Consider the following 115343-nt stretch of genomic DNA (forward strand, 5'->3'; position numbering starts at 1 on the left):
CTCTTGTTCAATAATCGCCTGCTTAATGTGTTCAGCAATTCCGGTGCGATAGCGGTTTGCATCGAGATTGCCCTTTTTAAAGTCCAGACGCAGGCCGCGTATCTCGGTCGTTTGCGGGAACGAACCAATTGTGGTGGTCGGCCACGCGGGTAAATTAAAGCGCTCACGCTGCGCGGCCGCACGGGTCGGGTACGCACTGGTTCGCTGGCTATCCTGTGCGGTAATTGCCGCCAGCCGTTTTTCAACCGCCGGGTTATGCACGCGGGTCGAGTGACGACGAGCCTGAATCGGCGCGCTCCACTCAACAATACCCGTCGTGTCACCGCTGTTCAGCGCATCACGCAGCAGTGCCAGTTCGCCACATTTTTGCAGGGCGAAGGCAAACCAGCTCTTCACTTCCGCATCCAGTCGGGTTTCCACACTCAGATCGATGGGGCTATGCAACAGCGAGCAAGAAGAGGCAACCCACAGCGCTCGCTTGCCGACGATATCTTTAATTTGCGCGTATTTTTCGCTGAGATCGGCGCGCCAGACGTTACGACCATTGATCAGGCCAGCGGAGAGCAGCCAGTCTGCAGGCAGGCGTTGATGCAGTTCGCCCACATCATCGTTGCCGTGGACAAGGTCGACGTGCAGCCCCTGAACCGGCAGCGCGGCGATGGTGTCCAGGTTCGGCGTGACGCCTTCAAAGTAGGTCGTCAACAGTAGCTTCAGCTGCCCGGCAAGCGCATCGTATGCCGGTTTGAAGGCATTCAGCCACGCCTGCGGCAGCTCCAGCACCAGCGCTGGTTCATCGATTTGCACCCACTCAATACCGCGTTTTGCCAGCTCGGCCAGCACCTGCTGGTAAACCGGCAGAATATCGTTCAGCAGGCTCAGGCGGTTGAATGGCTCGCCCTTTACTTTGCCCAGCCACAGGTAGGTTATCGGCCCCAGCAGCACAGGCTTCACCTTGTGGCCGAGCGCCAGCGCTTCGTCCACTTCATCCAGCAGTTGAGTCCAGGTCAGCTTGAACTGCTGGCCTTTGGTGAATTCCGGCACCATGTAGTGGTAGTTGGTGTTAAACCATTTGGTCATTTCGGCCGCCGCAGCAGGCTCGCCGGTTGGCGCGCGGCCGCGCCCAATGCGGAAGAGCGTATCAATATCAACGGAGCCGTCTTTGTTCTGGTGGCGAGCCGGGACATTGCCCAGCAGCAGGCTGGTCGTCAGTACGTGATCGTACCAGGCAAAATCGCCGACCGGCAGCAGGTCAACGCCCGCCTGTTTTTGCTGCTCCCAGTGACGGGCCCGCAGTTCGCGGCCCACGGTCAGCAGATCTTCACGGGAGGCGTTCCCCGCCCAGTAGCTCTCTTGCGCTTTTTTCAGCTCGCGATGCAGGCCAACGCGAGGAAAACCGAGGGTGTGGTTTTGAATAGTCATCATATGCCTCTCATGGAATTTTCAGTATTTAGCCATCCAGATGTTTACACATCCATAATCGACAGGTACTGTATAATCCTCAAGCGCAAATTGTTCATGCCGAAGTGAAGGACTTTCATGATTGAAATTAAACATCTGAAAACGCTCCAGGCGTTGCGAAACAGCGGATCGCTCGCGGCTGCCGCGGCAACGCTGCATCAGACGCAATCCGCCCTTTCTCACCAGTTCAGCGATCTGGAGCAGCGCCTCGGCTTTCGACTGTTTGTCCGCAAGAGTCAGCCGCTGCGCTTCACGCCGCAGGGCGAGATTCTGTTGCAGCTGGCTAATCAGGTGCTGCCGCAAATCGCGCAGGCGCTGCAGGCCTGCCACGAGCCGCAGCAGGCAACGCTGCGTATTGCTATCGAATGCCACAGCTGTATTCAGTGGCTGACGCCTGCGCTTGAGAATTTCCGCAAACAGTGGCCGCAGGTGGAGATGGACTTTAAGTCCGGCGTCACCTTCGACCCGCAGCCAGCGTTACAGCAAAGCGAGCTCGATATTGTCCTGACATCCGATATTCTGCCACGCAGCGGCCTGCACTATTCACCGATGTTTGATTATGAAGTGCGCCTGATTCTCTCACCGGATCACCCTCTGGCGACCAAAGCACGCGTGACGCCGGAAGACCTGGCGGCGGAAACGCTGCTGATTTACCCGGTGCAGCGTCAGCGCCTGGATATCTGGCGTCACTTCCTGCAGCCAGCGGGGATCAGCCCGCAGTTGAAAAGCGTCGATAACACGCTGCTGTTGATTCAGATGGTGGCCGCGCGGATGGGCATTGCCGCCCTGCCGCACTGGGTGGTGGAAAGCTTCGAGCGCCAGGGTCTGGTGGTCACCAAAACCCTGGGCGAAGGGCTGTGGAGCCGGCTATACGCCGCCGTGCGCGACGGCGAGCAGCGTCAGCCGGTCGTGGACGCGTTTATTCGCTCAGCGCGGAACCACGCTTGCGATCATCTGCCGTTTGTGAAGAATGCCGAACGATCCAGTGCCGATGCACCCACAGCGAGGCCAGGATCACAGCCGCGCCTGTAAGGAAGGTCGGCCAGTGGGGCTGCTGGTGCCAGATAGCCAGATTCACCAGCAGGCCCGCAGGTACGTGCATATTGTTCATGATGCCGAGGGTGCCTGCATCTACCTGCGTAGCACCGTAGTTCCACATGAAGTAGCCAATTCCCGACGCCACCACGCCAAGAAACACCAGGATGCCCCACTGCGGTAGCGTCTGCGGCATTTTCTGCGCATTGCCAAGCAGCGTCCAGGCCACCACCGCCACCAGAAACGCGCCAAGATAGAACCAGGCAAATGCGTTATGCTGCGGCATCGGGCGGGTTTCCATCAGCCGTTTGTAGCCCACCATACCGATAGCGAAAACGATATTAGAGAGCTGCACCAGCACCAGGCCGGTCCAGAAATGGTGGGTGACATGGTCGTAGCGGATAATCCCCGCGCCAATCACCGCCAGCAGCGCGCTAAAAGCGTAGCTCCAGCGCAGGCGACGACCGCTCATCAGGTCATAAATCAGCGTGATATAGAGCGGCGTTAGCACGGTAAACAGCAGAAGCTCCGATACGGTCAGATACAGGTATGCGCGGAAACTCAGCATATACATAATGCCAAGCTGCATCACGCCCACCAGCATATACAGCCCCACGGTTTTCAGACTGTGCCCGCGCGTACGCAGGAACGGCAGAAACACCAGCGCCGCCAGCCCCACGCGCACCAGCACCGCAAAGTAGCTATCAACATGCCCGGCAAGATATTCGCCGTAAAAGCTAAACGAGAAAGCCCACAGAATCGTGGTAATAATCAGGAGCGCCACAATGAATGTCCGATTGGAAAATGAACATTCATTGTAGCGGAGATGGAAGTTGACAACTGACTACAAAACAGACACTCGTCAATAATTAATCGAGATACAGCTTACGCAGATAGTGCGGCACCGCGTCATCGGCATTCGAACCAATGACCTCAAGGTCTGGATGCAGATCTTTCAGACGCTGGTGCGCCCCTTCCATAATGCAGCCTTTACCGGCCATCGACAGCATTTCCGCATCGTTCATACCATCGCCAAACGCGATGCAGTCTTTCAGCGTATAGCCCATCGCTTTTGCAACGGCTTCCAGCGCATGGCCTTTTGAGACACCACCGGCCATTACTTCCAGACAGGTCAGGGTGGAGAAGCTGACGTTGACGCGGTCGCCCCAGCGGGCGTTGATCGCCTGTTCCAGCGGCAGCAGCGTCTCGTGATCGTTGCAGGTAAAGAAGACCTTACTCACGCCTTCCGGTTCCAGCATACCCGGCTCATAGAGGGTGTAGTTGAACACCGCTTCTTTGAAAAAACGCATCTCTTCCGGACGATGGCGATTCATAAACCACTCGTCTTCACGATAGACGTTGGTCACGATATCCGGGTTGCCGTGGACGATACCAAACAGATCGGCGGCAATATCACGATCGAGGTTGTGGGCGAAAACCTGTTTGCCGTCGGCGTCGTGCACGCGCGCGCCGTTGGAGGTGATCATGTAAGATTTGATCCCCAGGTTATCGCGGATTTGCCCGACGTCGATATAGTGACGCCCGGTGGCGAACACAAAGTTCAGACCGCGCTCGGTCAGCAGCTGCAACGTCTCTTTGGCGTACGGCGTTAAGTGGTGGTCAGGGGAGAGTAAGGTGCCATCTAGATCGGACGCGACTACCTGGTACATAAACGAATTTAACCTCTAAAAAGTGCGGCGCTGACGCCGAATTAAGGGTGCCGATGGAAAAAATCGACGATGGCATTGAGCGCGACTGAGCGCATAGTGTCCTTTTCAAAAAGGATCTCATGGTAGGCACCTTCGATCACCAGCGGTTTACCCCCCTCGCAGGGATGGCCCGCTTCGGCGCGAAGTGCGCAATAACGGTCGTGCATACGGTTATCCACAACGCGTTCTTCTTCTGCCTGAATCAGCAGCACCGGGAACGTGTCGTTCACCGCGTTGGCAAGGATTTGCTCCCCGGCCAGAATGCCTTCTCTGACCCAGTGGTACGTCGGCCCGCCTACGCGTAGCCGGGGTTCATCGGCGTAAAAACGCACGTTGCGCCGATAGCGTTCGCGGCTATGGGTCAGCACGTTGAGACCGAACGGCAGCGCATGCCAGCGACCCGTACCCATGGCATACCCTTCCCGAAGACGCTGATGGCCCTCAGCCCAATCGAGAAGCGGCCGTACCACCCATTCCGGCAGACGCATGATAATACCGAACATCGGCGCGCAAAGCGCGACGGCATCACAGCCCTGCGGATAGCGTTGCAAAAACTGCGTTGCAATCGCGCCCCCCATGGAGTGAGCCAGAATAAACCGCTGGCGCCAGCGCCCGGGCAGCACCTCTTGCTGCCAGAAGGCGGCCAGATCGTCGACGTAGTCGCTAAAGTTCGCCACGTGCCCACGATGAGGATCCGAAAGCATACGCCCGGAACGCCCCTGACCGCGATGGTCAATAATCAGTACATCAAAACCGCTGTGGAAGAGATCGTACGCCAGTTCCGCATACTTCACATAGCTTTCAATTCGCCCAGGGCAAACCACGATAACCCGGTCATGCTGGTCCGAACTGAAGCGAACAAATCGTACCGGAACGCAATCGACGCCGCTAAACTCTGCCTCTTCCCGCCCGCGCCAGAAATCCATTAACGGCCCGGTGGTAAACGCAGCGAACGCGTTTTCTCTGGTATTCCAATCCTTTTGCTGTTGAAACATCGGGCTTCCACCCCTGTTAACCGCTGAAAATTGTTTTTTTGTGACGTATAACACAACGTCTGCACATTAGCGTATTGTGGCATAAAAACAGACAATCAGGGAGTTTCTCATGACCTTCGAATGGTGGTTCGCCTACCTGCTAACATCCATAATTCTCAGCCTGTCACCGGGCTCAGGTGCGATCAATACCATGACAACCTCCATCAACCACGGCTACCGCGGCGCAGCGGCGTCAATTGCCGGGCTGCAGACCGGTCTGGCGATTCATATCGTGCTGGTTGGCGTAGGACTGGGGACGCTGTTTTCCCGCTCGGTGCTGGCGTTTGAAGTGCTGAAGTGGGCGGGCGCGGCATACCTGATTTGGCTCGGTATCCAACAGTGGCGGGCAGCGGGTGCTATCGACTTGAAAACGCTGGCGAAAACACAGTCGCGAGGCAAGCTGTTCCAGCGGGCGATATTCGTAAACCTGACTAACCCGAAAAGCATCGTATTTCTTGCCGCGCTGTTCCCGCAGTTTATCGTGCCGCATCAGCCGCAGGTCATGCAGTATCTGGTACTCGGCGTGACCACCATCGTGGTCGATATCATCGTGATGATTGGCTACGCTACGCTGGCGCAGCGTATTTCGGCGTGGATTAAAGGGCCGAAGCAGATGAAAGCGTTGAATAAGGTGTTTGGTTCACTGTTTATGCTGGTAGGGGCGCTGCTGGCGTCGGCACGGCACGCGTGAACGCGGCTCGCAGTTTTTTTGTCACCAACGTTGCTGGCCGCCAAATTGGTACGAGGCCGCACGCATAGCCGGAAACGGTTTTAAATTTCCGTTATTGACGCGGACACGTCGGTGCCAGAATACCGCCAGACCTTCTCATTCAAGGATGACGGACGATGGCGGAAGCTGCTTCACCGCATGACGCGGTCTTCAAAACCTTCCTGTCCCGCGTGGAAACCGCGCGGGATTTTATCGAGATTCACCTACCGCCGGCGCTAATAAAACGGTGCAAACTGGAGACGCTGCGCTTAGAGTCAGGGAGTTTTATTGAGGACGACCTGCGCCCTTACTACAACGATATTATCTATTCCCTACAAACAATGACCGGGTGCGGCTATATCCATGTTCTTATTGAGCACCAGAGCTCGCCGGACAAACATATGGCTTTCCGCTTGCTACGCTACGCCGTAGCGGCGATGCAGCAGCATCTCAATGCGGGTCATAAGAAACTGCCGCTAGTAATCCCTATTCTGTTCTATCACGGCAAGCGCAGCCCCTACCCCTGGACGCTGAACTGGCTGGATGAATTTCACGATCCGAATGCGGCGCTCCAGCTTTACAGCCATGCTTTTCCGCTCGTCGATATCACCACCATTCCTGACGAAGAAATTATGCAACATCGCAGTATGGCCGCGCTTACGCTGGTACAAAAGCATATCCGTCTCCGTGATATGGCACAGCTGGAGGATAAGCTCGCCAAACTGTTCATATCAGGACTGTTGAGCGGACAACAAATAACCATCCTGATAAACTACATGGTACAGGCGGGACAAGCTCGAAACGTTCAGAAATTATTGTATGGGCTGGCACAGCGCGTGCCGGAGCATGGAGATAAATTTATGACCATGGCAGAAGAGTTGAAGCTGATTGGGCGAAAGGAAGGTATTCAGGAAGGTAAATTTGCCGCCATGCAGGATGTTGCGAAAGCAATGCTGGCTAAAGGTCTCGACAATAGCATGATTATGGAAATCACCGGCCTTTCAGCCGATGAACTACAGCAGCTCACTCGCTGAAATAACGCAGCCCACCCGGAAACACGTCGTCGGGTGGGACAGCGCGGTTAGCGCGAAATAATCAGGTGAATGCCAAAGCCCGCAAACAGGGTGCCCGCCACGCCGTCAATCCACTTCGCCGCACGCTGATAGCCGCGACGCATTGCGGGCAGTGCGAACAGGCTGGCGACAATCGTGAACCAGGCCAGCGTTTCAATGATAATCAACGCGAAAATCCCCCAACGCGCGCCTGCGCCAACGCTGTCGCCAACGAATAGCGAGAACACCGAGCCAAAGTAGATAATCGCTTTTGGGTTAGCCAGATTGGTCAGCAGCCCCTTCATAAAGCTTCGCCCACCCTGCGCCAGTTCAACCAGCGGTTCAGCTTCCGCCGATACTTTTTCTTTCTTTAACGCCCCGCGCAGCATCTGATAGCCCATCCAGCATAGATACAGGCCGCCACCGACCATAATAATGGTATGCAGCCACGCCATTTTTTCGATAATCAGATGCAGACCGAGCAGCGCCACGCCAGCCCAAACCATCACGCCGCAGGTAATTCCCAGTACGCCCATCATCGCTTCTTTTCGCGAGCGGCTGACGGCTGTTTGGGAAACAAAAAAGAAATCTGGCCCCGGGCTCATCAAGGCAATGATGTGCACCAGCGCGACGGTGAGAAACAGCGTTATCATGATAGACCTACCAAACGGGGCGATACATTCGCGGAAAATAGTACAGTGGGTAACTATCCTGACACTTTTTCCGCCGCCTGACTACTCTTCATCATCGCCGTCGACGTGAGCGCGAATCAGCGCCAGGAACTCCCGACCAAAGCGCTCCAGTTTGCGTGTCCCCACGCCGTTAACGCTCAGCATATCACTCGGTGATATCGGCATCTGTTCGGCCATTTCAATCAGCGTCGCGTCGTTAAAGACCACGTACGGCGGGATGTTTTCTTCATCAGCGATGGCTTTACGTAGCTTACGCAGCTTGGCAAACAGCTGCTTGTCGTAGTTACCGACCGCCGCTTTCTGCATGACGCGCGGCTTCAGCGCCACAATACGCGGCACCGCAAGCTGGAGCGGCGCTTCACCGCGCAGCACCGGGCGTGCCGCATCGGTAAGCTGAAGGGCTGAATGCTGGGCGATATTTTGGGTGACGAAGCCGAGGTGAATCAGCTGACGAATGACGCTGACCCAGTGTTCATGGCTTTTATCACGCCCCATACCGTAGACTTTAAGCTTATCGTGGCCGAACTCGCGGATACGCTGGCTGTTGGCGCCGCGAATCACTTCAACCACATAGCCCATACCAAAGCGCTGGTTAACCCGGCCAATCGTTGACAGAGCAATCTGTGCGTCCTGTACGCCGTCGTACTGTTTCGGCGGGTCGAGACAGATATCGCAGTTGCCGCACGGCTCCTGGCGCCCTTCACCGAAGTAGTTGAGCAACACCAGGCGTCGGCAGGTCTGCGCCTCAGCAAAGGCTCCCATGGCATTAAGCTTATGGCGCTCAATGTCTTGCAGCATGCCCTCGGGTTTTTCTTCCAGGCAACGGCGCAGCCACGCCATATCCGCCGGATCGTAAAACAGCATCGCTTCCGCAGGCAGACCGTCTCGTCCGGCACGGCCGGTCTCCTGGTAGTAGGATTCGATATTGCGTGGAATATCAAAATGCACCACAAACCGCACGTTGGGCTTGTTGATACCCATGCCGAACGCAACGGTCGCCACGACAATTTGCAGATCGTCGCGCTGGAATTTTTCCTGCACGTCGGCACGTACGTCGTTTTCCAGCCCGGCATGATAGGCACCCGCGCTGATACCGCGGCTTTGCAGACGCGCGGCGGTGTCTTCTACCTTCGAGCGGCTGTTGCAGTAGATAATGCCGGACTTACCGCGCTGCTCCTGCACGTAGCGCATCAGTTGATCGAGCGGTTTAAACTTCTCCATCAACATATAGCGAATATTCGGCCGATCAAAGCTGCTGATTTGAATCAGCGGGTCGTTAAGCCCGAGCAGCCGAACGATGTCGCTGCGGGTCGTGTCATCAGCGGTGGCGGTCAACGCCATAAACGGTAGCGCGGGGAAGCGCTGTCGCAGCTGGCCCAGCGCAGCGTATTCCGGGCGGAAATCATGCCCCCATTGGGAGATACAGTGGGCTTCATCCACCGCCAGCATCGACGGATTCCAGTGCGCCAGGTGATCGAGGAAGTTATCCAGCATCAGGCGCTCCGGGGCAATGTAGAGCAGACGAATCTGCCCGTTACGGCAGCCGGCCATCACCTCTTGCTGCTGCTCGCGGGTTTGCGTGGAGTTAATGCACGCCGCCGCTACCCCGTTGGCCAGCAGCTGATCGACCTGATCTTTCATCAGCGAAATCAACGGCGAAACCACCACCGTGAGGCCATCCATTACCAGCGCAGGAATCTGATAACACAGGGATTTACCGCCACCGGTAGGCATCACGACCAGACAGTCGCGCCCGCTCAGTACGGTATCGATGATGGTTTCCTGGCCCGGGCGGAATTGCTGATAGCCAAAGGTCTCCTGCAAAACCTGTTTAGCCAGCGATTCCTGATTTAAAACTTCCGCCTGTGCCACGTTGACCCCATTCACCTGAAAATAAAAACAGGCGCTATTTTCAGCGCCTGCGTGCCAAACTGCAATGTTTTAGACGAATTCCTTCGGCCGTGCTCGCAACAAACCGGCGGATATGCAGTTAAAACAGATCGTTAAGCATCACACCCACGCCCACGCGGGTCTGATTAAAGTTATAGTCGATCAGTGATTCACCGTAGCCGCTATAGACCTGTGTGTACAGGCGCACGTGTTTGCTGATGGGGTAGCTCACGCCCAGCTCCGCGCCGCCGTAGCCGGTGTTCCAGTTATATTGTCCCTGTGCGCTCAGCACCGCATCGCCCAGCTGATAGCCAATTTTCAGCCGGTAGTAGCCCATGTATTTGGTGATATCTGGGTTATTGTCGGTATCGCCAACCACGTACCAGGGCTTCACTTCCACCAGCCAGTTGCCGTTTTGCGCCATCAGACGCGTGTATAGTCGGTTCCAGCTACGCGAGGTAGGATCAGAGCGGCCGTTAGAGTCATGGTTGAAGCCAAACTCGACGTCACGCAGGGTCCAGCCGGCAAAGCGGTAGTCGGTGGCAAAGCCGAGGAAAAGCTGCGGCTCATAGTTGGTTTCGCGAAACGGTGCAGACTCGCCGCTGTTGGAAAGCTGCCACCAGGAGCGCTGGGTATAGGAACCCGCCAGCACCGAGTTATCGCCCAGAATGCCGCGCCACAGCGGGAAGGCCATACTCAGTTGAAACTTCACCTCATCCTTACGTGCGTTTTCAGCCCAGTCGTACGAGCGAATGGCTTCTTTGTTGAGATCGCTGGTCCAGGTGTACAGCAGATAGTTACTTTCATAGGGGTAGAGCGTGAATGGATTTTCATGCTCCTGCAGAAGATTAGCAATAATGCTGCCGCGCACCGCCGGAACATCATGAACTTCTTTAATTGTCGCTTCCTGCGCCAACGCCGAAACAGGCAGCAGCAGCGCCAATAACCCACTCCTTGAGAGTCGCATCAGTCACTTTCCCCTGAGATATATAAAAATAATGAATAATAAAATGACACGCATTCTACCTTTTTACACGGTTCTTGCTCATCAAACCTTTCTGAAAGTAGAAATCAACACCCGAAGGGCATAAAATCAACATTTTATTAACAAACAAAATAAGGTCATTATGTCTGCCGAACTCACCGCCGCCGACGCGCTCAAGCTGGTTGGGGAAATCTTTGTCTACCATATGCCGTTCAATCGCGCTTTGAATCTGGAGCTGGAGGTCTATGAAAAAGCCTTCGCACAGCTGAGCTTTAATAATCAGCCGATGATGGTAGGGAACTGGGCGCAAAGCATTTTGCACGGCGGGGTCATCGCCTCGGCGCTGGACGTCGCCGCCGGTCTGGTGTGCGTAGGCAGTACGTTAACGCGCCACGATACCATCAACGAAGACGAGCTGCGCCAGCGGCTGTCGAAGATGGGCACCATTGACCTGCGGGTCGACTACCTGCGCCCGGGCCGCGGCACGCGCTTTACCGCCAGCAGCACGCTGCTGCGCGCCGGAAACAAAGTGGCGGTTGCCCGCGTCGAGTTGCACAACGAAGAGAAAACGCATATCGCCAGCGCTACGGCGACTTATATGGTGGGATAACCGCCAGAATCGCGTAAAATTGCGCGACTTTTTCGTAATGGATGTTTCACATGGATCCCAAACAGACGCGGCAGGGCGTACTGCTCGCCCTTGCCGCCTATTTTATCTGGGGCATTGCGCCCGCCTATTTTAAGCTGATTTACTATGTCCCTGCCGATGAAATCCTGACGCACCGCGTCATCTGGTCGTTTTTCTTTATGGTGGCCTTGATTAGCATCAGCCGTCAGTGGTCACAGGTGAGAACGCTGCTGAAAACGCCCAAAAAGGTCTTTCTGCTGGCGCTCTCTGCGGTGCTGATCGGCGGTAACTGGCTGCTGTTTATCTGGTCAGTTAACAATCATCACATGCTGGAAGCCAGCCTCGGCTACTTCATTAACCCGCTGGTGAATATCCTGCTGGGGATGATTTTCCTCGGCGAGCGCTTCCGCCGTATGCAGTGGCTGGCGGTCATTTTGGCCATCTGCGGCGTACTGGTGCAGCTGTGGACCTTCGGCTCGCTGCCTATTATCGCCCTGGGCCTGGCGTTCAGCTTCGCCTTTTACGGCCTGGTGCGTAAGAAAATCGCCGTCGATGCGCAGACGGGTATGCTGTTTGAAACGCTCTGGCTGCTGCCGGTGGCGGCGATTTATCTGTTTGGTATCGCCGACAGCGCAACCAGCCATATGGGCAATAACCCGTGGTCTCTGAACCTGCTGCTGATTGCCGCAGGCGTGGTGACAACCATTCCACTGCTGTGCTTTACCGGCGCCGCAACCCGCCTGCGCCTGTCGACGCTGGGGTTCTTCCAGTACATTGGCCCTACGCTGATGTTCCTGCTGGCGGTCACGTTCTACGGTGAAGTACCGGGGGCGGACAAGATGGTCACCTTCGCGTTTATCTGGGTCGCGCTGGCGATTTTCGTGATGGATGCAATTTATACGCAAAGACGAGGGCGTCGGGGCTAAGACGTTGCCGGATGGCGATGCGCTTATCCGGCCTACGTATCATCTTGTGTAGGCCGGATAAGGCGAAGCCGCCATCCGGCACGACATTTACAGCCAGTTCTTACGTTTGAAGTACAGGTACGGCGCAAGCCCCGCCAGAATCATAAAGATAATCGCCCCCGGATAGCCAAAGCTCCAGCGCAGCTCTGGCATAAACTCAAAGTTCATCCCATAGCTTGAAGCCACCAGCGTCGGCGGCAGGAACACCACGGACACCACCGAGAAGATCTTGATAATGCGGTTCTGTTCGATGTTGATGAAGCCCATCGCCGCCTGCATCAGGAAGTTAACCTTCTGGAACAGCGATTCGTTGTGTGGCAACAGCGACTCGATATCGCGCAAAATTTCGCGCGCCTGTTCGAGCTGACTGGCCGGTAAACGCGCCTTACGCACGAGAAAGTTCAGCGCGCGCTGGGTATCCATCAGACACAGGCGAACCTTCCAGCCGATATCTTCCAGCTCCGCCAGCGTCGAGAGCGCTTCGTCATACTCATCGCCCTGATGCCCTTCCATAATGACGCGGCTCAGCTTTTCCAGATCGCTGTAGATGTTTTCAATTTCATCCGCCAGCTGTTCGATTTTGGTTTCGAACAGGTCAAGCAGCAGCTCGTAGGCGTTGCCATCAACCATCGACTGGTTACGCGCACGCATACGATACAGGCGGAATGCCGGCAGCTCGCGCTCGCGCAGCGTAAACAGACGCCCTTCGCGGATGGTGAATGCGACGGTGGAGTTACCTGCGTGATCGTCCGCATCTTCATAGAAGAAGAAGGAGTGAATATGCAGGCCGTCTTCGTCTTCAAAAAAACGTGCGGATGCTTCGATGTCTTCCAGTTCGGGGCGCGTAGCCAGGTTCTGGCCCAAATCCTTTTGCACACGGTTTCGTTCATCGTCGTCCGGCTCGACCAAATCTACCCAAACCGAGCTGGCGAGGTGATCGATCTCATCCGCCTCAAGACGCGTTAAACGATTGTTTTCCAGTTGAAATGCGCTCAGCATGACCGGGACTCCCAATGCAAAAAATTATCGGACAGCCGGTGGGCACACAGAAACTACAGGGGTTTCAGACCATTAAACAGCCTGACTCAATGCGACGGGATAAAATACGGGTCGCTGACAACCGCTAAGGCTATCAGCATAAGAGGATAGCCTTAGGAGTTGTTCCTGGATGACAGGAAGGTGAGCCAGCATCTACTGGGTGTGTCCAAGGCTTTGTCCTCTTAGCGTAATCGTGCGCGCATGTTACGCCAGCAAAAAAACGACGTCAACACGCAACGAAACGCTAACCGGGATTAATTACCTTCTCTTCCGTAAGGCTAGCAGATCGTTACAAAATGATTATATTTTTCTGAAAGTTATACCGTTTCCAGCCGGGCGTAGGCCGCGACCAGCCATTTAATTCCCTGCCCCTGGAACGCAACTTGCAGGCGGCTGTGTTCGCCGCTGCCTTCCAGGTTAACGATGGTACCCTCGCCAAATTTCGCATGGCGTACGCGCTGGCCGAGCTTGTAGCCGGTGTCGTTTTCCGCCATCGGCGTACCCATCCGCTGATGGCTCACCGGGCGGCTCACGGTGGCGCGCAGGCGTACCTCTTCAACGCACGCTTCCGGCAGTTCACCAATAAAACGCGACGGACGATGATACACCTCTTTGCCATACAGACGGCGGGTTTCAGCGTAGGTCAGCGTCAGCTTCTGCATCGCACGCGTCACGCCGACGTAGGCCAGACGACGTTCCTCTTCCAGGCGGCCGCCTTCATCCAGCGACATCTGGCTGGGGAACATCCCCTCTTCCATACCGACGATAAACACCTGCGGGAATTCCAGACCTTTCGCCGAGTGCAGGGTCATCAGCTGCACGGCGTCCTGCCAGGTATCGGCCTGCCCTTCCCCGGCTTCCAGCGCCGCGTGGGAAAGGAATGCCTGCAGCGGCATTAAATCTTCGTCTTCTTCGTTGTAGCTGAACTGGCGCGTAGCCGTCACCAGTTCGTCTAAGTTTTCGATGCGGGTCTGGCCCTTCTCGCCTTTTTCCTGCTCGTACATTGTGCGCAGGCCGGAGTCTTTCACCACGCGATCGGTCTGCACATGCAGCGGCATATCGGCAGTTTCCTGCGCCAGCGCGTCAATCAGCTCCATAAAACGCTGTAATGCGCTCGCCGCACGGCCCGCCAGCGCTTTCTCCTGCAGCAGCTCGCGGCACGCCTGCCACAACGTCAGCTGGCGGTCGCGGGAAGTCTGACGCACCACGTCCAGCGTGCGATCGCCGATACCGCGCGTCGGCGTATTGACCACGCGCTCAAACGCTGCGTCGTCGTTACGGTTGGCAATCAGGCGCAAATAAGAAAGCGCATCTTTGATTTCCTGGCGTTCGAAGAAGCGCATGCCGCCGTAAATACGGTACGGCATACTGGCCTGTAACAACGCCTCTTCCAGCACGCGCGATTGGGCGTTGCTGCGGTAAAGAATGGCGCATTCGGTCAGCGCGCCGCCGTTGTCCTGCCAGGTTTTAATCCGGTTGACCACAAAGCGGGCTTCATCGAGTTCGTTGAACGCGCAGTAGAGGGAGATCGGTTCACCGTCGGCGCCGTCGGTCCACAGCTTTTTGCCCAGACGCCCGTTGTTGTTCTCAATCAGGGCGTTCGCCGCGCTGAGGATATTGCTGGTCGAACGGTAGTTCTGCTCCAGGCGGATGGTTTCCGCGCCGGGGAAATCGTTGAGGAAGCGCTGGATGTTCTCCACCTGCGCGCCGCGCCAGCCGTAGATCGACTGGTCATCGTCGCCAACGATCATCACTTTGCCGGTATCGCCCGCCAGCAGGCGGATCCACGCGTACTGAATGTTGTTGGTATCCTGGAATTCGTCCACCAGGATATTGGTAAAACGTTCTCGATAGTGCTGAAGAATATGTGGCTTGTTAAGCCACAGCTCATGGGCGCGCAGCAGCAGCTCGGCAAAATCCACCAGCCCGGCGCGATCGCAGGCTTCCTGATAGGCCTGGTACACCTTCTGCCAGGTTTGCTCGACCGGGTTACCGTAGCTTTGCAGATGGTGCGGACGTAGCCCTTCGTCTTTCTGGCTGTTGATAAACCACATCGCCTGACGCGGCGGCCACTGCTTCTCATCCAGATTCATGGCTTTAATCAGGCGCTTAAGCAGGCGCAGCTGATCTTCACTGTCGAGGATCTGAAAGTCCTGCGGCAGGTTGGCGTCCAGATGATGGGCGCGCAGCAGACGGTGCGCCAGCCCGTGGAAAGTGCCCACCCACATGCCGCCCTGCGAGGTACCCATCAGCTCGCCAATACGGTGGCGCATTTCCGCCGCCGCTTTGTTGGTAAAGGTGACGGCCATGATCGAGTACGGTGAGCAGTTTTCAACGCTCTGCAGCCAGGCGATACGATGCACCAGCACGCGCGTCTTGCCGCTGCCAGCGCCGGCGAGCACCAGCATGTTGGTCCGCTCCGCCGCGACGGCTTCGCGCTGTTTATCGTTGAGGCTGTCGAGCAGGTAAGAAACGTCCATTGGCACCGCCGGAAAGAATCGGGGTCCCGTCAGACCCCTGGAATTTTATACAGAGTTGCTGATGATTATATCAGCGAGGTCAGAGATGCCAACCGGGAAATCTCGACATGCGGCAATAAACGGCTATCGGCGGTCTGCATCAGGTCGGCGTTTTCTGGCTTAATCCAGCAGGCCTGCATCCCGCAGCGCACGGCGCCCGCCACGTCGGTGGTGAGATCATCGCCCACGTGCAAAATAGCGCCAAGCGGCACGTTCAGGCGCTCGGCGGCCAGATGGTACATATCGGCAAACGGCTTCGACCGCCCGTCCGGGCCAGCGCGCAGTACAAATTCAAAATAGTCGCTCAGGCCAAACAGCTCGGGCTGAGCGTTACCGTTGGTGATCGCCACCAGCGGCCATTTTTCGCCCAGCTTTTTCAGCGTGTCGTGAGTCTCCTGAGGTACGTCAACCCGGCTACGCCACTGCGCAAAGTTAGCCATCGCCGCATCGGCACCGGCTTTGGCTTCCGCCGCCGTTAGCCCCAGTTGGCGCATGCCGGACTCCAGCGCACGCCAGCGCCATTCGGTGACGTCGTGATAAATTTCCGGTTCGGTTTGCAACAGCGCATCGCGCCACCGCTGGAGCATTATGGCATCAAAGTGCGCCAGCGCCGGATGGTAGCCGCGCACAAAATTCAGCGACTCCTGCATCGTACGGTCAATCACCGGACGGTTATCATACAGGGTATCGTCAAGGTCAAACGTCAACGCGGCAATCGTGCCCAGCGGTCGATAAAAACGCATTATTTCTCCCGTTTGGCGCGCGGATGCGCCGCATCGTACACCGATGCAAGGTGTTGAAAATCAAGATGGGTATAGATTTGGGTGGTCGACAGGTTGGCGTGGCCCAGCAGTTCCTGTACGCCGCGCAGATCGCCGCTCGATTCAAGCATATGGGTAGCGAACGAGTGGCGCAGCTTGTGCGGGTGCACGTGGCTATTCAGCCCCTGCTTCACGCCCCATTCGGCAAAGCGTTTTTGCACGTTACGCGCCGAAATTCGCTTGCCGAGCTTAGAGAGGAATAGCGCGTCCTCGTCGCTGCCAAACAGGCCCCGTAGATCGAGCCAGTGTTCTATCCACGCGACGGCGTTGCGGCCAATCGGCAGACGGCGCTCTTTGCTGCCTTTGCCCATGACCCACACTTCGCCGGTGTCGAGGTCCAGATGTTTGATATCCAGATTCACCAGCTCGGACAGACGCAGGCCTGCGCCGTACATGACCTCCAGCATTGCGCGGTCGCGCACCGCCAGCGGATCATTAAGATCGATGTCCAATAGACGATTAACGTCGTCGACGTCGATATTCTTCGGCAGGTGGCGCGGCGCTTTTGGCGCGGCGATGCCTTTTGCCGGGTTGGCGGGCAGTACGCCCTGGCTGACCATCCAGTCAAAGAAGCTGCGTAAGGCAGACAGGCGTAGCGCCAGGCTTGCCGCGCCCAGCCCTTTACGGCGACTGCGGGTCGCAAAACTGCGCACCATCGCAGCATCACATTGTTGCCAATTCTGCAGGCCCATCTCTGCGGCCAGTTCAATAATGGCATCAAGCTGACGCTGGTAGTTAAGTAGGGTAATCGGGCTGAGCTGCCGTTCTACGCCCAGATAGCGGAGGAAACGGGCGGCAGAGAGCCCCAGTTCGGAGTCCGTCATACGCGTTCTATCCAGCGTTCCAGCAGCCCGGGCAGCATCAGGGCGATCTCCTGTAATAGCTGTGTGCCTTGCCCCGGCTGATAGTGGTGCGGGTCGCGGCTGCTGAAGAGGATAACGCCCAGATCGCCGTCGCTGCCCATCATTGACATGGCCACCGATCCTACCGCCTTGGCATCCGGTAATACCAGCAACAGCTCCGGACCATTGAGGGTTCCCAGATAATGGTTGCCCTGGCCTAAACGCTGGATACGCAGTGGCTCAAATGCCTGACGGGAAAGGACGAGCTCGGTATATTTCGACGGTGCGCCAAGCCGCCAGCGATCGGAAAACAGCCGGATAGATGCGCCTGCCAGCCCGAGCTCACGCGCCCATCGGTGAAAGCGCAGCAGCAAATCATCCAGGCTTTCCGCGCAGGCCAGCCGGTTTTGCAAATGCAGCAGACGATAAAACAGGCCTTCGTTGGCCGTTGCCTGCTCCATCAGTTGGCCCATGTTCTCTTCAAGCATCGCGATATAGTTACGCGAACGCGCCATATGCCACTCGACCAGCGAGACCATGCCCCGCACCGGGTGCGGGACACGCATTTGCTCAACGGCTGCAGCATTACGAATAAAGAATTCAGGATGTTGCAGCAGATAGTCCACCACCGCGCTGTCGTTTAGCGCGGCGATAGCGTCCTGCTGTTCTTCCCCAACCTGTTTCATAGGTGAATAAATCCGTCATAGACATGTGCCGCCGGGCCAGTCATAAACAACGGTTGGCCCGGTCCTTTCCAGGCGATATCAAGACGCCCGCCCGGCAATTCCACGCGCACTTCTTCCGCCAGCAGACCTTGCTGAATGCCGACGGCCACAGCCGCACACGCGCCGCTTCCGCAGGCCTGGGTTTCACCCGCCCCGCGTTCGTAAACGCGCAGACGAATATGATCCCGCTGCACAACCTGCATGAAACCAATGTTAGCGCGTTCTGGAAAACGTTCATGGCTTTCCATCACCGGCCCCAGCGTTTCAACCGCCGCCGTCTCAACATCGTCGACCTGAATCACGCAGTGTGGGTTCCCCATGGAGACCACGCCGCACAATACTGTCTGTTCGGCCGCCCGCATAATATAGGTCTTTTCCGCTTTGTTCGCGCGGAACGGCACCTGTGCAGGCTCGAAGTTGGGCTCACCCATATTCACGCGCACCAGATCGTCTTCCGTTACGCTTAATACCATGCGCCCGTTAGCGGTACTGACGCGGATATCACGTTTATTGGTCAGGCCTTTCAGGCGCACAAAGCGCGCAAAGCAGCGCGCGCCGTTGCCGCACTGGGAAACTTCGCTACCGTCAGCGTTGAAGATGCGGTAGTGGAAATCCAGGTCCGGATCGTAAGGCGGCTCGACGATCAACAGCTGATCGAAACCCACGCCAAGATGCCGGTCCGCCAGACGGCGGATCAGCTCAGGCGAGAAAAAAACGTTCTGCGTTACCGCGTCGACGACCATGAAATCGTTGCCGAGGCCATGCATTTTAGAGAACTGCATCATCTACTCCAGTTGCGCGGTACAGCACGATGATATTAGTTATTAACCTGCGTTGGGCCGCCGCTATTGGCGCGATCGTTACGGTCCGGCGTCGCGCTTTGCACTGGAGGCGTGGCGGATTTGGCCGGCGGTGCCGCCGTCTTATCGGCCGGAGGAAAATAGAGCGGGCCTTTCAGGCCGCAGCCAGCAAGGCTAAACAGTGCGAGTAACAATGCCAGCGGTCGAAAAATCTTATTCATTCTGAGGATGCCTGTAGTTCAATGCTTTCTATTTTCTATCATCGCAGGAGAAGGCGCAAAAGCAAGCGTTAAGCACCTGACTGCAACGTGATTTGTTTCACGCTATACTGCCGCCATCACTAAATAACGGGAAACAACAATGAACGACAGTGAATTCCATCGCCTTGCAGACACCCTGTGGCTGACCATCGAAGAGCGTCTGGACGACTGGGACGGCGACAGCGATATCGACTGCGAAATCAACGGCGGCGTGCTAACCATCAGCTTTGAAAACGGCAGCAAGATCATTATTAACCGTCAGGAGCCGCTGCACCAGGTGTGGTTAGCAACCAAGCAGGGCGGCTACCATTTTGACCTGAAGGGTGACGAATGGGTGTGCGATCGCAGCGGCGAAACGTTCTGGGACCTGCTGGAACAGGCGGCGACACAGCAGGCGGGCGAAGAGGTGAGCTTCCGCTAAGGTGGATTGCCGGATGGCGGTGTAAACACCTTATCCGGCCAACAAAAAGCACAAACCGAGTAGGCCGGATAAGGCGAAGACGCCATCCGGCATGACTCTCACGAGAAATACTGCTGTAACAGCGGGGCGTTATCGCTATCGTGGTTCGACGGCGGTGGCACAACCGCCTGACTGCGGAACGGAATCACCTGCGCGCGGCCGTCGACCTTCACAATCTGATAGAACTGCGGCAGGTTAAAGTTGATAAAGCTTGAGCCGTAGGTAAAGCGATCGTGCGACGACGAGTAGAAGCGGCTGACATCGCGCACCAACTCCTCTTTGCTGCCCTCGCAGTGGTGATACACCTCGGCACGGTTGCTTTCGTCGAGAATATAGATATTAAAGCCCTGGTCCTCACCCGACTCTTCAAAGAAGAACTGGATAATCCCTTCGCTGGCAAAACCGTCGACCACCGGCGGTAATTCCACATGGTTAGTCTCAACCTGTACCGACAGGCCGTGAAGCTTGTTGTGCGAAATGGCGCCGTAGAACTCGATGGCGTTTTCCAGCTTCTGCACCGACACGTTCAGACGTTCAAAGAACAGGCCCCAGGTCTGGCCGGAGACGCGCAGCGCTTTAAAACGCCCGGTTTCCTGACGGGTGCTGGAGAGGCGCAGTTCAATGCATTCAGACACCAGCTGCTGTACGCGAGTACGAATAAGACCGCGCAGATGCTGGCTGTAGCAGAACACTTCCACGCTATCCGGCGGCGCGGCGTCCTGGTGCATTTTGCCCAGAATGGTTTTCAGCGCTTCAATCATCGCCTGCTCGCCGTTGAAGTGCAGGGTACGCACTTCGTTCCACGAGTTGCGGTACAGCAGATCGACGCTGCCAACCAGGCATTTCTGGTCTTCGCCAAAGCTAAAGGTGTCGAGCTTACGGAAGTCGAAATGCACCACCTGATTGCGGAAGGCCGCCGTCGGGTCGTACTCGAGGTTGACGATAATCGCCAGATGGCGAATTTCGCACGGGCTGTACAACGCTTTCGGCGTTGGCGCCGGCAGACGCAGCGGGAAGTGGTGCGACACGTCAGCAACCATTTCCTGCAGTTTCGCCAGATCAACAATACCGTTGCCCTTAATAAACAGGCGCGTACGCGAGGTCAACAGTCCGTTAAACCAGGCCCAGGCCACCAGCTTGTTGAGATAGCGGTTATATTCGAGCGGCTGATGGCTGACGATCGATTCCATGTTCGGCGCGCGGTTATAAAGATACCAGCCCGTACGGTTGGCGCGCCCCGGCGGCACATAGATAAAGGTCAGATTCGGCTCGGAAAGATCCGGGGAGATCTGTGGGTTCACCAGCGTCACTTTACCCGGCAGCGCTTCAAACGCGGCGTACAGTTTACGCGTCAGCACGCCGATATCCTGCGGGCTGGCGGAAACGCTGAGGTTGTTACGGCGCGCAAAGCGGATCAGATTACGGTAGCTCTGCATCATGGCATCGAGCAGCTCGTTGTGCGCTTCACGCACCTGATCGATTTTCCAGTTGGCGCGGTTGTCGAGCATCGCCAGGCGTTCTTCGCTCCAGCCCCACTCTTTCACCAATTGCCCAACCACCTCACGACGCCAGCCGACGCAGGCGCGCTCGCGGCTAAGCTTTTCGCACACTTTGAGGTAGAAGCAGCGGCGGACGAGATCGAGACGGGTTTCGTCGTCGATCGCCTTCAGGTATTCGGTCACGCGCTCCAGCATCATGCAGTAGGCATCAAGACCGAAGGAGACGATCTCGCCGTCGTGCAGACGCTGCTTGATGTCTTTCGCCAGCAGGCGCGTATTGGGGTATTCCCAGGAGTAGGCTTCCAGCAGCAGGGTTTTCAGCACCGCTTTATACGGCGAGTCGATACTCTTATACAGCTGCCACAGGCTGGCACCAAAGTACTCTTCGGCAGAGAGCGAGCTCAACCCACCGAGGTCAAGCCATTCGTTCGGCGTCAACACGCCCTGGGCGTAGAGGGTCATCACGTAGTCGTCGTAATGATCTTCTTCTTCGCACGGCACCATATTCCACAGAATACGCTTGCCCGCCAGGCGTACCGCCGTACGGTAGAATTCGTCGAGCAGTAAAATATGCTGCGTTGAACCGCAGTCTTCCCCACCCAGGCTGCCGCTCTCGTTATGGCGGAAGCGGTTTTCGTCGATCAGGAAGAAGCTGACTTCAACGCCCAGCGATGCCGCCCAGCTTTCCAGCAGGCTGCATTTGCGCTGTAACAATTGGCGTTCGTCATTATCGAGCCACGATTGGTGGCAGACCCAGATGTCGAGGTCGGAGGAACAGCTCTGGCCGACGGACGAGGTGCTGCCCATCGAGTACACGCCGGTAATCGGCAGTTCGCCTTTCGCGGTGGTCTGCGGCGGCATACCGCGATGCAGTTCGAGCTCGTCAAGATAATGGCGTTGGGTTTCATCAGGCGTGTAGAGGCAGATGCCCTTGGGAACGTTACCGTCAAGGTAACCCGGCATCAGCGGATGATGATAATGTAGTAATGTCGGCAGCAGACTGTATACCTGCTGGAAAGCAGGGCCCATGGCAGCAAGCGCGCGATCCACACGCAGTTGATTGATGGCATCCAGTCTCTGTTTCAGTGTCTCAATATAGAGGTACAAGACATATCGCCTGATGTTCAAAGCCCCGGTGCATCTTAGATGGGTACCGATACGGAGGCTTTAATATTTCAACAAGAAGAACCGTTACCGTTTTTGTCCGCCGTTGTGATTATCGAATTCTGGACAAAAAATGGTTTAAAACGTGATCAATTTAACACCTTGCCGGTTGACCGTAAAGAATGTTGCACTACAACCAGTGTAGCATTGAATGCTGCTGTAAACCCCGGCATACGATCAAGACAGTGCCAGTAATAAACGGTAAACACAACCCCGTTTATGCACCTCTTCATTTATGCGGAAGGCACGTTTCCTGCATCGCGAATTGTTCAGGGTATGAATCCCTGAAAACTAACATCATTAAGGCAACAATGTTAGGATGAACAACGGACGATAGATGACGGTAACAAGCATGTTAGACAAAGTTTTGAGAATTGCCACACGCCAAAGCCCGCTCGCGCTCTGGCAAGCGCACTATGTAAAAGAACGCCTGGAGGCCTGCCATCCTGGGCTAACGGTGACGCTCGTGCCAATGGTGACCCGCGGCGATATTATCCTTGATACCCCGCTGGCGAAGGTGGGCGGTAAAGGACTTTTTGTCAAAGAGCTTGAGCTCGCCCTGCTTGAAAACCGCGCCGATATTGCCGTGCATTCGATGAAAGACGTTCCGGTCGAGTTCCCTGAAGGGCTTGGTCTGGTCACCATCTGTGAGCGTGACGACCCCCGCGATGCCTTTGTCTCTAACCATTACGCCTGCATGGACGATCTCCCGGCAGGCAGCATTGTCGGCACCTCCAGCCTGCGCCGCCAGTGCCAGCTCGCACGGCGTCGCCCGGACCTGGTTATTCGCTCGCTGCGCGGTAACGTGGGCACGCGCCTGAGTAAACTCGATAACGGCGACTACGATGCCATTATCCTCGCTGTCGCCGGCCTGAAACGCCTTGCTCTCGAGTCACGTATTCGCCAGCCAATGTCGCCGGAAGAATCATTACCGGCGGTTGGTCAGGGCGCCGTCGGTATCGAATGCCGCCTCGACGACGCCGAAACCCGCGCGCTGCTCGCGCCCCTGAACCACACAGAAACGGCCGTGCGCGTCTGCGCCGAGCGCGCCATGAACACCCGACTGGAAGGCGGCTGTCAGGTACCTATCGGCAGCTATGCCGAACTGCTTGACGGCGAGCTGTGGCTACGTGCGCTGGTCGGTGCGCCCGACGGCAGCCAGATGGTATGCGGTGAACGTCGCGGTAAACCCGAAGACGCCGAGCGGATGGGCATTGAGCTGGCCGACGAACTGCTCAATAACGGCGCGCGCGCCATCCTTGCCGCCGTCTACGACGGAGACACCGCCGAATGACCATTCTGGTGACCCGTCCTTCCCCGCAAAGTGAAGAGCTCGTGAGCCGTTTGCGCGCGCTGGGGCGAGTTGCCTGGAGCTTCCCGCTGATTGAGTTTACTCCCGGTCGCGAGCTGAACCAGCTCGGCCAGGCGCTCGGCGCGCTCGGCAACGGAGATCTCGCGTTCGTGCTCTCACAGCATGCGGTGAGTTTCGCCCATGCGCATCTGCAGCAGCAGCGTCTTAGCTGGCCCACCGCGCCACGCTATTTTGCGATTGGTCGCACCACCGCGCTGGCCCTGCATCAGGCTAGCGGCATTGACGTACGATACCCTTTAGATCGGGAAATCAGCGAAGTGTTGCTACAATTACCTGAATTACAAAATATTGCCGGGAAGAAAGCGCTGATTCTTCGCGGCAATGGCGGCCGGGAGCTGTTAGCCGAAACGCTGACCGCCCGCGGCGCCGACGTCACCTTATGTGAATGTTATCAGCGCAGCGCCATTCACTATGACGGCGCGGAAGAAGCCATGCGCTGGCAGTCGCGGGAAGTCTCGACCCTCGTGGTGACCAGCGGCGAAATGCTGCAACAACTTTGGTCGCTGATTCCCCTCTGGTACCGGGAGAGCTGGTTGCTCAAGTGCCGGTTACTGGTGGTGAGTGAGCGCATTGCAAAACTGGCCCGGGAAATGGGCTGGCAGGATATTCAGGTTGCCGATAGCGCAGACAACGATGCGCTGCTGCGCGCATTACAATAACTCTCAAAATTGGAAGCCATAATGACGGAACAAAAAGAAAACTCCGCCGTGGTTGAAGAGTCCGAAGACGTCGTGACCACCACGCCGCAGCCCGAGACTCGTAAGCCAGAAAATGCTGAGAAGAAAAATACCGGCGGGAAAACCAGTCTGGTGCTGAGCGCCGTTGCCATTGCCATCGCGCTGGCTGCCGGCGTCGGCCTGTACGGCTGGGGCAAACAGCAGGCCGTCAATCAATCCACCGCCAGCGATACGCTCGCCAATCAGCTTATCGCCCTGCAAAAAACGCAGGACGCGCAAAAAGAGGCGCTGGAAACCACCCTTAAACAGCAGGCCACGCAGCTGGAAGAGGCAAAAGCCCAGCAGAGCGCGATGGCCAAACAGCTGGATGAAGTGCAGCAAAAAGTGGCCGCCATCTCCGGCACCGATTCAAAAACCTGGCTACTGGCCCAGGCCGATTTCCTCGTGAAGCTGGCCGGGCGTAAGCTGTGGAGCGACCAGGACGTGACCACCGCCGCTGCGCTGCTGAAAAGCGCTGATGCCAGCCTGGCGGACATGAACGATCCCAGCCTGATTACCGCGCGCCGCGCCATCACTGAAGACATCGCCAGCCTTTCGGCCGTTTCACAGGTCGACTTCGATGGCATTATTCTGAAAGTGAACCAGCTGGCAAACCAGGTCGATAATCTGCGCCTTGCGGACAACAATACCGACGACTCCCCGATGGACAGCGATGACAGCGAGCTGTCGGCGTCGCTGAGCGAATGGCGCGTCAATCTGCAAAAAAGCTGGCAGAACTTTATGGACAGCTTTATTACCATTCGCCGCCGCGATGAAACCGCCGTCCCGCTGCTGGCGCCAAACCAGGATATCTATCTGCGCGAAAATATCCGCGCGCAGCTGCTGGCCGCCGCGCAGGCGGTACCGCGCCATCAGCAAGAAACCTACAAGCAGGCGCTGGATAACGTCTCCACCTGGGTACGCGCGTACTACGATACCGAAGACGCGGCGACGAAAACCTTCCTGAGCGAGATAGACCAGCTCAGCCAGCAGAGCATCGCGATGGACGTACCGGAAACGCTGCAAAGCCAGCCGATTCTGGAAAAACTGATGCAGACCCGCGTGCGTAATCTGATGGCGCAGCCCGCCGTCGAGCAGCCGTCGGCAGAGCCACCTGCCGCCGCCCAGGCCGCGCCCGTGCCGCCCACCCCTGCCGCACCGCAAGGAGAGTAATCGATGCTTAAAGTTCTTTTGCTCTTTGCGCTGCTGATCGCCGGCGTGGTGATAGGCCCGATGATCGCAGGCCACCAGGGCTACGTGCTGATTCAGACCGATAACTACAATATTGAGACCAGCGTTACCGGTCTGGTTATCATCATGATTCTGATGATGGTCGTGCTGTTCGCCATAGAGTGGATTTTACGCCGCATCTTCCGCACCAGCGCCCACACCCGCGGCTGGTTCGTTGGCCGTAAACGCCGTCGGGCGCGTAAACAAACGGAACAAGCCCTGCTGAAGCTGGCGGAAGGCGACTATCAGCAGGTTGAAAAGCTGATGTCGAAAAATGCCGATCACGCTGAGCAACCGGTGGTGAACTACCTGCTGGCGGCCGAAGCTGCGCAGCAGCGCGGTGATGAAGCCCGTGCGAACCAACATCTGCAGCGCGCCGCTGAAAACGCCGGTAATGACCTGATTCCCGTGGAAATTACCCGCGTACGCTTGCAGCTGGCGCGCCATGAAACCCACGCCGCACGCCACGGCATTGATAAGCTGCTGGAGGTCGCGCCGCGCCATCCGGAAGTACTGCGTCTGGCCGAGCAGGCCTATATTGAAACCGGCGCGTGGAGTTCGCTATTGGATATCATCCCATCGATGGCGAAAGCCAACGTCGGAGATGACGCCCACCGTGCGGCGCTGGAGCAGCAGGCGTGGATTGGCCTGATGGATCAAGCCCGCGCCGATGGCGGCAGCGAAGGGTTACGCGAGTGGTGGAAAAATCAGAGCCGTAAAACCCGTCATCAGGTTGCCCTGCAGGTGGCCATGGCGGATCATCTGATTGAGTGTGACGATCATGACACCGCCCAGCAGATCATCATCGATGGGCTGAAACGTCAATATGACGATCGTCTGGTGATGCTGATCCCGCGTCTGCGCACCAATAATCCGGAGCAGATGGAAAAACTGCTGCGCCAGCAGATCAAAACCGTGGGCGACCGCCCACTGCTGTGGAGTACGCTGGGGCAATCGCTGATGAAGCACGGCGAATGGCAAGAAGCGAGCCTGGCCTTCCGCGCCGCGCTCAAACAGCGCCCTGACGCCTTCGACTATGCATGGCTTGCCGATACGCTCGACCGCTTGAAGCAGCCGGAAGAAGCCGCCGCCATGCGCCGCGACGGTCTGATGCTGACGCTGCAAAACAATCCGCCGGCGTAACGCTTACCTATCTCAAAAGGGGCCATCTGGCCCCTTTTTTTTCGACCGATTTGCCTTTTGCCATAAAAAAACGCCTGCTCTTTTGGGAGCAGGCGTTAAACAGGTTTAATTCGACAACTAATGGGTGCTTCACTCAACGTTATGTCCATGGTGTCTGATGAGGCATACGCGACATCTGTCAGTGGACGATAAGCACCGTCAATGGCTCTGCGTCATTCCTGAGTTTATGAGGCACAAGGCGAACATAAGAGATGGAATGAGCATCTACGCGGCGCATTATGTCACAGGATCTTCGGCGATGACACCTTCCGTTACAGAAAAATGAACGTTTTTTTTCGCCGTCGCGGCATATAAATAGCGCACATAAATACGTCGCCTTCATTATTTTTATCTAATGAATACATATCTCGCCAATAATAAAAAGCATAGATAAAGAACGCGGGGAAATACGAAGCATGTCTTAGCATGATATTTGAATAGGGGAGCCATCGTTTTCCCGGCAACGACTCTCCAGGGGCGTCATCACGGCGCTATTGGCTTTCACACGGCCAGGGAAAACTCGTCTGAAAGATAATATGAAACCTATGCCGCTGGCACAAAATAAAGACACACAGCAAAGAATGGGTGATAAGACAAAAAAGTGAGACGCCTGACGTTATTGTATTTACCAGGAATGATGTCGACAGAACGTTTATTGCGGCAGGAAGTGCATGAGATAGCAGAAAACAAAAAACCCCGCCGAAGCGGGGTTCAAAATTGGTCGGCGAGAGAGGATTCGAACCTCCGACCCACTGGTCCCAAACCAGTTGCGCTACCAAGCTGCGCTACTCGCCGAAATACTGCTTTTTGAATTTTTAGTTCAATTCGTTAAAGTCGTGGTGCGAGGGGGGGGACTCGAACCCCCACATCCAAAGGACACTAACACCTGAAGCTAGCGCGTCTACCAATTCCGCCACCTTCGCAAATTCACAACTCTATCAAATAATGGGGTGGCTAATGGGATTCGAACCCACGACAACTGGAATCACAATCCAGGGCTCTACCAACTGAGCTATAGCCACCACTGCAAATCTTTTACGCGGTTATAAAAACCACCGCAGCTCCAGCACCGGGTAAATGGTGCGCCCGACAGGATTCGAACCTGAGACCTCTGCCTCCGGAGGGCAGCGCTCTATCCAGCTGAGCTACGGGCGCTTAGCGCCGTTTCGGGGTCGGATAATACGGACTTCCTACCCCGCTGTCTAGTGCCTTTTTAAAGAAAATTATCGTTTGCTCATGGTTTGTGCGTTTTGTTGCTTATTTCTGCAATTTTTGCACGTCAACGCCCTTGCCCATACCAAAAACCTTATAAACCACGGTAACGATGGCCAAAAACAGCGCGCCCACAAACAGCGACATACGGGTATCGTCATTGAAGCCCATGCCGATCAGCACACAAATCAGGAACGCCATGGTCAAATAGTTGGCCCACGGGAACATAATCGAGCGGAACGGGTGGCTGGCAATCGCCGCCTTGTGCGCACGACGGAAGCGCAGCTGGCTAATCAGAATCACAAACCACGGCACCATCCCCGGCAGCACGCTGGCGCTATACACGTACACGAAGACGCGCTGCGGATTCGGAATGACGTAGTTCAGACAGGAGCCAATCAGCAGAACCACAATGGATACGCTCACCCCGGCCGCCGGTACGCCGCTTTTGCTGACTTTCGCCATCGCCGCCGGCAGCTGACGGTTTTTCGCCAGCGCATAGAGCATACGCCCGCAGCTGTACATCCCGCTGTTACAGCCGGACAGCGCGGCCGTCAGCACCACAAAGTTGATGATACCGGCCGCAGCGGTGATACCAATTTTGGCAAAGGTCAGCACGAATGGGCTGCCGTTAGTGCCAATTTCATTCCATGGGAAGATGGTAACGATAACGAAAATCGCACCCACGTAAAAAATCAGGATACGCCACAGCACTTTGCCTACCGCACTGCGCAGCGTCACCTGCGGGTTCTTCGCTTCACCGGCGGTCATACCGATAAGCTCCACGCCCTGGTACGACGCCACCACGATGCACAGCGCCGTCAGGAAGCCCTTCCAGCCGCCCGCAAAGAAACCTCCGTGTTCGGTCAGGTTGCTGAAACCAATTGAGTGGCCGCCGTTGCCGAAGCCAAAGAAAATGACGCCGAGGCCAATCACGATCATGACGATGATGGTGGTCACCTTGATCATCGCGAACCAGAACTCGATTTCACCGTACAGGCGCACCGCGGCCAGGTTCGCCAGCGCCACCAGCCCCACGGCAATGAGCGCCGGGATCCACTGCGCCATTTCCGGGAACCAGAACTGGACGTACACCCCAATGGCGGTAATTTCCGAGATCCCCACCGCCATCCACATAAACCAGTATGACCAGGCGGTAAGATAACCAAAGAACGGGCTCATATAACGGTGCGCATAAACGGCGAACGAGCCGGTTACCGGCTCAATGAACAGCATTTCGCCCATCGACCGCATAATGAAGAAGACAAAAACCCCCGCCAGAATATAGGCCAGCAGCACCGACGGTCCGGCCCACTTCAGGGTGCTTGCCGAGCCCATAAACAGGCCCACGCCGATGGTGCCGCCAAGGGCAATCAATTCGATATGACGGGCTTCCAGACCGCGCTGGAGCTCCGGTTTCTTCTCTGCCATAAATCCTCTTGTGTTTGCATGTGTCCGGTCGATGCCGGTTTTATTTTTATAAAAAAAGATGTCTTTCGGATGCGGACGTATCAGTAAAAATACGGATACATCGTCAGGGCATGGGAATGGTTTAACAAATTCGATTAAATGGCAAATATAAATGAGGGATAAAGTATCGGGCTTGTGAATGTATTACGCAGAAAATACGCAATACATTCACGGTAACGCGCAGAAAATTCAGAGATTATTGGTGTAATGCCAGCGTAAGTAGCGCAGCAGCCGCAGCTGACGCTTGATGCGGCTTGGCTGAGACAGCAGGCGGTACAGCCACTCCAGCCCCAGGTTCTGCCACACCTTCGGCGCACGCTTCACGTGGCCGGTAAAAACGTCATAGGTGCCGCCAACGCCCATATAAAGCGCGTCCGGATGCACCTGACGGCAGTCGCGCATCAGAAGCTCCTGCTTAGGAGACCCCATTGCCACGGTCACGATCTTCGCCCCGCTGTCGCGAATACGCGCAAACAGCGCCTGGCGCTGGTCGGCGGTAAAGTAGCCGTCCTGCGTCCCGACCAAATTCACGTTCCACTGCTGTCGTAGTTTTTGCGCCGTTTCGGCCAGCACGTCCGGCTTGCCGCCGACTAAAAATACCGGCGTGCCTTCCGCTCCCGCGCGTGCCATCAGTGCTTCCCACAGGTCGGCGCCCGCCACGCGCGACACGTTGGCCAGCGCATATTTCTTGCGGATTGAACGCACCACGGAAATACCGTCGGCATACTTAAACTCGGCGGCGTTAATCAGCGCCCGTACTTCAGGGTTATCTTCCAGCGTCAGGATCTTCTCGGCATTAATCGCCACCAGCGTTCCTTGCTTCAGGGTACCGCCCGCATACAGATAGTCCAGCGCGTGCTGCATATTGCGCCAGCCGATCAGGTTTATCCCACGCACGGCGTAGGTCGGTGCGGTCTGTGATTCAGCCATCTTATGCTTCTCCAACGTGCGAAGGGCGTCTTAACCGCTGATGAATCAGCCCCGCGCGCTCAAACAACCAGTACAACAGTTTTGCCACCAGCAAACAGAAGCCAAAAATCACCATAAAGAAAACGACGCGAGAACCGAAGGCATCCAGGCCTTCACGCGCCAGCACAATCATGTTGAAGATCGCGCCGAAGCAAAAGCTGTGCAAAATAGCCGACTTATAGCGGTTGTTTTCCCGATTGCCGAGCATATAAAGCCAGTCGAACCACTTGATTATCAGCCCTACCGCCACGGCGCCCAGTGGGACAAACCACATGCCGCCCATCACCACCAGCGAACCAATCAGCGTGGGGGAAATCGCCAGCCCGGAGTGGTTGTTAAGAACCTCCCACGTAAAGTAGTTCGCCGTGTTCAGCACAATGCTCGGACGCGACGGCCACAGCCAGCTGGGAATGAACACATAGAAGTCGCGCACCATCGGTGCCAGCCCCTGAAAATCGATTTTATCGTAGTTTTGCAGCAGCAGTGCCAGGTTTTCCCACGGCGAGAAGGTATCGCGCGTCAGGTAGAGGAAGGTATAAAACGCTTCATCGCCGCTCACGTTCATACCGTAGCGCTTCAGCGCCAGCCAGAACATGCCGACAATACCCATTACCCCGGCCGCCGCCAGCATCCACAGTGAAATCCAGCCGCGAATGATGCCGATAAACAGGAAGATGGCAAAAGCGATAATAATATTTGCCCGCGTACCGCCGACAATGGCGTAGGTCAGCAGCCCGAAGGCGACGGTAGCAATCAGGAAGCCAATCCACCGCTTCCAGCTGGGCTTGAGGAAATAGACCACCAGCATCGCCGGAATAAAGAAGTAAAAGAAACGTTTAAGCGCGACGCCGGACACCTCGCTGGAAAAAATCTGGCTGTACGAATGCAGCTTAAACAGCAGGAAACCGTTATGCAGGAAGAAAGTGCCGACGGTGAACAGCGCGATCCCCATCAGCAGCACCCAGGTAATATGCGTCTCAACGCGGTTCATCGTGAACAGCGGGCGACGCGGCACCTGTGAATGGGCAGAGCGCAGCCGGGTTTTGTAGGTGACGTAATACACCGCGTAGAAACACACGGAGATCAGCAGCGTTTGCAACAGCACATCGGGTGGTGAAACGCCCACGCCGAAACGGAACACCAGCGTACAGGTCAGCGGGAAGCCGAAGAAAAAGGTCAGCAGGAACAACAACGAAAAAAAGACGTTGAAGTTAAAGCGCACGCGGCGGAACTCAAACCAGGTCAACGTGCCGATAAACAGCGTCGACAGCAGCCAGACGACAAACAGCCCGGTAAACTGCATTTCGCTCATACCGCTTCCCCCGCCGCCAGTTGCAGCGCCCGATGCCACGGCGCCAGATAATTCGGTTTGAAAAAGGCAATCGCATTTTTATCCACCAGCGACAGCTGACGCTGGGCTTCGCGCACCACCGGTACGGTCAGCGCGTCGTCGGTAAACAGCACCGGGATATTTTGCTCGGCCATATCCAGCCAGAACGGATTCTGCCGGTTCAGCACGCAGGGGATCCCCGCCTGAATCAGCAGACACAGCGTGCCGATGCCCTGCTGGCGCGCAAAAATAAAATAGCCCAGATCGCAGCGGCGTAACAGCGCAAGGTAGGCATCAAACTCCAGCTTTTCGCGCAGAATCTGTACATTTTCCTGACTAAACAATGCCTGAGCGGCGCTGTCTACTTCAGCAATATAGACGTCGTTATTCGCCGGGTAGCCCATCGGCACAATGACGTTAACCGTATCGCCAAACTGCTGATGCACGGCCTTCAGTGCGGCAATGTGTTCATTGCTGCGATCGCCAGAGTTGCCCACCAGAATGGTCAGCTTACCTTCTCGCGGAGTAGGATCGGCCAGCGCATTGAGCGTCGGGTCCATACGCGTCGGGAAATAGAGCCGTTCACCGGGCACCTGCGGATGCATATTGCCGAAATAGCTCAGATCGCCGCAGGTGGCAAACACGCGCCCTACGCGCCCTTGCGCCATGCGCCGCAGCGGATAAAACAGGCGGAACTTCAGGCCGCGGGAGACTTCATAAAGATCGGCCCCCCAGATATGCCAGCTCACCTGCGACAGCTTCAGGCCCCCGCTCAACAGCGCCAGCCAGATGCCGGTATTAAACTGCCCGTGGAAGAAAAACCGCTGCTGGCGATTGGCTTTCGCCTTCGTCACCACGGCTTTCGCCAGCGCCGATTTATCGGCGTAGCGTTCAATCATCAGCGAAGGAAATGCGGCCGCCAGGCCGTCGTCCTTGCTCACCACCATAAACTGACGGGCGTGCGCGGGCTCTGCGGCCAGCTCATCGGCAAAAAACCGCAGCACCGTCTGGTTGTGATGAGGGATATCCGATCCCAGGACATGTATCAGTTCGGTCATTGCCGTTTACGCCAAATTAAAAATACGCTGCAACACAGCGTGAAATAAACAATATAGGTCGCCATATAAGCCTGTGCCGCCCCCAGCGCGCCGTGTACCGGAATCAACCACTGGGAAAACGCCGTCAGCAGCGCAAATTGGCTCAGTTCGGCCAGAATGTAGAAACGCAGCGATGCCTTCGCGATGACTAAATAACCAAAAACGTAAGCGCCTACTTTCAATACATCGCCCACCAGCTGCCACGCGAACAGGTCACGCATGGCAACAAACTTCGACGAGAACAGCAGCCAGATGGCAAAATCACGCAGCAGCCAGACGGTCAGGCTCGCGGCAGCCACGGCGGGCAGGACAAATTTCAGCGATCGACCGATTTCCCGCGAGATTTCTGCTTTGGCCGTCAGGCGCGACAGCGTCGGCAGCAGATAAACGCTGAATGAGGCGGTAATAAACTGCAAATAGGCATCTGAGATACTGCTGACGCCCTGCCAGATACCGACTTCATCCCAGCTGTAGTGCGCTGCCATCAGGTTTCGCATCATCACGTAGGCCACCGGCATGGTGACCGACGTCATCAGCGCCATCAGGGTAAACTTACCCAACTGACTGGCCAGCGCGGTGTCCCACTGTGGCTTAAGATAGCCCCACGGGATGGCACGGCGTCGGGTCAGCATGATCGCCGCCGGAATGACAATCAGCGCCGGCACCAGCGCCAGCCCCAACAGCGCGCCCTGATAGCCGCCAAGCCGATAGCAGGCATAGTACGCCACCACGCCAATCAGGCTGCCGGCAATCAGCGACAGCGCATTACCGGCCGCATCGCGAAAGCCTTTCATCAGCGCCAGCAGCAGGTTCGCCCAGGCGATCCCCATCTGCACCAGCGCCACCAGACGCACCAGCCCCTGATAGTCCGCATGGCCGAAAAGGCCGCGGCTTATCGGCGCGGCCGCCAGCAGAAAAATCACGGCCAGCAGCGTGGAGAAAGCCAGCACCATCGCCGAGGAGGTACCCACGACCTGACGCAAACGCGTCGGCTCGTCGTGATGCTGGGCGACCAGTTTCGTCACCCCGTTGAAAATACCCGCTCCGGCGAGCACGCCAAGCACGGTCACCAGTTGGCGGAAGTTACCCGCCTGACCCACGCCCGAAGGGCCAAACGATACCGCCAGCAGCTTGACTACCAGCAGGCCAACGCCAATTTTGACCAGCGTGGACGCGGCGGTCCACATCGAAGCTTTTGCCAACGACATATCAGGCGAAATAGCTCAGTAGCGTATTGATAACCGTGCGCTGATCGACCGGCGACAGGTTGTAGAACAGCGGTAAGCGTAGTAACCGCTCACTTTCTTTCGTGGTGTAGCGATCTTCGCCGTGGAACTCACCGAATTTCTCGCCCGCCGGGCAGGAGTGCAGCGGAATGTAGTGGAACACTGCCAGAATCTCCGCCTCCTTCAGCCAGTTAATCAGCGCACCGCGATCTTCAACATCGCGCAGCTTGATGTAAAACATGTGCGCGTTATGGCCACACTCCTGCGGCACAACCGGCAGGTCAATACGCCCGGCGTGTGCCAGCGGCAGCAGCGCGTCGTAGTAGCTCTGCCAAAGGGAGAGACGCTGTTTGTTGATACGGTCTGCGGCTTCCAGCTGCGCCCACAGATAGGCGGCCTGCAAGTCAGACATCAGATAGCTGGAACCGATATCGCGCCAGGTGTATTTGTCCACCAGCCCACGGAAAAACTGGCTACGGTTAGTGCCCTTCTCACGAATGATTTCCGCCCGTTCAACCAGTGCGCGATCGTTAATCAGCGTCGCGCCGCCTTCACCGCCCGCGGTGTAGTTTTTGGTTTCGTGGAAGCTAAAGCAGCCAATATGGCCAATGGAACCCAGCGCGCGACCTTTGTAGGTCGACATCACGCCCTGCGCGGCATCTTCAACGACGAACAGATTGTACTTCTTCGCCAGCGCCATGATGGTGTCCATTTCACAGGCCACGCCCGCGTAGTGCACCGGCACAATGGCGCGCGTTTTGTCGGTGATCGCCGCTTCAATCAGCGTCTCATCGATGTTCATCGTCTCTTTATGCACATCCACGAACACAATCTTCGCCCCGCGCAGCACGAAGGCGTTGGCGGTAGAGACGAAGGTGTAGCTCGGCATAATCACTTCATCGCCCGGTTGGATATCCAGCAGGATTGCTGCCATCTCCAGCGACGCAGTGCAGGACGGCGTCAGCAGGACTTTGGCGCTACCGAAGCGCTGCTCCATCCACTGCTGGCAGCGGCGGGTAAAGCCGCCATCGCCGCACAGTTTGCCGCTGCCCATCGCGGATTGCATGTAATCGAGTTCAGTACCCACAACCGGTGGGGCGTTAAATGGAATCATGGTGTCACCTGTATAGCCAGTACGCGGTGCTAACCACGTTAGCGCCGCTGTGAATATAGCGTTGAAGTGCTGCGGTATTGCCGGCCTGCGTGGCCACCCGAAGCGTCGTCAGGCCGCGAGTATACGCCCAGCGTATTGCGGCCTGCATCAATTCTGCGCCCGCGCCGCGCCCGGCCAGCAGGCCGATTCTCGCGTCGCAGGCGTTTAATTCTCGTAGGGAAACGAAGGCGCGGATAGCACCCTGTTCATCGCGAAACACCAGGCACTGATTATCAAAGGTGCCTTTGACCGCATTTTCTATCCACTGCGCGTAGAAACGGCCGCTGGCGTCGGCGGCGTACCACGGCGCACGAAAGCGGCTTAACGCAAACGCCTGTGCCGCCAGCGCCCGTAATTCCGGGATATCCGACTCGCTGGCCACCTGCGCCTGCGGGCAGGTCACCGGCGTGACGGGCAGCGCCAAATCGACTTCACCTTCCACCAGTTGAAAGCCCAGCGCCTGCAGCGCATCCAGCTGCGCCACCTGGTGCGCGGCAATTTTGGCCTGCACGCGCGACCAGCCCGCCAGCCGTTCGGCGGTCAGCGACGGCGCGTCATCGGCAAAGCGAACAATGGCGCTGTTCACGCCGAAAAACTGATTTTCCCACACAAGGGGGTCAATATTGGCGCGGACGGGCACGGAGCAGCTCCAGCAGGTATTGGCCATAACCGGTTTTCGCCAGCCCGGCGGCGGCGCGTTTTACGCCTTCATCGTCGAGCCAGCCGTTGCGCCAGGCGATCTCTTCCAGACAGGCAATTTTAAAACCCTGCCGCTTTTCGACCGTCTGTACGAACATACTCGCTTCAATCAGGCTGTCGTGCGTGCCGGTATCCAGCCAGGCAAAACCACGGCCCAGCAGTTCCACGGTCAGCTTGCCGTCATCCAGATACATCTGGTTAATCGAGGTGATCTCGAGTTCACCGCGCTCAGAAGGCTTCACGCGTTTGGCGTACTCCACCACGTTGCTATCGTAGAAATAGAGCCCGGTCACCGCCCAGTTTGATTTCGGCTGCTTCGGTTTCTCTTCCAGCGACAGTGCCTGAAAGTTATCGTCAAACTCCACCACGCCAAAACGTTCCGGGTCCATGACCTGGTAGCCAAACACCGTCGCGCCTTCGCTGCGCGCTGCCACGTTACGCAGCTTCGGACTGAAGCCCTGGCCGAAAAAGATATTATCGCCAAGCACCAGGCAAGACGGCTCGCCGTTCAGGAAGGTTTCGCCAATGATAAACGCCTGCGCCAGACCGTCGGGGCTTGGTTGTTCAGCATACTGTAACGAAATGCCAAACTCGCTCCCGTCGCCCAGCAGGCGCTGGAAGTAGCTCTTATCTTCCGGCGTGGTGATGATCAGAATCTCACGAATACCCGCCAGCATCAGCACCGACAGCGGATAGTAAATCATGGGCTTATCGTAAATCGGCAGCAGCTGTTTCGACACGCCGCGGGTGATCGGATGCAGGCGCGTGCCTGAGCCGCCGGCAAGAATAATGCCTTTCATTGCTTGTCCTCCTTGGGGAGATTAGCCCTTCAGACCTAAACGCTCGCCCTGGTAGCTGCCATCCAGTACCTGCTGCCACCAGCTTTCATTAGCGAGATACCACTGCACCGTTTTACGCATGCCGCTTTCAAACGTCTCTTCCGGCATCCAGCCCAGTTCGCGGGCGATTTTCGCCGCATCGATGGCGTAGCGTAAATCGTGGCCGGGACGATCGGCGACAAAGGTAATCAGGTCATGGTAATGCGCAATATCCTGCGGCTTGTTCGGCACCAGCTCTTCCAGCAGCGTGCAGATGGTCTCGACCACCTCAATATTTTTACGCTCGTTGTGACCGCCGATATTGTAGGTTTCACCGATGCCGCCTTCGGTGGCGACAAGGTAAAGCGCGCGCGCGTGATCGTCGACGTACAGCCAGTCGCGAATCTGCTGTCCGTTGCCGTACACCGGCAGCGGCTTGCCGGCCAGCGCATTAAGAATCGTCAGCGGGATCAGTTTTTCCGGGAAGTGATACGGGCCGTAGTTATTTGAGCAGTTGGTAATCAGCGTCGGCAGGCCGTAGGTACGCAGCCAGGCGCGCACCAGATGGTCACTGCTGGCTTTTGATGCGGAGTAAGGGCTGCTAGGCGCATACGGCGTGGTTTCGGTAAAGAAATCATCCGTTGAATGCAGATCGCCATACACTTCATCGGTGGAAATATGGTGGAAACGGAACGCCGACTTGCCCGCGTCATCCAACGTCGACCACCAGCCACGTGCGGCTTCCAGCAGCGTGTAGGTGCCGACAATATTGGTTTCAATAAACGCCGCCGGGCCATCGATAGACCGATCGACGTGGCTCTCCGCCGCCAGGTGCATCACGACGTCCGGGCGGTAGTGCGCAAAAATACGGTCCAGCGCCGGACGATCGCAGATATCAACCTGTTCAAAGGCAAAGCGCGCATCCTGCGCCACCGGTGCCAGCGAGGCCAGATTGCCAGCATAGGTGAGCTTATCCACCACCACCACGCTGTCCGACGTCTGGCTAATGATATGGCGAACGACTGCGGAGCCAATAAAGCCCGCGCCGCCGGTAACCAGAATCCGTTTCAACGCCAGACTCCTTTCGTATCAACGATGTACTGCTGGGTAATCGCTTCGCTACCGATCGCTTTAAACTGGGTATGGTCAACCAGCATGACGATCACGTCGGCGCTGGCCAGCGCGCGCTCTAGCGATACCAGCGAGCACAGTCCCTCGAGCTTTTTCGGCAGCTGATGAATATTCGGCTCCACCACCAGCGTTTCGCCGCTGTGCCACTGGGCGATCAGCTCGGCGATCTCCATGGCCGGGCTCTCGCGCAGGTCGTCAATATTGGGTTTAAAGGCCAGCCCGAAGCAGGCAATTTTCAATTCGCTGGCGCGTTTGTCGCTGGCGGCCAGGCAGTCGGCGACGTTGGCTTTGACCTTGTCGATAACCCAAAACGGCTTGTGATCGTTCACTTCGCGCGCGGTGCGGATCAGGCGCGCCTGGTCCGGGTTCTGCGCCACGATAAACCAGGGGTCGACGGCGATACAGTGGCCGCCCACGCCCGGGCCCGGCTGGAGGATATTGACGCGCGGGTGGCGGTTAGCAAGGCGAATCAATTCCCAGACGTTAATCCCCTGATCGGCGCAAATCAGCGACAGTTCGTTAGCAAAGGCGATGTTAACGTCGCGGAAGCTGTTTTCCGTCAGTTTGCACATCTCGGCGGTGCGGGCGTTGGTCACCACGCATTCACCTTCAAGGAAAATGTTATACAACTCGCTGGCGCGCGCGGAACACACCGGCGTCATCCCGCCGATCACGCGGTCATTTTTAATCAGTTCGACCATCACCTGACCCGGCAGCACGCGCTCCGGACAATAGGCGATGTTGATATCCGCCTGCTCGCCCACCTGCTGTGGGAAAGTCAGGTCAGGGCGCATGTCAGCCAGCCAACCGGCCATCTGCTCGGTTGCGCCTACCGGAGAGGTCGACTCGAGAATAACCAGCGCCCCTTTTTTCAGCACCGGCGCAATGGAGCGCGCGGCGGCCTCCACGTAAACCATATCCGGCTCGTGGTCGCCTTTAAACGGCGTCGGCACGGCAATCAGGTAAGCATCGGCGGCTTCTGGTACGGTGGTCGCACGCAAATATCCGTCGGCCACCGCCGTTTTAACGACCCTGTCTAGATCGGGTTCGACAATATGAATTTCACCGCGGTTGATGGTGTCCACCGCGTGCTGATTAATGTCTACGCCCACCACCTGTTTTTGCCGCGAGGCAAAGGCTGCCGCAGTAGGGAGGCCGATATAGCCCAGACCGATCACCGAGAGGATTGAAAAACTCATAGCGTTACCTGATTATTTTTTAATGCAGCTAAAATACGTTCGCATGCCCGGCCATCCCCGTAGGGGTTATGGGCCCGGCTCATCCTTTGATATTCTTCATCATCGCGCAGCAGGCGCGTGACTTCGTCCACAATGCGTTGGCTATCCGTGCCCACCAGGCGCACCGTACCGGCATCAATCGCCTCCGGCCGTTCGGTGGTTTCGCGCATTACCAGTACCGGCTTGCCCAACGACGGGGCTTCCTCCTGAATACCGCCAGAGTCGGTCAGAATGAGCCAGGCGTGATTCATCAGCCAGACGAACGGCAGATAGTCCTGCGGTTCGATCAGTATCACATTATCAATATGGCCCAGAATGCGGTTCACCGGTTCACTGACGTTCGGGTTCAGGTGTACCGGATAAACAATCTGCACGTCCGGGTTCGACGCCGCGACTTCAGCCAGCGCGTGACAGATTTGTTCAAAGCCCTGGCCAAAGCTTTCGCGGCGATGGCCGGTAACCAGAATCATCTTTTTGCCATTGTTCAGGAACGGGTAGCGCTGTTCGAGATCGGCGCGCAGCGCCTCGTCGCCCATCACCCGATCGCGCACCCAGAACAGGGCATCAATCACCGTATTGCCGGTGACGAAAATACGCGTGTCCGACAGATTCTCTCGCAGCAGGTTCTGGCGCGAGTTTTCAGTTGGCGCAAAGTGATACATCGCCAGATGCCCGGTAAGCGTACGGTTGGCTTCTTCCGGCCACGGCGAGTAAAGATCGCCGGTGCGCAGGCCCGCTTCCACATGACCAACGGGAATACGCTGATAAAAGGCCGCCAGGCTAGCGGCGGCCGTGGTCGTCGTGTCACCGTGCACTAACACGACGTCCGGCTTAAAGGATTCCAGAACCGGCTTTAACCCCTGCAGAATACGACAGGTTATTTCGGTCAAACCCTGTCCTGGACTCATGATGTTGAGGTCATAGTCCGGAACGATGGAGAAGAGGTGTAGCACCTGATCAAGCATTTCCCTATGCTGTGCGGTGACGCATACTTTTGCCTCAAAATGAGGATCCTTTGCTAGCGCATGGACCAGAGGCGCCATTTTGATCGCCTCCGGACGTGTGCCAAATACAGTCAGAACTTTCACATCGATTCTCTTCTATAGATGAACCAGGCCCATCGCCCTTCATCATTGATGGGTATTTACTACGTGCGACGACGCGCCAATGCCACCCCGGCACCCACCAATGCGCCGACGATGCCCCACATGACCATCAGGAATACGCGCCGCGGACTGGTACGTTTCACCGGCTCCTCAGGCGTACGCAAATACCGGTAAGTCTGGAAACTTTTCGACAGCGTCGGCCCTACGTTGAGGGTCGTCAGCATTGCCCGGCCCTGATCGTAATCGAGGTCAAACGTCGGCCCCACGGCCTGCAGGTTTTCCAGACGCGCCTGCAGCATTGGACGACCCAGTAAAGAGAGCTCGGAATCCGGTAACTCATCGGCCGGAACGTCCGTCACGCTGCGGTTAATATTGTGCTGCTGCGCAATTTTCAGCGCCGCTTCAATGCTATGCAGACGGCGGTTGAAAATCGCCTGGGCGACCTCTTCCTGACGCTTCACCTGCGCTTTCACTTGAATCGTTCTCGCAGCCCAGGCGCCGTTGAGTTCATCATTCAGATGCCCTGCTGCACGTTCGCTGGCAAACGCGATGTACTGGCGCAGCAGGTTATTGGCATCTGCGGCGGTTTCCGCCGTCAGCTTAATGCTGTCGCTCACGCTCTTTTGTGCATCGCCGGGAGTAAACTGAATATCGTTAATCAGGTCATCCAGCTGCGCCGCATCGGCGCGGGAATTCCCCACCATCCGCTGTTTGTAATAGTCGGTCTGCGACCAGAAGTCACGGCGGGTGTCCCAGGAGGCCAGCTGCATGATGAACTCTTTGTAGACTTCATCCATCACCGAAGGCGGCGTCGCGGTCGTCGGGTTGACCTTCGCGTCCAGATTGCGCAGGAACTGCTGCTGAGAATAGTAGCCACCCAGCATATTGACCGTTGGCCGATCGGTGATCGCCGTGGTGCTCCATTCCTGCCGGGCAAAAAAGGTATAAATCAGCACCACGGCGGCAAACAGCACCGCAAGGCCGACAATCCAATGTTTCCCCGACCACAACGCGCGAAACAGGCCACGAATATCCAGTTCATTCTCCGCACTTGCTGACTGTGCTTCCGGTAATGGTTGCGTCATTACTACCCCAGTTTTACTTGGTTAATTTTGGATTTTTTTCACTGTTCCGGCGCATTCTGCGCTTCACGCGTTTAATAAAGCGCGCCACTTTCCAGGCTCGCTTGATGCAGTAGCCATAAAGACCGAAAGCCATCAGGAACAGTATCAGCATGGCCCATTCTGGCACAACGCGCGTGTATTCGGCGGCCACGCCGATACCCGCAAGCAGCGCAGCGGCAAGCGTGATCAGGACCAGAGCCTGACGAGAGGTAAAGCCTGCACGCATGATCAGATGGTGGATGTGCTGACGGTCAGCCGAGAACGGGCTCATGCCTTTACGCAGTCGGCGGTACATGATGGCGACCATATCCATTAGCGGGATCGCCACAATCCACAGCGCAGTCACCGGGCTAATCGGGTGATGCGTACCCTGGGTAGTTTCCAGCAGGATCCAGATGACCGTGAAGCCGATCAGCGTACTGCCGGCATCGCCCATAAACACTTTATAGCGACGCCCCAGTACGCCCAGGTTCAGCATGATATAAGGCAGAATGGCGGCAATCATCGCGAAACACCACATCGCCAGGCTCGTCTGCCCATCAAACCACAGAATAAGACCAATTGCGCCAAAGCTGACGCTCGACAGGCCGCCAAGCAGCCCGTCGATACCGTCAACCATGTTGAATGCATTGATGATGGCCCACACCGCAAACAGCGTCAGGAAGAAGCCAAACGGGCCGAGCACCAGCTCCCATGAGCCAAAGATGTAGCCCAGGCTGCGCAAATAGAGGCCGCCAGCGGTCATCATGATGATGCCAATCAGCGCCTGGATGGTGGCGCGAATTTTGACACTGATATCGTAGCGGTCGTCTAGCGCCCCCACCAGTACCAGCACGCCAGCACAGGCGAGATACAGTGAGGCGTGAGGTATATAGTAATTGGCAATCGCAAAAGTTAAGCAGATCCCGGCATACACAGAGATGCCGCCCACAAGCGGGATAATCCCCTGGTGACGTTTACGAAAATTAGGTCTATCCACCAAACCGATCTTTTTTGCCACCCGACGGGCGAAAAAAAGAAACACGGTGGTGAACAAAAAGATACTGAGCAAGTCAGTACCGACGGTCAGTAAACTCACAATTTATACTCGCTGCGAATATTAGTAGCGAAAGTATACCCACGATAGCAACTCATCAGAAGAGCAAGGCTGACGAATATTGGGGAAACTCGCCTGATTTATAACCGATTTTGCGAACTAGCTATTATTGTAGCCGTAAACCGCAATTGTCCGTGAAAAAAAAGCGTAGCCCTATCGGCGAAACTCCTAAAAACAAAAACGCCACACAATTGTGTGGCGTTTGTCGGCAAAAAACCGAATCTTACGAGCGTTTCATCATATCGAAGAAATCGTCGTTGGTTTTGGTCATTGCCAGTTTGTTGATGAGGAACTCCATCGCATCGATCTCGCCCATTGGATGGATGATTTTGCGCAGGATCCACATTTTCTGCAGCTCTTCAGGCGTGGTGAGCAGCTCTTCTTTACGGGTACCAGAACGGTTGTAGTCGATAGCCGGGAAGACGCGTTTTTCCGCAATCTTACGAGAGAGGTGCAGTTCCATGTTGCCGGTACCTTTAAACTCTTCATAGATAACTTCATCCATTTTAGAGCCGGTATCGATCAGCGCCGTCGCGATGATGGTCAGGCTGCCGCCCTCTTCCACGTTACGTGCCGCACCGAAGAAACGTTTCGGACGGTGCAGGGCGTTGGCGTCCACACCACCGGTCAGGACTTTACCTGAAGCCGGAACGACGGTGTTGTACGCACGTGCCAGACGGGTGATGGAGTCGAGCAGAATGATAACGTCTTTCTTGTGTTCAACCAGACGTTTCGCTTTCTCGATAACCATTTCCGCAACCTGAACGTGGCGAGATGCGGGTTCGTCGAAGGTAGAAGCGACAACTTCACCTTTCACCAGACGCTGCATCTCGGTCACTTCTTCCGGACGTTCGTCAATCAGCAGCACCATCAGCACGCAGTCTGGGTGGTTGTAAGCGATGCTCTGCGCGATGTTCTGCAGCAGCATGGTTTTACCGGCTTTCGGCGGTGCCACGATCAGACCACGCTGGCCGCGACCGATCGGCGAGGCCAGATCCAGTACGCGAGCGGTTAAGTCTTCGGTAGAACCGTTGCCGCGCTCCATACGCAGACGAGAGTTTGCGTGCAGCGGGGTTAAGTTCTCGAACAGGATCTTGTTGCGCGAGTTTTCCGGCTTGTCGTAGTTAACTTCATTAACTTTCAACAGCGCAAAGTAACGCTCACCCTCTTTCGGAGGACGAATCTTACCAGAGATGGTGTCACCAGTGCGGAGGTTGAAACGACGGATTTGGCTGGGGGAAACGTAGATATCATCAGGGCCGGCGAGGTAGGAGCTGTCTGCGGAGCGGAGGAAACCAAATCCATCCTGCAGTATCTCCAGCACACCGTCGCCAAAGATATCTTCGCCACTCTTCGCGTGCTGCTTCAGGATGGCAAAAATAATGTCCTGCTTGCGCATACGAGCCTGGTTTTCCAGCCCCATATTTTCGCCGAGAGTGATCAGCTCAGAAACCGGCGTATTCTTTAATTCGGTAAGATTCATAATGGTGTGGGTTCTTAAACTCGGGGTAAATCTCGAACTTAATTTGTGAATGGTATGGCAGGGTCATCCGTGCCTGTTTACGGCCATCAACTCATGTCTGTTCGCTGCCTGGTCACAGGAAAGTACGCAGAACTGAAACGACAAGACGGAAAGAGTGACAAGCCTGGAATTTTTCAACCTCTGAACGTGGCTAAACGCGACGGGAGGTTTGGGTCAAACAAGATTCAAACAAGGTATGTTTAAAACGAAGTCAAACTTAACTTAGCACGACTAAAGCCGGGCGTCCAGAGTTCTGCTTAAATTAAGAACACGGGACGCCCGAGGAGAATAACTTACGCCAGGTTGGCGTCGAGGAACTCTTTCAGCTGGCCTTTAGACAGCGCGCCAACTTTGGTTGCAGCCACTTCGCCATTCTTGAACAGCAGCAGCGTAGGGATACCGCGGATGCCATACTTCGGTGCAGTGCCCGGGTTCTGATCGATGTTCAGTTTCGCAACGGTCAGTTTACCCTGATACTCCGTAGCGATTTCATCCAGAATCGGGGCGATCATTTTGCACGGACCGCACCACTCTGCCCAGAAATCGACGAGTGTCAGCCCGTCAGCCTTGAGTACGTCCGTGTCAAAACTGTCGTCAGTCAGGTGAATAATTTTATCGCTCATATTTAACTCCACAGGAATAAGCCTGGTGTGTTGGTGTAGCATTAACCAACGAGGTGTTGATGTTGACTTCGCCAACAAAGGTTGACGTTATTTCACCGGATACGCTTTCTTAATGCAATAGTAAGCTGATATTCTACCACACTATGAGCAAAACACATTTAACTGAACAGAAGTTTTCCGACTTCGCCCTGCACCCTAAAGTGGTTGAAGCCCTTGAAACCAAAGGGTTTTATAATTGCACGCCCATTCAGGCGCTGGCTTTGCCGCTGACGCTTGCTGGACGTGATGTGGCTGGACAGGCGCAAACCGGTACCGGAAAAACGATGGCGTTCCTGACGTCAACGTTTCATTATCTTCTTTCTCACCCGGCAGTTGCTGACCGCCAGGTGAATCAACCGCGCGCCTTAATTATGGCGCCAACCCGTGAGCTGGCGGTACAGATTCACGCTGATGCCGAGCCGCTGGCTCAGGCAACCGGCCTGAAACTGGGCCTGGCCTACGGCGGTGACGGCTATGACAAACAGCTGAAAGTGCTGGAAAGCGGCGTCGATATTCTTATCGGCACCACCGGTCGTCTGATTGATTATGCAAAACAGAACCACATCAACCTGGGCGCGATTCAGGTGGTGGTGCTGGACGAAGCCGATCGCATGTACGATCTCGGCTTTATTAAAGACATTCGTTGGCTATTCCGCCGCATGCCGCCGGCTACCCAACGCCTGAATATGCTGTTCTCTGCCACCCTGTCCTATCGCGTACGTGAACTGGCGTTCGAGCAAATGAACAACGCCGAATACGTGGAAGTCGAACCAGAGCAGAAAACGGGTCACCGTATTAAAGAAGAGCTGTTCTACCCTTCCAACGAAGAGAAAATGCGTTTACTGCAAACGCTGCTGGAAGAAGAGTGGCCTGACCGCGCGATCATCTTCGCCAACACCAAGCACCGCTGTGAAGACATCTGGGGCCACCTGGCAGCCGATGGTCACCGCGTTGGTCTGCTGACCGGTGACGTTGCACAGAAAAAACGCCTGCGTATTCTCGAAGAATTCACCCGTGGCGATCTCGATATTCTGGTCGCAACCGACGTCGCAGCGCGTGGTCTGCACATCCCAGCCGTAACGCACGTCTTTAACTACGACCTGCCGGATGATTGCGAAGATTACGTTCACCGTATCGGCCGTACCGGTCGCGCGGGCGCTAGCGGTCACTCGATCAGCCTCGCATGTGAAGAGTATGCGCTGAACCTGCCGGCCATTGAAGCCTACACCGGTCATTCTATTCCGGTCAGTAAGTACAATCCGGATGCGCTGTTAACCGAACTGCCGAAGCCGCTGCGTCTGACGCGCGTTCGTCAGGGTAACGGCCCGCGTCGTTCAGGCGCGCCACGTAATCGTCGTCGTTCAGGTTAAAGAAACGCTATGCTCACTTCCACCTCGCTATATGCAGCTATCGATCTCGGTTCCAATAGTTTTCATATGCTGATTGTGCGCGAGGTGGCGGGAAGCATCCAGACGCTCACCCGCATCAAGCGTAAAGTGCGTCTGGCCGCCGGGCTGAGCCAGGATAACATCCTGTCGACGGAAGCCATGGAGCGGGGCTGGCAGTGCCTGCGCCTGTTCGCCGAACGGCTACAGGATATTCCCCCGACGCAAATCCGCATCGTCGCAACCGCAACGCTGCGTCTGGCCGTTAATGCCGATGTCTTCATTGCCAAAGCGCAGGACATTCTCGGTTGCCCGGTGCAGGTTATCCGCGGCGAAGAAGAAGCGCGCCTGATTTATCAGGGCGTGGCGCACACCACCGGCGGCGACGATCGTCGTTTAGTGGTCGATATCGGCGGTGCCAGCACCGAACTGGTCACCGGCACCGGCGCGCAAACCACCTCGCTGTTCAGCCTGTCGATGGGCTGCGTGACCTGGCTTGAGCGCTACTTCACCGACCGCAACCTCGCGCAGGAACATTTCGATGAAGCCGAACGCGCCGCCCGCGACGTGCTGAAACCGGTCGCCGATGAGCTGCGTCATCACGGCTGGAAGGTCTGCGTTGGTGCCTCCGGTACGGTTCAGGCATTACAAGAAATTATGATGGCGCAGGGAATGGATGAACGCATCACCCTCGCTAAGCTGCAGCAGCTGAAACAGCGCGCGATTCAATGCGGCCGTCTGGAAGAGCTGGAAATTGAAGGGCTGACGCTGGAGCGGGCGCTGGTTTTCCCAAGCGGGCTAGCCATCCTTATTGCCATTTTCACCGAACTGAATATCCAGTGCATGACGCTAGCCGGCGGCGCACTGCGCGAAGGGCTGGTCTACGGCATGCTGCATCTGGCGGTCGATGAAGATATCCGCAGCCGCACGCTGCGCAATATTCAGCGCCGTTTTATGGTTGATATTGAACAGGCCAGCCGTGTGGAACATCTGGCAGCGAATTTTGCCGATCAGGTCGCTAAAAGCTGGGAACTGGAGCCGCTGAGCCGCGAACTTCTGCTCAGCGCCTGTGCGTTGCACGAGATTGGCCTCAGCGTCGATTTCAAACAAGCGCCGCAGCACGCCGCCTATCTGGTGCGTAACCTCGATCTGCCGGGCTTCACGCCTGCACAGAAAAAGCTGCTTGCGACGCTGCTGCTTAACCAGACCAGCGCCGTCAACCTGCCGTCGCTGCACCAGCAGAACGCCGTACCGCCGCGCGTAGCCGAGCACCTCTGTCGTCTGCTGCGCCTGGCGATTCTGTTTGCCAGCCGTCGCCGCGACGACCTTCTGCCAGACATTACGCTTACCGCCGACGGCGACAATCTGACGGTCACCCTGCCGGATGGCTGGCTGGACGCGCACCCGCTCGGGCGTGAGATGGTGGAACAAGAGCGCCAGTGGCAAAGCTATATCCACTGGCCGCTGGAAGTACGCTAAAGTTCATCGCATTGCCGGATGGCACTGACGCTTATCCGGCCTACGATTTCGCTTTCTTTGCCGCCATCATGGCTTTCAGGTTTGCCAGATGGCTCTGCCCTTTCTGCATCCGCTCTTCGGCGGTAATGACCTTCCGCTCCTGCTCCCAAATGACATCATCCTGCGGCAGTTCCAGCAGGAAACGGCTCGGCTCCGGACGCACCAGCTCACCATACTGACGGCGCTCTTTGCACAGGGTAAAAATCAGCTCTTTCTGCGCGCGGGTAATGCCCACATAGGCCAGGCGACGCTCTTCGTCGACGTTATCTTCATCGATGCTGCTCTGGTGCGGCAACAGCCCCTCCTCCATGCCAACCAGGAAGACATAAGGAAACTCCAGCCCTTTTGAGGCGTGCAGGGTCATTAGCTGTACCTGGTCCAGCTCTTCCTCACTTTCACCGCGCTCCATCATATCGCGCAGGGTAAAGCGGGTAACCACCTGCGTGAGGGTCATCGGCTCTTCCAGCTCGCTGCCTTCGAGCATCTCCGTCATCCAGCTGAACAGCGTGTTGACGTTTTTCATACGCATTTCGGCGGCTTTCGGGCTAGGCGAGGTTTCAAACAACCAGGATTCGTAATCAATGCCGTGAATAAGATCGCGTACGGCGGCAATCGGCTCACGCTCTGCCAGGCGCTGAATTTCCCCCAGCCACTGGGTAAAGCGGGTCAGCGATTCATAGCCACGCCCGCTGAGCGTCTGACTCAGCCCCATATCGAAGCTGGCGGTAAACAGGCTTTTGTTACGGGTCATCGCCCATTCGCCGAGCTTTTGCAGCGTCGCGGGGCCGATCTCGCGTTTCGGCGTGTTGACGATACGCAGGAACGCGCTGTCGTCATCCGGGTTGCTCAGCACGCGCAGATAAGCCAGCAGATCTTTAATTTCCGGGCGCGAGAAAAACGACGTGCCGCCGGAAATTTTGTACGGGATGCGGTTCTGCATCAGGAATTTTTCAAACACCCGCGACTGGTGGTTGCCACGGTAAAGGATGGCGTAATCCTTATACTGCGTTTTGTTCACAAAGTGGTGGGCGATCAGCTCACCGGTGACGCGCTCCGCCTCGTGCTCTTCATGATTAGCGCTCAGTACCTTCAGCTCCGGTCCGTAGCCCAGTTCGGAGAACAGACGCTTTTCAAACACGTGTGGGTTGTTCGCGATCAGAATGTTGGCCGCCTTCAGAATACGCCCGGACGAACGGTAGTTCTGCTCCAGCTTGATGACCCGCAGCGCCGGGAAATCCTGGCTCAACAGCACCAGGTTCTGCGGACGCGCGCCGCGCCACGAGTAGATAGACTGATCGTCATCACCCACCACGGTAAAACGGGCGCGCTGCCCCACCAGCAGTTTCACCAGCTCATACTGGCTGGTGTTAGTGTCCTGGTACTCATCCACCAGCAGGTAGCGAATTTTGTTTTGCCAGCGCTCGCGCACTTCTTCATTGCGCTGCAATAGCAGCGTCGGCAGCAGGATCAGATCGTCAAAGTCCAGCACGTTGCACGCCTTCATATGCGCATCGTACAGGCTATAGCAGTGGGCAAAGATACGATCGCGCTCGCCTTTCGCACTGGCCGCCGCCTGCGCTGGCGTCATCAGATCGTTTTTCCAGTTGGAGATCGTCGAGATCAGCTGCTGAAACACCACCTTGTCATCTTCGATCAGCCCTTCGGTCAGCTCTTTGAGCAGCGCGGTCTGGTCAGTATCGTCAAACAGCGAGAAGTTCGACTTCATTCCCAACGCGGCATATTCACGCTTGATGATATCCAGCCCCAGGGTGTGGAACGTGGAAATCATCAGCCCACGCGCTTCTTTGCGCCCCAGCGTTTGCGCTACGCGCTCTTTCATCTCGCGCGCGGCCTTATTGGTAAAGGTCACCGCGGCAATGTGCCGCGCCTGATAGCCACAGGCGTGGATCAGATGGGCGATTTTATTGGTGATAACGCGAGTTTTACCGGAACCCGCCCCCGCCAGCACCAGGCAAGGTCCGGTGACGAATTCGACGGCTTGTTGTTGTCCGGGGTTCAAACGCATAAAGGGATTGCTCAATCTGTAAACACGGGGGTGTGGATTGTAGCAGAAAGTCAGGCGGAGATTTACCCGCCAGATGGTAAAGTATTGGATAGCCCCCCACGACGAGATAGAGCCCATGACAAAGAGCGCGGCAGCCCTGCATATCCTGGTAAAAGAAGAAAAACTGGCTCTGGAGATCCTGAGCAAACTGGATCGTGGTATCAGCTTCGATCATCTGGCGAAACGCTACTCTCGCTGCCCTTCCGGGCGCAACGGCGGCGATCTGGGTGAATTTAAACAGGGGATGATGGTGGGACCATTTGATGCCGCCGTTTTCAGCTGTCCGCTGCTGAAACCCTACGGACCGGTCAAGACCAAATTTGGCTACCACATCATCAAAGTGCTGTATCGCCGATAAGCCATGCTAAAATCGCCAGCCTCATTGATCCCCTTTTGAAGGCACAATCATGGCGAAAACAGCAGCAGCACTGCATATCCTCGTTAAAGAAGAGAAACTGGCCCTGGATCTGCTGGAGCAGATTAAAAACGGCGCAGACTTCGGCAAGCTGGCGAAAAAGCATTCCATCTGCCCATCAGGCAAACGCGGCGGTGATTTAGGTGAATTCCGTCAGGGCCAGATGGTTCCGGCGTTCGATAAAGTCGTCTTCTCCTGCCCGGTGCTGGAGCCGACCGGCCCGCTGCATACCCAGTTCGGTTATCACATCATTAAGGTGCTGTACCGTAACTAATAAAAAATCCCGGAGCGTTCAGGCGCCGGGATTTTTTTGCCGGATGGCGGCTACGCCTTACCCGGCCTACATCTGCTGTGCGTAGGTCGGGTAAGCGCAAGCGCCACCCGACATCCTATTTAGCCAGCAACGGCAATGCGTTTCATATCGGTCATGTAACCGCGCAGTTTCTTACCAACCTGCTCGATAGCGTGGCTGCGAATCGCTTCGTTCACGTCGCGCAGTTGCGCGTTGTCTACCGCACCTTCGGCAATCGCTTTGCCCAGATCGCCGGTCTGCAGGGTGGTCATGAACTCTTTCAGCAGCGGTACGCAAGCGTAAGAGAACAGGTAGTTGCCGTATTCTGCGGTATCGGAGATAACCACGTTCATTTCGTACAGACGCTTACGGGCGATGGTATTCGCGATCAGCGGCAATTCATGCAGTGATTCGTAGTAAGCAGATTCTTCGATGATGCCGGAATCAACCATGGTTTCGAACGCCAACTCAACGCCCGCTTTCACCATCGCAATCATCAGAACGCCTTTATCGAAGTACTCCTGCTCACCGATTTTACCTTCAAACTGCGGGGCGGTTTCGAACGCGGTTTTACCGGTCTCTTCACGCCAGGTCAGCAGTTTCTTATCGTCGTTAGCCCAGTCAGCCATCATGCCGGAAGAGAATTCGCCGGAAATGATGTCGTCCATGTGTTTCTGGAACAGCGGCGCCATAATCTCTTTCAGCTGTTCGGACAGCGCATAAGCACGCAGTTTCGCCGGGTTAGACAGACGGTCCATCATCAGGGTGATGCCGCCCTGCTTCAGCGCTTCGGTGATGGTTTCCCAGCCGAACTGAATCAGTTTTTCAGCATATGCCGGGTCAGTACCTTCTTCCACCAGCTTATCGAAGCACAGCAGAGAACCTGCCTGCAGCATACCGCACAGGATAGTCTGCTCGCCCATCAGGTCAGATTTCACTTCTGCCACGAAGGAGGATTCCAGTACACCCGCACGGTGACCGCCGGTAGCTGCGGCCCACGCTTTGGCGATAGCCATGCCTTCGCCTTTCGGATCGTTTTCCGGGTGAACGGCGATCAGGGTTGGAACGCCGAAACCACGTTTGTATTCTTCACGCACTTCAGTACCCGGACACTTCGGCGCCACCATCACAACGGTGATGTCTTTACGGATCTGCTCGCCGACTTCCACGATGTTGAAGCCGTGGGAGTAACCCAGCGCCGCGCCGTCTTTCATCAGCGGCTGTACGGAACGTACTACGTCAGAGTGCTGCTTGTCCGGGGTCAGGTTAACCACCAGGTCAGCCTGCGGGATCAGATCTTCGTAGGTGCCCACTTTGAAGCCGTTTTCAGTCGCTTTACGCCAGGAAGCACGCTTCTCAGCAATGGCTTCTTTACGCAGAGCGTAGGAGATATCCAGACCGGAGTCACGCATGTTCAGGCCCTGGTTCAGACCCTGTGCGCCACAGCCGACGATGACCACTTTTTTACCCTGAAGGTAGCTTGCGCCATCGGCGAATTCGTCGCGACCCATAAAGCGACATTTGCCCAGCTGCGCCAGCTGCTGGCGCAGGTTCAGTGTATTAAAGTAGTTAGCCATGGTGGTACCTCGTGATGTTGTACTGTCTTATTGTTCGGTTCGCGTTTCAGCGAGAATGTACCCACATTACAACAGGAAATTTATTGCGGAAATTGATATATTCACAACGTCACATTGCAATTTCTGCAACGTTAAAAGAGGGAGTAGAATTCGTGGATTTACGCGATCTGAAAATGTTCCTGCATCTGGCGGATAGCCGCCACTTTGGCCGCAGCGCGCGGGCGATGCACGTCAGCCCCTCCACGCTCTCCCGACAAATTCAGCGCCTGGAAGAAGACCTCGGTCAGCCGCTGTTTGTACGCGATAACCGTACGGTCACGCTGACCGAAGCGGGCGAAGAGCTGCGCGTATTCGCCCAGCAGACGCTGCTGCAATACCAGCAGCTGCGCCACACGCTTGACCAACAAGGGCCGTCGCTGTCGGGTGAATTACATATTTTCTGTTCGGTGACCGCCGCGTACAGCCATCTGCCGCCAATCCTCGACCGCTTCCGCGCCGAACATCCGTCGGTGGAAATCAAGCTCACCACCGGCGACGCCGCCGATGCGATGGACAAAGTGGTCACCGGCGAGGCCGATCTGGCGATTGCCGGTAAGCCCGAGACGCTGCCCGGCGCGGTAGCGTTTTCCATGTTAGAGAATCTGGCGGTCGTCCTGATTGCCCCGGCGCTGCCTTGCCCGGTGCGTAATCAGGTTTCCGTCGAGAAACCCGACTGGTCGACGGTACCGTTTATCATGGCCGATCAGGGGCCGGTACGCCGCCGCATTGAGCTGTGGTTCCGCCGTCATAAAATCAGCAACCCATCGATTTACGCTACGGTGGGCGGCCACGAGGCGATGGTTTCAATGGTGGCGCTGGGCTGCGGCGTGGCGCTACTGCCGGAAGTGGTGCTGGAAAACAGCCCGGAGCCGGTACGTAACCGCGTGATGATTTTAGAGCGCAGCGACGAGAAAACTCCGTTCGAGCTGGGCGTCTGCGCGCCGAAAAAGCGGCTGCATGAACCGCTGATCGATGCGTTCTGGAAGATCGTCCTCGAGAGAAAAATCGACGACGGAAAGTGATGACTACAGGTCTTCCGGGTCAATCTGTTTCATCGTTTCCACCGTCATCAGCCACTGGTACAGCGGCTCCAGCTGGCGAAAGCCGTCGGCTAACTGCGTGACCAGATCGGCGTGGAACAGTTTTTCCACGTCGGTATCCGTCGCCATTGCAGCAAAGGATTTGCGGTGATACCAGTCGGAAATCGTCAGGTCGAGGCCCTTAGCCCGCAGCCGTTTGTAACTTTCACCCACCAGCTCAAACGGCGCGCCGCAGCACTCGGCCACCGACAAAAACTGCTGCGGACGTTGTTGCAGCGTATGACGGAACAGATCCATGGTCGGCCTGCTGGCGCTGTAGTAGCCCAGCCCATAGCGCAAGGTATCTGGACTGATTTCAAAAAAGTATGCTGGCGCATCGGTCCAGTTTTTCGCCGAACGTTTGAAAGTGAGCCACATCCGGCTGCGGTACAGCGATTTATCGTGCGAGAAACGCGTGTCACGATGAATGCGCGACAGCGTTTTGCCAATCGCCGACCGCGTCTCAAGCTGCGGGTCTATCTCCAGCATCGTCGGCGCTAAATCGTCCACCAGCGCGCGAAAAGGCGTGAGAATGCTGCGATCGTAGATAAATCGGTGCTCTTCAAACCATGTTTTATCGTTCTCTATTCGCACCTGCTGAAGAAAATCGAGCCCTTCTTGTGCAAATCCCTGAAAGCGTCCCGCCATCTGCCTGCCTCGCTGAATAGTGTCATCACTCGCTTCATAACTATCGCCAATTCCCGCTAAGCGCAACCTGAAATAATGCCCCTTCGTCGGGAGATTAATTGGTATCAAAGGTGCCAGGGGAAAACGAGCGTCGCAGGTAAAATCGTCTGTAAAGAAACAGTACCTTACGAGAGGGAGTAACAATGCAGAAACCCAAAAAGCTGTTCAACAACACCGATAATATCCGCAGCGAAATCATGCAGGGGCTCGTATATGCGGGGATGGGGAAACTCCACCCTCTGGCGGAATACTGCGCGGTCTATCGAACGGTAGAATCAGCGGCGCAGACCGTTATCGTCAGCGGCGGTGGCAGCGGCCATGAACCCACCTTCGCCGGGTTTGTCGGTGAAGGCGGGATCGACGCCTGCGCGCTCGGCGAGGTTTTCACCTCTCCCTCTCCCGACCAGATTATTGAGGCCAGCCGCGCCGTTCATCAGGGCAACGGCGTGCTGTTTCTTTACGGGAACTACTCCGGCGACGGCATGAATTTTGATATCGCCACCGAGATCCTCGCGGAAGAAGGCATTGAATGCCGTACCGTTCGCGCCACCGATGATATTGCCTCTGCACCGCCAGAAAGAATGTCTGACCGTCGTGGCGTCGGCGGGCTGGCATTTTTATACAAGCTGGCGGGGGCGGCAGCACAGTTTGAGCATTACACGCTGCCCGCGCTGGAAGCGCTGGCGCGGAAAGCCAACCACAATACGCGTACCCTCGGCGTGGCGCTCAGCGGCTGCGCTTTACCGCAGTCCGACACCTTTAATTTTAGCCTGGCAGAAAATGAGATCGAACTGGGAATTGGTATACACGGCGAGCCCGGGCTGTGCCGCATTCCTCTGCCGCAGACCGATGAACTGGTGGAGATGATGATCGCACGACTGGGCGATGACCTGCCGTTTGATCGGGGCGATAAGGTCTGCGTCAGCATCAATAATCTGGGGGCGCTGAGCAACACCGAGCTGATGGTGGTAGCCCGTAAAGTCGGTATGGCGTTGGCAGAACGTGACATCACCACCTATGACGTGCAGGTGGGACATTTCTGTACCTCGCTGGAGATGTCTGGCTTCTCACTCAGCCTGCTGCGGCTAGATGCGGAAATGCAGCGTCTGTATGACTACCCCATTAATACGCTCGGCTGGAGAAAATAAGATGAATGTAACGCAATTCACCGCTTGCCTACGGTATGTCTGTGAGGGAATGATCGCCAGTGAACCACGCCTGACCGCGCTCGATCAGGTCATTGGCGATGGCGACCACGGTATTGGCATCAAGCGCGGCTTTACCGCGCTACACGCTTTACTCACATCCGCCGATTTTGCACCCGCCGATATCGGCGACTGTCTTTTGCATAGCGGGACGCGGCTGATGACCAGCATGGGCGGCGCTTCCGGGGCCATTTTCGGCACCCTCTTCCGCACTGGAGGAAAAGGGATGATGGGCCAGACTGACTTTGATGCTGCCGCGCTGGCCGAGTGGCTGGCGATAGGCATGCAGGCCATCCACCAACGCGGCGGCGCAAAGCCCGGTGATAAAACGATGGTCGATGCACTGGCCGCAGCGTCTGAGCGAGCCAACGCTGACGTTGCGCTACCGTTGTCTGAATCGCTATCCCACTGCGCACAGGCGGCTATGGTGGGATCGGAAAAAACCGCGGCCATGGTTGCCCGCTTCGGACGGGCAAAGAATCTGGGCGAGCGGGCCATCGGGCACTGCGATCCCGGCGCCGTCTCCATGGCGCTGATCCTGCGGTTTATGGCCGAATTTGCCCAGCGGGGCTAACTGATTATCGCCATCATTCAACGGGGTGCATGTTCGTACATGCATCCCGTTGCGCCATTGGACACAGCGCCGGACGGCGAAAATCAGTGGTAGATTCAGTATTGACGCTCCTTTTCTGTATAATGCCCCGTGCCATAATAGATAAGCGGAATTTGCATGACTGAGAATGCCCGGCGGATCAGCCGGTTCCGTGGCCGATGTTTGTCAGACCTCCTCCTCATTGAGTTTTAAGGTGCTGAAAACAGAGGTGCAGTGGGGGGCTTGTTAACCATTATGTTAAGCAAGCCAGAACAGACGGTGTCATTGCGCACTTGACAGCGAAAATACAAACTTAATTAGCCATCATTATGATAATCAAACCAAAAATTCGTGGATTCATCTGTACAACGACCCATCCGACTGGCTGCAAAGTCAATGTGGAAAAACAGATCGATTATGTGAAGAAAAACGGGAAAATCGCTAACGGCCCTTCCCGCGTGCTGGTCATCGGTGCTTCCACCGGTTATGGCCTGGCGTCCAGAATTTCCGCCGCGTTTGGCAGCGGTGCCGCCACTATCGGCGTATTTTTCGAAAAACCAGGCACGGAAACCAAACCGGGTTCCGCGGGCTGGTATAACTCTGCAGCCTTCGATGAGGCAGCAAAACGTGAAGGCCTGTATGCCAAGAGCATCAACGGCGACGCGTTCTCTGATGAATGCCGCGATGAAGTCATCAAACTGATCAAAGAAGACCTGGGTCAGATTGACCTGGTGGTTTACTCACTGGCTTCCCCGGTGCGTAAAATGCCGAAAACCGGTGAAATCGTCCGTTCTGCGCTGAAGCCAATCGGTGAGGTTTACACCTCTAAAGCGATCGATACCAACAAAGATCAGATCATCACCGCCAGCATTGAGCCGGCAACCGAAGAAGAAGTGCAGAACACCGTCACCGTTATGGGCGGCGAAGACTGGGAACTGTGGATGGGCGCGCTGAGCGAAGCCGGTGTGCTGGCTGACGGCGTGAAAACCGTAGCCTACTCCTACATCGGTACCGACCTGACCTGGCCAATCTACTGGCACGGCGCGCTGGGCAAAGCAAAAGAAGACCTCGATCGCGCCGCGGGCGAACTGCGTAACCAGCTGGCTCCGCTGCACGGTTCCGCGAACGTTGCCGTACTGAAGTCCGTTATCACTCAGGCGTCTTCCGCCATTCCGGTAATGCCGTTGTACATCTCCATGGTCTTCAAACTGATGAAAGCACAGGGGATTCATGAAGGCTGTATCGAGCAGATCAACCGTCTGATGACCACCAGCCTGTATGGCGACAAAGTGGCGCTTGATGACAACCAGCGTATCCGTATGGATGACTGGGAACTGCGCGAAGACATTCAGCAGGCATGTCGCGACCTGTGGCCGCTGATCACCACCGAAAACCTGGCGCAAGAAACTGACTATGCAGGGTACAAGCAGGAATTCCTGAACCTGTTCGGTTTTGGCCTCGACGAAGTGGATTACGATGCTGACGTGAATACCGAAGTCGAATTCGACGTCATCACGCTGTAGTTCACTGATGCCGGGTGGTGGCTACGCCTTACCCGGCCTACACATTGAAATTTGTAGGCCTGATAAGCGAAGCGCCATCAGGCGCTGGGTTCATGTGAAAACATGAACCCTTTTTTCACCGCCCCGAGCCTAGTCAAAACCGAAACCTTCCGCAAACAGCACTTTCAACTTCGCCATCGCTTCTCGCTCATCGCTGCCGCTACAGATGATCTCCAACGATCCTTTGCCTTTAATACCGGCCCCCAAAATACTCATAATGCTTTTTCCCTTGATAACCTTACCGTCGTAGATCATCTCGATCCGCGATTGATACTGCGCGCAGGCCTTGGCCAGAACCCCAGCTGGACGCGCGTGAATGCCGTGCTGATTGCTGATTTTCACCACTTCTTTCAACATAATTTTGGCTCCTTACTTACAGTCCGTCTGACGGACACATAGCCTGTACGAAGTTAAAATAGCCCTGGATCAGGAGCTGCGCGACCATTGCACCAGGGTCGACAAATGCGCGCGACCGTTCACCGTGAATCGCCGCACGGCCATGCTTTGCCAGCATGCCCGTCGTCTGCTGCACGCCCTGCTGCGCCAGCAACAGTGCTTTCCTCGCTGCCGTCTGCGGTTCATCGCTGGCGTGCAGCGCCACCAGCGCAGGGGCCATACCATCAAGAAAAGTTTTTTCTCCCGGCTGCGCTTTACCACGCTGCTGCACGCCATCGTACCAGGCCTGAAACAGCGCGCCGGCATCCGTAAAGCCCAGCACCTCCCGACCTTTAAACGACTTACCCGCCTGCATCAGTCCGGAAGCCATTAGCGTGCCCATGGTCGACGGCACCGCCGAAGCCATCACCTTGCCCGCCATATAGAAAAATCGCCCTACGTCACGTTCGTCGCTCTGCTGCGCGTAGCGCGCCGCCGCCGCGAAACCATCGCTCATGGTCAGCCCCAAATCACCGTCGCCAACCACGCTATCCAACTCGGTCAGCACCGTTTTGTTAGCCTCCATGATTCGGGCCCATTCAGTAAAAAGCGGCCGCAGACTCTGCGTATCTATGGTCATCACGCCTCCTTAAGCCGAAAACTGCCGAAACATCGGCGTATCGGCCCCGGCATTGAGCAGTGTTTTCAGCTCTTCATCCACCGGCATCAGACTGATAGACATACCGGTCATCTCCATCGCCGTAGCAAACTCGCCAATCCATACGCGGAAAACGCGCATGTGGCTTTCTGCCAGAATCTGGTGCACGTGGCGATACATCAGATACAACTCTTCCAGCGGCGTAGCACCAAGGCCATTGATCAAGACGGCCACTTCATCCCCCTGCTGGCAGGGCGAATCCGCCAGCAGCCAGGACATCATCTCTTCGGCGATCGATTCTGCGTTTAGCTGCGGGCCACGGCGAATACCACTTTCACCATGAATGCCCATGCCAATCTCCATTTCGCGATCGCCAATATGAAACCCCGGCTTGCCGATACGCGGTACGATGCACGGCGACAGCGCCACGCCCAACGTACGCACGCGCTCGCCCGCCTTTTGCGCAATGCGCTGGACGGTTTCCAGATCATCCATTCTGGCCGCCGACGCCCCCGCGCATTTGTAGACAAAGAAAATACCCGCGACGCCACGTCGGGTTGCCGCCTCTCCGCCCCCCGGCACGGCGCCCGCCGAATCATCGGCAGCGACTACCGTCGCGGTGCGAATATCGCACTCCATATCGGCCATTTCCGCAGCCATATCAAAATTAAAAATATCGCCGTTGTAGTTGCCGTACAGATAGAGCACGCCAGCCCCGCGGTCCACCGCTTGGGTGACGGCCAAAATTTGCGCCGGCGAGGGCGACTGAAACACATCGCCAATCGCGCAGCCGTCCAGCATGCCCCGCCCCACATAGCCCAGAAACAGCGGCAGATGCCCCGAGCCACCGCCGGTGACAATTCCGACCTTGCCAGGTACCGGGCGTGCGGCCACCAGGCAGTGCGGATCATCGTTCACCAAACGAAAAGCATCGGGGTGCGCCAGATAGATGCCTTCCAGCATCTCCGGGATAAAGTCCTCCGCCTGATTCAAAAATTTTTTCATGCGTTCTCTCCATGAATGTCCCGCCCGCACGGGCGGGCGTCTCAATTAGCGGGCAAATTTGATTTGTGACGGGTAGGCCCAGCGCTGCAGCTCTTCCGGCGCGAAAGATTCGGGCTCCTTACCGCCGTTAATGACCAGCGCGTGGTAGTAAATCTGCGCCATCTCTTCCAGATAGGCAGACTTCAGCACCGCTTCGTACGGATCTTTATCCACGCCGATTGCGCCATGTTTTTCCATCAGAATGGCGTCGGCGCGCTGGATAGGTTCGATGACGCTGTTCGACAGCGCGGGCGTACCTGGGCGGCCATAAGGCGCAACCGGAATCACCCCGTCTTTCAGGTTGAGGATCGCGCATTCGTACACCACCGCCGGGATCGGTTTATTCAACACGGCAAATGAGGTGGCATAGAGAGAGTGCGTGTGGGAGATGGCGAAAACGTCAGGACGCGCCTTATAAATTTCGATATGCATCAGGCATTCGCTGGTAGGACGCAATCCAGCTTCACTTTCAATGACATTAGCTTCAACGTCCATCACCACAATATCGCGCGGCGTTAAATCCATTTTGTCGATCGTGGTTGGGGTCACCAGAATAAATCCCGTCTCTTTATCCCGTACGCTGGAATTACCTGCTTTATGTTTACACAGTCCCCATTGCTGAGCGGTTCTGGCCATTTCAACGACGTGTTTTTTCTGAATGTCTAACATAATATTTATCCTGTATACGATTATAGGGGCGAGCGATGTCGCGACAATCATTGCCGGGAAATAACGTTGCCGTTTTCTGACTGCAACGATTTTTAATTAATAATTACTGATGATGGAAAAGTTTGTTTATCAGCGCATATTCATCCTGCGCGCGGCGAATAACATTGCCGCCGTCATAAAACTCGAGAAATTCATTTAATTGCGCCAATGCCTTAAGATGTTTTTGTGGGTTATTGGTCGCCAGAACAATAATAATATCGGCCTGCATATAACCCGCAAAATCAATCTTAGAAGGTAAGCGTAATAACGCCATACCCGTATCCAGCGCGCCATCATCAACACCAGCGTGAGCAATAATCACGCCATCGGCCAGCATGATATAGGGCTGTTCATCGGCGATTTTATTGAGCATGATTTGCAGATAGCGTGGTTCAATCACGCCACACACCAGCAGCGATGACGACGCCTGAGTAATAGCCTGCTGCCAGCTGTCCGGCAGCGAGGTGACGAACTGAACGTGCTCGCGCTGCAGTAGGTCCGTCAGCGATGGCGTCGGCGGCTCAATGCTGCCTGCCGCACTCACGGCGCTGTTCTCATCATAGATATAGCTAGCGAGCGCACGCTGTAGCCCTTTATGATCGATAATATTGCCGAAGCGTTCGAAGATAAGCAGCAGTTGCTCTATCTGAATGATATTCGGGTCCACACCCTGTAGCGCGCCGATCACATGATTGCGGAACGCACTTTTATGAATGCTGCTGATGGACGGATTCACCACAAACACCATCTTGCTGGTGTTCAGGTGCGTGGTCGAGAAAACCACATCGTAGTGCCCGGTATAGCGCTCAAACTCGCGTCGTGACATCACTTCGGTAAAGTGCAGCTCCGGGAAAAGTACCTGCAGCGTCAGGAAGAGATAAGTGGAAATGGTCGCGCTATTTTCACACACCACGACCGCGGTTTTCTGGATTTTAATCTGATGGATAACCCCCTCGCGGGTCAGCCAACCGCCAAAGAGCACCGTTAAAAATGCCATCTCTTCATCAGGAATTTCGCAGTGCAGTACCGTCTCAAACGGCACCGCCGCGCGGCGAACCATCTCATGCAGATGGCTGAACTCTTTCACCACCAGATCGTAAACGCTGCTGGTGTTGCTCAGATGATAGCGAATACGGTAATAGGCCGGTTTCCAATGCTGATAGATTTTCTCAATCAGCTCATTTTTCTCTTTGATCGTGACGCAGCTTATTTTTTCAAAGCTGTCGACCACCGCGACTACGCTTTCAAGCAGTAGCGTATCGAGGTGAAAATATTTATCGGCAATACTTTGAATATTTGAGCTTTGGATCAGTGCCGTCAGGAAAACCAGTTCATTTTCGCTATTGATATTGATTTTACTGATAACGCTCTGCATCAGGGTAAATTCTCTGCTGCCAATAATATCAGCGTAGCTGATCGGAATATTGACCAGGCTTTTCCCTGAATCAATACGATGCAGGACAAAGCAGATAAAATAAATAAGCTCCTGAAGCTGGCGGTCGGTAAACTGAATTTTAAAACGCTTTTCAATTTCACTGAAAACGTTGCCGACCTTTTCCAGATAATCGCTCATAACGTTGTTGTATTGAGCGAGGATATTTTTGGCAACCGGAATTTCCAGAACCCGGCGTAAACAATTCAGCAGCAGATAGCGTTTTTCCAGCTCCTCACCCAGAATATGGTAGCCGTTGCCTCGGTCGTAGCTTATCTCCAGCCCGTGCTCAATAACCTCGGTACGCACTTTTTTCAGATCGTTGATAATCGTATTCTGGCTAACGCTCAGTGAAGAAGAGAGATGCAACAATGACAGCCGTTCGTTGCGGGTCAGCAGCATAAAGATAATCATCTGCCCACGTTCTTCTTCCGAGTAGAGGTAGCGATGCTCGGTTTCCGAGGTCTGATTCTGACGAAAATGCTCAATCACATGGCGTGGGATATTCAGCTTCCCGGTTTTCAGGCGGTTGATCCGGTCGAAGTGGTTCGACTCCAGGTAGTCATTCACCTTTTTCAACGTATAGCTCAACTGTTTGCGCGTCAGGCAAAACTGCGCTTCAAGCTTCGTCCCTGTGATACCGGGATCGTTCACAATGGCATCCAGCACTGCAACCACGCGTTTATCCATAGCCATGCTAACTCTCCTGCAATGAAAAGCCTGGCGGCGGCACCTGCCGCCAGACGTGAACATGAAACCCAGAGTTACGCCTGCTGAACCTTCGCCTGCTGTTCGGCTTCCTGCTGCGCAAGATTGCTTTCACGACGCAATTCGCGGGAGTAAAAGAAGTAGCCGCAGCCCCACCACAGCGCGAACACCAGCGGGATGAAGTTGCCTTCCAGGAATTTGAACAGGAAGGAGAAGGCATAGGTGAAGACCGGGGCATCAATCGAGCTGTTCGAAATCAGCTGCCCTGCCGGGATGGTGATAGCTTTAGTGGCCAGCCCAAGGTCGGTAATCATTGGTGCGAACTGCGTGCCAACAAACAGGAAGAACGGCACGCCAATAATGCTCAGGATAACCATGCGCAGCGTGTTACCGCGTGTCACCAGATAGGCCGGAACAATCAGCGCAATATTGATGATGCCAGCAAACGGCAGGATCTTATTTCCCGGCAGAATCAGCGCCCACAGCAGGGTGAACGGGATGGCGACGATAATAGCAAACCAGATTTCGCTCGCACCGCCCATAAACGGCCAGTCAATACCCACGAACAGCTTACGCCCGGAGAATTTCTTGTTCATATAGTCGCTGATGGCCTCAGAGATCGGCGACAGGGCCTGCATAAAGAGCTTGGAAATCATCGGGAACAGCACCAGCGCCGTCGAAGCCTGTACGCCCAGCATCAGCGTTTTGGCAACACTGTAGCCCGCAATCACGCCAAACAGGATCCCCAGAATAAAACCAATGATGTGGTTTTCGGCAAAGACCCCGACTTTGGCGCGCAGCGCGCTGGCATCCATTGGTTTATTGCAGACCGGTATTTTGCGCAGCAGCAGATCGAACGGGTAATAGATGGCACCAAAGAAGACCATACGGTGCGTACAGGTCACTCCCGGGATCCCCGTGAGTTTCTCAATACGATGCTGGTGAATATCCCCCGCGTTCAGTTCCATAATGATCTGGAAGGCGGCAACGAGGAACGCCAGTACCAGACTCCAGACCGGGCCAAACAATGGGGTGGTGACGCTCACCACGATAAATGCGGTAAAGATTTTCCCCCACACGTTCCAGAGGTCGGCGTTGAAGGTATTGGTCTTGTTCAGCATCAACATCACGATGTTGACGCCAACCTGAAGCGGGAACATGGCGAACGCATAAGGCCAGGCCCAGGAGATATTCGCCATCGTCGTCCAGCCGCCATCGACGATGCTTAACTCAAGGCCGGTACGGTTCATCATGGTCTGTGCAGCAACACCGATGGCATCGACCATAAAGCCAATCAGCATGCTCATCCCAACGAAGGCGACGCCCAGTGTGATAGCCGCCGAGGCCGCATCGCGGAATTTCATCCGCACCACCAGCCCGGCTAATAACATAATAAAGGGCACAAAAACCGGCGCGCCTAAATTCAGAATATAATTTATGACTACACCAAGAAAGTCCATAGCACTTCTCCACTAAAATAATTATATACTCTATGGCTTTCGAGTTGCGGGAAGGCGGCAAGTGAGAGAATCCCGATGAGCTTACTTTAGTAAGTGATTCGGGTGAAAGAACGCAGCCAACGCCCCCGCGGCTTGAAAGACGACGAGTATACGGATTAAAGAGCTACACCTTATTTACAGGCATCAATGACCTTTTGTAATTCCTGCTCCATCCCCATGCCGGTCAGAAAGGCAATTCCGTTAATTACCGGGATAGGGTATTGCTTATCAACTTTGGTGATAGCGATATAAGCCGCACTATCTTTTATATGACTATCAAGCGATTTCAGGTCGATGACTTCAACTTTGATATGCGACTGCTGACGTTCATTCAATAAGCGGGTCACTTTACTGGCAACCGTTTGTGAGGTAGCAACGCCGCTTCCACATGCAACAATGACTTTTTTCATCTTATAAATCCTTATCTAATTGCAGTCTTGATGTGAGGGTACAGAGAAAGGTTTCTACATCGTCTATTTCGCGTAGGGCCTGAACGACCTCTTCATCCGCAAGGCAGTCCATAAGCTTTTGCAGCGCTGTCAGGTGGCTGCTGTGGTCAACAAAACCTAGTAAAACAATAAAATGAACATAAAGCGTGTTGTCATCATTGCCCATCTCCTGCCAGGCAATAGGCGTAGACAACCGTGTTACGGAGATGAAGGGGCGAATAACGTGCTGAGGATCGGTATGAGGAAGCGCAAGAGCCACCGGCAGCGTGGGCAGCGCGGTAGGGTACGCCTTTTCACGGGCGATGATGGCGTCAAGAAAAGAGTCCCGGACGTAGCCTTGCTCTTTCAGCAGCAAAAATATCGAAGAAAAAAAGTCTGTGGAATTATTATAGTGTTTATCCAGAAATGTGAGCTGAGGCGTAAAATATTCACATCCTTGCGCACTTTCATTCGGGGCATCAATTATATCCGTTCTCATCCGAATATCCTCTCCAACCGCTAAGAATTAACTACAGCCAATGTTAATTCAGGTGTAGTCAGCGAGCGACAAATATTGCTCCCAAAAGATGTGCGCAGGCTGGCGCAACGCGGTGAGCTTTTTATTATGAATTAGGTCACATTTTTATGGATAGGATGCGTTGACAGAAAAATAATTCGGCAGGTCACGATAAATAAAGCAGAAAAAAGGAGATAACCCTGGCAGGTTATCTCCTGTTAAGCAGCTATTAGCCCGCAAGGAAGAAGCGGAACGCCGGGTTATTTGTCTCGTCGTGACACTCATAGCCCAGTTCATTGAGTCGGGTTTCAAAGTCCGGCTCATTGTCGCCCAGCTCAAAGGCGGCCAGCACGCGTCCGTAGTCGGTACCATGGCTACGATAGTGGAACAGTGAGATATTCCAGTGCGTGCCCAGCGTGTAGAGGAACTTCAGCAGTGCCCCCGGCGATTCCGGAAACTCGAAGCTGAACAATCTCTCCTTCAGTGGTTTGGAGGGACGACCGCCAACCATATACCGCACGTGCAGCTTCGCCATTTCGTCGTCGGACAGGTCCACCACGCTGTAGCCACCATCGTGCAGCAAGCTAAGGATTTCCTTGCGCTCTTCCAGACCACGGCTCAGGCGTACGCCGACAAAAATGCAGGCGTCTTTGGCATCGGCAAAGCGGTAGTTAAACTCCGTTACCGAACGTCCACCCAACAGCTGGCAGAATTTAAGGAAACTTCCCTTCTCTTCCGGGATGGTCACCGCCAGCAAGGCTTCACGTTGTTCCCCCAGCTCGCAACGTTCGGAGACATAGCGCAGACCGTGGAAGTTAACGTTCGCACCGGACAACACGTGCGCCAGACGTTCACCGCGAATATTGTGCTGGGCGATGTATTTCTTCATCCCCGCCAGCGCCAGCGCCCCGGAAGGCTCGGCTACCGCACGGACATCTTCGAAGAGGTCTTTCATCGCCGCGCAGATAGCATCGCTATCAACGGTAATGATGTCGTCGAGGTATTCCTGACACAGGCGGAAGGTTTCATCGCCAATACGCTTCACCGCCACGCCTTCCGCAAACAGACCCACGCGCGGCAGATCCACCGGATGCCCCGCGTCCAGCGCCGCCTTCAGGCAGGCCGAATCTTCTGCTTCCACGGCGATCACTTTGATCTGCGGCATCAGCTGTTTGATCAGCACCGCAACGCCCGCCGCCAGCCCGCCGCCGCCCACCGGGACAAACACGCGATCGAGGTGGGCATCCTGCTGCAGCAGTTCAAGCGCCAGCGTGCCCTGCCCGGCAATCACCATCGGGTGATCGAAAGGCGGCACCCAGGTGAAGCCCTGCTGCTGCGCCAGTTCAATCGCTTTCGCTTTGGCTTCATCAAAGTTGGCACCGTGCAGCAGCACCTCACCACCGAAACCGCGCACGGCATCGACTTTAATATCGGCAGTGGCCACCGGCATAACGATCAGCGACTTCAGGCCCAGACGAGCGGAAGAAAACGCTACGCCCTGCGCATGGTTACCCGCAGACGCGGTAATCACGCCGTGCGCCTTCTGTTCCGCCGTCAGTCCTGCCATCATCGCGTAAGCACCGCGCAGCTTAAAGCTGTGCACAGGCTGACGGTCTTCACGCTTGACCAGAATCACGTTATCAAGCCGCGAAGAGAGTTTGTCCATTTTCTCCAGCGGCGTGACCTGCACGGCTTCGTAGACCGGTGCGCGCAGCACCGCTCTGAGATACTCGGCACCCTCAGGGGTGCCGGATAGGGGCTGAGATTCCGCCATGGTGATTAACCCCCCAGTTTCGATTTATCGCGTACCGCACCTTTGTCGGCGCTGGTTGCCAGGCTGGCATAAGCGCGAAGGGCAAAGGAGACCTGACGTTCACGATTTTTCGGCGTCCACGCCTGGTCACCGCGAGCTTCCTGCGCTTCACGACGCGCGGCAATTTCCGCATCGCTCAGCTGCAGCTGAATGCCACGGTTCGGGATATCGATAGCAATCATGTCGCCATCTTCAATAATCGCGATGTTGCCGCCGCTGGCCGCTTCCGGGGAAACGTGGCCGATAGACAGGCCGGATGTACCGCCGGAGAAACGCCCGTCGGTGATCAACGCGCAGGCTTTGCCGAGACCCATGGATTTCAGGAAGGTGGTCGGGTAGAGCATTTCCTGCATGCCCGGCCCACCTTTCGGCCCTTCGTAACGAATGACAACAACGTCGCCTTCAACCACTTTGCCGCCGAGGATGGCCTCAACCGCGTCGTCCTGGCTTTCGTACACTTTTGCCGGGCCGGTGAATTTGAGGATGCTGTCATCCACGCCCGCCGTTTTCACGATGCAGCCGTTTTCCGCGAAATTACCGTAGAGTACCGCCAGACCGCCGTCTTTGCTGTAGGCATGTTCCAGCGAGCGGATGCAGCCTTCGGCGCGATCGTCATCCAGCGTGTCCCAACGGCAGTCCTGCGAGAACGCCTGGGTGGTACGGATACCCGCTGGGCCAGCACGGAACATTTTTTTCACCGCTTCATTCTGGGTAACGGTGATGTCGTACTGTTCCAGCGTCTGCGGCAGGGTCAGACCGAGCACGTTTTTCACGTCACGGTTCAACAGGCCGGCGCGGTCCAGTTCGCCGAGGATCCCCAGCACGCCACCGGCGCGGTGCACATCTTCCATATGGTATTTCTGAGTGCTTGGCGCCACTTTACACAGCTGCGGAACCTTGCGGGACAGCTTGTCGATATCGCTCATGGTGAAGTCGATTTCGGCTTCCTGCGCCGCTGCCAGCAGGTGCAGAACGGTGTTGGTGGAACCGCCCATGGCGATATCCAGCGTCATGGCATTTTCGAATGCCGCTTTGCATGCGATGTTGCGCGGCAGCGCGGAGGCATCATCCTGTTCGTAGTAGCGTTTGGTCAGTTCAACGATGCGCTGGCCTGCAGTGAGGAACAGTTCTTTACGGTCAGCGTGGGTGGCCAGCAGCGAACCGTTGCCCGGCTGAGACAGTCCCAGCGCTTCGGTCAGGCAGTTCATCGAGTTGGCGGTAAACATCCCGGAGCAGGAGCCGCAGGTTGGGCAGGCGGAACGTTCAACCTGCTCGCTCTGCGAGTCGGAAACTTTCGGATCCGCGCCCTGAATCATCGCATCGACCAGGTCGAGCTTGATGATTTTGTCGGATAATTTGGTTTTACCGGCCTCCATCGGGCCGCCGGAAACGAAGATCACCGGAATATTCAGGCGCAGGGAGGCCATCAGCATCCCCGGGGTGATTTTGTCGCAGTTCGAGATGCAGACCATTGCATCGGCACAGTGGGCGTTAACCATGTACTCGACGGAGTCGGCAATCAGCTCGCGGGACGGCAGTGAATAAAGCATACCCCCGTGGCCCATGGCGATACCGTCATCCACCGCAATGGTATTGAATTCTTTAGCCACGCCGCCGGCAGCTTCGATCTGCTCGGCAACCAGTTTACCAAGGTCGCGCAGGTGAACGTGGCCCGGCACGAACTGGGTAAACGAGTTCACGACGGCGATAATCGGCTTACCGAAGTCGGCATCCGTCATCCCGGTGGCGCGCCACAGCGCGCGGGCGCCCGCCATATTGCGGCCGTGAGTGGTAGTGGCGGAACGATATTTAGGCATGCTTTTGTACTCCCAGTCTCTGTCTCGTTAATGAGGCGGTGCGTGCCGCCCCATTATTTATCTTATTGATTAACCTGATCCAACCAGCCCCATTTATCTTCGGTTTCACCGGTAAAGAGGCCAAAGAATGCTTGCTGAATACGTTTAGTGACCGGGCCACAGCGGCCTTCGCCGACCTGGATACCGTCAACGCTGCGCACCGGGGTGATTTCAGCGGCGGTGCCGGACATAAAGACTTCATCCGCCAGGTACAGCGATTCACGAGACAGCACCTGCTCGCGAACTTCAATTCCGATATCCTTCGCCAGCTTGATGATCGCATCGCGGGTAATACCCGGCAGCGCCGAAGAGGTAAACGGTGGCGTAAACAGAATGCCGTCTTTCACTTCAAACAGATTTTCACCCGCGCCTTCAGACAGATAGCCGTTCACATCCAGCGCGATCCCTTCCTGATAGCCGTGGCGGCGCGCTTCGCTACCGACCAACAGTGAGGAAAGGTAGTTGCCGCCTGCTTTCGCGGCAGTTGGAATGGTGTTCGGCGCAGCGCGGTTCCAGGAAGAAACCATCGCATCGATCCCTTGATCCAGCGCTTCAGCGCCCAGATAGGCGCCCCACGGGAACGCCGCGATGATCACGTCGGTGCTGTAGCCGTCCGGCGGGTTAACGCCCATACCGACATCGCCGACAAACACCAGCGGACGGATATAGGCGCTGGTCAGATTATTTTTGCGCAGTACGGCGCGGCAGGCTTCCATCAGTTCATCCACGCTCTGAGAGACCGGGAAGCGATAGATTTTGGCGGAATCACGCAGGCGCTGCATGTGCTCACGGTGGCGGAAAACAACCGGGCCTTTGTGGGAGTCGTAGCAACGGATGCCTTCGAATACAGAGGTACCGTAGTGCAGCGCGTGGGACATCACGTGAACCTTCGCGTCTTCCCAACGAACCATCTCACCGTTGAACCAGATGTAATCCGCTTTTTTCGTCGTCATTTCTCTTCCTATTGCGCTCAGGCGCGAATCTGTTGTTGTGATGTGCTTGTACACTGCTGAACGGCAACCGAAGCCACGTCCACCAGTTTATTTAATTGACTAAACAGTAAGTCGACTGACCGCGGGCTGGCAACGGTCAATTCGATATTTATATTCTGCGCATCGCTGGCCGCCTCCATATTCATCGCGCAAATCTGAAAACCGCGATGACGGACCACACGTAACACGCGTTCTAAGGTTTCCGGGTTGAAGCGGGCCTGCACGTTGACCTGATGTTGCATCATGATAATTTCTCCAGCATTTGTGAGTTACTGGCGCCAGGCGGCACCAGAGGCCAGACGTTCTCAAGTTCGTCGATTGAGACATGAAGCAGGTACGGGCCTTCGCTTGCCAGCATGGTGTCGAGTGCCGCTTCAACCTGGTCTTTACGGGTGATGTGTTGACCAGGGATGCCGAAGGCGCTGGCCAGCATGAGGAAATCGGGGTTATCGGTCAGGGTGGTTTCACTGTAACGTTCCTGGAAGAACAGCTGCTGCCATTGTCGAACCATCCCTAAACGCTGGTTGTCGAGTAAGACTATCTTCAGCGGTAACTGCTTACGTTTCACGGTGCCCAGCTCTTGCACGTTCATCATGAAGGAGCCGTCACCGGAGATACAGATAACCGTGTCGTCAGGTCGCGCCACCTGTGCGCCAACGGCGGCCGGCAGACCGAAGCCCATGGTGCCTAAACCGCTTGAAGTGATGAAATTCTCCGGACGGGTGTAGGTCATATGTTGAGCCGACCACATCTGGTGCTGCCCAACGTCGGTGGTCACCACGCTATCGGCCGGTTTACGGTCCGACAGCTGCTTGAGCAGCAGCGGCGCGTAGATTGCCTCACCAGGATGGTCGTAACGCCAGGCGTGCTCGGCGCGCATCGCCGCGTTGTGCTGGCGCCATGCGTCGATAGCCAGCGGCTGTTGCAGCGCAGGCAGCAGCGCATTCAGGTCGCCCTGTAATGCCACATGCGTCTGGCGCAGCTTGTTCATTTCCGCCGGATCGATATCCATATGGATAACCCTGGCGTGCGGCGCGAAGGTATTCAGCTTGCCGGTCACGCGATCGTCAAAGCGGGCACCAACGGCGATCAGCAGGTCGCATTCCTGCACCGCCAGGTTTGCCGCCTTGGTACCGTGCATACCCAACATACCGAGGTAGAACGGGTAATCGGCTGGCACTGCGCCCAGTCCCTTCAGGGTACAGGTCGCTGGCATTTGTGTGACGGCCATAAATTCGCGCAGCGCCGGTACCGCCTGCGCCATTCCCACGCCGCCGCCGACATACAGCATCGGTTTATGCGCCTGCGCCAGCATCTGCTGGGCCTGCGCCATTTCGGCGTGAGGGAAAGCATCGTCGCTTTCTACGGTGGAGAAGAACGGTTCCAGATCACCCTGTGCCACCTGCACGTCCTTCGGAATGTCGACCAGAACCGGGCCAGGACGGCCTGAGTTTGCCACCTGGAACGCCTCTGCCATTACGCGCGGCAGCTCTTCCAGGGATTGCACCAGGAAACTGTGTTTGGTGCAGGCCAGCGACAAACCGAGAACGTCCACTTCCTGAAAAGCATCCGTACCGATTAACGGTGCGGCGACCTGACCGGTGATGGCCACAACGGGCACGGAATCGAGTAACGCATCGGCCAGACCGGTGATCAGGTTGGTTGCGCCCGGGCCGGAAGTGGCGATGCAAACGCCGGTTTTACCGGTAGCACGCGCATAGCCGATGGCCGCCATTGCCGCGCCCTGTTCGTGTCGACACAGCAGGTGCTCTACGCCGCCGTCATACAGTGCGTCGTAAACCGGCATGATGGCTCCACCAGGATAACCAAATACCGTTTCAACACCCTGCGCTCGCAACGCATGTACCACCCACTGTGCGCCATTCATAGTTAGTTCCCCGCCGTAGATCGTGAGAAACAGAATTTTATGCTGCGTGTCACGTTCTGCCTCCCGTTATTGTTTTTAGGTCATAAAAAAACCCCCGGACCTTTCGGTGCGGGGGTCTTAGTTCGTTAAGGCTTGATTTCTAAGCCTTTCCTCGTCCAAGTGCAGCCCCGCACGGTGGGATAATAATCACCACCACGCTAATCACGACCAGGCTAATCACTCGTAGAAGGGCTTTCATTTTTGTCTGTTCTTGCATCTTGTTCGAAGGAATACCTACAGAGTTACCACAGACATCACAAAAAGCACAAGTTTTTTTTATGACGGCATTGCTTACCGCGCTAAGGATTTAATGAAAACAATTTGTTTTATATAGAGAATTTATGAAATGAAAATATTTCACCTTTTGCTCCCTACGCAACGACTGAGCAGAGGCGAAGTTGACGTCATATGAGCAACATTCGGACTCGATTCCAAAATTAATGAAATGCGCTGAATGTCGGTGAAAATTATGGAATATGCCACGTAATAATCAAATTAAGCAGATTAATGGAACGACTGCATCGCACATAATAGCGATCTTCAGGGAGGAATTATGTCGCTATCCGTTGTCTATACGCGCGCCGCGCTGGGCGTCAGCGCACCGCTGATTACTATCGAAGTGCATATCAGCCAGGGTCTGCCGGGCCTGGTCATGGTCGGGCTGCCGGAAACCACCGTCAAAGAGGCGCGCGACCGGGTTCGCAGCGCCATCATCAACAGCGGTTATACCTTTCCGGCGAAGAAGATCACCATTAACCTCGCGCCGACCGATCTTCCTAAAGAAGGAGGGCGATATGATTTACCTATCGCTATTGCGCTTCTGGCGGCCTCTGAGCAGCTTAATAGCCAGAAACTAGGGCAGTATGAGTTTGTGGGTGAACTGGCGCTCACGGGCGCGCTACGCGGTATTCCTGGGGCGCTATCGGCGGCGATGGAAGCCATACATTCAGGTCGCCAGATTGTGCTTGCCGAGGATAATGCGCCGTTGGTCGGCCTGCTTGGCGGCAGCGATTGCCTGATTGCCAGCCACCTTCTTGAAGTCTGCGCATTTCTTGAAGGAAAACAAACGCTCAGGCAGCCTCCACCAGAGGGCATGATGGCCCCCGCCAGCTGCGAAGATTTAAGCGATGTGATCGGCCAGCTGCAGGGGAAACGGGCGCTGGAGATCACCGCGTCGGGCGGTCACAATTTGCTGCTCGTTGGCCCACCTGGTACGGGTAAAACCATGCTTGCCACCCGTCTGCGCGGGCTACTCCCGCCGCTTAGCGACAGCGAGGCGCTTGAGAGCGCGGCAATTATCAGTCTGGAAAATACCTATCGCATTCAGCGTGAATGGCGCCATCGCCCCTTTCGTGCACCTCACCATAGCGCATCGCTGACGGCTATGGTTGGCGGCGGGTCGATTCCCGCCCCGGGAGAGATTTCGCTGGCCCACAACGGGATTCTGTTCCTCGATGAGCTACCGGAATTTGAGCGCCGGGTGCTGGATGCGCTGCGCGAGCCGATTGAGTCTGGCAAAATCCACATTTCACGTACGCGGGCCAAAATTACCTATCCTGCTCGCTTTCAACTGATTGCTGCGATGAATCCTAGCCCTACCGGTCACTATGAGGGGCAGCATAACCGCTGCACGCCAGAACAGACGCTGCGCTACCTCAATCGGCTGTCTGGTCCGTTTCTCGACCGGTTCGATCTCTCCCTGGAAATTCCGCTACCGCCGCCGGGCTTACTGAGCCAATCGGCCCGCGTAGGGGAAAGCAGCCTGACGGTACAACAGCGGGTCATCACAGCGCAGCAGCGTCAGAATGCGCGACAAGGGAAGCTAAATGCGCAGCTCAGCGGCAGCGAGATCCGGCAATACTGTGCGCTGGTAGAAGCGGACGCTCTGTGGCTAGAGCAGACGTTGACACAGCTTGGGCTGTCGATCCGCGCCTGGCAGCGTCTGTTAAAGGTTTCGCGCACGCTGGCGGATATGGAGGGGGCAGAGGATATTGCCAGACATCATTTGCAGGAAGCGTTGAGCTATCGCGGCATCGACAGAATGCTCGCCCATCTTCAAACTTTACTACAATAAAAAAGGGGCCCAGGCCCCTTTTTTATTAATCGTCGCTGTCAGTGTAGTCTTCAGCGCCTTCCACCTGCGGCTTACCGCCGGACAGGGTGTGGAAACGCTTCGGACGCTTGATGCGCGTGACATACTTGGTCCATACGCGTTCAGCATCCGTTGCCGGCTCACGTTCACCACGGCAGACCGAGACAAACTGCTGCTCTTCTTCGGTTGCCGGCTCGCGTTTGCCAAGATCGAGTTCGTTAAAGGCAAAGCCATAACGCTCAAGCAGCTGCGCCTCTTTGATGGTGAAATCACCATGACGAGAGAACCCGCGCGGATAATTTTTATTATCGAAAAAACGATTAGTCGTCGTAAAGCTTTCCGCCATCCTACACGCTCCTAATTCTTTGGCCGAGCTATTTATGGCGCGGAGTATTAGATACGCTTGACAGAGTGTAAAACAAAAGATTTAAATCATTACGACAAAAAATTTTGCGGAGAAAGCTGTGGATACCGAATTGCTGAAAACTTTCCTCGAAGTGAGCAGAACTCGCCACTTCGGGCGAGCCGCAGAAGCGCTCTATCTGACACAATCTGCGGTGAGCTTTCGAATCCGTCAGTTAGAAAATCAGCTTGGGGTCAATCTGTTTACCCGCCATCGCAATAATATTCGTTTGACCGCGGCGGGAGAAAAACTCCTTCCCTACGCAGAAACGCTGATGAGCACCTGGCAGGCCGCGCGTAAGGAAGTGGCTAACACCTCGCGGCACAATGAGTTTTCCATTGGTGCTAGCGCTTCGCTATGGGAGTGTATGCTTAACGCTTGGCTATCCCGGCTTTATCAGGCCGACGGTACGCTACAGTTTGAAGCGCGGATCGCCCAACGCCAGTCGCTGGTTAAACAGCTACACGAGCGCCAGCTCGATCTGTTACTGACCACCGAAGCGCCAAAAATGGATGAATTCAGTAGCCAGCTGCTGGGACATTTTGCACTTGAGCTGTACTGTGCAACGCCGGAGACAACCAGGGCAGATCTGAACTACCTGCGTCTGGAGTGGGGCGCAGATTTCCAGCAGCACGAAGCAGGGCTAATTAGCAGTGACGATATCCCGCTGCTGACCACCAGTTCGGCAAGCCTGGCCCGACTCCAGCTATTACCGTTAAAAGGTTGCACCTGGTTGCCCGTGTCGTGGGCACAGGAGCAGAACGATCTCTATCCCGTTACCGATGGTACGGCCATTCTACGACCTTTATATGCGATATGGCTGCAAAATAGCGACAAACAGGCGCAAATTCGCGACATATTGAAAACCAATGTATTTTAAGTAAAGACTGAATAGGTGGCCCGGGGGAGAACGATGGGCCCGTCAGGAAGGTAAATTTTTGGCAAAAAAAATCCTTTGCCTAAGCAAAGGATTATATATGGCAGGGGCGGAGAGACTCGAACTCGCGACACCCGGTTTTGGAGACCGGTGCTCTACCAACTGAGCTACGCCCCTAAATTTTCTTATCATTAAGCCTGCTAATTTAGCAGGCTTAATGTTGAATAAGTGGCGGAACGGACGGGACTCGAACCCGCGACCCCCTGCGTGACAGGCAGGTATTCTAACCGACTGAACTACCGCTCCACCGAATTTCTTTGTCACTACCCGGATTATTCATCCCGGTTTACTGCAATTTGATGCCTGGCAGTTCCCTACTCTCGCATGGGGAGACCCCACACTACCATCGGCGCTACGGCGTTTCACTTCTGAGTTCGGCATGGGGTCAGGTGGGACCACCGCGCTACGGCCGCCAGGCAAATTCTGTTATTAACCCGCTTTTCGCCGGTTAATGTAATCTGTATCAATGCTGAAAATCGTCTCAATTTCGCCAAAACATCTTCGGCGTTGTAAGGTTAAGCCTCACGGTTCATTAGTATCGGTTAGCTCAATGTATCGCTACACTTACACACCCGACCTATCAACGTCGTCGTCTTCAACGTTCCTTCAGGACTCTCAAGGAGTCAGGGAGAACTCATCTCGGGGCAAGTTTCGTGCTTAGATGCTTTCAGCACTTATCTCTTCCGCATTTAGCTACCGGGCAATGCCATTGGCATGACAACCCGAACACCAGTGATGCGTCCACTCCGGTCCTCTCGTACTAGGAGCAGCCCCCCTCAATTCTCCAGCGCCCACGGCAGATAGGGACCGAACTGTCTCACGACGTTCTAAACCCAGCTCGCGTACCACTTTAAATGGCGAACAGCCATACCCTTGGGACCTACTTCAGCCCCAGGATGTGATGAGCCGACATCGAGGTGCCAAACACCGCCGTCGATATGAACTCTTGGGCGGTATCAGCCTGTTATCCCCGGAGTACCTTTTATCCGTTGAGCGATGGCCCTTCCATTCAGAACCACCGGATCACTAAGACCTGCTTTCGCACCTGCTCGAGCCGTCACTCTCGCAGTCAAGCTAGCTTATGCCTTTGCACTAACCTCCTGATGTCCGACCAGGATTAGCTAACCTTCGTGCTCCTCCGTTACTCTTTAGGAGGAGACCGCCCCAGTCAAACTACCCACCAGACACTGTCCGCAACCCGGGTAACGGGTCTACGTTAGAACACCAGCCATTAAAGGGTGGTATTTCAAGGTTGGCTCCACACGAACTGGCGTCCGCGCTTCAAAGCCTCCCACCTATCCTACACATCAAGGACCAGTGTTCAGTGTCAAGCTATAGTAAAGGTTCACGGGGTCTTTCCGTCTTGCCGCGGGTACACTGCATCTTCACAGCGAGTTCAATTTCACTGAGTCTCGGGTGGAGACAGCCTGGCCATCATTACGCCATTCGTGCAGGTCGGAACTTACCCGACAAGGAATTTCGCTACCTTAGGACCGTTATAGTTACGGCCGCCGTTTACCGGGGCTTCGATCAAGAGCTTCGCGTTGCCGCTAACCCCATCAATTAACCTTCCGGCACCGGGCAGGCGTCACACCGTATACGTCCACTTTCGTGTTTGCACAGTGCTGTGTTTTTAATAAACAGTTGCAGCCAGCTGGTATCTTCGACTGATTTCAGCTCCATGAGTAAATCACTTCACCTACATATCAGCGTGCCTTCTCCCGAAGTTACGGCACCATTTTGCCTAGTTCCTTCACCCGAGTTCTCTCAAGCGCCTTGGTATTCTCTACCTGACCACCTGTGTCGGTTTGGGGTACGATTTGATGTTACCTGATGCTTAGAGGCTTTTCCTGGAAGCAGGGCATTTGTTACTTCAGCACCGTAGTGCCTCGTCATCACACCTCAGCGTTAAAAGAAGTCCGGATTTACCTAAACTTCCCGCCTACATGCTTAAACCGGGACAACCGTCGCCCGGCTAACATAGCCTTCTCCGTCCCCCCTTCGCAGTAACACCAAGTACAGGAATATTAACCTGTTTCCCATCGACTACGCCTTTCGGCCTCGCCTTAGGGGTCGACTCACCCTGCCCCGATTAACGTTGGACAGGAACCCTTGGTCTTCCGGCGTGCGGGTTTTTCACCCGCATTATCGTTACTTATGTCAGCATTCGCACTTCTGATACCTCCAGCACCCCTCACAGGACACCTTCAACGGCTTACAGAACGCTCCCCTACCCAACAACACATAGTGTCGCTGCCGCAGCTTCGGTGCACAGTTTAGCCCCGTTACATCTTCCGCGCAGGCCGACTCGACCAGTGAGCTATTACGCTTTCTTTAAATGATGGCTGCTTCTAAGCCAACATCCTGGCTGTCTGAGCCTTCCCACATCGTTTCCCACTTAACTGTGACTTTGGGACCTTAGCTGGCGGTCTGGGTTGTTTCCCTCTTCACGACGGACGTTAGCACCCGCCGTGTGTCTCCCGTGATAACATTCTTCGGTATTCGCAGTTTGCATCGGGTTGGTAAGTCGGGATGACCCCCTAGCCGAAACAGTGCTCTACCCCCGAAGATGAATTCACGAGGCGCTACCTAAATAGCTTTCGGGGAGAACCAGCTATCTCCCGGTTTGATTGGCCTTTCACCCCCAGCCACAAGTCATCCGCTAATTTTTCAACATTAGTCGGTTCGGTCCTCCAGTTAGTGTTACCCAACCTTCAACCTGCCCATGGCTAGATCACCGGGTTTCGGGTCTATACCCTGCAACTTAACGCCCAGTTAAGACTCGGTTTCCCTTCGGCTCCCCTATACGGTTAACCTTGCTACAGAATATAAGTCGCTGACCCATTATACAAAAGGTACGCAGTCACCCCATAAAGAGGCTCCCACTGCTTGTACGTACACGGTTTCAGGTTCTTTTTCACTCCCCTCGCCGGGGTTCTTTTCGCCTTTCCCTCACGGTACTGGTTCACTATCGGTCAGTCAGGAGTATTTAGCCTTGGAGGATGGTCCCCCCATATTCAGACAGGATACCACGTGTCCCGCCCTACTCTTCGAGTTCACAACCTGTGCATTTTGGTGTACGGGACTATCACCCTGTACCGTCGGACTTTCCAGACCGTTCCACTAACACACAAGCTGATTCAGACTCTGGGCTGCTCCCCGTTCGCTCGCCGCTACTGGGGGAATCTCGGTTGATTTCTTTTCCTCGGGGTACTTAGATGTTTCAGTTCCCCCGGTTCGCTTCATTACGCTATGTATTCACGTAATGATAGTGTGACGAATCACACTGGGTTTCCCCATTCGGAAATCGCCGGTTATAACGGTTCATATCACCTTACCGACGCTTATCGCAGATTAGCACGTCCTTCATCGCCTCTGACTGCCAGGGCATCCACCGTGTACGCTTAGTCGCTTAACCTCACAACCCGAAGATGTTTCGTAAAACACCATCGTGTTGCGAAAATTTGAGAGACTCGAACACACCGCTTATCTGTTCTTATTACGGAGAACAGACACAGTGTGTCGTTTCAATTTTCAGCTTGATCCAGATTTTTAAAGAGCAAAACTTCGCAGTGAACCTTTTCAGGTACACTCTGAAGTTTTCTTGTATTGTTGCAGTAAAGATGGTGGAGCTATGCGGGATCGAACCGCAGACCTCCTGCGTGCAAAGCAGGCGCTCTCCCAGCTGAGCTATAGCCCCATCGTTTATGAATCTCCCTCAAATTCGCGGGACGAATTTGGTAGGCCTGAGTGGACTTGAACCACCGACCTCACCCTTATCAGGGGTGCGCTCTAACCACCTGAGCTACAAGCCTGCAGAGATTCTTTACTGCTATTTTTCATCAGACAATCTGTGTGAGCACTTCAAAGAACGCTTCTTTAAGGTAAGGAGGTGATCCAACCGCAGGTTCCCCTACGGTTACCTTGTTACGACTTCACCCCAGTCATGAATCACAAAGTGGTAAGCGCCCTCCCGAAGGTTAAGCTACCTACTTCTTTTGCAACCCACTCCCATGGTGTGACGGGCGGTGTGTACAAGGCCCGGGAACGTATTCACCGTAGCATTCTGATCTACGATTACTAGCGATTCCGACTTCATGGAGTCGAGTTGCAGACTCCAATCCGGACTACGACATACTTTATGAGGTCCGCTTGCTCTCGCGAGGTCGCTTCTCTTTGTATATGCCATTGTAGCACGTGTGTAGCCCTACTCGTAAGGGCCATGATGACTTGACGTCATCCCCACCTTCCTCCAGTTTATCACTGGCAGTCTCCTTTGAGTTCCCGGCCGAACCGCTGGCAACAAAGGATAAGGGTTGCGCTCGTTGCGGGACTTAACCCAACATTTCACAACACGAGCTGACGACAGCCATGCAGCACCTGTCTCAGAGTTCCCGAAGGCACCAAAGCATCTCTGCTAAGTTCTCTGGATGTCAAGAGTAGGTAAGGTTCTTCGCGTTGCATCGAATTAAACCACATGCTCCACCGCTTGTGCGGGCCCCCGTCAATTCATTTGAGTTTTAACCTTGCGGCCGTACTCCCCAGGCGGTCTATTTAACGCGTTAGCTCCGGAAGCCACTCCTCAAGGGAACAACCTCCAAATAGACATCGTTTACGGCGTGGACTACCAGGGTATCTAATCCTGTTTGCTCCCCACGCTTTCGCACCTGAGCGTCAGTCTTCGTCCAGGGGGCCGCCTTCGCCACCGGTATTCCTCCAGATCTCTACGCATTTCACCGCTACACCTGGAATTCTACCCCCCTCTACGAGACTCAAGCTTGCCAGTTTCAAATGCAGTTCCCAGGTTGAGCCCGGGGATTTCACATCTGACTTAACAAACCGCCTGCGTGCGCTTTACGCCCAGTAATTCCGATTAACGCTTGCACCCTCCGTATTACCGCGGCTGCTGGCACGGAGTTAGCCGGTGCTTCTTCTGCGAGTAACGTCAATCGCTAAGGTTATTAACCTTAACGCCTTCCTCCTCGCTGAAAGTACTTTACAACCCGAAGGCCTTCTTCATACACGCGGCATGGCTGCATCAGGCTTGCGCCCATTGTGCAATATTCCCCACTGCTGCCTCCCGTAGGAGTCTGGACCGTGTCTCAGTTCCAGTGTGGCTGGTCATCCTCTCAGACCAGCTAGGGATCGTCGCCTAGGTGAGCCGTTACCCCACCTACTAGCTAATCCCATCTGGGCACATCCGATGGTGTGAGGCCCGAAGGTCCCCCACTTTGGTCTTGCGACGTTATGCGGTATTAGCTACCGTTTCCAGTAGTTATCCCCCTCCATCGGGCAGTTTCCCAGACATTACTCACCCGTCCGCCACTCGTCACCCAAGAGCAAGCTCTCTGTGCTACCGTTCGACTTGCATGTGTTAGGCCTGCCGCCAGCGTTCAATCTGAGCCATGATCAAACTCTTCAATTTAAGTTTGATGCTCGTGAATTAAACTTCGTAATGAATTACGTGTTCACTCAGAGACTTGGTATTCATTTTTCGTCTTGCGACGTTAAGAATCCGTATCTTCGAGTGCCCACACAGATTGTCTGATAAATTGTTAAAGAGCAGTGCCGCTTCGCTTTTCTCAGCGGCGCGGGATGTGCATATTACGCTTTCCCGCTTCAGAGTCAAGCATTTAATTTCGCTTTTCTCTGTTGAGATTCTCAGGAGAACCTCGCTGACCCGGCGGCTTGTAATCCGTTGTTCCGTGTCAGTGGAGGCGCATTATAGGGAGTTCTGAGACGTTGACAAGCCCTGTTTTAAAAAAACTTTTCAAGCGTCTCTTTTTTGAACAAATCAGGATGAAACAGGCAGTTTTTCGAGCGTTTCAAAGCCATAACGGCGTAAAACGGGTAAAAGTTGCTCAGTTTCCGCCGTGAGCGCCATGCAGTAGGCCAGATTCGGTTCACTGGATTTCGCATCCGGTGCCTCATGCTCAAGCAACCAAGCCGTTCGACGCGCAATCGCCGCACCGGAATCCACCAGTCGGGTACCCTCCGGCAACACCTGCAGCAGTTCCTCTTGTAATAGCGGGAAGTGGGTGCAGCCGAGCACGACGGTATCCGGCGGCTCCGGCATACGAAGCCATGGGCGAAGAATGCGCTTCAACTCGTCGAGTGGCACCGGTTCGCCGTGCAGCTTCGCTTCAGCCAGCTCCACCAGCTCTGCAGAACCGAGCATCTCTATACGGCATTCGTTAGCAAAGCGGGCGATCAGCTCATGCGTATAAGGACGCTTCACCGTCCCTCGCGTTGCCAGCAGCCCGACGATACGGTTCGCCGAAAGACGCGCCGCCGGTTTAATGGCCGGGACTACGCCCACAACGGGGAAGCCGAAGTGCTCACGCAGCGCGGGCAGCGATACCGTGCTCGCCGTGTTACAGGCGATGACGGCCAGCGCTAATGGATAACGCTGCTGTACCGCAGTGACGATTTCAACAACGCGCTCAACGATAAACTCTTCACTCTTCTCGCCATACGGGAAAGCGACGTTATCGAACGCATAGATGTAATGAAGATCCGGCAAGAGATGCCGGATCTCATCGTAGACCGACAGCCCACCTACGCCGGAATCAAATACCAGCACGGTGGGACGTGGTTCAGAAGGTGTAGCTGCCAGACAAGGTGTATTCCCGTCCTGCAGTTTGGTAGCCATAAACTGTCTCGTAATCTTTATCGAACAGGTTGGCTATTTTACCACGAACTGTCAGGTGTGAGGTGACCGGATACGATAATCCGATGTCCCATAAGCTCACGCCGCCCATTTTTACATCACGATTATTGTCATAATCATTATCGTAGCGCTCACCCAGGTACTGATACATGACATTCCAGCCAAGATCGTAAACCTGTCCGGTCAGCTCATACTTCACCTGCTGCTTAGCGCGGCGATAAAGCACCTTGTCAGTTTGGTCATCACGTGGATCGACGTATTGCAGCGTCAGATGATGCTCCACTGGACCGGTGGCGATATTCCCCGTCCATTCAAGCCCCTTAATGGTGGCCGACTTCACGTTGATGTACTGATTGTTTTTGTAGTCAATCAGGTTCTGGATTTCGTAATGATAAGCCGACAGACGCCAGTCCAGCGGACCGGTTAACCCTTCAAGACCCGCTTCCCATTGCTTAGACTCTTCCGGTTTCAGGTCAGGGTTAGCGGCAATGCCCGGCCCATAGGATGAAGCAAAGCGCGTCGCCCCAAACTGTTGCCCCAGAGAAGGTGCCAGGAAGCCAGTACCATAAGAGAGCGTGGCCCGATAGCCATCGACAAACTGCCAGCCTGCGGCCGTTTGCCAGGTGCCGTGCCAGCCGAACTGCTCATCATGATCTTCACGTCCGGAAGCTTCTAAGGTGACGTCACCAAGCTGCTGCTGCCCGGTCAGGTATAGCCCGGTCGTATCGCGCTTATAGACATCCGATAACGTGGTGCTGCTGGACGTCAGTTTTTCCTGTTTCCAGTCGACGCCGCCGCTAATCGCCCCGTGCCCAACTTCAACGTTATTCCCCCACTGGATATAACGCTGTTCCATATTGTCCAGCGTCGCATCCCCGGCATAGCGGCCGAGATCGTTGCTGTAGTTGTAATTTTTCAGGTGTTGGTAGTTCGCAATCAGCTGGGAAGAGTAAATACCCGAGCTGTAGCGTAGGCCCGTATCCCAGGACTGCGTATAGTTCTGCGCCTCGTCGTTACCGCCCGCATACCCATAAGAACCCTGATCGTAATCGCTGTTAGCGGTATAGCCATAGCCACGGAAAAAGCCGGAGAAGTTATCGTCGAACTTATGCTGTACGCCGCCCCAGAACAGTTTATTGCGATAGCCGTCACGGTCGCTATCACCGCTGTAAGGGGAATCCGGCTGAACGTTGAAGCCGTGAGTCGTCTGGTAAGCCCCAGCCGCCGTCACCAGCGTGTCGCCAAAGCGTTTGTTCACCGCGCCATCATAAGTCTGATAGCCGTTAGTACCCGCACCGGCATTAATCTGAGCGTGCTCATCGTCGGTCAAGGTAATAATGTTGACGACACCGCCGATCGCGCCAGACCCGTACACCGCTGAACGCGGCCCACGGATATACTCAATGCGCTGCACCAGCGATACCGGAATCTGCCCAATATCAATGCCATTGGAAATGCCCGCACGCGCCATAGGCACGCCGTCAATCAGCACCAGCACGTGGCGTCCTTCGGTACCGCGGACATAAAGAGAAGCGCTCTGCCCGATACCGCCATTCTGAGCGATATCAACGCCCGGCAGGCGGCGCATAACGTCGTTCAGATCTTTAGATTGCCAGCGCTGAATATCATCACGCGTAACAATATCCGTAGGAGCCAGAACGGTATTAACAGGTTGTTGGAAGCGGTTGGCGGTCACCACCAGCGTGTCTGAATTGCTGTCTTGCGCCCAGCCAGAAAATGCCGTGACGGATAACGCCGTCAGCAGCGAAGCTTTTTTAATCATTTTTAAAGCATCCGAAACATAAAAAGGATGCCGCAGGCTTTATACGTTGTTCGCGACGATAAAACCCCATGCGACGTCATCCGGCAGGTCTTCGGGCTTGGAGGCGACATCGGAAAACGAGGACTTCCCACGGCAAGCCGCAGTGTCTGCATCGGGTGCATTCGTTTCCCACCTTCCTTACCGCTGCGCGTCAGCCCCAGATTCACACTGGATTCCCTTTTAACTCACAGGACCGGTACGGGGATGCTACATTTAGTTACATATAGATGTCCAGACTGCTATTTATGATTTTCACCTGTCTCGGTACTGGACATCCCCTGAGCAGGCCCTACAATCCCCGCGTACTTTTATTATTCAGGATGCATCATGACCCCCGAACACCTCCCTACCGAACAGTACGACGCTCAGCTCGCCGAGAAAGTCACTCGCCTGCAAACGATGATGGCGCCGTTTAGCGCGCCCGCGCCGGAGGTGTTCCGCTCGCCGGTCAGCCACTACCGCATGCGCGCCGAATTCCGCATCTGGCACGATGGTGATGACCTGTATCACATCATGTTCGACCAGCAGAGCAAAAGCCGTATTCGCGTCGACACGTTCCCGGCGGCCAGCGAGCTGATAAACACGCTGATGACCGCCATGCTCGAGGGCGTGCGCGGCAACCACGCGCTTCGCCATAAGCTGTTCCAGATTGACTACCTCACCACCCTAAGCCATCAGGCGGTAGTCTCGCTGCTGTACCATAAAAAGCTGGATGACGAGTGGCGTGAAGAGGCCGAAGCGCTACGTGACGCGCTGCGGGCCAAAGGGCTTAACGTGCATCTGATTGGCCGCGCGACGAAAACAAAAATCGAACTGGATCAGGACTATATCGATGAACGCCTGCCGGTGGCGGGCAAAGAAATGATCTACCGTCAGGTGGAGAATAGCTTCACGCAGCCGAATGCTGCGATGAACATTCACATGCTGGAGTGGGCACTCAACGCCACGCAAAATTCACGCGGTGACCTGCTGGAACTGTACTGCGGTAACGGTAACTTCTCGCTGGCGCTGGCGCGCAACTTCAACCGCGTGCTGGCCACTGAAATCGCCAAGCCATCGGTCGCGGCCGCGCAGTACAATATCGCCGCCAACCAGATCGACAACGTGCAGATTATCCGCATGGCGGCAGAGGAGTTTACGCAGGCGATGAACGGCGTGCGTGAGTTTAACCGCCTGCAGGGCATCGATCTGAAAAGCTATCAGTGCGAAACGATTTTCGTCGACCCACCGCGCAGCGGGCTGGATAGTGAAACCGAGAAAATGGTGCAGGGGTACCCGAATATTCTGTACATCTCCTGTAACCCGCAGACGCTATGCCAGAACCTGGAAACCTTGAGCCAGACGCATAACGTTAGCCGCCTGGCGCTGTTCGACCAGTTCCCATACACCCACCATATGGAATGCGGCGTACTGCTCACGAAGAAGTAAGACTTAACGTAGGCCGGATAAGCGAAGCCGCCATCCGCCAATCTGCTCCGTCAGCGCCGGATGACGCTGCGCTTATCCGGCCTACTGATTAGGACTCGTGTTTGCGGTTACGCATCCGGTAACCGATCCAGAAGACCATCGCTACCGACAGTACCGCCGGGAAGAAGTTAGACCCGATGTCCGGATACTCGGCACGCACCACGGTGCTATACAGCAGCACGCCCAGAATAAAGCAGGCAGCAGCAAGGCCTGGCAACCCCACCGGCATCGTACGGTTCTGATAGCGTTGATGCAGACAGTAAACCGTCAGCACCAGCGAGATAATGGGAAAAACGGAGAAAGGTACGATGGAGCTAAACAGGGCTGCAAACGTGCCGTTAATCGATAAGCCAGCCAACAGCGCCAGCAGCAGCGTACCCTTTTCTTGACCTGACAGTTTCATTGCTCGTTTACCACCTTATTCGGACTGATGTGTCGTCTTCTCTTGTTCACGGCGATACCAGTAGTACGCGCCTTTTGAGATCATCCGTAATTGCAGCACCAGCCGTTCTTCCAACTGCCGGCGCTGTTCAGGGCTCACGTCCAGCGCCTCGGCCCCTGCGCTAAATACAATGGTTACCATCGCCTCGGCCTGCGCTTCCGTGAAGGCACGCGGCATATGGTTTTCGATTTCCAGATAGTCAGCAAGTTCCGCAATGAAATGCTGAATTTCACGCGCTACCGCCGCGCGAAATGCGGCGGACGTTCCTGAACGTTCGCGCAGAAGCAGGCGGAAGGCGTTTGGATTATTGCCGATAAATTCCATAAAGGTCGAAACGGAGGTACGAATAACGCTACCGCCTTTGGCAATCCGCTGGCGCGCCTGACGCATCAGCTGACGCAGCATCAGGCCGCTTTCATCGACCATCGTCAGCCCCAGCTCATCCACATCGCGGAAGTGGCGATAAAAAGAGGTTGGCGCAATTCCTGCCTCACGCGCGACTTCGCGCAGGCTCAGGCTGGCAAAACTACGTTCGGCACTAAGTTGACTGAATGCCGCTTCTACCAGCGACCGCCGGGTTTTTTCTTTTTGTTGCGCTCTAACACCCATCACGATGACTGAATCCTTCCACATGACCTGCTGGCACTATACCAGAGATTAAAACGAATCGACTTACGCAGCTTTGTTAATGATTGTTTACATGCTATTTATGCTATTTCGTATGAAAAAAGCCCAACGATAATTGGGTTATTACTTCGATGATGTTATGATTCTGTTGCTTTTATGTATAAGAACAGGTAAGCCTTACCATGCCACATTCCTACGATTATGATGCAATAGTAATTGGTTCCGGCCCCGGCGGCGAAGGTGCTGCTATGGGTCTGGTGAAGCAGGGAGCCCGTGTCGCCGTTATTGAGCGTTATCATAATGTCGGCGGCGGCTGTACCCACTGGGGTACCATTCCTTCCAAAGCCCTTCGCCACGCCGTCAGCCGTATTATCGAATTCAACCAGAACCCTCTCTACAGCGACCACAGCCGACTTCTCCGCTCTTCCTTTGCCGACATCCTGAATCATGCTGATAGCGTAATCAATCAGCAGACTCGTATGCGTCAGGGTTTTTATGAGCGCAATCACTGCGAAATGCTGCAGGGCGACGCCCGTTTCGTCGACGAACATACCATCGCGCTGGAATGCCCGGATGGGTCGGTTGAAACATTAACCGCTGACAAGTTCGTGATCGCCTGCGGCTCGCGCCCGTATCGTCCGGCCGATGTCGATTTCACTCACCCGCGCATTTATGACAGCGACTCTATCCTGAGCCTGCACCATGAACCTCGCCACGTCATTATTTACGGCGCCGGGGTTATCGGCTGCGAATACGCGTCTATCTTCCGCGGTATGGACGTGAAGGTTGACCTGATCAACACCCGCGACCGCCTGCTGGCGTTTCTCGACCAGGAGATGTCAGACTCGTTGTCTTACCACTTCTGGAATAGCGGTGTGGTCATTCGCCACAACGAAGAGTACGAGAAAATTGAAGGCGTGGACGACGGCGTGATCATGCACCTGAAGTCCGGCAAAAAGCTAAAAGCCGACTGTCTGCTGTTCGCCAACGGCCGTACCGGCAACACCGACTCGCTGTCGCTGGAAAACATCGGCCTACAGGCCGATGGCCGCGGTCAGTTGAAGGTCAATAGCCTGTACCAGACCGCGCTGCCGCACGTTTACGCCGTCGGCGACGTCATCGGCTATCCAAGCCTGGCCTCCGCCGCCTACGATCAGGGACGTATTGCTGCACAGGCGCTGATGAAAGGCGAAGCGACCGCTCACCTGATTGAAGATATCCCGACCGGGATCTATACCATTCCTGAAATCAGCTCCGTCGGCAAAACCGAACAGCAGCTGACCGCGATGAAGGTGCCGTATGAAGTGGGCCGCGCCCAGTTTAAACATCTGGCGCGAGCGCAAATCGTGGGCATGAGCGTAGGAAGCCTGAAGATCCTGTTCCATCGGGAGACGAAAGAAATCCTCGGCATTCATTGCTTTGGGGAACGCGCGGCCGAAATTATTCACATCGGCCAGGCGATTATGGAGCAGAAAGGTGGCGGCAACACCATTGAGTACTTCGTTAACACCACCTTTAACTACCCGACCATGGCAGAAGCCTATCGGGTCGCTGCGCTAAACGGCTTAAATCGCCTTTTTTAACGTCTTTTCGAAATGGCCGTCCATCGTCTCACGGACGGCCTCTGCCAGCTGCTCATAGCGGCTGCGCAGCGGCGACCCCGGTCGATACACCAGCCCCACGGTGCGGCGCGGTTCCGGCTTAATGCACGGCAGGTAGACCACACCATCGCGTTTCCGCTCCGGCGGCACGGCCAACGCCGGCAGTAGGGTAATCCCGCTGCCTGCCGCCACCATATTGCGCAGGGTTTCCAGACTGGTCGCGCGGAAGTGAGTATCTTCATCCGCACCGGCTTCAAAACAGAAGCCCATGGCCTGATCGCGCAGGCAGTGGCCATCTTCCAGCATCAGCAGTTTCTCACCGGCCAGATCCGACATCGGCACGCGATCGCGCTCGGCCCACGGGTGATCTTCATAGATCGCCAGCAGCATCGGCTCATCAAACAGCGGCACCTCAATAAAGGCTTCGCTCTCTTTGACCAGCGCCAGAATGGCGCAATCCAGCTTACCGCTATCGAGCTGCGCCAGCAGCTGATGGGTTTGCGCTTCATGCAGATACATTTCGAGCTTCGGGAACGTCTGGTGCAGCATCGGGATTATGTGGGGCAGCAGGTACGGGCCAACGGTCGGGATCAGGCCGATATGCAGCGGGCCGGACATCGTCTCCCCCTGTTGGCTAGCCATCTCCTTCAGCACTTTGACCTCGCGTAACACCGTACGCGCCTGGTCCACCAGCAGCAGTCCGGCCTGGGTAAACAGCACCTTGCGGCTGGTACGCTCCAGCAGCATCACGCCCAGTTCATCTTCCAGTTTTCGAATCTGCCCGCTCAGAGTTGGCTGGCTGACGTGGCAGGAATCTGCCGCCCGGCGGAAATGCCGGTGTTCAGCTAACGCCACCAGGTATTCAAGATCGCGAATATTCATTATTCATCCTCCATCGCCACGATAGTTCATGGCGATAGATAGAATAGCAATGAATGATTATCCCTATCAAGGATTCTGTTTAATAATAAACCACAGAAACCGCGCGGTCCTTGTTTAACCCTTGAAGTCATCGCGCCGATTTCTGAGTTTCTCTCAAAACTCGACTAAATAAAGCCAACATGAACGTTTGCGGGCCCCGTGGCCCGCTTTTTTTACGCATAAAAAACCCGGCGTTGCTTACGCTTGGCCGGGCTACTGATATTAGTGCCTGATGGCGCTACGCTTATCAGGCCTACAAAACATGGCTACGCAAGGCGAGCCTTTGCGTCGCTAATCGCCTGCGCCACCTGTTTCGGTGATACGCCGCCTTTCGCCGCACGCTTATCGAGGCAGGATTGCAGCGACAGAATCGGATAGACATCTTCGCCAATCACCGCGCTGAATTTTTGCAAATCAGCCAGCGCCAGATCTTCCAGCGGTTTACCCTGTGCAATGGCTTCGACGACGGCTTCACCCACAATATGGTGTGCTTCACGGAACGGGACGCCCTTGGCAACCAGATAATCCGCCAGTTCAGTCGCGTTAGCATAACCCTGCTGCGCGGCTTCCTGGCAGCGCGGGCGTTTCACCTGAATGCCGTCCAGCACCAGCGCCGCCATGTGCAGACAGTCCATCCAGGTATCCAGCGCATCGAACACGCCTTCTTTGTCTTCCTGCATGTCTTTGTTATAGGCCAGCGGCAGCCCTTTAAGGGTCATCATCATGCCGGTCAGCGCACCCTGCACGCGTCCGCATTTACCGCGGATCAGCTCCAGCGCGTCCGGGTTTTTCTTCTGCGGCATCAGAGAAGAGCCTGAGGTCACGCGATCGGACAGCTCAACAAAACCGGCTTCCCCGGTATTAAAGAAGATCAGATCTTCGGCGAAGCGTGACAGGTGCACCATGCCGATAGAGGCGTTGGAAAGCAGCTCCAGCACGTGGTCACGGTCGGAAACGCTGTCCAGGCTGTTGCGGGTTGCAGAAGCAAAGCCCAGCCAGCCGGCCAGCTGTTCACGGTCGATTTCATACGCGGTCCCCGCCAGCGCGCCGCAGCCCAGCGGGCTAACGTCCAGACGCTTCAGGGTATCCTGCAGACGGCTTTCGTCACGGGCCAACATCTCAACGTAGGCCAGGCACCAGTGGGCAAACGTCACCGGCTGCGCGCGCTGCAGGTGAGTATAGCCCGGCATCACTGCGTCCTGATTCGCCTGCGCCGTCTCAACCAGCGCACTTTGCAGCTGACGGTTAGCCACCAGCAGCTCTGCAACGGTATCTTTGCACCACAGCTTCAGGTCAGTCGCCACCTGATCGTTACGGCTACGGCCGGTGTGCAGCTTTTTACCCAGCTGACCCACTTTGTCGATCAGCTTGCCTTCTACCCAGCTATGGATATCTTCAGCATCGCTTTCCAGAATCTGCTGCGGATTGGCGCGAACCTCTTCCAGCAGCACGCCCAGCGCGCTTTCCAGCTGAGACTGTTCGTCAGCGGTCAGCACGCCAACCGTCACCAGCGCTTTGGACCAGGCAACAGAGCCAACGATATCCTGCTCCGCCAGGCGATAATCAAAGCGTAAAGAGTCATTGAACTGTTTGAACCGCTGATCCGCTGCCTGAGTAAAACGCCCACCCCAAAGTGCCATAACATGCTTCCTTAATTTCTTCGATTTCACTGCCGGATGGCGCTACGCTTATCCGGCCTACAGGTTCTGTTCACGCAGGCCGGATAAGGCGTTTACGCCGCCATCCGGCACACAAATGTTTAAGCCAGAATACGCGTACCAATCGGCGTGCCGTTAAACAGCGCCGGCAATTGCTCCGCGTGACGCCATGAAGCGATATCCACCGGGCGACCCAGCGTACGCGCCGCATCAAGCGCCGCGTTCACCTTCACAATCATTCCATCGGTAATAATACCCTGGTCGATCAGCTGTTCAGCCTTCGCCGCCGTCATTTCGGCAATACGCTGGCCTTTACCGTCGAGAATACCGCTCACATCGGAGAGCAGAATCAAGTCTGCGCCCAGCGTTGCCGCCAGCGCGGTTGCCGCCTGGTCAGCGTTGACGTTCATTAGTTGCCCTTCGTCGGTCACGCCAATTGAGCTCACCACCGGCAGGAAACCGCCTTCCAGCAGCAGGTTAATCAGTTTTGGCGAACCCGGCTGCGCCAGACCCACGTGGCCCAACTCTTCATCCAGTTTGCTGACCTTCACGCTGTCGCCATCGCCGAGGAACAGGCCAACGGAGGCGATATCATGTTTCTTCGCCCATGCCAGCAGCGTTTTGTTGGCGGTACCCGCCAGTGCGCCGGTGATGATGTCAATCTGGTCGGCTGGCGTGACGCGCAGGCCATTTTTCTTTTTTACCGGCAGGTTGAGCTGTTTCATCAGTTCGTCCACCACGCAGCCGCCGCCGTGAACAATCACCAGCGGGCGTTGATGCGACTCGCGGTAGTTAACCAGCGCGGTAAACAGACGCTCCAGCGCCTCTTCGCTATCCAGCAACACGCCGCCCAGTTTGATAATTAATGGATTCATCATCGTCACACCTTAAATAAGAGACTGCGTCTCAGCAAAGCCGAAACGGATATTGGCACACTGCACGGCCTGTGCGGCGGCGCCTTTCAATAAGTTATCTTCGGTTGCTACCACGATCAGGTGTTCGCCCTGAACGGCAAAACCGATGTCGCAGAACGGCAGGCCCACCACGTTTTTCAGCGCCGGAACGCCCTTCTCGTATAAACGCATCATCGGCTTGTCGCCGTAGGCCTGTTGTAAAGCGTCCGCCACCTGCGCCTGGCTTACGCCCGGTTTCAGACGGCAGGTAATGGTTTCCAGAATCCCACGCGGGAAGTTGCCCAGATGCGGGGTAAAAATCACCTCGGCGCCTAAATGGCTGGCAATTTCCGGCTGATGGCGGTGGGTAAATACGCCGTACGGCTGCAGGCTAACTTCGCAGAAGCTGTTGGAGATCGCTGCTTTACGCCCGGCACCGCTCACGCCGCTGGTCGCATTGATCACCGGCCACTGAGAGAGATCCAGCAGATCGGCATCAATCAACGGTTTCAGGGAAAGCTGCGCCGCCGTGGGGTAGCAGCCCGGCACCGCGATAAGCGTTGCTTCTTTCAGTTTATCCGCGTTCCACTCCGCCAGACCGTACACCGCCTGCTCCAGCAGTTCGGGGTACTGATGGGTAAAACCGTAATATTTTTCGTAGAAGGCACCGTCATTGACGCGGAACGCCCCGGAGAGGTCGAACACCACGCAGCCCGCCGCGAGGAACTGCGGCGCCAGATCGTGGCTGACTTCATGCGCGGTGGCGAGAAACACCACGTCTACGCCCGCGCTAAATTCGCTGATATCGGACATCGGCTGCAGCGGCAGATCGACAATCCCTTTTAACTGTGGATGCAAATCTGAGATTAACTTTCCTGCATCATTGCTTTGCGCTGAGACCGTCAAAGCGGTTATGTTCATATGAGGATGGCGATTCACATAGGTCACAAGCTCTGCGCCAGCGTAGCCGCTCGCGCCCACAATCAGCGTATTCAACATCGGGGCCGTTTACCTTCTTATGTCTGTTTGCCTGATTAAGCGTCGTCACTTCACCCTACCGTTGGTGGGTTTTCTTACGCCTAATGATAATGTATTTTTATTCACAAATACTGCATGAATATTGATACTATCACGACCCGAGGTGTGTCAACAATGAAAAACAATTTACCACCATTTATCGAGATTTACCGTGCGTTGATCGCCACCCCGTCCATCAGCGCAACCGAAGAAGCGCTCGATCAGAGTAATGCGTCTTTAATCACTCTGCTGGCAGACTGGTTCTCCTCTTTAGGCTTCAATGTTGAGGTGCAGCCGGTCCCCGGCACGCGCAATAAATTCAACCTGCTGGCCAGCACCGGCCACGGCGCGGGTGGGCTGCTGCTCGCCGGTCATACCGACACGGTACCGTTTGATGACGGGCGCTGGACTCGCGATCCGTTCACCCTGACCGAACACGACAACAAGCTCTACGGCCTCGGCACCGCCGACATGAAAGGTTTCTTCGCTTTTATTCTCGATGCGCTGCGTGATGTGGATGTGACGACGCTGAAAAAACCGCTGTACATTCTGGCAACGGCAGATGAAGAGACCAGCATGGCGGGGGCGCGTTACTTCTCCGAGTCCACCGAACTCCGTCCTGACTGCGCCATCATCGGCGAGCCGACGTCCTTACAGCCGGTGCGCGCACACAAAGGCCATATGTCGAACGCCATTCGCGTGATGGGCCAGTCTGGCCACTCCAGCGATCCGGCGCGCGGCGTCAACGCTATTGAAATCATGCATGACGCCATTGGCCGCGTGATGCATCTGCGCGATTCGCTAAAAGAACGCTATCACTATGATGCCTTCACCGTGCCATACCCAACGCTAAACCTCGGCAGCATTCATGGTGGCGATGCCTCCAACCGCATCTGCGCCTGCTGTGAGCTGCACATGGATATCCGTCCGCTGCCGGGCATGACGCTGGGCGATCTCAACGGTCTGCTGGATGAAGCGCTCGAGCCGGTCAGCGCGCAGTGGCCTGGGCGCCTGACGGTCAGCGAACTGCACGCGCCTATCCCTGGCTACGAATGCCCGCCGGATCACCAGCTGGTTGAAGTGCTGGAAAAACTGCTCGGTACCAAAACCGACGTCGTGAACTACTGCACCGAAGCGCCGTTTATCCAGACCCTGTGCCCGACAATCGTCCTCGGCCCGGGCTCGATCAACCAGGCACACCAACCGGACGAATACCTGGAAACCCGCTTTATTAAGCCGACGCGCGAGTTAATTACCCAGGTGGTGCATCACTTCTGCTGGCACTAATGAATCTTGCCCGGTGGCGCTACGCCAACCGGGCCTACCCCCGCCCGTAGGCCGGATAAGCGCAGCGCCATCCGGCATCTCTAAGCCGCGATCTCCCTCACATTTTCATAAGCATTTCTTATCTGGCACGAAGCGAATTAACTTTCGTAAATTGCCGCGATTTATTCGTTTGCTGAAGCGATTTCGCAGCAATTGACGTAAGGGTTTTTACGTGGCTTTATAAAAGAGGTGTCTTTATTCCGGCCTTTCGTTCCAAAGGGCGGGATATAACAAAATAAAATGAGATGGGGTGTCTGGGTTAATGAACGAACAATATTCCGCGTTGCGTAGTAATGTCAGTATGCTCGGTAAAGTGCTAGGCGATACCATCAAGGATGCGCTTGGTGAGAACATTCTTGACCGTGTAGAAACGATCCGTAAGTTGTCCAAATCTTCTCGTGCGGGCAACGAAGCCAATCGCCAGGAGCTGCTCAGCACGCTGCAGAACCTGTCTAACGATGAACTGCTGCCGGTCGCCCGCGCGTTCAGCCAGTTCCTTAACCTGGCCAACACCGCCGAACAGTACCACAGCATTTCGCCGAAAGGCGAAGCGGCAAGCAACCCGGAAGTGATTGCCCGCACTCTACGCAAACTCAAAGACCAACCCGATCTCAACGAAACCACCATTAAACAGGCGGTTGAATCCCTGTCACTGGAGCTGGTGCTGACTGCCCACCCAACCGAAATCACGCGTCGTACGCTGATTCACAAGATGGGTGAAATCAACAACTGCTTGAAACAGCTCGATAATAACGATATTGCCGACTACGAACGCAACCAGATTATGCGCCGCCTGCGCCAGCTGATTGCCCAGTCATGGCATACGGATGAAATTCGTAAGCATCGTCCAAGCCCGGTTGATGAAGCAAAATGGGGCTTTGCGGTGGTTGAAAACAGCCTATGGGAAGGCGTGCCTAACTATCTGCGCGAACTTAACGAACAGCTCGAAGAGAACCTTGGCTATCGCCTGCCGGTCGACTTCGTTCCGGTACGCTTTACCTCCTGGATGGGCGGCGACCGCGACGGCAACCCGAACGTCACCGCAGAAATTACCCGTCACGTCCTGCTGTTAAGTCGCTGGAAAGCCACCGACCTGTTCCTGAAAGATATTCAGGTGCTGATCTCCGAGCTGTCGATGGTGGAATGCACCGACGAGCTGCGCGAGCTGGTTGGCGAAGAAGGCGCAACCGAACCGTACCGCTACCTGATGAAAACCCTGCGCAGTCAGTTGATGGCCACCCAGGCCTGGCTGGAAGCGCGTCTCAAAGGCCAGCGTCTGCCAAAACCGGCGGGACTGATCAGCCAGAACGAACAGCTGTGGGACCCGCTGTACGCCTGTTATAAATCACTACAGGCCTGCGGTATGGGCATTATCGCCAACGGCGAACTGCTCGACACCCTGCGTCGTGTGAAGTGTTTTGGCGTCCCGCTGGTACGTATTGACGTCCGCCAGGAAAGCACCCGTCATACCGAAGCGCTGGGCGAGCTCACCCGCTACCTCGGCATTGGCGACTATGAAAGCTGGTCTGAAGCCGACAAACAGGCATTCCTGATCCGTGAACTGAATTCTAAGCGTCCGCTGCTGCCACGCAGCTGGGAGCCGAGCAACGATACCCTCGAAGTGCTCAAAACCTGTAAAGCGATCGTCGACGCGCCGCAGGGTTCCGTCGCCGCTTACGTGATCTCAATGGCCAAAACGCCGTCCGACGTGCTGGCGGTTCATCTGCTGCTGAAAGAAGCCGGGATCACCTTCGCACTGCCGGTCGCTCCGCTGTTCGAAACGCTGGACGACCTGAACAACGCCGATGACGTGATGACCCAGTTGCTCAACATCGACTGGTATCGCGGCTTCATTCAGGGCAAACAGATGGTGATGATTGGCTATTCCGACTCAGCAAAAGATGCGGGCGTAATGGCAGCCTCCTGGGCGCAATATCAGGCACAGGACGCATTGATCAAAACCTGCGAAAAAGCAGGCATTGAGCTGACGCTGTTCCACGGCCGCGGCGGTTCTATCGGGCGCGGCGGCGCGCCGGCCCATGCCGCGCTGCTGTCACAGCCGCCGGGGAGCCTGAAAGGCGGCCTGCGCGTGACGGAACAGGGCGAAATGATCCGCTTCAAATACGGTCTGCCGGAAGTCACCGTCAGCAGCCTGTCGCTGTATACCAGCGCTATTCTGGAAGCAAACCTGCTGCCGCCGCCGGAGCCAAAAGAAGAATGGCGCGGCATTATGGACGAGCTGTCCGACATCTCATGCGAGATGTACCGCGGCTACGTGCGTGAAAACAAAGATTTCGTGCCTTACTTCCGTTCCGCCACGCCGGAGCAAGAGCTGGGTAAACTGCCGCTGGGTTCTCGTCCGGCCAAACGACGTCCGACCGGCGGCGTTGAATCTCTGCGAGCCATTCCGTGGATCTTTGCCTGGACGCAAAACCGCCTGATGCTGCCCGCCTGGCTGGGTGCCGGTGCCGCGCTGCAAAAAGTGGTGGAAGACGGTAAGCAAAACGCGCTGGAAACGATGTGCCGCGACTGGCCGTTCTTCTCTACCCGTCTGGGTATGCTGGAAATGGTCTACTCGAAGGCGGACCTGTGGCTGGCGGAATACTACGATCAGCGTCTGGTGAAACCTGAGCTGTGGGCGCTGGGCGCCGAGCTGCGCGAGCAGCTGGAAGCCGATATCAAAGTGGTACTGGATATCGCTAACGATGCACACCTGATGGCCGATCTGCCATGGATCGCCGAATCTATCCAGCTACGTAACATCTATACCGACCCGCTGAACGTCCTGCAGGCCGAACTGCTGCATCGCTCGCGTAAAGCGGAAGAAGAAGGTCTGGAACCAGACCATAACGTCGAACAGGCGCTGATGGTCACCATCGCCGGCGTCGCGGCGGGTATGCGTAACACCGGTTAATTCCGCGTACGTTGCCGGAAGGCGCTACGCTTATCGGGCCTACGTGGATTGCCGACATCCTTTGTAGGCCGGATAAGTCGCTTGCGACGCCATCCGGCACCGCGCCAACAGGTTTGTCAGCAATCTGAAAAAGCCACATTCTTTGTGGCCTTTTTTTATCCCCTCGGTTAAGGTTTCTTCGTTGTTCATCACGACAGGGAGCCTCATGTTTTACGACATCAATCCGCTGCTTTCCCAGATTGCTTCCGGCATTACGCCACTGCAAAAAATTCATTTCGCGGTTAACCACACGCCTTTGCCAGAAATGGCGTTTAAGGTCGATTTTCCGCGTCTGGAGATCCTGCTGGAGGGGCAACTCGCCGACGCAGGGCTGGGCGATGACGCCCCCTGCATGAACGCGCTCGAGGCGCTTTACGTACCTGCGGGCGGCTGGAACTTTCCCCAGTGGCAGTCCTCCGCCACCACCCTCAGCATCCTGTTTGGCAAGCAACAGCTGGGCTTTAGCGTTCAGCAGTGGGACGGCATGCGGTTGCAAAACCTCGCAAAACAGCACGTCGCCCGTCGCGGGCCACGCATTGGCTCTTTCCTGCTGCAAACCATGAGCGAAATCCAGATGCAGCCGCAGGAACAGCAAACCGCCCGGCTGATTGCCACCAGCCTGGTCAGCCACTGTGCCGACCTGCTCAGCAGCCAGATCCAAACTGCCTCACGCAGCCAGGCGCTATTCGATGCGATTCGCGAGTATATTGATACCCATTTTGCCGAGCCGCTCACCCGTGAATCGGTAGCGCAAGCGTTCTATATTTCGCCAAACTATCTGTCACACCTGTTCCAGAAAAGCGGCATTATGGGGTTTAATGAATACCTCAATCATACCCGCCTGGAGCACGCTAGGCGGCTATTGAAGGGGTATGATTTAAAGGTCAAAGAGATTGCCCACGCCTGCGGATTTATCGACAGCAATTACTTCTGCCGACTGTTTCGCAAAAACACCGCGCGCTCGCCGTCGGAGTACCGCCGCCAGTACCACAGCCAACTGACTATGTCAGAATAATATGCGTCTGCTGCGGCGCGGAAAGCAGCTTACGCACCGCGCTCATGACCTTCTGCGGCTCGCGTAAAAAGGCGCTGATGCCTGATTGTACATAGCGGCTTTGCGTAAAACGATCGCTGCCGTTCAGTTCAATATCGGTAATCAACAGCACGGCATCGGCGCGGCGGATATCCTCTTCCGTAAGCGCATTTTCAATCCCCAGCGCGCCCTGGGTTTCAATTTTTATCGTCCACTTTTCCTGCTGACAGAGCTTTTCCAGACGTTCAGCCGCCATATAGGTATGGGCCACGCCGCTTACGCAGGCGGTTACCGCCACTAACATTCGTCCGCTCGTTGCCGCCATCGTCCCCCCCTTGCAGAAAATAAACGCTGGCGGGCGCAAAAATCTTTCGCGCCCGCCAGTCTGTCGGTACCTATGGTATCGAGGTTATGCTTAGGCGCTCTGCGCTAAGTGTGCCTCAATTTTATTCATAATAGCGTCAGCACGCTTCACTGCGTCGCTAATATTCACCCGCACAATGGTTTTACCGGCAAAGCGCTCTTCAAACTTAATGCCGATATCCTTGGTCAGAATCACCATATCTGCTGCCGCCACATCGCTCTGCGTCAGCTCATTTTCCTGACCAATCGACCCCTGTGTTTCGACCTTCACGTTCCAGCCCTTTGATTTCGCCGCGCTTTCCAGCGCTTCTGCGGCCATGTACGTGTGTGCTACGCCGGAAGGACAGGCCGTTACCGCAATAATATTGGTCATAATCTCTACCTTCTCAATCAGTTAATTTCGAAATCTAAATCCAGGTCGTCTTCTTTTTCGACCGTCGCTTTTTTGTTCTTACGTGCCAGACTCTTCAGCAGGTTGACGCTGACGGCGGTGACGACCGCCCCTACCACAATTGCCAGCAGATAACCCAGCTTGCCCTCCACCACCGGCAGGACAATCAAACCGCCCCAGCCGGCGTAGCACTGCGCGCCCATTAACGCCGCAGTTACCGCACCACAAACGGAGCCCAGCATGATTGACGGGATAACGCGCAGCGGGTCGGCGGCGGCGAACGGAATCGCCCCTTCGGTCACGCCCACGCAGCCCATCACCAGCGCCGCTTTACCGGCTTCACGTTCTTCATTATTGAAATTCTTACGGTTAATCAGCGTCGCCAGCCCCAGACCCAGCGGCGGCACGCAGATCCCCACCGCGGCAATCGCCACCACGGTATACACCCCCTGCGACACGCAGATCAGCATGAAGGCGTAGGCGACTTTATTCACCGGGCCGCCCATATCGAACGCCAGCATCAGGCCCATGATCACCGCCAGCACGACGATACTGCCCTGCTGCATCCCTTGCAGCCAGTGGGTCAGACTGGTGGTCAGCAGACCAACCGGTTCACCCAGCCCCCACATCATGACCCCTGCGGTAATGAAGGTGCCGGCGATAGGAATCACGAAGATAGGCATCACCGAGCGCAACACTTTGTGCACCGGAATTTTCTTCAGGTAATAGACGACGATACCGCCGATAATCCCGGCGATCAGCGCGCCAAAGAAGCCCGCACCAAAGCTGTTGCCCACCCATGCGCCGATGGCGCACGGTGCCAGCGCGGAGCGCTCGGCGATGGAGTAACCGATATAGGCCGCGAGGAATGGCACCATCAGCGTCAGGCCCGCGACACCAATATCAAACAACTTTTTCAGGTTAGGATCGGTAGCAGCATCCGGTACGGCCCCCTTGCCGTACAGCATGACGGAGACCGCCAGCAAAATGCCGCCCGCAACCACAAACGGGATCATATGCGACACGCCAGTCATTAAGTGCTGACGGGTGTTTTTGAGTATGTGCACCAATTCTTTCATCAGTCGCTCCTGGGCTTCTTTGGCCCATGTCCATTAAGGTGTTGTGACAAACAATAGGCAATTGGCGACGGGGCAGACAGTGGATAAAAAGTGCATTTACTGGATTTTTGTAATGTCAGAAGAAAAATGCGAGCGACCTCAAAAGTTCACCCGCTTCCCTTCTTTATAGGGGAAGAGAGCAACCTGTGAGGTTGCTCTCATTTTCCAGCAGACCATACATTTGTCCAGTTTTTTGCATAATTGTCAGATAGCGATGCCGATGGCAAGCCCCCTATTCTGTTGCCTATAACGAATGATTGGGAGAGAAGGCTATGGCGTTGGTTATTGAATTTGTCTGTGAATTACCGAACGGCGTTCACGCCCGTCCGGCCAGCCATGTTGAGACGCTGTGCAACACGTTTCGCTGTGATATTGAATGGCATAACCTGCGCACCGACCGTAAAGGCAACGCCAAAAGCGCACTGGCGCTGATTGGCACCGATACCCTGGCGGGCGATAGCTGCCAGCTCATCATTCACGGCAGCGATGAACAGGCCGCCCACCAGCGCCTTTCCGTCTGGCTAAAAGACGAGTTCCCGCTGTGCGACGCACCGCTGGCGCAGGCTGACTGCATTGAGCAGGCCCCCCTGCCAGAATCGTTAACCCGGCTGAACCCAACGCTGTTCCGCGCTCAGCCCGTTTGCAGCGGCAGCGCGGGCGGTACCTTAACCCGCCTGGCCGCGCTGGATCTCAATAACCTCAGCGATCTGCCATCGGCTCAAAGTCCGGAACAGGAGCAATCTGCGCTGGACGCCGGGCTGACCCGGCTGGTCAGAACGCTGGAACTGCGCCTGTTGGACAGCGACAGCACCGCCAGCGCCATTCTTGAAGCACACCGTTCGCTGGCGACCGACGCCTCGCTGCGCCAACACCTGTTGGCGGGCGTTAACGGCGGCCTAAGCTGCGCACAGGCCATTGTCGAGAGCACCAACCACTTCTGCGCCGAATTCACCCGCTCTAGCAGCAGTTATCTACAGGAACGCGCGCTGGATGTGCGCGATGTTGGCTTCCAGCTGCTCCAGCATATCTACGGCGAACAGCGTTTCCCTGCACCAGGGCAGTTGACCCAACCGGCTATTTGCATCGCAGAAGAACTGACCCCAAGCCAGTTCCTGGAGCTGGATAAAACGCGACTGAAAGGGCTGCTGCTGCAAAGCGGTGGTACCACGTCACACACGGTTATTCTTGCCCGTTCGTTCAACATTCCGACGCTCGTCGGTGTAGATATCGACGCCATGACACCATGGCAAAACCAGACGGTGTACCTAGACGGTAACGCCGGTGCGGTCGTCGTCGCGCCAACGGAAGCGATCGCCCGCTACTATCAGCAGGAGGCCCGCATGCAGGCCGCTATTCGCGAACAGCAAAGCGAGTGGCTGCATAAAGAAGCGCGCAGCGCTGACGGCATCCGTCTGGAAGTGGCCGCCAACATCGCGCACTCCGTCGAAGCACAGGCGGCTTTTGGCAACGGTGCAGAAGCGGTCGGTCTGTTCCGCACCGAAATGCTGTATATGGACAGGGCCAGCGAGCCGAGTGAAAGCGAGCTGTACAATATTTTCTGCCAGGCACTGGAGTCCGCCAACGGACGGAGCATTATTATTCGCACGATGGACATTGGCGGCGATAAACCGGTGGATTACCTTAATATTCCGGCGGAGAACAACCCGTTCCTCGGCTATCGCGCGGTGCGTATCTACGAAGAATACTCGGCGCTGTTCACCACTCAGCTACGCGCCATTCTGCGCGCGTCGGCACACGGTAGCCTGAAAATTATGATCCCAATGATCTCCTCGATGGAAGAGATTCTGTGGGTAAAAGAAAAGGTCGCCGAAGCCAAACAACAGCTGCGCAGCGAGCACGTACCGTTTGATGAACGCATTCCGCTAGGCATCATGCTGGAAGTACCGTCGGTCATGTTTATCATCGATCAATGCTGTGAAGAGATCGATTTCTTCAGCATTGGCAGTAACGACCTGACGCAATACCTGCTGGCGGTCGACCGCGATAACGCCAAAGTGACTCGCCACTACAACAGTCTGAATCCGGCCTTCCTGCGCGCCCTCGACTACGCCGTGCAGGCGGTACATCGCCAGGGCAAATGGATTGGTCTTTGCGGCGAGCTGGGCGCGAAAGGCTCGGTGCTGCCGCTACTGGTCGGCCTCGGTCTGGATGAAATCAGCATGAGCGCACCGTCAATTCCGGCCACCAAAGCCCGCCTGGCACAGCTCGACAGCCGCGCCTGCCGTCAGTTGCTTAACCAGGCGATGGCCTGCCGCACTTCGTTGGAAGTCGAACATCTGCTGGCGCAGTTCCGCATGAGCCAGCAGGACGCGCCGCTGATTACCCCACGCTGCATTTCGCTGGATAACGACTGGCGCAGCAAAGAAGAGGTGCTCAAAGGGATGACCGACAATCTGCTGCTCGCCGGGCGCTGCCGCTACCCACGCAAGCTGGAGGCTGACCTGTGGGCGCGAGAGGCGGTGTTCTCCACCGGGCTGGGCTTCAGCTTCGCCATTCCGCACAGCAAATCTGAACATATCGAACAATCGACCATCAGCGTCGCACGGCTGCCCGCACCGGTGACCTGGGGCGATGAAGAAGCGCAGTTCATCATTATGCTGACGCTTAACAAACATGCCGCGGGCGACCAGCACATGCGCATCTTCTCGCGCCTGGCACGCCGCATTATGCACGAAGAATTCCGCAACTCTCTGGTTAACGCCGCCTCTGCCGACGCTATCGCCAGTCTGCTGCAACATGAACTGGAACTTTAAGAGGAACGAGCATGGAACTGTATCTGGATACCGCCAATGTGCAGGAAGTTGAACGCCTGGCGCGCATTTTCCCCATTGCTGGCGTGACCACCAACCCCAGCATTGTCGCTGCCAGCAAAGAATCTCTCTGGGATGTGCTGCCGCGCCTGAAAAAAGCGGTTGGCGAAAGCGGCACGCTGTTTGCCCAAACCATGAGCCGCGACGCTGACGGCATGGTAGCGGAAGCACGCAAGCTGAATGACGCCATTCCGGGGATTGTGGTCAAAGTCCCGGTTACCGCTGAAGGGCTGGCGGCGATTAAACTGCTGAAAAAAGAAGGCATTCCGACTCTTGGCACGGCGGTTTACAGCGCCTCACAGGGGCTGCTGGCCGCGCTGGCGGGCGCTAAATACGTCGCCCCGTATGTGAACCGCGTTGACGCCCAGGGCGGCGACGGCATTCGCATGGTGCAGGAATTACAGTCATTGCTGGAACTCCACGTACCGGAAAGTAAGGTACTGGCCGCCAGCTTTAAAACACCGCGTCAGGCGCTGGACTGTTTACTGGCAGGCTGCGAAGCCATCACCCTTCCTTTAGATGTAGCGCAACAAATGCTCGGCACACCCGCGGTAGAGTCAGCAATAGAGAAGTTCGAGCAAGACTGGAAGAACGCATTTGGTAATCTGAACCTGTAAGGGAGAAATGTATGGATCGCATTATTCAATCACCAGGTAAGTATATTCAGGGCGCTGACGTTATCACTCGCCTGGGTGATTACTTAAAACCGATGGCCAACAGCTGGCTGGTTGTGGGCGACAAATTCGTGCTGGGATTTGCCGAAGAGACGTTGCGCAAAAGCCTGACCGAGGCCGGGCTGGCCGTTGAGATTGCCCCCTTCGGCGGCGAGTGCTCACAAAATGAAGTTAACCGTCTGCAGGATGTGGCAAACAGCGCCAAATGCAGCGCCATTTTAGGCATTGGCGGCGGCAAAACGCTGGATACCGCCAAAGCGCTGGCCCACTTTATGAATCTGCCGGTCGCGATCGTCCCCACCATCGCCTCCACCGATGCACCGTGCAGCGCGCTCTCCGTGCTGTACACCGACGACGGTGAATTTGACCGCTACCTGATGCTGCCGCACAACCCGAATATGGTGATTGTCGACACCAAAATCGTTGCCGGCGCCCCGGCCCGTCTGCTGGCTGCCGGGATTGGCGATGCACTGGCCACCTGGTTTGAGGCCCGCGCCTGTTCACGTAGCGGTGCCACCACGATGGCAGGCGGCAAGTGCACCCAGGCCGCGCTGGCGCTGGCTGAACTGTGTTACAACACGCTGATTGAAGAAGGTGAAAAAGCGATGCTGGCCGCCGAGCAGCACGTGGTCACCCCGGCGCTGGAGCGCGTGATCGAAGCCAATACCTACCTCAGCGGCGTTGGCTTTGAAAGCGGAGGCCTGGCCGCCGCGCACGCCGTGCACAACGGGCTGACGGCGATTCCGGACGCACACCATTATTACCACGGCGAGAAAGTCGCGTTTGGCACCCTGACCCAACTGGTGCTGGAAAACGCGCCGGTTGAAGAAATTGAAACCGTGGCCGCACTGTGCCACAGCGTGGGTCTGCCGATTACCCTGGCACAGCTGGACATTAAAGATGATATTCCGGCAAAAATGCGCCTGGTGGCGGAAGCAGCCTGTGCCGAGGGGGAAACGATTCACAACATGCCTGGCGGCGCGGAACCTGACCGCGTATACGCGGCGCTGCTGGTCGCTGACCAGTATGGGCAGCGTTTTCTGCACGAGTGGGAGTAACCCCCTCACCACACAAACAAAAAATCCCCGCTTTCGCGGGGATTTTTTTATACCGTCAAAGCCACCTTACAGCAGGTCAAAACGGTCCAGGTTCATCACTTTCACCCACGCCGCCACGAAGTCTTTCACAAACTTCTCTTTGGCATCGCTAGAGGCATACACCTCCGCCAGCGCACGCAGTACGGCATTAGAACCAAACACCAGATCCGCACGGGTGCCGGTGTATTTCACTTCGCCGCTGACGCGGTCGCGGCCTTCGAACAGCTCGGACGTTTCGTCAGTCGCTTTCCACTCGGTGCGCATATCCAGCAGATTGACGAAGAAATCAGTCGTCAACGCGCCGACGTTGTCGGTCAGCACGCCGTGCTGGCTGCCGTCAAAGTTAGCGCCCAGTACGCGCATACCGCCTACCAGCACCGTCATTTCCGGTGCGGTCAGCGTCAGCAGCTGCGCTTTGTCGATTAACAGGGACTCCGTCGTCGCTTCACCCGGCGCGGCGCGGTAGTTGCGGAAGCCATCGGCAACCGGTTTGAGCAGCTCAAACATCTCGATATCCGTCTGATCCTGGCGCGCGTCAACGCGACCCGGAGTGAACGGTACCTTGATGCTAACGCCAGCCGCTTTCGCCGCCTGCTCAACGCCCACCACGCCTGCCAGTACGATAATATCGGCCAGTGATGCTTTATGCGCTGATTTATAGATGCCTTCCAGTACCGGCAGCACGCGTGCGGCCGTCGCGTTCACTTCCCAGCCGCGCTGTGGTGCCAGCGCCAGACGGGCACCGTTAGCGCCACCGCGTTTGTCACCGCCGCGGAAGGTCGAGGCTGACGCCCACGCCACCGAGACCAGTTCGCTCACGGACAGGCCAGAAGCCGCAATGTCTGCTTTCAGACTTTCGATATCTTCTGCGGTTGGGTTGAAGAACGCATGCGGCAGTGGATCCTGCCAAATCAGATCTTCTTTCGGCACTTCCGGTCCGATGTAACGCGCTTTTGGCCCCATATCACGGTGGGTCAGCTTGAACCACGCGCGCGCGAAGGCTTCGTTAAAGGCCTGCGGGTCGTTGAGGAAACGGCGAGAAATTTTCTCAAAGTCCGGATCAAAGCGCAGCGTCAGGTCGGTAACCAGCATGGTTGGCTTACGTTTTTTCGACGGATCGAACGGGTCTGGAATAATTTCCGGTGCATCGACCGCTTCAAACTGGATAGCACCAGCCGGGCTGCGGGTCTGGACCCACTCATATTTGAACAGGTTCTCGAAGAAGTAGTTGCTCCACTGGGTCGGGGTCTGAGTCCAGACGACTTCCAGCCCGGAGGTGATGGCATCTTTGCCCGCACCGCTGCCAAAGCTGTTTGCCCAGCCCAGGCCCTGAGATTCAATCGGCGCCGCTTCCGGATCCGGACCAACATGGGTGGCGGACGCCGCGCCGTGGGTTTTACCCAGCGTATGACCGCCAGCGATCAGTGCGACGGTTTCTTCGTCGTCCATCCCCATGTTGCCAAAGGTCGCGCGAATGGCAGATGCCGCAGACAGCGGTTCACCGCTGGCGTTCGGCCCTTCCGGGTTCACGTAAATCAGGCCCATTTCTGTGGCCGCCAGCGGGCGTTTAGCCAGCTCTTCAGGATCACGGTGCGCCAGCCAGGCTTTTTCGTCGCCCCAGTTTACGTCCTGATCCGGTTCCCAGACGTCTTCACGCCCGGCGCCAAAACCAAAGGTGCGGAAGCCGGAGTTTTCCAGCGCCACGTTACCGGCAAGAATATACAGATCGGCCCAGGAGATTTTTTGCCCATACTTTTGCTTGATTGGCCAAAGCAGGCGGCGCGCTTTATCCAGGCTGACGTTATCAGGCCAGGAGTTGAGCGGTGCGAAACGCTGCTGGCCGCGCCCTGCGCCGCCGCGTCCATCGGTTGAACGATAGGTACCCGCCCCGTGCCACGCCATGCGGATAAACAGCCCCACATAGCTGCCCCAGTCGGCTGGCCACCAGGACTGCGAGTCTGTTAACAGTGCACGAATATCACCCTTCAACGCAGAGTAATCTAATTTGCTGAATTCTTTACGATAATCGAAGTCCTCGCCCAGCGGGTTGGATCGATTGGAATGCTGATTAAGTAGGTCAACGCGAAGCTGCTTCGGCCACCAGTCTTTACTACTGGTGCCCGCGCCCGCACTTTGATCGTGGCCACCACCGTGGTGGAAAGGACATTTACCTGCGTTCTGGATATCGTCTGGCGTGCTCATCACTATGCTCCCTTACAGTATTTATCGTTAAGATATACACCCCTGCTGATAAGTTATAGCTGAAATGACCCACGGATTTGATAGTTAATTCCTCTTATTTTTCCCTTGCCAGAGAGGAATTTTTGCGTAGGTCGAGTCTATGCTTGCACAATTTGGGGTAAGTTGGCTGTGATCGATCGGGAGAAATGATAATAAACCACTAAAAATGTGAGGATTTTCTTATGTCCAGGCAGGGAATTTGAACGCGAGCCATTGCCCGGTGGCGCTTCGCTTACCGGGCCTACAAAATACCCATGTCGTAGGCCGGATAAGCTAACACCATCCGGCAAAATGTTATGCCGGACGCACACCCAGCGTGTGGCAGATGGCATAGCTCATTTCCGCACGGTTCAGGGTGTAGAAATGGAAGTCTTTCACCCCTTCGCGGCTAAGGATTTTCACCATGTCCATCGCGATACTGGCGCCGACCAGTTTGCGGGTTTCCGCATCGTCGTCCAGACCTTCAAACATCGTCGACATCCAGGCCGGAATACGCACGTTGGTCATATCGGCAAATTTCTTCGCCTGCTTGAAGTTAGAGACCGGCAGGATGCCCGGGATAATTTCGACATCAATACCGGCGGATACGCAGCGGTCGCGGAAGCGCAGGTAGCTTTCGACGTCAAAGAAAAACTGCGTAATCGCGCGATTAGCACCGGCGTCCACTTTGCGTTTCAGGTTCAGCAGATCGGCCTGCGCGCTTTTTGCTTCCGGGTGTACTTCCGGGTAGGCGGCGACAGAGATATCAAAATCCGCAACGTCCTTCAGCAGCGTCACGAGATCGGCGGCGTACATGTCCGGCTTGCCGCTGCCCGGCGGCAGATCGCCGCGCAGGGCGACGATATGGCGAATACCGTTGTTCCAGTAATCCTGGGCAATCGCCCGCAGTTCATCGCGGCTGGCGTCGATACAGGTCAGATGCGGTACGGCTTCAAGACCCGTGCGATCCTTAATGCCTTTGATGATGCTGTGCGTACGGTCACGCTCACCAGAGTTCGCGCCGTAGGTCACCGACACAAATTTCGGCTTCAGGCTGCTAAGACGATCGATAGAGTTCCACAGGGTTTGCTCCATTTCACTGGTGCGCGGCGGGAAAAACTCAAAAGAAACGTTAATCTGACCGGCTACTTCAGCCAGACTCTGGTTCAGCGCTTCCCGCTGGTTGGCGTGAAAAAAGCTCATACCTTACCTCATCAATCGCATGTCATTATTGTTGTACTGTAAACATCTATCCGTTTAGACGTCTGGATGTAAAAATGCCGCAAAAGACGACGGGCGTCAATAGAAAGATCGGCGTAAAAAGTGAGTAATACTCAGTAAAGATGAAAAAAGTTCATCTTCCGAATCCGGGGAAGATAAAGCACTAGCAATACCGCATTTCCAGGTGGAAACCATCGCGACGCGTCGCCCGTCGTATCGCTTCAATCACGATAACCACACTTTTTATACAGAATTAAAATTGCGAGCCACTTCGCATATTTTCCACACATCATCATCCTGAACAAAAATTCTATTGCAGACGTTAATGGCTTGTTTCACGATAAGTAGAACGTTCTACTATAACGTTATACCTAACATAAACAGGGTTATTAAAAGCACGCACGAAGAGGCGTCTATCCGGGGGAAATCAGTATGAGTCTGATATCGAGTGTCGTTAAATCGCTTTCTAAACTGTCGATGATTGGCCGCGCGCTGATGCTGCCCATCTCGCTGCTGCCTGCGGCCGGTCTGCTGCTGGCGTTCGGGGATAAATTCCACCTGCCGCTGATGATGAACGCAGGCGGGATTATTTTCGACAACCTGCCGATGCTGTTCGCCATCGGCTCCGCCGTCGGTCTGGCATCCGAGTCCGGCATCGCGGCGCTGTCTGCCGCCGTTTCTGTCTTCGTCACCAATATCACCATCAGCACCGTGCTGGGTATCACGCCGGAGATGGCGGGGCAAGGCGGGAAATATGCGATGGTGGTCGGTATTCCGACTCTGCAAATGGGCGTCTTTGGCGGCCTGATTTGCGGCATCCTCGCGGCCTGGTGCTATAACCGTTTCCACAAGATGCAGTTGCCGGAATTCCTCGGCTTCTTCTCCGGTAAACGCTTCGTCGCCATCGCTACCGCGCTGCTGTCGTTTGTGCTCGGGCTGGTTCTGCCATACATCTGGCAGCACATTCAGGCGGGTATCGACGCACTGTCGGTGATCATCAATGGCGATAACCAGGCGGTATCGACCTTTATCTTCGGTCTGGTTGAACGCGCGCTGATTCCGCTGGGCCTGCACCATATCTGGTATCCGTCGTTCTGGTACTCCTTCGGCGATTACACCACCCACGCGGGCCAGGTGATTCACGGCGATCAAACTATCTGGTTCAAAATGCTGGAGGAAGGCGTGAAATCCTTCAGCAGCGACACCTACCAGAATGCCGGTAAGTTTATGCAGGGCGAGTTCCCGCTGATGCTGTTCGCACTGCCGGCGGCTTGTCTGGCGATGTACCATGAAGCCCACACGAAGAATAAAAAAATCGCCGCCGGTATCCTGTTCTCGGCCGCGCTGACCTGCTTCCTGACCGGGATCACCGAACCGGTTGAGTTCACCTTTATCTTCGTGGCGCCGATTCTCTACGTCTTCAACGCCATCATGGCCGGTCTCTCCTATATGGTGATGTACCTGCTGCACGCACACATCGCTAAGTCCTTCTCAGCCGGGCTTATCGACTACATCTCGTTTGGCATCCTGCCGTCGTTTAACGGCTATCAGACCAACTTCCTCAACGCCATTATTGTCGGCGTGCCGATGGGGCTGATCTATTACTTCACCTTCCGCTTCGTCATCCGCCGTTTTGATGTCAAAACGCCGGGCCGTACCGAAACCACGGTCAGCGCCAGCGATAAAAGCGATGAAGATCTGGCCACGGAGATTATCGGCCTGCTGGGCGGCGAACAAAACATCGCTTCCGTAGGCTCCTGTATCACGCGCCTGCGTCTGGAAGTGTCGGATAAAGCGCCGGTTGATAAAGATGGCCTGAACAATATCGGCGCACGTGGCGTTGTTTTCGTCGGCGATAACGGCATTCAGGTGATTTTTGGCGCCAGAGCGCAATTTATCGCGCAAACCATGTCGACGATGATTGGCAAATAATCATAAGATGTCGCCGGTTGGAGGTTCCCATCCCTGATGGGCACCTCCTTGTTTTCTGCGGATATTCACCACGGTTCAGGGAGCGTTTTTTGAAGAAGGTCAGCATAATTGATGTCGCGAAACGCGCGGGCGTCTCGGTTTCTACCGTGTCGCTGGTGCTTCGTCAGAAAGGAAAAATCTCCGATGCGACCATCGAAAAAGTGCAGGCTGCTATTCATGAGCTGGGCTACGTTCACAACGTGGCCGCCGCTAATCTCCGCTCTAACACCTCTAATCTGATTGGTCTTATTCTTCGTGACTTCAGCGACAGCTTCTCCATCAAAGTGATGGCCAGCATTGTGCAAGAGCTGGAAGCACAGGGCTATATGGTGTTTCTCGGCCAGCCGCTGAACGAACACGAGCACCTGGAACGCTGCCTGTTGTCGTTTAAGCAGCAGGGCGTCGCCGGGGTCATCTATCTGGCGTCCGACGTGCGCCGCGATACGCTACCCGCGCAAATCCGCCAGTGTCCGCTGCCGCTGGTCGTGGTGTCGCAGTCGCCGATCAACGCCGAATGCAACCGCGTGCTGCGCGATAACCAGCAGGCAGCCAGCCTGGCCACCCGCTATCTGCTGGAGCGCGGCCACCGCTACATTGCCTACCTTGGCGGCCAGGAACATGACCTGATTCGCCAGCAGCGCCTGGTGGGCTTTCGCAGCACCCTCACCCGCCTGGGCATTGCCAATCGCGATGAGTTTACCCCCGCCTGCGGCGACGACACGCACGCGGCAAGCGTTGCAACCCGCCAGCTGCTGGAAAATAACAACGCCATCACCGCGCTGCTGTGCCATTCTCCGGACGCGATGATTGGCTGTATTGATGGGATTCATAAAGTGGGGCGCACCGTGGGGAAAGATGTCTTCTTAACCCAGCAGATTGCGCTCATTGGCTTCGAAGATATGCTGCACATCAACCTCACGTCACCGGCGTTTACCTACGTCTCTTCCGCCAGCGAAGAGACCGGTCGCCAGGCGGCGACGCTGATGATCCGCAAGCTGAAAGAGCCCGCCTTACAAAACCAGGTCATTACGCTGTCGGGTCAGTTGGTCACACGCGAATCAGCCTGAATCACGTCGATCAACCAACCGAGCCGCGCGGCGTTTTCCGGCGGCATGGCCAGCCCGCACTGTAAACAGAGCGCCGCTTCTTCGAGGGGCCTGAACACCACGCCCTGGCGCTGAATAGCGGCAAACGAGGCGGGAAACAGACTCAGCCCTTCGCCGCGGGCAATGCGCGCCAGCAGTACATCGTGCTCCAGCGGTTCTTCAATACAGGTTGGCGCATAGCCTGCACGACGAAAAATAGCGCGCGTAAAGTCAAAGAAGGCAGGGTTACGTTCACGCTTAAACCAGAACAGCGGCCGATGAGCGATCGCAGGCAGCGTCAATGATGCCTGCGCCGACTCCGGCCACTGCGCAGGCAGGGCCGCAATCAGCGGCTCCTCGCGGGCAAGTGGGATCGTGCTTAGCTCTGACGTTTCCAGCGGCAGCGCCACCAGCGCGGCATCTATTTTCCCCCGCCGCAGCTGGCACACCAGCTCCGGCGAACCGTGGCGCACAATATTCAGCGTCTCGACCCGCGTCGCAAGCAGCACTTCCAGCGACGTAAAAAAATCCGGCTCAAACGCAGTTGTCAGCCCGAGCCGCAACGATGATGTTGCCGTTTGAACCAGCCCGCTCAGGGCGGCGTAAGTCCTGTCCTGCTGCGCCAACAGCGGGCGAATAATCTCCAGCACCCGCAATCCTTCATCCGTGAGCGTCAACCCTTTGGTATGACGCACAAAAAGCACCACCCCCAGCCGTTCTTCAAGCTGGCGAATGTGGCGGCTCAGCGGCGGCTGCGACATATACAGCCTGTCCGCCGCACGGCGCATGTTGTTCTCTTCCGCCACCACGGCAAAGTAGCGCAGCAGGCGAATATCCAGAGAGTGGAGCGGCGATGTAGTCATACCCAAAAGGTATCACGAAATCGGTATTATCCACATCACTCTACGCCGCCTATTCTCTCGACATACACCGCACCTATGAGGGAAGAGTCATGCAATCAGAACGTTTTATTACCGGCCAGAAAATGCTGCAACAGGTTGATGGGAAAGGGGGCAACGCCGTTGTCGAGAGCCTGAAGGATATCGCCCCGGACTTCGCCCGCTATCTGCTTGAATTCCCGTTCGGTGATATTTACGCGCGTCCGGGTCTGGACCTACGCAGCCGGGAAATTGCCACCGTCGCCGCACTGACCGCCATGGGTAACGCCGCGCCACAGCTCAAAGTACACATCGCCGCCGCGCTGCACGTTGGCTTAACGCAGGAAGAAATTGTTGAGGTGATTATGCAGATGGCAGTTTATGCCGGTTTCCCGGCGGCGCTGAACGGGCTTTTTGCGGCGAAAGAGGTGTTTACCTCTCACCAGGACAAATAATGACGAAGTCCGAAATCCCCGATGGCGCTACGCTTATCGGGCCTACGTGGATTGCGTGACTGATTGATATCGACATCCCAGGATGTCGCTTGCGACGCCATCCGGCACAGCGAGCGGGTTTGTCAGCAATCTGAGGCCAGCGATGTTCCGCTGGCCTGCTCTCGTTTATTTCTTCACATCTTGCACACGCATGCCTTTCAACTGCTCATCCGTCAGCGTGTTTCCCGCTTTGAAATAATCCACCACAGCATTAGACACGTAATACCCGCCGGATGTATTACGCGCTTTCCCTTCGGTAAATGCGCTAAAACCATCACCGCCATCGGCCAGGAAGCTATTGGTCGCGATGTGATAAACCGCAGCGTCTTCAATTGGCTTACCGTTCAGCGTCAATGCCGTGACCCGCTGGCCCACTGGTTTGCTGCTGTCGTACTGCATCGCCAGACCTTTGGACGTTTGCAGAACGCCGTTGCTTAAACCGGCACCGTGCTCCATCAAACTGCGCAGCTGCTTACCGCTGAGGTCCATTGTTGCAAGCTCGTTCGGGAACGGGAAAGTACTAATGACCGCCCCCATGGTGATGGAGCCTGCCGGGATTTCATTGCGGATGCCGCCCGAGTTCGTCAGCGCCAATTGCGTCTCTTTCCCCGCAGCCGCCAGCAGCGCATCTGCCGCCAGGTTTCCCAGTGAGGAGGATTCGCCATAAGCGCGCGTTAACTCAACCGGCGAGTTAGCCACCACCTGCTGCACAACTTCATCCAGCTTTTTGTTCCAGCCATCAATAACCTGTTTCGTCTGCGGGTCGGGCTGCCACTCATCGGCATAAATGGTTTTCAGTTCGAAGTTCTTCACCGTAAATTGATGCGGTTTCTGCTGATAATCCAGCACCAGTTTACCCACATCAATGCCGCCGCTGTCGGTAGAAAGAATCAGGGTGTTACCGACTTTAATCGGTTCCGGCGTACCGACATGCGCATGACCGGTGATCAGGATATCTAACCCCTTCACCTGGCTTGCCGTCTGGATGTCTTTATCCAGCGCACGACGTACATCGGTTCCCCCCAGGCTGGACTGACGCGCTGGCGTGCCTTCATGGATCAGCGCCACGGTGAGATCGACCTTACCCTTTAGCTCGTCAATGTAGCGCTGCAGCCACTTCACTTCATCGCGCGCTTCGATGCCAACACGCGTCGCAGCAGAAACCGTATCATCAAAGGCAAACACGCCGTGCAGGCCAATCACGCCGATTTTTACACCCTCTTTTTCAATAATGGTGTACGGCTTATCCCAGAACATTTTGCTGCTGTTTTGATAGAAGATATTGCCCTGCACAATCGGGAATGTTGCCTGGCTCAGCTGCAGCAGCGTGTTGTCCCAGCCATGATCGAACTCATGGTTGCCCATGGTAACGGCATCGAAATTCATGGTGTTCATGATATCGATAATCGCTTTGCCCTTGGTCAGGCTGCTGATATACGGCCCGGTAAAATAGTCCCCGGCATCCAAAAACCACGTTGCCTTATTGTTGGCTTTTTCCTGCTTCACCATCGTCGTGATATTGGCCCAGCCGCCAATATCACGGGTACCATTCGCAATCCATGGGACTTTATAGGGTTCAACGTGGGCATGGAGATCGTTGGTATAGATAATAGTGACATCCTTTGCCGATGCCCATAATGGCAGCGATATCAAAATGCCAACTGCCAGCATTTTTAACTTCATAATCAACCCCTTTCAGTCATATAAAGAATTGCTACCTTACGTTCTGAAAGGTTTTTATATGTGAGAAAACTCACATCTATCGTTAAGGTGTGTAGGGCAAAATCAACGACCTTTAAAAATCGTTGGTAACACGATGACGCCGCTGTTCATCATCAATTGCTGCAAATCTTTTGGCTGCAAAAATCTGGGGTTAGCAAACTCGCCAGACTACAGCTGGCCAGACTATCGGTTGGGCTATGCCGCGCTGCACTGCCGGGCGTGTGGGAGTTACCCGCCGTTGTTTAACGATGAACACGTCCACCGTTGGTTATCAGCATATTTAACGGATTTCGCTGCCGACAACGGTCTTTTTTGCCCGAATTGTTACCATCGTGACACGATCCGTTATGGACATAATCCCCAGGGTTCTCAGCGCGTGCAGTGTCGAAGCTGCAAAAAAGTCTGGACGCCCAGGCAGCCGCCGATCGCTGCAATCCCTTCACCAGAACACATCGCCACTGTCCCCCTCATCGTTCCTTTTCAGGGAGCCAGCGAGACGCAAAAACTTTATCTGCTGCTCAGCGTTGATACATTTCGCGGCAATGTTCTGCATATTTCCAGCAATTTCACGCCGCATGCGGCTGGCGCATCATTACTTTATCACTGGCGTGGCGTCGATGAAGCAACGGTGGTTCATGACGATATTGTTCAGCGTGTGAGTCAGCGAGAAAGTCAGTTTTTACACCGCAGTCAATTTGACGAAATTCAGTACGGCAGCGCACGGCTCAAACGTAACGCCAGCGGTGCTATTCTGCGCCCGGTCATTGCCGCACATGGGCATTTCCGGGTACTGAGCCATCTCTGGCCGGGGGTCAAAACGCACGTTGTCGCCCATGAATGTTTTCTGCGAGGCGCGGTGATTACCGCATGGGCAGAGCAGTTCCGCGCGCATCAAGCCTCGCTTTGGTTCATTGATGAAAGTATGCGTGATAGTGAATGCATCATGCCCTGGCAGTTACTCGGTAAAACCAATCAGGGATGGTGGCAAAATCAGTGGCAGATTTGGCAGCAGGGCAGCACGCGTAAAATGGTATGCCTGTTAACAGAGGGGCAGGCCGAACAAGGGGCGGCAATCACGCTGGCAGCAAGCCATACTTTTATCGCCTGGCTCCAGCGGCAAACGGAATTTCAGCAAAGCGGGCGCTACTCTGCCCACTCCGTATTTCAGACGATAAAGGCACTGACGGTGAGATACAATACCCTCATTAGCCGCAATCAATGGCCGGATGGCAACATGCCATCCGGCAACACAACTACAGCAGTTGCGCCAGTCGGTTGATATCCGACTGAATCGCCCCGGCGGTCACATCGCGACCGGCGCCTGGCCCACGGATCACCAGCGGGTTATCTCGGTACCAACGGCTCTCAATCGCGAAGACGTTATCGCACGGTAGCAGCGACGCCAGCGGATGCTCCTGACGCACCGCTTCGACGCCGACGCGCGCTTTGCCATTGGCATCAAAACGCGCCACGTAGCGCAGCACCAGCCCCATTTCCTGAGCGGCTTCCAGGCGCTGGAGCATCTGCTCGTTCAGCTCATCGCCATTTTCAAAGAAGTGATCGATGGAACCTTCTTCACAGTGCGCCGGAACCAGCGACTCCACGCGAACCTGATCCGGCTCGATGTCATAGCCCGCTTCGCGCGCCAGGATAACCAGCTTACGCATCACGTCTTTACCGGAAAGGTCGACACGTGGATCGGGTTCAGTCAGCCCCTGCTGCCAGGCCTGATCCACCAGGTCGGTAAACGGTACGCTGCCGTCGAACTGCAGGAACAACCAGGACAGCGTGCCGGAGAAAATACCGCTGATGGCCAGGATGCTGTCGCCGCTTTCAATCAGGTCGCGCACGGTATGGTTAACCGGTAGCCCCGCGCCGACGGTGGCGTTATACAGCCAGTGGCGGCCGGTTTTTTCAAACGCGTCGTGAATCTGGCGGTATTTGTCACTGCTGCTGGCCCCGGCCAGTTTGTTGGCGCTGATCACGTGGAAACCGTGGCTGGCAAAATCCAGATACTGATCGGCCAGCTGCTCGCTTGCGGTCACGTCAAGCACCACCAGATCGTCATACGGGTGCGCACGCATCCACAGGAACAACGATTCTTCATCCTGTTCAACCGCTTCGTCTTCAAAGAAAGCCAGCGCGCGACTGGCGTCCAGCCCTTCGTAGCTCAGCAGGCTGCGGCGGCTATCCACCACCCCGGCCAGCACAAATTCAAAACCGGTACGGGCAGAAAGCGTGCTTTGCTCACGCGCAAACAGCTCCAGCCAGCGAGAGCCGATGTTGCCTTTACCAAACAGCACCAGGCCGATACGCTTCTCGGCGCGGAAAATCGATTGGTGCAGGCCCTGAATCAGGCTTTCAGTTGGGCCCGCGCGCAGCACGGCTACCAGGCTAATGCCCTC

Annotated in this window: 98 protein-coding genes, 8 tRNA genes, 3 rRNA genes and 1 riboswitch (2 of these 110 running past the window's edge); of the genes, 32 read left to right on the forward strand and 77 right to left on the reverse strand. The window is 55.8% G+C overall.

Annotation, left to right across the window (positions count from 1 at the left end; genetic code table 11):
- Window positions 1-1419: the 5' portion of a 5-methyltetrahydropteroyltriglutamate--homocysteine S-methyltransferase gene (gene metE / locus H7R58_RS22595; protein ID WP_106929932.1), read on the reverse strand. 843 nt of this gene lie to the left of the window's left edge; 1419 of the gene's 2262 nt are visible here — the first part of the coding sequence; its start codon is at window positions 1417-1419; the stop codon falls past the left edge of the window.
- A 117-nt stretch (window positions 1420-1536) separates the two neighbouring features.
- On the opposite strand from metE, the gene metR reads away from it, so the two are divergent.
- The gene (metR, locus tag H7R58_RS22600) at window positions 1537-2490 is read left to right on the forward strand and encodes an HTH-type transcriptional regulator MetR (RefSeq protein WP_106929886.1); all 954 of its coding nucleotides are present in this window, start codon (window positions 1537-1539) and stop codon (window positions 2488-2490) included.
- Here the strand turns inward: metR and H7R58_RS22605 are convergent.
- The 3 genes from H7R58_RS22605 to pldB all read right to left on the reverse strand — a co-directional run bounded on the left by H7R58_RS22605 (window position 2378) and on the right by pldB (window position 5197).
- The gene (locus tag H7R58_RS22605) at window positions 2378-3277 is read right to left on the reverse strand and encodes a carboxylate/amino acid/amine transporter (protein WP_182929685.1); all 900 of its coding nucleotides are present in this window, start codon (window positions 3275-3277) and stop codon (window positions 2378-2380) included. The genes metR and H7R58_RS22605 overlap by 113 nt on opposite strands.
- Before the next feature lie 85 nt (window positions 3278-3362).
- Window positions 3363-4163 carry a sugar/pyridoxal phosphate phosphatase YigL gene (gene yigL, locus H7R58_RS22610; RefSeq protein WP_106929882.1) on the reverse strand — a complete coding sequence of 267 codons (801 nt, stop codon included), beginning with the start codon at window positions 4161-4163 and terminating at the stop codon, window positions 3363-3365.
- Window positions 4164-4204: 41 nt separating this feature from the next.
- Complete coding sequence (gene pldB / locus H7R58_RS22615; protein WP_106929880.1) at window positions 4205-5197, reverse strand: lysophospholipase L2; 993 nt, start codon at window positions 5195-5197, stop codon at window positions 4205-4207.
- A gap of 109 nt (window positions 5198-5306) precedes the next feature.
- Here pldB and rhtB point away from each other — a divergent pair, with 109 nt between their 5' ends.
- Together rhtB and H7R58_RS22625 are read left to right on the forward strand one after the other, a co-directional pair.
- Entirely contained in the window at window positions 5307-5927 is a 621-nt protein-coding gene (gene rhtB / locus H7R58_RS22620) for a homoserine/homoserine lactone efflux protein (RefSeq protein WP_106929878.1), read from the forward strand.
- A gap of 155 nt (window positions 5928-6082) precedes the next feature.
- A complete protein-coding gene (locus H7R58_RS22625; RefSeq protein ID WP_182929686.1) occupies window positions 6083-6979 on the forward strand; it encodes an Rpn family recombination-promoting nuclease/putative transposase in 897 nt (298 codons plus the stop codon).
- Between the two features lie 47 nt (window positions 6980-7026).
- On the opposite strand, the gene rhtC is transcribed toward H7R58_RS22625, so the two are convergent.
- The 3 genes from rhtC to pldA form a co-directional block, all read right to left on the reverse strand.
- Window positions 7027-7650: a threonine export protein RhtC gene (rhtC, locus tag H7R58_RS22630; protein ID WP_182929687.1), complete on the reverse strand. Its 624-nt coding sequence runs from the start codon at window positions 7648-7650 to the stop codon at window positions 7027-7029.
- Window positions 7651-7731: 81 nt separating this feature from the next.
- Complete coding sequence (recQ, locus tag H7R58_RS22635; protein ID WP_106929930.1) at window positions 7732-9561, reverse strand: ATP-dependent DNA helicase RecQ; 1830 nt, start codon at window positions 9559-9561, stop codon at window positions 7732-7734.
- A 118-nt stretch (window positions 9562-9679) separates the two neighbouring features.
- The gene (gene pldA / locus H7R58_RS22640) at window positions 9680-10546 is read right to left on the reverse strand and encodes a phospholipase A (protein WP_182929688.1); all 867 of its coding nucleotides are present in this window, start codon (window positions 10544-10546) and stop codon (window positions 9680-9682) included.
- Between the two features lie 160 nt (window positions 10547-10706).
- Here pldA and yigI point away from each other — a divergent pair, with 160 nt between their 5' ends.
- Complete coding sequence (gene yigI / locus H7R58_RS22645) at window positions 10707-11174, forward strand: acyl-CoA thioesterase YigI (protein ID WP_106929870.1); 468 nt, start codon at window positions 10707-10709, stop codon at window positions 11172-11174.
- Window positions 11175-11224: 50 nt separating this feature from the next.
- The gene (rarD, locus tag H7R58_RS22650) at window positions 11225-12118 is read left to right on the forward strand and encodes an EamA family transporter RarD (RefSeq protein WP_182929689.1); all 894 of its coding nucleotides are present in this window, start codon (window positions 11225-11227) and stop codon (window positions 12116-12118) included.
- 87 nt (window positions 12119-12205) lie between these two features.
- Here the strand turns inward: rarD and corA are convergent, their stop codons facing one another.
- The 8 genes from corA to lptM form a co-directional block, all read right to left on the reverse strand.
- The gene (corA, locus tag H7R58_RS22655; protein WP_106929866.1) at window positions 12206-13156 is read right to left on the reverse strand and encodes a magnesium/cobalt transporter CorA; all 951 of its coding nucleotides are present in this window, start codon (window positions 13154-13156) and stop codon (window positions 12206-12208) included.
- A gap of 152 nt (window positions 13157-13308) precedes the next feature.
- Complete coding sequence (gene ysgD / locus H7R58_RS25365; protein ID WP_218007475.1) at window positions 13309-13365, reverse strand: YsgD/CorL family protein; 57 nt, start codon at window positions 13363-13365, stop codon at window positions 13309-13311.
- A 147-nt stretch (window positions 13366-13512) separates the two neighbouring features.
- The gene (gene uvrD / locus H7R58_RS22660) at window positions 13513-15675 is read right to left on the reverse strand and encodes a DNA helicase II (protein ID WP_182929690.1); all 2163 of its coding nucleotides are present in this window, start codon (window positions 15673-15675) and stop codon (window positions 13513-13515) included.
- 65 nt (window positions 15676-15740) lie between these two features.
- Complete coding sequence (gene yigB / locus H7R58_RS22665; RefSeq protein ID WP_106929862.1) at window positions 15741-16457, reverse strand: 5-amino-6-(5-phospho-D-ribitylamino)uracil phosphatase YigB; 717 nt, start codon at window positions 16455-16457, stop codon at window positions 15741-15743.
- Window positions 16457-17359, reverse strand: a complete 903-nt coding sequence (xerC, locus tag H7R58_RS22670; RefSeq protein ID WP_182929691.1) for a tyrosine recombinase XerC — start codon at window positions 17357-17359, stop codon at window positions 16457-16459. The genes yigB and xerC overlap by 1 nt, the downstream gene beginning before the upstream one ends.
- On the reverse strand, window positions 17356-18063 hold the full coding sequence (locus H7R58_RS22675; RefSeq protein WP_182929692.1) for a DUF484 domain-containing protein: 708 nt from the start codon (window positions 18061-18063) through the stop codon (window positions 17356-17358). The genes xerC and H7R58_RS22675 overlap by 4 nt, the downstream gene beginning before the upstream one ends.
- Window positions 18060-18884, reverse strand: a complete 825-nt coding sequence (gene dapF / locus H7R58_RS22680; protein ID WP_106929856.1) for a diaminopimelate epimerase — start codon at window positions 18882-18884, stop codon at window positions 18060-18062. Before dapF ends, H7R58_RS22675 begins: the two co-directional genes overlap by 4 nt.
- Before the next feature lie 35 nt (window positions 18885-18919).
- Entirely contained in the window at window positions 18920-19123 is a 204-nt protein-coding gene (lptM, locus tag H7R58_RS22685) for an LPS translocon maturation chaperone LptM (protein WP_106929854.1), read from the reverse strand.
- 139 nt (window positions 19124-19262) lie between these two features.
- On the opposite strand from lptM, the gene cyaY reads away from it, so the two are divergent.
- Window positions 19263-19583, forward strand: coding sequence for an iron donor protein CyaY (cyaY, locus tag H7R58_RS22690; protein WP_106929852.1), 321 nt, complete (start codon window positions 19263-19265; stop codon window positions 19581-19583).
- 98 nt (window positions 19584-19681) lie between these two features.
- On the opposite strand, the gene cyaA is transcribed toward cyaY, so the two are convergent.
- Window positions 19682-22228, reverse strand: a complete 2547-nt coding sequence (gene cyaA, locus H7R58_RS22695) for a class I adenylate cyclase (protein WP_106929850.1) — start codon at window positions 22226-22228, stop codon at window positions 19682-19684.
- Window positions 22229-22637: 409 nt separating this feature from the next.
- Here cyaA and hemC point away from each other — a divergent pair, with 409 nt between their 5' ends.
- From hemC to hemY, 4 genes are read left to right on the forward strand one after another with little or no spacing between them, the layout of a single operon-like run.
- Window positions 22638-23579 (forward strand): hydroxymethylbilane synthase, encoded by a 942-nt coding sequence (gene hemC / locus H7R58_RS22700; RefSeq protein WP_106929848.1) that lies wholly within the window; start codon window positions 22638-22640, stop codon window positions 23577-23579.
- On the forward strand, window positions 23576-24316 hold the full coding sequence (gene hemD / locus H7R58_RS22705) for a uroporphyrinogen-III synthase (protein ID WP_182929693.1): 741 nt from the start codon (window positions 23576-23578) through the stop codon (window positions 24314-24316). Before hemC ends, hemD begins: the two co-directional genes overlap by 4 nt.
- A 21-nt stretch (window positions 24317-24337) precedes the next feature.
- The gene (gene hemX, locus H7R58_RS22710) at window positions 24338-25546 is read left to right on the forward strand and encodes a uroporphyrinogen-III C-methyltransferase (protein ID WP_106929844.1); all 1209 of its coding nucleotides are present in this window, start codon (window positions 24338-24340) and stop codon (window positions 25544-25546) included.
- Window positions 25547-25549: 3 nt separating this feature from the next.
- Window positions 25550-26746: a protoheme IX biogenesis protein HemY gene (hemY, locus tag H7R58_RS22715; RefSeq protein WP_106929842.1), complete on the forward strand. Its 1197-nt coding sequence runs from the start codon at window positions 25550-25552 to the stop codon at window positions 26744-26746.
- A 757-nt stretch (window positions 26747-27503) separates the two neighbouring features.
- On the opposite strand, the gene H7R58_RS22720 is transcribed toward hemY, so the two are convergent.
- The 20 genes from H7R58_RS22720 to trxA all read right to left on the reverse strand — a co-directional run bounded on the left by H7R58_RS22720 (window position 27504) and on the right by trxA (window position 44599).
- A tRNA-Pro gene (locus tag H7R58_RS22720) sits at window positions 27504-27580 on the reverse strand.
- A 42-nt stretch (window positions 27581-27622) separates the two neighbouring features.
- A tRNA-Leu gene (locus H7R58_RS22725) sits at window positions 27623-27708 on the reverse strand.
- 23 nt (window positions 27709-27731) lie between these two features.
- Window positions 27732-27807: transfer RNA gene (locus tag H7R58_RS22730), tRNA-His, on the reverse strand.
- A gap of 56 nt (window positions 27808-27863) precedes the next feature.
- A tRNA-Arg gene (locus tag H7R58_RS22735) sits at window positions 27864-27940 on the reverse strand.
- 102 nt (window positions 27941-28042) lie between these two features.
- Window positions 28043-29428, reverse strand: a complete 1386-nt coding sequence (thrP, locus tag H7R58_RS22740; protein ID WP_106929840.1) for a bifunctional threonine/serine APC transporter ThrP — start codon at window positions 29426-29428, stop codon at window positions 28043-28045.
- A gap of 228 nt (window positions 29429-29656) precedes the next feature.
- Window positions 29657-30397, reverse strand: coding sequence for a lipopolysaccharide N-acetylmannosaminouronosyltransferase (wecG, locus tag H7R58_RS22745; RefSeq protein ID WP_182929694.1), 741 nt, complete (start codon window positions 30395-30397; stop codon window positions 29657-29659).
- A 1-nt stretch (window position 30398) separates the two neighbouring features.
- Window positions 30399-31748, reverse strand: coding sequence for an ECA oligosaccharide polymerase (gene wzyE / locus H7R58_RS22750; protein ID WP_106929836.1), 1350 nt, complete (start codon window positions 31746-31748; stop codon window positions 30399-30401).
- Window positions 31745-32824, reverse strand: coding sequence for a TDP-N-acetylfucosamine:lipid II N-acetylfucosaminyltransferase (locus H7R58_RS22755; protein WP_182929695.1), 1080 nt, complete (start codon window positions 32822-32824; stop codon window positions 31745-31747). The genes wzyE and H7R58_RS22755 overlap by 4 nt, the downstream gene beginning before the upstream one ends.
- On the reverse strand, window positions 32821-34071 hold the full coding sequence (gene wzxE / locus H7R58_RS22760) for a lipid III flippase WzxE (protein ID WP_106929831.1): 1251 nt from the start codon (window positions 34069-34071) through the stop codon (window positions 32821-32823). The genes H7R58_RS22755 and wzxE overlap by 4 nt, the downstream gene beginning before the upstream one ends.
- A gap of 1 nt (window position 34072) precedes the next feature.
- The gene (gene rffA, locus H7R58_RS22765) at window positions 34073-35203 is read right to left on the reverse strand and encodes a dTDP-4-amino-4,6-dideoxygalactose transaminase (protein WP_182929696.1); all 1131 of its coding nucleotides are present in this window, start codon (window positions 35201-35203) and stop codon (window positions 34073-34075) included.
- 4 nt (window positions 35204-35207) lie between these two features.
- The gene (rffC, locus tag H7R58_RS22770) at window positions 35208-35882 is read right to left on the reverse strand and encodes a dTDP-4-amino-4,6-dideoxy-D-galactose acyltransferase (protein ID WP_182929697.1); all 675 of its coding nucleotides are present in this window, start codon (window positions 35880-35882) and stop codon (window positions 35208-35210) included.
- Window positions 35860-36741 carry a glucose-1-phosphate thymidylyltransferase RfbA gene (rfbA, locus tag H7R58_RS22775; protein ID WP_106929825.1) on the reverse strand — a complete coding sequence of 294 codons (882 nt, stop codon included), beginning with the start codon at window positions 36739-36741 and terminating at the stop codon, window positions 35860-35862. The genes rffC and rfbA overlap by 23 nt, the downstream gene beginning before the upstream one ends.
- 21 nt (window positions 36742-36762) lie before the next feature.
- Window positions 36763-37830, reverse strand: a complete 1068-nt coding sequence (gene rffG, locus H7R58_RS22780; RefSeq protein ID WP_182929698.1) for a dTDP-glucose 4,6-dehydratase — start codon at window positions 37828-37830, stop codon at window positions 36763-36765.
- Window positions 37827-39089, reverse strand: a complete 1263-nt coding sequence (gene wecC, locus H7R58_RS22785; RefSeq protein WP_106929821.1) for a UDP-N-acetyl-D-mannosamine dehydrogenase — start codon at window positions 39087-39089, stop codon at window positions 37827-37829. The genes rffG and wecC overlap by 4 nt, the downstream gene beginning before the upstream one ends.
- Window positions 39086-40216 (reverse strand): non-hydrolyzing UDP-N-acetylglucosamine 2-epimerase, encoded by a 1131-nt coding sequence (gene wecB, locus H7R58_RS22790; RefSeq protein ID WP_106929819.1) that lies wholly within the window; start codon window positions 40214-40216, stop codon window positions 39086-39088. The genes wecC and wecB overlap by 4 nt, the downstream gene beginning before the upstream one ends.
- Window positions 40217-40275: 59 nt before the next feature.
- A complete protein-coding gene (gene wzzE, locus H7R58_RS22795) occupies window positions 40276-41319 on the reverse strand; it encodes an ECA polysaccharide chain length modulation protein (protein ID WP_182929699.1) in 1044 nt (347 codons plus the stop codon).
- Window positions 41320-41332: 13 nt separating this feature from the next.
- Window positions 41333-42436 (reverse strand): UDP-N-acetylglucosamine--undecaprenyl-phosphate N-acetylglucosaminephosphotransferase, encoded by a 1104-nt coding sequence (gene wecA / locus H7R58_RS22800; protein ID WP_106929815.1) that lies wholly within the window; start codon window positions 42434-42436, stop codon window positions 41333-41335.
- 241 nt (window positions 42437-42677) lie between these two features.
- Entirely contained in the window at window positions 42678-43937 is a 1260-nt protein-coding gene (gene rho, locus H7R58_RS22805) for a transcription termination factor Rho (RefSeq protein ID WP_035895778.1), read from the reverse strand.
- A gap of 86 nt (window positions 43938-44023) precedes the next feature.
- Window positions 44024-44107, reverse strand: a complete 84-nt coding sequence (locus tag H7R58_RS22810) for a rho operon leader peptide (protein ID WP_106929928.1) — start codon at window positions 44105-44107, stop codon at window positions 44024-44026.
- Between the two features lie 162 nt (window positions 44108-44269).
- Window positions 44270-44599 carry a thioredoxin TrxA gene (trxA, locus tag H7R58_RS22815; protein ID WP_106929813.1) on the reverse strand — a complete coding sequence of 110 codons (330 nt, stop codon included), beginning with the start codon at window positions 44597-44599 and terminating at the stop codon, window positions 44270-44272.
- A 143-nt stretch (window positions 44600-44742) separates the two neighbouring features.
- Here trxA and rhlB point away from each other — a divergent pair, with 143 nt between their 5' ends.
- Both rhlB and gppA read left to right on the forward strand, forming a co-directional pair.
- Window positions 44743-46008, forward strand: a complete 1266-nt coding sequence (rhlB, locus tag H7R58_RS22820; protein WP_106929811.1) for an ATP-dependent RNA helicase RhlB — start codon at window positions 44743-44745, stop codon at window positions 46006-46008.
- Between the two features lie 9 nt (window positions 46009-46017).
- Complete coding sequence (gppA, locus tag H7R58_RS22825; RefSeq protein WP_182929700.1) at window positions 46018-47502, forward strand: guanosine-5'-triphosphate,3'-diphosphate diphosphatase; 1485 nt, start codon at window positions 46018-46020, stop codon at window positions 47500-47502.
- Window positions 47503-47542: 40 nt separating this feature from the next.
- Here the strand turns inward: gppA and rep are convergent, their stop codons facing one another.
- The gene (rep, locus tag H7R58_RS22830; RefSeq protein WP_106929807.1) at window positions 47543-49567 is read right to left on the reverse strand and encodes a DNA helicase Rep; all 2025 of its coding nucleotides are present in this window, start codon (window positions 49565-49567) and stop codon (window positions 47543-47545) included.
- A 115-nt stretch (window positions 49568-49682) separates the two neighbouring features.
- On the opposite strand from rep, the gene ppiC (H7R58_RS22835) reads away from it, so the two are divergent.
- Window positions 49683-49964 carry a peptidylprolyl isomerase PpiC gene (gene ppiC / locus H7R58_RS22835; RefSeq protein WP_106929805.1) on the forward strand — a complete coding sequence of 94 codons (282 nt, stop codon included), beginning with the start codon at window positions 49683-49685 and terminating at the stop codon, window positions 49962-49964.
- Window positions 49965-50013: 49 nt separating this feature from the next.
- Entirely contained in the window at window positions 50014-50295 is a 282-nt protein-coding gene (gene ppiC / locus H7R58_RS22840) for a peptidylprolyl isomerase PpiC (RefSeq protein ID WP_001140251.1), read from the forward strand.
- Between the two features lie 119 nt (window positions 50296-50414).
- On the opposite strand, the gene ilvC is transcribed toward ppiC (H7R58_RS22840), so the two are convergent.
- Window positions 50415-51890 carry a ketol-acid reductoisomerase gene (gene ilvC / locus H7R58_RS22845; RefSeq protein WP_071696996.1) on the reverse strand — a complete coding sequence of 492 codons (1476 nt, stop codon included), beginning with the start codon at window positions 51888-51890 and terminating at the stop codon, window positions 50415-50417.
- A gap of 152 nt (window positions 51891-52042) precedes the next feature.
- Between ilvC and ilvY the strand changes: the two genes are divergently transcribed.
- Window positions 52043-52951 (forward strand): HTH-type transcriptional activator IlvY, encoded by a 909-nt coding sequence (gene ilvY / locus H7R58_RS22850; RefSeq protein ID WP_106929801.1) that lies wholly within the window; start codon window positions 52043-52045, stop codon window positions 52949-52951.
- Between the two features lie 3 nt (window positions 52952-52954).
- Here ilvY and H7R58_RS22855 read toward each other — a convergent pair whose 3' ends face one another.
- The gene (locus tag H7R58_RS22855; protein ID WP_182929701.1) at window positions 52955-53656 is read right to left on the reverse strand and encodes a DUF2461 domain-containing protein; all 702 of its coding nucleotides are present in this window, start codon (window positions 53654-53656) and stop codon (window positions 52955-52957) included.
- Window positions 53657-53838: 182 nt separating this feature from the next.
- Here H7R58_RS22855 and H7R58_RS22860 point away from each other — a divergent pair, with 182 nt between their 5' ends.
- The 3 genes from H7R58_RS22860 (at window position 53839) to fabV (ending at window position 57015) form a co-directional block, all read left to right on the forward strand.
- The gene (locus tag H7R58_RS22860) at window positions 53839-54843 is read left to right on the forward strand and encodes a dihydroxyacetone kinase subunit DhaK (protein ID WP_106929797.1); all 1005 of its coding nucleotides are present in this window, start codon (window positions 53839-53841) and stop codon (window positions 54841-54843) included.
- Window position 54844: 1 nt separating this feature from the next.
- A complete protein-coding gene (dhaL, locus tag H7R58_RS22865) occupies window positions 54845-55474 on the forward strand; it encodes a dihydroxyacetone kinase subunit DhaL (protein WP_182929702.1) in 630 nt (209 codons plus the stop codon).
- Between the two features lie 347 nt (window positions 55475-55821).
- Window positions 55822-57015, forward strand: coding sequence for an enoyl-ACP reductase FabV (gene fabV, locus H7R58_RS22870; RefSeq protein WP_106929793.1), 1194 nt, complete (start codon window positions 55822-55824; stop codon window positions 57013-57015).
- Between the two features lie 129 nt (window positions 57016-57144).
- Here the strand turns inward: fabV and H7R58_RS22875 are convergent, their stop codons facing one another.
- From H7R58_RS22875 to ilvL, 14 genes are all read right to left on the reverse strand, one after another.
- A complete protein-coding gene (locus tag H7R58_RS22875; RefSeq protein ID WP_182929703.1) occupies window positions 57145-57411 on the reverse strand; it encodes an HPr family phosphocarrier protein in 267 nt (88 codons plus the stop codon).
- A gap of 16 nt (window positions 57412-57427) precedes the next feature.
- Complete coding sequence (locus H7R58_RS22880) at window positions 57428-58069, reverse strand: dihydroxyacetone kinase family protein (RefSeq protein ID WP_106929789.1); 642 nt, start codon at window positions 58067-58069, stop codon at window positions 57428-57430.
- Window positions 58070-58078: 9 nt separating this feature from the next.
- The gene (locus H7R58_RS22885) at window positions 58079-59092 is read right to left on the reverse strand and encodes a dihydroxyacetone kinase subunit DhaK (RefSeq protein ID WP_182929704.1); all 1014 of its coding nucleotides are present in this window, start codon (window positions 59090-59092) and stop codon (window positions 58079-58081) included.
- Between the two features lie 45 nt (window positions 59093-59137).
- Window positions 59138-59800, reverse strand: a complete 663-nt coding sequence (locus H7R58_RS22890; protein WP_182929705.1) for a class II aldolase/adducin family protein — start codon at window positions 59798-59800, stop codon at window positions 59138-59140.
- Between the two features lie 103 nt (window positions 59801-59903).
- Window positions 59904-61967: a BglG family transcription antiterminator gene (locus H7R58_RS22895; protein ID WP_182929706.1), complete on the reverse strand. Its 2064-nt coding sequence runs from the start codon at window positions 61965-61967 to the stop codon at window positions 59904-59906.
- Between the two features lie 68 nt (window positions 61968-62035).
- Complete coding sequence (locus tag H7R58_RS22900) at window positions 62036-63439, reverse strand: PTS galactitol transporter subunit IIC (protein ID WP_182929707.1); 1404 nt, start codon at window positions 63437-63439, stop codon at window positions 62036-62038.
- A gap of 170 nt (window positions 63440-63609) precedes the next feature.
- The gene (locus tag H7R58_RS22905) at window positions 63610-63888 is read right to left on the reverse strand and encodes a PTS sugar transporter subunit IIB (protein ID WP_035896401.1); all 279 of its coding nucleotides are present in this window, start codon (window positions 63886-63888) and stop codon (window positions 63610-63612) included.
- 1 nt (window position 63889) lies between these two features.
- Complete coding sequence (locus H7R58_RS22910) at window positions 63890-64405, reverse strand: PTS sugar transporter subunit IIA (RefSeq protein ID WP_182929708.1); 516 nt, start codon at window positions 64403-64405, stop codon at window positions 63890-63892.
- Window positions 64406-64652: 247 nt separating this feature from the next.
- A complete protein-coding gene (gene ilvA, locus H7R58_RS22915; protein WP_106929775.1) occupies window positions 64653-66197 on the reverse strand; it encodes a threonine ammonia-lyase, biosynthetic in 1545 nt (514 codons plus the stop codon).
- A gap of 5 nt (window positions 66198-66202) precedes the next feature.
- Window positions 66203-68053 (reverse strand): dihydroxy-acid dehydratase, encoded by a 1851-nt coding sequence (ilvD, locus tag H7R58_RS22920; RefSeq protein ID WP_106929773.1) that lies wholly within the window; start codon window positions 68051-68053, stop codon window positions 66203-66205.
- Between the two features lie 62 nt (window positions 68054-68115).
- Window positions 68116-69045, reverse strand: a complete 930-nt coding sequence (locus H7R58_RS22925) for a branched-chain amino acid transaminase (RefSeq protein ID WP_106929772.1) — start codon at window positions 69043-69045, stop codon at window positions 68116-68118.
- Window positions 69046-69062: 17 nt separating this feature from the next.
- Window positions 69063-69329: an acetolactate synthase 2 small subunit gene (ilvM, locus tag H7R58_RS22930; protein WP_182929709.1), complete on the reverse strand. Its 267-nt coding sequence runs from the start codon at window positions 69327-69329 to the stop codon at window positions 69063-69065.
- Entirely contained in the window at window positions 69326-70972 is a 1647-nt protein-coding gene (ilvG, locus tag H7R58_RS22935; protein ID WP_106929767.1) for an acetolactate synthase 2 catalytic subunit, read from the reverse strand. Before ilvG ends, ilvM begins: the two co-directional genes overlap by 4 nt.
- A gap of 139 nt (window positions 70973-71111) precedes the next feature.
- Window positions 71112-71210 carry an ilv operon leader peptide gene (gene ilvL, locus H7R58_RS22940; protein ID WP_015966468.1) on the reverse strand — a complete coding sequence of 33 codons (99 nt, stop codon included), beginning with the start codon at window positions 71208-71210 and terminating at the stop codon, window positions 71112-71114.
- A 354-nt stretch (window positions 71211-71564) separates the two neighbouring features.
- Between ilvL and H7R58_RS22945 the strand changes: the two genes are divergently transcribed.
- Window positions 71565-73085: a YifB family Mg chelatase-like AAA ATPase gene (locus tag H7R58_RS22945; protein WP_182934535.1), complete on the forward strand. Its 1521-nt coding sequence runs from the start codon at window positions 71565-71567 to the stop codon at window positions 73083-73085.
- A gap of 25 nt (window positions 73086-73110) precedes the next feature.
- Here the strand turns inward: H7R58_RS22945 and H7R58_RS22950 are convergent, their stop codons facing one another.
- The gene (locus H7R58_RS22950; protein ID WP_064549235.1) at window positions 73111-73449 is read right to left on the reverse strand and encodes a MaoP family protein; all 339 of its coding nucleotides are present in this window, start codon (window positions 73447-73449) and stop codon (window positions 73111-73113) included.
- Between the two features lie 118 nt (window positions 73450-73567).
- Here H7R58_RS22950 and hdfR point away from each other — a divergent pair, with 118 nt between their 5' ends.
- Window positions 73568-74386, forward strand: coding sequence for an HTH-type transcriptional regulator HdfR (gene hdfR / locus H7R58_RS22955; RefSeq protein ID WP_106929765.1), 819 nt, complete (start codon window positions 73568-73570; stop codon window positions 74384-74386).
- A gap of 98 nt (window positions 74387-74484) precedes the next feature.
- Here the strand turns inward: hdfR and H7R58_RS22960 are convergent.
- The 9 genes from H7R58_RS22960 to btuB form a co-directional block, all read right to left on the reverse strand.
- Window positions 74485-74560: transfer RNA gene (locus tag H7R58_RS22960), tRNA-Trp, on the reverse strand.
- A gap of 52 nt (window positions 74561-74612) precedes the next feature.
- Window positions 74613-74689: transfer RNA gene (locus H7R58_RS22965), tRNA-Asp, on the reverse strand.
- A 55-nt stretch (window positions 74690-74744) separates the two neighbouring features.
- Window positions 74745-74860: ribosomal RNA gene (rrf, locus tag H7R58_RS22970) — 5S ribosomal RNA — on the reverse strand.
- Between the two features lie 94 nt (window positions 74861-74954).
- Window positions 74955-77861: ribosomal RNA gene (locus H7R58_RS22975) — 23S ribosomal RNA — on the reverse strand.
- A 206-nt stretch (window positions 77862-78067) separates the two neighbouring features.
- A tRNA-Ala gene (locus H7R58_RS22980) sits at window positions 78068-78143 on the reverse strand.
- Between the two features lie 38 nt (window positions 78144-78181).
- Window positions 78182-78258: transfer RNA gene (locus tag H7R58_RS22985), tRNA-Ile, on the reverse strand.
- Between the two features lie 70 nt (window positions 78259-78328).
- Window positions 78329-79868, reverse strand: a 16S ribosomal RNA gene (locus H7R58_RS22990).
- The 16S, 23S and 5S rRNA genes sit together here with 4 tRNA genes alongside, the layout of an rRNA operon.
- 369 nt (window positions 79869-80237) lie before the next feature.
- On the reverse strand, window positions 80238-81095 hold the full coding sequence (gene murI / locus H7R58_RS22995) for a glutamate racemase (RefSeq protein WP_106929415.1): 858 nt from the start codon (window positions 81093-81095) through the stop codon (window positions 80238-80240).
- Window positions 81040-82896, reverse strand: coding sequence for a TonB-dependent vitamin B12 receptor BtuB (btuB, locus tag H7R58_RS23000; protein WP_106929414.1), 1857 nt, complete (start codon window positions 82894-82896; stop codon window positions 81040-81042). The genes murI and btuB overlap by 56 nt, the downstream gene beginning before the upstream one ends.
- A 64-nt stretch (window positions 82897-82960) precedes the next feature.
- A riboswitch (cobalamin riboswitch) is annotated at window positions 82961-83148 on the reverse strand.
- A gap of 114 nt (window positions 83149-83262) precedes the next feature.
- Between btuB and trmA the strand changes: the two genes are divergently transcribed.
- Window positions 83263-84363 (forward strand): tRNA (uridine(54)-C5)-methyltransferase TrmA, encoded by a 1101-nt coding sequence (gene trmA / locus H7R58_RS23005; protein ID WP_106929412.1) that lies wholly within the window; start codon window positions 83263-83265, stop codon window positions 84361-84363.
- An 88-nt stretch (window positions 84364-84451) separates the two neighbouring features.
- On the opposite strand, the gene H7R58_RS23010 is transcribed toward trmA, so the two are convergent.
- Together H7R58_RS23010 and fabR are read right to left on the reverse strand one after the other, a co-directional pair.
- The gene (locus H7R58_RS23010) at window positions 84452-84805 is read right to left on the reverse strand and encodes a YijD family membrane protein (protein WP_106929411.1); all 354 of its coding nucleotides are present in this window, start codon (window positions 84803-84805) and stop codon (window positions 84452-84454) included.
- Window positions 84806-84820: 15 nt separating this feature from the next.
- Window positions 84821-85456 carry an HTH-type transcriptional repressor FabR gene (fabR, locus tag H7R58_RS23015; protein WP_106929409.1) on the reverse strand — a complete coding sequence of 212 codons (636 nt, stop codon included), beginning with the start codon at window positions 85454-85456 and terminating at the stop codon, window positions 84821-84823.
- Window positions 85457-85653: 197 nt separating this feature from the next.
- Between fabR and sthA the strand changes: the two genes are divergently transcribed.
- Window positions 85654-87054, forward strand: a complete 1401-nt coding sequence (sthA, locus tag H7R58_RS23020; protein ID WP_106929407.1) for a Si-specific NAD(P)(+) transhydrogenase — start codon at window positions 85654-85656, stop codon at window positions 87052-87054.
- Here the strand turns inward: sthA and oxyR are convergent.
- The 4 genes from oxyR to argC form a co-directional block, all read right to left on the reverse strand.
- Window positions 87037-87954, reverse strand: a complete 918-nt coding sequence (gene oxyR / locus H7R58_RS23025; protein WP_106929406.1) for a DNA-binding transcriptional regulator OxyR — start codon at window positions 87952-87954, stop codon at window positions 87037-87039. The genes sthA and oxyR overlap by 18 nt on opposite strands.
- A gap of 305 nt (window positions 87955-88259) precedes the next feature.
- Complete coding sequence (gene argH, locus H7R58_RS23030) at window positions 88260-89633, reverse strand: argininosuccinate lyase (protein WP_106929404.1); 1374 nt, start codon at window positions 89631-89633, stop codon at window positions 88260-88262.
- 119 nt (window positions 89634-89752) lie between these two features.
- Window positions 89753-90529, reverse strand: coding sequence for an acetylglutamate kinase (gene argB, locus H7R58_RS23035; RefSeq protein WP_106929402.1), 777 nt, complete (start codon window positions 90527-90529; stop codon window positions 89753-89755).
- Between the two features lie 9 nt (window positions 90530-90538).
- Complete coding sequence (gene argC, locus H7R58_RS23040; RefSeq protein WP_182929712.1) at window positions 90539-91543, reverse strand: N-acetyl-gamma-glutamyl-phosphate reductase; 1005 nt, start codon at window positions 91541-91543, stop codon at window positions 90539-90541.
- A 153-nt stretch (window positions 91544-91696) separates the two neighbouring features.
- Here argC and argE point away from each other — a divergent pair, with 153 nt between their 5' ends.
- The 3 genes from argE (at window position 91697) to H7R58_RS23055 (ending at window position 96855) form a co-directional block, all read left to right on the forward strand.
- Window positions 91697-92848 (forward strand): acetylornithine deacetylase, encoded by a 1152-nt coding sequence (argE, locus tag H7R58_RS23045; RefSeq protein ID WP_182929713.1) that lies wholly within the window; start codon window positions 91697-91699, stop codon window positions 92846-92848.
- A 301-nt stretch (window positions 92849-93149) separates the two neighbouring features.
- Window positions 93150-95801: a phosphoenolpyruvate carboxylase gene (ppc, locus tag H7R58_RS23050; protein WP_182929714.1), complete on the forward strand. Its 2652-nt coding sequence runs from the start codon at window positions 93150-93152 to the stop codon at window positions 95799-95801.
- A 205-nt stretch (window positions 95802-96006) separates the two neighbouring features.
- Window positions 96007-96855 (forward strand): helix-turn-helix transcriptional regulator, encoded by an 849-nt coding sequence (locus tag H7R58_RS23055; RefSeq protein WP_106929395.1) that lies wholly within the window; start codon window positions 96007-96009, stop codon window positions 96853-96855.
- On the opposite strand, the gene H7R58_RS23060 is transcribed toward H7R58_RS23055, so the two are convergent.
- From H7R58_RS23060 to H7R58_RS23070, 3 genes are all read right to left on the reverse strand, one after another.
- Window positions 96842-97198, reverse strand: a complete 357-nt coding sequence (locus H7R58_RS23060; RefSeq protein WP_223878958.1) for a PTS fructose-like transporter subunit IIB — start codon at window positions 97196-97198, stop codon at window positions 96842-96844. The genes H7R58_RS23055 and H7R58_RS23060 overlap by 14 nt on opposite strands.
- A 90-nt stretch (window positions 97199-97288) precedes the next feature.
- Window positions 97289-97609 (reverse strand): PTS fructose-like transporter subunit IIB, encoded by a 321-nt coding sequence (locus H7R58_RS23065; protein WP_106929393.1) that lies wholly within the window; start codon window positions 97607-97609, stop codon window positions 97289-97291.
- A gap of 17 nt (window positions 97610-97626) precedes the next feature.
- Window positions 97627-98706 carry a PTS fructose transporter subunit EIIC gene (locus H7R58_RS23070; RefSeq protein ID WP_106929391.1) on the reverse strand — a complete coding sequence of 360 codons (1080 nt, stop codon included), beginning with the start codon at window positions 98704-98706 and terminating at the stop codon, window positions 97627-97629.
- 311 nt (window positions 98707-99017) lie between these two features.
- Here H7R58_RS23070 and ptsP point away from each other — a divergent pair, with 311 nt between their 5' ends.
- Genes ptsP through gldA form a run of 3 tightly spaced genes read left to right on the forward strand, consistent with a single transcriptional unit; the run spans window position 99018 to window position 103308 of the window.
- The gene (ptsP, locus tag H7R58_RS23075; protein ID WP_182929716.1) at window positions 99018-101519 is read left to right on the forward strand and encodes a phosphoenolpyruvate--protein phosphotransferase; all 2502 of its coding nucleotides are present in this window, start codon (window positions 99018-99020) and stop codon (window positions 101517-101519) included.
- Between the two features lie 11 nt (window positions 101520-101530).
- The gene (gene fsa, locus H7R58_RS23080; RefSeq protein WP_182929717.1) at window positions 101531-102193 is read left to right on the forward strand and encodes a fructose-6-phosphate aldolase; all 663 of its coding nucleotides are present in this window, start codon (window positions 101531-101533) and stop codon (window positions 102191-102193) included.
- Window positions 102194-102204: 11 nt separating this feature from the next.
- Complete coding sequence (gldA, locus tag H7R58_RS23085) at window positions 102205-103308, forward strand: bifunctional L-1,2-propanediol dehydrogenase/glycerol dehydrogenase (protein ID WP_106929386.1); 1104 nt, start codon at window positions 102205-102207, stop codon at window positions 103306-103308.
- Between the two features lie 66 nt (window positions 103309-103374).
- Here gldA and katG read toward each other — a convergent pair whose 3' ends face one another.
- Window positions 103375-105549 carry a catalase/peroxidase HPI gene (gene katG / locus H7R58_RS23090; RefSeq protein ID WP_106929385.1) on the reverse strand — a complete coding sequence of 725 codons (2175 nt, stop codon included), beginning with the start codon at window positions 105547-105549 and terminating at the stop codon, window positions 103375-103377.
- A 333-nt stretch (window positions 105550-105882) separates the two neighbouring features.
- Window positions 105883-106770 (reverse strand): methylenetetrahydrofolate reductase, encoded by an 888-nt coding sequence (gene metF, locus H7R58_RS23095; RefSeq protein WP_106929383.1) that lies wholly within the window; start codon window positions 106768-106770, stop codon window positions 105883-105885.
- A 450-nt stretch (window positions 106771-107220) separates the two neighbouring features.
- On the opposite strand from metF, the gene H7R58_RS23100 reads away from it, so the two are divergent.
- Both H7R58_RS23100 and malI read left to right on the forward strand, forming a co-directional pair.
- Entirely contained in the window at window positions 107221-108720 is a 1500-nt protein-coding gene (locus H7R58_RS23100; RefSeq protein ID WP_106929381.1) for a PTS transporter subunit EIIC, read from the forward strand.
- Window positions 108721-108809: 89 nt separating this feature from the next.
- On the forward strand, window positions 108810-109826 hold the full coding sequence (malI, locus tag H7R58_RS23105) for a Mal regulon transcriptional regulator MalI (RefSeq protein ID WP_182929718.1): 1017 nt from the start codon (window positions 108810-108812) through the stop codon (window positions 109824-109826).
- Here malI and H7R58_RS23110 read toward each other — a convergent pair.
- Entirely contained in the window at window positions 109799-110707 is a 909-nt protein-coding gene (locus H7R58_RS23110; protein ID WP_182929719.1) for a LysR family transcriptional regulator, read from the reverse strand. The two genes, malI and H7R58_RS23110, sit on opposite strands and share 28 nt — an antisense overlap.
- An 89-nt stretch (window positions 110708-110796) precedes the next feature.
- Here H7R58_RS23110 and H7R58_RS23115 point away from each other — a divergent pair, with 89 nt between their 5' ends.
- A complete protein-coding gene (locus H7R58_RS23115; protein WP_106929376.1) occupies window positions 110797-111177 on the forward strand; it encodes a carboxymuconolactone decarboxylase family protein in 381 nt (126 codons plus the stop codon).
- 165 nt (window positions 111178-111342) lie between these two features.
- On the opposite strand, the gene H7R58_RS23120 is transcribed toward H7R58_RS23115, so the two are convergent.
- On the reverse strand, window positions 111343-112899 hold the full coding sequence (locus H7R58_RS23120) for a bifunctional metallophosphatase/5'-nucleotidase (protein ID WP_182929720.1): 1557 nt from the start codon (window positions 112897-112899) through the stop codon (window positions 111343-111345).
- 133 nt (window positions 112900-113032) lie between these two features.
- Between H7R58_RS23120 and H7R58_RS23125 the strand changes: the two genes are divergently transcribed.
- Complete coding sequence (locus H7R58_RS23125; RefSeq protein ID WP_227674139.1) at window positions 113033-114217, forward strand: cytoplasmic protein; 1185 nt, start codon at window positions 113033-113035, stop codon at window positions 114215-114217.
- On the opposite strand, the gene H7R58_RS23130 is transcribed toward H7R58_RS23125, so the two are convergent.
- Window positions 114192-115343 carry the 3' end of a bifunctional aspartate kinase/homoserine dehydrogenase II gene (locus tag H7R58_RS23130; protein ID WP_106929373.1) on the reverse strand. 1281 nt of this gene lie beyond the right edge of the window, so the window shows 1152 of its 2433 coding nt (coding positions 1282-2433); its start codon lies off the right edge, out of view; the stop codon is at window positions 114192-114194. The genes H7R58_RS23125 and H7R58_RS23130 overlap by 26 nt on opposite strands.

The sequence above is a fragment of the Klebsiella sp. WP4-W18-ESBL-05 genome (assembly GCF_014169075.1).
Lineage (GTDB): Bacteria > Pseudomonadota > Gammaproteobacteria > Enterobacterales > Enterobacteriaceae > Kluyvera > Kluyvera ascorbata_B.

Excerpts from the sequence above, each read along its gene's own strand:
- metR (WP_106929886.1), top strand. The coding sequence starts at position 1,537 with ATGATTGAAATTAAACATCTGAAAACGCTCCAGGCGTTGCGAAACAGC.
- yigL (WP_106929882.1), bottom strand. The coding sequence starts at position 4,163 with ATGTACCAGGTAGTCGCGTCCGATCTAGATGGCACCTTACTCTCCCCT.
- pldB (WP_106929880.1), bottom strand. The coding sequence starts at position 5,197 with ATGTTTCAACAGCAAAAGGATTGGAATACCAGAGAAAACGCGTTCGCT.
- rhtB (WP_106929878.1), top strand. The coding sequence starts at position 5,307 with ATGACCTTCGAATGGTGGTTCGCCTACCTGCTAACATCCATAATTCTC.
- H7R58_RS22625 (WP_182929686.1), top strand. The coding sequence starts at position 6,083 with ATGGCGGAAGCTGCTTCACCGCATGACGCGGTCTTCAAAACCTTCCTG.
- rhtC (WP_182929687.1), bottom strand. The coding sequence starts at position 7,650 with ATGATAACGCTGTTTCTCACCGTCGCGCTGGTGCACATCATTGCCTTG.
- pldA (WP_182929688.1), bottom strand. The coding sequence starts at position 10,546 with ATGCGACTCTCAAGGAGTGGGTTATTGGCGCTGCTGCTGCCTGTTTCG.
- yigI (WP_106929870.1), top strand. The coding sequence starts at position 10,707 with ATGTCTGCCGAACTCACCGCCGCCGACGCGCTCAAGCTGGTTGGGGAA.
- rarD (WP_182929689.1), top strand. The coding sequence starts at position 11,225 with ATGGATCCCAAACAGACGCGGCAGGGCGTACTGCTCGCCCTTGCCGCC.
- corA (WP_106929866.1), bottom strand. The coding sequence starts at position 13,156 with ATGCTGAGCGCATTTCAACTGGAAAACAATCGTTTAACGCGTCTTGAG.
- uvrD (WP_182929690.1), bottom strand. The coding sequence starts at position 15,675 with ATGGACGTTTCTTACCTGCTCGACAGCCTCAACGATAAACAGCGCGAA.
- yigB (WP_106929862.1), bottom strand. The coding sequence starts at position 16,457 with ATGCGTTTTTATCGACCGCTGGGCACGATTGCCGCGTTGACGTTTGAC.
- xerC (WP_182929691.1), bottom strand. The coding sequence starts at position 17,359 with ATGACGGACTCCGAACTGGGGCTCTCTGCCGCCCGTTTCCTCCGCTAT.
- H7R58_RS22675 (WP_182929692.1), bottom strand. The coding sequence starts at position 18,063 with ATGAAACAGGTTGGGGAAGAACAGCAGGACGCTATCGCCGCGCTAAAC.
- dapF (WP_106929856.1), bottom strand. The coding sequence starts at position 18,884 with ATGCAGTTCTCTAAAATGCATGGCCTCGGCAACGATTTCATGGTCGTC.
- lptM (WP_106929854.1), bottom strand. The coding sequence starts at position 19,123 with ATGAATAAGATTTTTCGACCGCTGGCATTGTTACTCGCACTGTTTAGC.
- cyaY (WP_106929852.1), top strand. The coding sequence starts at position 19,263 with ATGAACGACAGTGAATTCCATCGCCTTGCAGACACCCTGTGGCTGACC.
- hemC (WP_106929848.1), top strand. The coding sequence starts at position 22,638 with ATGTTAGACAAAGTTTTGAGAATTGCCACACGCCAAAGCCCGCTCGCG.
- hemD (WP_182929693.1), top strand. The coding sequence starts at position 23,576 with ATGACCATTCTGGTGACCCGTCCTTCCCCGCAAAGTGAAGAGCTCGTG.
- hemX (WP_106929844.1), top strand. The coding sequence starts at position 24,338 with ATGACGGAACAAAAAGAAAACTCCGCCGTGGTTGAAGAGTCCGAAGAC.
- hemY (WP_106929842.1), top strand. The coding sequence starts at position 25,550 with ATGCTTAAAGTTCTTTTGCTCTTTGCGCTGCTGATCGCCGGCGTGGTG.
- thrP (WP_106929840.1), bottom strand. The coding sequence starts at position 29,428 with ATGGCAGAGAAGAAACCGGAGCTCCAGCGCGGTCTGGAAGCCCGTCAT.
- wecG (WP_182929694.1), bottom strand. The coding sequence starts at position 30,397 with ATGGCTGAATCACAGACCGCACCGACCTACGCCGTGCGTGGGATAAAC.
- wzyE (WP_106929836.1), bottom strand. The coding sequence starts at position 31,748 with ATGAGCGAAATGCAGTTTACCGGGCTGTTTGTCGTCTGGCTGCTGTCG.
- H7R58_RS22755 (WP_182929695.1), bottom strand. The coding sequence starts at position 32,824 with ATGACCGAACTGATACATGTCCTGGGATCGGATATCCCTCATCACAAC.
- wzxE (WP_106929831.1), bottom strand. The coding sequence starts at position 34,071 with ATGTCGTTGGCAAAAGCTTCGATGTGGACCGCCGCGTCCACGCTGGTC.
- rffA (WP_182929696.1), bottom strand. The coding sequence starts at position 35,203 with ATGATTCCATTTAACGCCCCACCGGTTGTGGGTACTGAACTCGATTAC.
- rfbA (WP_106929825.1), bottom strand. The coding sequence starts at position 36,741 with ATGAAAGGCATTATTCTTGCCGGCGGCTCAGGCACGCGCCTGCATCCG.
- wecC (WP_106929821.1), bottom strand. The coding sequence starts at position 39,089 with ATGAGTTTTTCAATCCTCTCGGTGATCGGTCTGGGCTATATCGGCCTC.
- wzzE (WP_182929699.1), bottom strand. The coding sequence starts at position 41,319 with ATGACGCAACCATTACCGGAAGCACAGTCAGCAAGTGCGGAGAATGAA.
- rho (WP_035895778.1), bottom strand. The coding sequence starts at position 43,937 with ATGAATCTTACCGAATTAAAGAATACGCCGGTTTCTGAGCTGATCACT.
- trxA (WP_106929813.1), bottom strand. The coding sequence starts at position 44,599 with ATGAGCGATAAAATTATTCACCTGACTGACGACAGTTTTGACACGGAC.
- rhlB (WP_106929811.1), top strand. The coding sequence starts at position 44,743 with ATGAGCAAAACACATTTAACTGAACAGAAGTTTTCCGACTTCGCCCTG.
- gppA (WP_182929700.1), top strand. The coding sequence starts at position 46,018 with ATGCTCACTTCCACCTCGCTATATGCAGCTATCGATCTCGGTTCCAAT.
- rep (WP_106929807.1), bottom strand. The coding sequence starts at position 49,567 with ATGCGTTTGAACCCCGGACAACAACAAGCCGTCGAATTCGTCACCGGA.
- ppiC (WP_106929805.1), top strand. The coding sequence starts at position 49,683 with ATGACAAAGAGCGCGGCAGCCCTGCATATCCTGGTAAAAGAAGAAAAA.
- ppiC (WP_001140251.1), top strand. The coding sequence starts at position 50,014 with ATGGCGAAAACAGCAGCAGCACTGCATATCCTCGTTAAAGAAGAGAAA.
- ilvC (WP_071696996.1), bottom strand. The coding sequence starts at position 51,890 with ATGGCTAACTACTTTAATACACTGAACCTGCGCCAGCAGCTGGCGCAG.
- H7R58_RS22855 (WP_182929701.1), bottom strand. The coding sequence starts at position 53,656 with ATGGCGGGACGCTTTCAGGGATTTGCACAAGAAGGGCTCGATTTTCTT.
- H7R58_RS22860 (WP_106929797.1), top strand. The coding sequence starts at position 53,839 with ATGCAGAAACCCAAAAAGCTGTTCAACAACACCGATAATATCCGCAGC.
- dhaL (WP_182929702.1), top strand. The coding sequence starts at position 54,845 with ATGAATGTAACGCAATTCACCGCTTGCCTACGGTATGTCTGTGAGGGA.
- fabV (WP_106929793.1), top strand. The coding sequence starts at position 55,822 with ATGATAATCAAACCAAAAATTCGTGGATTCATCTGTACAACGACCCAT.
- H7R58_RS22875 (WP_182929703.1), bottom strand. The coding sequence starts at position 57,411 with ATGTTGAAAGAAGTGGTGAAAATCAGCAATCAGCACGGCATTCACGCG.
- H7R58_RS22880 (WP_106929789.1), bottom strand. The coding sequence starts at position 58,069 with ATGACCATAGATACGCAGAGTCTGCGGCCGCTTTTTACTGAATGGGCC.
- H7R58_RS22885 (WP_182929704.1), bottom strand. The coding sequence starts at position 59,092 with ATGAAAAAATTTTTGAATCAGGCGGAGGACTTTATCCCGGAGATGCTG.
- H7R58_RS22890 (WP_182929705.1), bottom strand. The coding sequence starts at position 59,800 with ATGTTAGACATTCAGAAAAAACACGTCGTTGAAATGGCCAGAACCGCT.
- H7R58_RS22895 (WP_182929706.1), bottom strand. The coding sequence starts at position 61,967 with ATGGCTATGGATAAACGCGTGGTTGCAGTGCTGGATGCCATTGTGAAC.
- H7R58_RS22900 (WP_182929707.1), bottom strand. The coding sequence starts at position 63,439 with ATGGACTTTCTTGGTGTAGTCATAAATTATATTCTGAATTTAGGCGCG.
- H7R58_RS22905 (WP_035896401.1), bottom strand. The coding sequence starts at position 63,888 with ATGAAAAAAGTCATTGTTGCATGTGGAAGCGGCGTTGCTACCTCACAA.
- H7R58_RS22910 (WP_182929708.1), bottom strand. The coding sequence starts at position 64,405 with ATGAGAACGGATATAATTGATGCCCCGAATGAAAGTGCGCAAGGATGT.
- ilvA (WP_106929775.1), bottom strand. The coding sequence starts at position 66,197 with ATGGCGGAATCTCAGCCCCTATCCGGCACCCCTGAGGGTGCCGAGTAT.
- ilvD (WP_106929773.1), bottom strand. The coding sequence starts at position 68,053 with ATGCCTAAATATCGTTCCGCCACTACCACTCACGGCCGCAATATGGCG.
- H7R58_RS22925 (WP_106929772.1), bottom strand. The coding sequence starts at position 69,045 with ATGACGACGAAAAAAGCGGATTACATCTGGTTCAACGGTGAGATGGTT.
- ilvM (WP_182929709.1), bottom strand. The coding sequence starts at position 69,329 with ATGATGCAACATCAGGTCAACGTGCAGGCCCGCTTCAACCCGGAAACC.
- ilvG (WP_106929767.1), bottom strand. The coding sequence starts at position 70,972 with ATGAATGGCGCACAGTGGGTGGTACATGCGTTGCGAGCGCAGGGTGTT.
- ilvL (WP_015966468.1), bottom strand. The coding sequence starts at position 71,210 with ATGAAAGCCCTTCTACGAGTGATTAGCCTGGTCGTGATTAGCGTGGTG.
- H7R58_RS22945 (WP_182934535.1), top strand. The coding sequence starts at position 71,565 with ATGTCGCTATCCGTTGTCTATACGCGCGCCGCGCTGGGCGTCAGCGCA.
- H7R58_RS22950 (WP_064549235.1), bottom strand. The coding sequence starts at position 73,449 with ATGGCGGAAAGCTTTACGACGACTAATCGTTTTTTCGATAATAAAAAT.
- murI (WP_106929415.1), bottom strand. The coding sequence starts at position 81,095 with ATGGCTACCAAACTGCAGGACGGGAATACACCTTGTCTGGCAGCTACA.
- btuB (WP_106929414.1), bottom strand. The coding sequence starts at position 82,896 with ATGATTAAAAAAGCTTCGCTGCTGACGGCGTTATCCGTCACGGCATTT.
- trmA (WP_106929412.1), top strand. The coding sequence starts at position 83,263 with ATGACCCCCGAACACCTCCCTACCGAACAGTACGACGCTCAGCTCGCC.
- H7R58_RS23010 (WP_106929411.1), bottom strand. The coding sequence starts at position 84,805 with ATGAAACTGTCAGGTCAAGAAAAGGGTACGCTGCTGCTGGCGCTGTTG.
- sthA (WP_106929407.1), top strand. The coding sequence starts at position 85,654 with ATGCCACATTCCTACGATTATGATGCAATAGTAATTGGTTCCGGCCCC.
- oxyR (WP_106929406.1), bottom strand. The coding sequence starts at position 87,954 with ATGAATATTCGCGATCTTGAATACCTGGTGGCGTTAGCTGAACACCGG.
- argH (WP_106929404.1), bottom strand. The coding sequence starts at position 89,633 with ATGGCACTTTGGGGTGGGCGTTTTACTCAGGCAGCGGATCAGCGGTTC.
- argB (WP_106929402.1), bottom strand. The coding sequence starts at position 90,529 with ATGATGAATCCATTAATTATCAAACTGGGCGGCGTGTTGCTGGATAGC.
- argC (WP_182929712.1), bottom strand. The coding sequence starts at position 91,543 with ATGTTGAATACGCTGATTGTGGGCGCGAGCGGCTACGCTGGCGCAGAG.
- argE (WP_182929713.1), top strand. The coding sequence starts at position 91,697 with ATGAAAAACAATTTACCACCATTTATCGAGATTTACCGTGCGTTGATC.
- ppc (WP_182929714.1), top strand. The coding sequence starts at position 93,150 with ATGAACGAACAATATTCCGCGTTGCGTAGTAATGTCAGTATGCTCGGT.
- H7R58_RS23055 (WP_106929395.1), top strand. The coding sequence starts at position 96,007 with ATGTTTTACGACATCAATCCGCTGCTTTCCCAGATTGCTTCCGGCATT.
- H7R58_RS23060 (WP_223878958.1), bottom strand. The coding sequence starts at position 97,198 with ATGGCGGCAACGAGCGGACGAATGTTAGTGGCGGTAACCGCCTGCGTA.
- H7R58_RS23065 (WP_106929393.1), bottom strand. The coding sequence starts at position 97,609 with ATGACCAATATTATTGCGGTAACGGCCTGTCCTTCCGGCGTAGCACAC.
- H7R58_RS23070 (WP_106929391.1), bottom strand. The coding sequence starts at position 98,706 with ATGAAAGAATTGGTGCACATACTCAAAAACACCCGTCAGCACTTAATG.
- ptsP (WP_182929716.1), top strand. The coding sequence starts at position 99,018 with ATGGCGTTGGTTATTGAATTTGTCTGTGAATTACCGAACGGCGTTCAC.
- fsa (WP_182929717.1), top strand. The coding sequence starts at position 101,531 with ATGGAACTGTATCTGGATACCGCCAATGTGCAGGAAGTTGAACGCCTG.
- gldA (WP_106929386.1), top strand. The coding sequence starts at position 102,205 with ATGGATCGCATTATTCAATCACCAGGTAAGTATATTCAGGGCGCTGAC.
- katG (WP_106929385.1), bottom strand. The coding sequence starts at position 105,549 with ATGAGCACGCCAGACGATATCCAGAACGCAGGTAAATGTCCTTTCCAC.
- metF (WP_106929383.1), bottom strand. The coding sequence starts at position 106,770 with ATGAGCTTTTTTCACGCCAACCAGCGGGAAGCGCTGAACCAGAGTCTG.
- H7R58_RS23100 (WP_106929381.1), top strand. The coding sequence starts at position 107,221 with ATGAGTCTGATATCGAGTGTCGTTAAATCGCTTTCTAAACTGTCGATG.
- H7R58_RS23110 (WP_182929719.1), bottom strand. The coding sequence starts at position 110,707 with ATGACTACATCGCCGCTCCACTCTCTGGATATTCGCCTGCTGCGCTAC.
- H7R58_RS23115 (WP_106929376.1), top strand. The coding sequence starts at position 110,797 with ATGCAATCAGAACGTTTTATTACCGGCCAGAAAATGCTGCAACAGGTT.
- H7R58_RS23120 (WP_182929720.1), bottom strand. The coding sequence starts at position 112,899 with ATGAAGTTAAAAATGCTGGCAGTTGGCATTTTGATATCGCTGCCATTA.
- H7R58_RS23125 (WP_227674139.1), top strand. The coding sequence starts at position 113,033 with ATGACGCCGCTGTTCATCATCAATTGCTGCAAATCTTTTGGCTGCAAA.